The sequence below is a fragment of the Pseudomonas sp. MEJ086 genome, from assembly GCF_030209025.1.
Taxonomy (GTDB): Bacteria; Pseudomonadota; Gammaproteobacteria; order Pseudomonadales; family Pseudomonadaceae; genus Aquipseudomonas; species Aquipseudomonas fulva_A.
The window spans coordinates 1-111,577 of sequence record NZ_JARVSV010000026.1 but is presented as its reverse complement, the minus strand read 5'-3'; the positions used below and the strand labels follow the sequence as shown (position 1 = coordinate 111,577).

The 111,577-nt window shown below is 62.8% G+C and carries 111 protein-coding genes, 1 tRNA gene and 1 pseudogene (1 of these 113 cut by a window edge); 58 read left to right on the top strand and 55 right to left on the bottom strand.

Going from position 1 to position 111,577, the window contains the following annotated elements; genetic code table 11:
* A protein-coding gene (locus QRN22_RS17565; protein WP_042555580.1) for an ankyrin repeat domain-containing protein crosses the window boundary here: on the top strand, window positions 1–302 show its end. 1,258 nt of this gene lie to the left of the window's left edge; only the last 302 of its 1,560 coding nucleotides appear in the window; its start codon lies off the left edge, out of view; the stop codon is at window positions 300–302.
* Window positions 303–694: 392 nt separating this feature from the next.
* Window positions 695–1,315 (top strand): DUF805 domain-containing protein, encoded by a 621-nt coding sequence (locus QRN22_RS17560; RefSeq protein WP_197077045.1) that lies wholly within the window; start codon window positions 695–697, stop codon window positions 1,313–1,315.
* Between the two features lie 380 nt (window positions 1,316–1,695).
* Here QRN22_RS17560 and QRN22_RS17555 read toward each other — a convergent pair.
* The 3 genes from QRN22_RS17555 to mobA form a co-directional block, all read right to left on the bottom strand.
* A tRNA-Pro gene (locus QRN22_RS17555) sits at window positions 1,696–1,772 on the bottom strand.
* Between the two features lie 107 nt (window positions 1,773–1,879).
* Window positions 1,880–2,101, bottom strand: a complete 222-nt coding sequence (locus QRN22_RS17550) for a YgdI/YgdR family lipoprotein (RefSeq protein WP_042555582.1) — start codon at window positions 2,099–2,101, stop codon at window positions 1,880–1,882.
* 109 nt (window positions 2,102–2,210) lie between these two features.
* Entirely contained in the window at window positions 2,211–2,783 is a 573-nt protein-coding gene (gene mobA / locus QRN22_RS17545) for a molybdenum cofactor guanylyltransferase MobA (RefSeq protein ID WP_042555583.1), read from the bottom strand.
* A gap of 68 nt (window positions 2,784–2,851) precedes the next feature.
* Here mobA and moaB point away from each other — a divergent pair, with 68 nt between their 5' ends.
* The 5 genes from moaB (at window position 2,852) to QRN22_RS17520 (ending at window position 7,522) form a co-directional block, all read left to right on the top strand.
* A complete protein-coding gene (moaB, locus tag QRN22_RS17540) occupies window positions 2,852–3,391 on the top strand; it encodes a molybdenum cofactor biosynthesis protein B (RefSeq protein WP_042555584.1) in 540 nt (179 codons plus the stop codon).
* Window positions 3,388–4,599: a molybdopterin molybdotransferase MoeA gene (locus QRN22_RS17535; RefSeq protein WP_042555585.1), complete on the top strand. Its 1,212-nt coding sequence runs from the start codon at window positions 3,388–3,390 to the stop codon at window positions 4,597–4,599. Before moaB ends, QRN22_RS17535 begins: the two co-directional genes overlap by 4 nt.
* Before the next feature lie 91 nt (window positions 4,600–4,690).
* Window positions 4,691–5,587, top strand: coding sequence for a lipid kinase YegS (yegS, locus tag QRN22_RS17530; protein ID WP_042555586.1), 897 nt, complete (start codon window positions 4,691–4,693; stop codon window positions 5,585–5,587).
* Window positions 5,588–5,708: 121 nt separating this feature from the next.
* Complete coding sequence (locus QRN22_RS17525; protein WP_042555587.1) at window positions 5,709–6,638, top strand: chemotaxis protein CheV; 930 nt, start codon at window positions 5,709–5,711, stop codon at window positions 6,636–6,638.
* Window positions 6,639–6,721: 83 nt separating this feature from the next.
* On the top strand, window positions 6,722–7,522 hold the full coding sequence (locus QRN22_RS17520; RefSeq protein ID WP_042555588.1) for an MOSC domain-containing protein: 801 nt from the start codon (window positions 6,722–6,724) through the stop codon (window positions 7,520–7,522).
* Window positions 7,523–7,657: 135 nt separating this feature from the next.
* On the opposite strand, the gene QRN22_RS17515 is transcribed toward QRN22_RS17520, so the two are convergent.
* A complete protein-coding gene (locus tag QRN22_RS17515) occupies window positions 7,658–9,583 on the bottom strand; it encodes a transglycosylase SLT domain-containing protein (protein WP_042555589.1) in 1,926 nt (641 codons plus the stop codon).
* A 386-nt stretch (window positions 9,584–9,969) separates the two neighbouring features.
* Here QRN22_RS17515 and QRN22_RS17510 point away from each other — a divergent pair, with 386 nt between their 5' ends.
* Window positions 9,970–11,895 carry an ATP-binding cassette domain-containing protein gene (locus QRN22_RS17510; protein WP_042555590.1) on the top strand — a complete coding sequence of 642 codons (1,926 nt, stop codon included), beginning with the start codon at window positions 9,970–9,972 and terminating at the stop codon, window positions 11,893–11,895.
* 226 nt (window positions 11,896–12,121) lie between these two features.
* Here QRN22_RS17510 and QRN22_RS17505 read toward each other — a convergent pair whose 3' ends face one another.
* Window positions 12,122–12,565 carry a universal stress protein gene (locus QRN22_RS17505; RefSeq protein WP_042555591.1) on the bottom strand — a complete coding sequence of 148 codons (444 nt, stop codon included), beginning with the start codon at window positions 12,563–12,565 and terminating at the stop codon, window positions 12,122–12,124.
* 88 nt (window positions 12,566–12,653) lie between these two features.
* On the opposite strand from QRN22_RS17505, the gene QRN22_RS17500 reads away from it, so the two are divergent.
* Entirely contained in the window at window positions 12,654–13,091 is a 438-nt protein-coding gene (locus QRN22_RS17500) for a hypothetical protein (protein WP_042555592.1), read from the top strand.
* Window positions 13,092–13,111: 20 nt separating this feature from the next.
* Here the strand turns inward: QRN22_RS17500 and QRN22_RS17495 are convergent, their stop codons facing one another.
* Complete coding sequence (locus tag QRN22_RS17495; protein ID WP_042555593.1) at window positions 13,112–13,942, bottom strand: hypothetical protein; 831 nt, start codon at window positions 13,940–13,942, stop codon at window positions 13,112–13,114.
* A gap of 433 nt (window positions 13,943–14,375) precedes the next feature.
* Here QRN22_RS17495 and fadB point away from each other — a divergent pair, with 433 nt between their 5' ends.
* From fadB to QRN22_RS17465, 6 genes are all read left to right on the top strand, one after another.
* Window positions 14,376–16,523 carry a fatty acid oxidation complex subunit alpha FadB gene (fadB, locus tag QRN22_RS17490; RefSeq protein WP_042555594.1) on the top strand — a complete coding sequence of 716 codons (2,148 nt, stop codon included), beginning with the start codon at window positions 14,376–14,378 and terminating at the stop codon, window positions 16,521–16,523.
* Window positions 16,524–16,553: 30 nt separating this feature from the next.
* Window positions 16,554–17,729 (top strand): acetyl-CoA C-acyltransferase FadA, encoded by a 1,176-nt coding sequence (fadA, locus tag QRN22_RS17485; RefSeq protein WP_042555595.1) that lies wholly within the window; start codon window positions 16,554–16,556, stop codon window positions 17,727–17,729.
* 150 nt (window positions 17,730–17,879) lie between these two features.
* Complete coding sequence (locus tag QRN22_RS17480; RefSeq protein WP_042555817.1) at window positions 17,880–18,116, top strand: DUF1653 domain-containing protein; 237 nt, start codon at window positions 17,880–17,882, stop codon at window positions 18,114–18,116.
* A gap of 267 nt (window positions 18,117–18,383) precedes the next feature.
* Entirely contained in the window at window positions 18,384–20,990 is a 2,607-nt protein-coding gene (topA, locus tag QRN22_RS17475) for a type I DNA topoisomerase (RefSeq protein ID WP_042555596.1), read from the top strand.
* 54 nt (window positions 20,991–21,044) lie between these two features.
* Window positions 21,045–21,566, top strand: coding sequence for a DUF6586 family protein (locus QRN22_RS17470; protein ID WP_042555597.1), 522 nt, complete (start codon window positions 21,045–21,047; stop codon window positions 21,564–21,566).
* Window positions 21,567–21,678: 112 nt separating this feature from the next.
* Complete coding sequence (locus QRN22_RS17465; RefSeq protein ID WP_042555598.1) at window positions 21,679–21,915, top strand: hypothetical protein; 237 nt, start codon at window positions 21,679–21,681, stop codon at window positions 21,913–21,915.
* An 83-nt stretch (window positions 21,916–21,998) separates the two neighbouring features.
* On the opposite strand, the gene sulA is transcribed toward QRN22_RS17465, so the two are convergent.
* Both sulA and lexA read right to left on the bottom strand, forming a co-directional pair.
* The gene (gene sulA, locus QRN22_RS17460) at window positions 21,999–22,457 is read right to left on the bottom strand and encodes an SOS-induced cell division inhibitor SulA (protein ID WP_042555599.1); all 459 of its coding nucleotides are present in this window, start codon (window positions 22,455–22,457) and stop codon (window positions 21,999–22,001) included.
* Window positions 22,458–22,467: 10 nt separating this feature from the next.
* Window positions 22,468–23,079: a transcriptional repressor LexA gene (gene lexA / locus QRN22_RS17455; protein WP_042555600.1), complete on the bottom strand. Its 612-nt coding sequence runs from the start codon at window positions 23,077–23,079 to the stop codon at window positions 22,468–22,470.
* A gap of 263 nt (window positions 23,080–23,342) precedes the next feature.
* Here lexA and QRN22_RS17450 point away from each other — a divergent pair, with 263 nt between their 5' ends.
* Both QRN22_RS17450 and nagZ read left to right on the top strand, forming a co-directional pair.
* Window positions 23,343–24,047: a TetR/AcrR family transcriptional regulator gene (locus QRN22_RS17450; RefSeq protein ID WP_042555601.1), complete on the top strand. Its 705-nt coding sequence runs from the start codon at window positions 23,343–23,345 to the stop codon at window positions 24,045–24,047.
* 310 nt (window positions 24,048–24,357) lie between these two features.
* Window positions 24,358–25,356, top strand: coding sequence for a beta-N-acetylhexosaminidase (nagZ, locus tag QRN22_RS17445; protein ID WP_197077049.1), 999 nt, complete (start codon window positions 24,358–24,360; stop codon window positions 25,354–25,356).
* A 542-nt stretch (window positions 25,357–25,898) separates the two neighbouring features.
* Here nagZ and mfd read toward each other — a convergent pair.
* Window positions 25,899–29,342 (bottom strand): transcription-repair coupling factor, encoded by a 3,444-nt coding sequence (gene mfd / locus QRN22_RS17440; RefSeq protein WP_042555603.1) that lies wholly within the window; start codon window positions 29,340–29,342, stop codon window positions 25,899–25,901.
* A gap of 152 nt (window positions 29,343–29,494) precedes the next feature.
* Here mfd and QRN22_RS17435 point away from each other — a divergent pair, with 152 nt between their 5' ends.
* The 10 genes from QRN22_RS17435 to sthA all read left to right on the top strand — a co-directional run bounded on the left by QRN22_RS17435 (window position 29,495) and on the right by sthA (window position 39,923).
* Entirely contained in the window at window positions 29,495–30,943 is a 1,449-nt protein-coding gene (locus QRN22_RS17435; protein WP_042555604.1) for a glyceraldehyde-3-phosphate dehydrogenase, read from the top strand.
* 352 nt (window positions 30,944–31,295) lie between these two features.
* Window positions 31,296–32,633: a Na(+)-translocating NADH-quinone reductase subunit A gene (locus tag QRN22_RS17430; RefSeq protein WP_042555605.1), complete on the top strand. Its 1,338-nt coding sequence runs from the start codon at window positions 31,296–31,298 to the stop codon at window positions 32,631–32,633.
* Window positions 32,634–32,636: 3 nt separating this feature from the next.
* Window positions 32,637–33,848 (top strand): NADH:ubiquinone reductase (Na(+)-transporting) subunit B, encoded by a 1,212-nt coding sequence (locus QRN22_RS17425; RefSeq protein ID WP_042555606.1) that lies wholly within the window; start codon window positions 32,637–32,639, stop codon window positions 33,846–33,848.
* On the top strand, window positions 33,841–34,626 hold the full coding sequence (locus tag QRN22_RS17420) for a Na(+)-translocating NADH-quinone reductase subunit C (RefSeq protein WP_042555607.1): 786 nt from the start codon (window positions 33,841–33,843) through the stop codon (window positions 34,624–34,626). The genes QRN22_RS17425 and QRN22_RS17420 overlap by 8 nt, the downstream gene beginning before the upstream one ends.
* A 3-nt stretch (window positions 34,627–34,629) precedes the next feature.
* Entirely contained in the window at window positions 34,630–35,298 is a 669-nt protein-coding gene (locus QRN22_RS17415) for an NADH:ubiquinone reductase (Na(+)-transporting) subunit D (RefSeq protein WP_042555608.1), read from the top strand.
* Entirely contained in the window at window positions 35,299–35,907 is a 609-nt protein-coding gene (gene nqrE, locus QRN22_RS17410; protein ID WP_042555609.1) for an NADH:ubiquinone reductase (Na(+)-transporting) subunit E, read from the top strand.
* A 10-nt stretch (window positions 35,908–35,917) separates the two neighbouring features.
* Window positions 35,918–37,141, top strand: coding sequence for an NADH:ubiquinone reductase (Na(+)-transporting) subunit F (nqrF, locus tag QRN22_RS17405; RefSeq protein ID WP_042555610.1), 1,224 nt, complete (start codon window positions 35,918–35,920; stop codon window positions 37,139–37,141).
* Entirely contained in the window at window positions 37,138–38,172 is a 1,035-nt protein-coding gene (locus QRN22_RS17400) for an FAD:protein FMN transferase (RefSeq protein WP_042555611.1), read from the top strand. Before nqrF ends, QRN22_RS17400 begins: the two co-directional genes overlap by 4 nt.
* Window positions 38,169–38,402 carry a (Na+)-NQR maturation NqrM gene (gene nqrM / locus QRN22_RS17395; protein ID WP_042555612.1) on the top strand — a complete coding sequence of 78 codons (234 nt, stop codon included), beginning with the start codon at window positions 38,169–38,171 and terminating at the stop codon, window positions 38,400–38,402. The genes QRN22_RS17400 and nqrM overlap by 4 nt, the downstream gene beginning before the upstream one ends.
* Before the next feature lie 126 nt (window positions 38,403–38,528).
* Window positions 38,529–39,923 carry a Si-specific NAD(P)(+) transhydrogenase gene (sthA, locus tag QRN22_RS17390; protein WP_042555613.1) on the top strand — a complete coding sequence of 465 codons (1,395 nt, stop codon included), beginning with the start codon at window positions 38,529–38,531 and terminating at the stop codon, window positions 39,921–39,923.
* A 1,052-nt stretch (window positions 39,924–40,975) separates the two neighbouring features.
* Here sthA and QRN22_RS17385 read toward each other — a convergent pair.
* Genes QRN22_RS17385 through QRN22_RS17375 form a run of 3 tightly spaced genes read right to left on the bottom strand, consistent with a single transcriptional unit; the run spans window position 40,976 to window position 42,570 of the window.
* Entirely contained in the window at window positions 40,976–41,695 is a 720-nt protein-coding gene (locus tag QRN22_RS17385; RefSeq protein WP_042555614.1) for a glycerophosphodiester phosphodiesterase, read from the bottom strand.
* Between the two features lie 9 nt (window positions 41,696–41,704).
* Window positions 41,705–42,001 (bottom strand): hypothetical protein, encoded by a 297-nt coding sequence (locus QRN22_RS17380; RefSeq protein WP_042555615.1) that lies wholly within the window; start codon window positions 41,999–42,001, stop codon window positions 41,705–41,707.
* The gene (locus QRN22_RS17375) at window positions 41,998–42,570 is read right to left on the bottom strand and encodes a PilZ domain-containing protein (RefSeq protein WP_042555616.1); all 573 of its coding nucleotides are present in this window, start codon (window positions 42,568–42,570) and stop codon (window positions 41,998–42,000) included. The genes QRN22_RS17380 and QRN22_RS17375 overlap by 4 nt, the downstream gene beginning before the upstream one ends.
* 95 nt (window positions 42,571–42,665) lie before the next feature.
* On the opposite strand from QRN22_RS17375, the gene QRN22_RS17370 reads away from it, so the two are divergent.
* The 11 genes from QRN22_RS17370 (at window position 42,666) to murB (ending at window position 52,806) form a co-directional block, all read left to right on the top strand.
* Complete coding sequence (locus tag QRN22_RS17370; RefSeq protein WP_042555617.1) at window positions 42,666–43,916, top strand: lipoprotein-releasing ABC transporter permease subunit; 1,251 nt, start codon at window positions 42,666–42,668, stop codon at window positions 43,914–43,916.
* Window positions 43,909–44,613: a lipoprotein-releasing ABC transporter ATP-binding protein LolD gene (lolD, locus tag QRN22_RS17365; protein ID WP_042555618.1), complete on the top strand. Its 705-nt coding sequence runs from the start codon at window positions 43,909–43,911 to the stop codon at window positions 44,611–44,613. Before QRN22_RS17370 ends, lolD begins: the two co-directional genes overlap by 8 nt.
* Window positions 44,613–45,857, top strand: coding sequence for a lipoprotein-releasing ABC transporter permease subunit (locus QRN22_RS17360; protein ID WP_042555619.1), 1,245 nt, complete (start codon window positions 44,613–44,615; stop codon window positions 45,855–45,857). Before lolD ends, QRN22_RS17360 begins: the two co-directional genes overlap by 1 nt.
* A 91-nt stretch (window positions 45,858–45,948) precedes the next feature.
* The gene (locus tag QRN22_RS17355) at window positions 45,949–48,171 is read left to right on the top strand and encodes a DNA internalization-related competence protein ComEC/Rec2 (RefSeq protein WP_042555818.1); all 2,223 of its coding nucleotides are present in this window, start codon (window positions 45,949–45,951) and stop codon (window positions 48,169–48,171) included.
* A gap of 72 nt (window positions 48,172–48,243) precedes the next feature.
* Window positions 48,244–48,900 carry a flagellar polar localization protein PocA gene (gene pocA / locus QRN22_RS17350; RefSeq protein ID WP_042555620.1) on the top strand — a complete coding sequence of 219 codons (657 nt, stop codon included), beginning with the start codon at window positions 48,244–48,246 and terminating at the stop codon, window positions 48,898–48,900.
* Window positions 48,897–49,325, top strand: coding sequence for a flagellar polar localization protein PocB (gene pocB / locus QRN22_RS17345; protein WP_042555621.1), 429 nt, complete (start codon window positions 48,897–48,899; stop codon window positions 49,323–49,325). The genes pocA and pocB overlap by 4 nt, the downstream gene beginning before the upstream one ends.
* Entirely contained in the window at window positions 49,325–50,332 is a 1,008-nt protein-coding gene (gene lpxK / locus QRN22_RS17340; protein WP_042555622.1) for a tetraacyldisaccharide 4'-kinase, read from the top strand. The genes pocB and lpxK overlap by 1 nt, the downstream gene beginning before the upstream one ends.
* A 42-nt stretch (window positions 50,333–50,374) precedes the next feature.
* Window positions 50,375–50,560 carry a Trm112 family protein gene (locus QRN22_RS17335; protein WP_042555623.1) on the top strand — a complete coding sequence of 62 codons (186 nt, stop codon included), beginning with the start codon at window positions 50,375–50,377 and terminating at the stop codon, window positions 50,558–50,560.
* A 1-nt stretch (window position 50,561) separates the two neighbouring features.
* On the top strand, window positions 50,562–51,326 hold the full coding sequence (gene kdsB / locus QRN22_RS17330; protein WP_042555624.1) for a 3-deoxy-manno-octulosonate cytidylyltransferase: 765 nt from the start codon (window positions 50,562–50,564) through the stop codon (window positions 51,324–51,326).
* Entirely contained in the window at window positions 51,326–51,790 is a 465-nt protein-coding gene (locus QRN22_RS17325; protein WP_042555625.1) for a low molecular weight protein-tyrosine-phosphatase, read from the top strand. Before kdsB ends, QRN22_RS17325 begins: the two co-directional genes overlap by 1 nt.
* On the top strand, window positions 51,787–52,806 hold the full coding sequence (gene murB, locus QRN22_RS17320) for a UDP-N-acetylmuramate dehydrogenase (RefSeq protein ID WP_042555626.1): 1,020 nt from the start codon (window positions 51,787–51,789) through the stop codon (window positions 52,804–52,806). The genes QRN22_RS17325 and murB overlap by 4 nt, the downstream gene beginning before the upstream one ends.
* Window positions 52,807–53,024: 218 nt before the next feature.
* Here the strand turns inward: murB and rne are convergent, their stop codons facing one another.
* A complete protein-coding gene (rne, locus tag QRN22_RS17315; protein WP_042555627.1) occupies window positions 53,025–56,252 on the bottom strand; it encodes a ribonuclease E in 3,228 nt (1,075 codons plus the stop codon).
* Between the two features lie 742 nt (window positions 56,253–56,994).
* Between rne and rluC the strand changes: the two genes are divergently transcribed.
* The 3 genes from rluC to sppA are packed head-to-tail and all read left to right on the top strand — an operon-like array spanning window position 56,995 to window position 59,603.
* On the top strand, window positions 56,995–57,948 hold the full coding sequence (gene rluC / locus QRN22_RS17310; RefSeq protein ID WP_042555819.1) for a 23S rRNA pseudouridine(955/2504/2580) synthase RluC: 954 nt from the start codon (window positions 56,995–56,997) through the stop codon (window positions 57,946–57,948).
* Complete coding sequence (locus QRN22_RS17305) at window positions 57,941–58,636, top strand: HAD-IA family hydrolase (RefSeq protein WP_042555628.1); 696 nt, start codon at window positions 57,941–57,943, stop codon at window positions 58,634–58,636. Before rluC ends, QRN22_RS17305 begins: the two co-directional genes overlap by 8 nt.
* Window positions 58,626–59,603 carry a signal peptide peptidase SppA gene (sppA, locus tag QRN22_RS17300; RefSeq protein WP_042555629.1) on the top strand — a complete coding sequence of 326 codons (978 nt, stop codon included), beginning with the start codon at window positions 58,626–58,628 and terminating at the stop codon, window positions 59,601–59,603. The genes QRN22_RS17305 and sppA overlap by 11 nt, the downstream gene beginning before the upstream one ends.
* Window positions 59,604–59,820: 217 nt before the next feature.
* Here sppA and QRN22_RS17295 read toward each other — a convergent pair whose 3' ends face one another.
* Window positions 59,821–60,369, bottom strand: coding sequence for an adenine phosphoribosyltransferase (locus QRN22_RS17295; protein WP_042555630.1), 549 nt, complete (start codon window positions 60,367–60,369; stop codon window positions 59,821–59,823).
* 245 nt (window positions 60,370–60,614) lie between these two features.
* Window positions 60,615–61,349 carry a fumarate/nitrate reduction transcriptional regulator Fnr gene (gene fnr / locus QRN22_RS17290; RefSeq protein WP_042555631.1) on the bottom strand — a complete coding sequence of 245 codons (735 nt, stop codon included), beginning with the start codon at window positions 61,347–61,349 and terminating at the stop codon, window positions 60,615–60,617.
* Window positions 61,350–61,490: 141 nt separating this feature from the next.
* Here fnr and QRN22_RS17285 point away from each other — a divergent pair, with 141 nt between their 5' ends.
* The gene (locus QRN22_RS17285) at window positions 61,491–61,976 is read left to right on the top strand and encodes a hypothetical protein (protein ID WP_052493846.1); all 486 of its coding nucleotides are present in this window, start codon (window positions 61,491–61,493) and stop codon (window positions 61,974–61,976) included.
* A gap of 32 nt (window positions 61,977–62,008) precedes the next feature.
* On the opposite strand, the gene hemN is transcribed toward QRN22_RS17285, so the two are convergent.
* The 15 genes from hemN to ccoN (QRN22_RS17210) all read right to left on the bottom strand — a co-directional run bounded on the left by hemN (window position 62,009) and on the right by ccoN (QRN22_RS17210) (window position 76,349).
* A complete protein-coding gene (hemN, locus tag QRN22_RS17280) occupies window positions 62,009–63,391 on the bottom strand; it encodes an oxygen-independent coproporphyrinogen III oxidase (RefSeq protein ID WP_042555632.1) in 1,383 nt (460 codons plus the stop codon).
* Between the two features lie 121 nt (window positions 63,392–63,512).
* Window positions 63,513–64,196, bottom strand: coding sequence for a sulfite exporter TauE/SafE family protein (locus QRN22_RS17275; protein ID WP_042555633.1), 684 nt, complete (start codon window positions 64,194–64,196; stop codon window positions 63,513–63,515).
* Entirely contained in the window at window positions 64,189–64,389 is a 201-nt protein-coding gene (ccoS, locus tag QRN22_RS17270) for a cbb3-type cytochrome oxidase assembly protein CcoS (RefSeq protein WP_042555634.1), read from the bottom strand. Before ccoS ends, QRN22_RS17275 begins: the two co-directional genes overlap by 8 nt.
* Complete coding sequence (locus QRN22_RS17265; protein ID WP_197077046.1) at window positions 64,386–66,791, bottom strand: heavy metal translocating P-type ATPase; 2,406 nt, start codon at window positions 66,789–66,791, stop codon at window positions 64,386–64,388. Before QRN22_RS17265 ends, ccoS begins: the two co-directional genes overlap by 4 nt.
* 23 nt (window positions 66,792–66,814) lie before the next feature.
* On the bottom strand, window positions 66,815–67,321 hold the full coding sequence (locus QRN22_RS17260) for a FixH family protein (protein ID WP_042555635.1): 507 nt from the start codon (window positions 67,319–67,321) through the stop codon (window positions 66,815–66,817).
* Window positions 67,322–67,442: 121 nt separating this feature from the next.
* On the bottom strand, window positions 67,443–68,852 hold the full coding sequence (gene ccoG, locus QRN22_RS17255) for a cytochrome c oxidase accessory protein CcoG (RefSeq protein WP_042555636.1): 1,410 nt from the start codon (window positions 68,850–68,852) through the stop codon (window positions 67,443–67,445).
* Between the two features lie 180 nt (window positions 68,853–69,032).
* Window positions 69,033–69,980, bottom strand: coding sequence for a cytochrome-c oxidase, cbb3-type subunit III (gene ccoP / locus QRN22_RS17250; protein ID WP_042555637.1), 948 nt, complete (start codon window positions 69,978–69,980; stop codon window positions 69,033–69,035).
* The gene (locus tag QRN22_RS17245; protein WP_042555638.1) at window positions 69,977–70,168 is read right to left on the bottom strand and encodes a cbb3-type cytochrome oxidase subunit 3; all 192 of its coding nucleotides are present in this window, start codon (window positions 70,166–70,168) and stop codon (window positions 69,977–69,979) included. Before QRN22_RS17245 ends, ccoP (QRN22_RS17250) begins: the two co-directional genes overlap by 4 nt.
* A 4-nt stretch (window positions 70,169–70,172) precedes the next feature.
* Window positions 70,173–70,781, bottom strand: a complete 609-nt coding sequence (gene ccoO / locus QRN22_RS17240) for a cytochrome-c oxidase, cbb3-type subunit II (protein WP_042555639.1) — start codon at window positions 70,779–70,781, stop codon at window positions 70,173–70,175.
* A complete protein-coding gene (ccoN, locus tag QRN22_RS17235) occupies window positions 70,778–72,232 on the bottom strand; it encodes a cytochrome-c oxidase, cbb3-type subunit I (protein ID WP_042555640.1) in 1,455 nt (484 codons plus the stop codon). The genes ccoO (QRN22_RS17240) and ccoN (QRN22_RS17235) overlap by 4 nt, the downstream gene beginning before the upstream one ends.
* 356 nt (window positions 72,233–72,588) lie before the next feature.
* Entirely contained in the window at window positions 72,589–73,038 is a 450-nt protein-coding gene (locus tag QRN22_RS17230) for an REP-associated tyrosine transposase (RefSeq protein ID WP_042555641.1), read from the bottom strand.
* 147 nt (window positions 73,039–73,185) lie between these two features.
* Window positions 73,186–74,115, bottom strand: a complete 930-nt coding sequence (gene ccoP / locus QRN22_RS17225; protein ID WP_042555642.1) for a cytochrome-c oxidase, cbb3-type subunit III — start codon at window positions 74,113–74,115, stop codon at window positions 73,186–73,188.
* Window positions 74,112–74,297, bottom strand: coding sequence for a cbb3-type cytochrome oxidase subunit 3 (locus QRN22_RS17220; protein WP_082045865.1), 186 nt, complete (start codon window positions 74,295–74,297; stop codon window positions 74,112–74,114). Before QRN22_RS17220 ends, ccoP (QRN22_RS17225) begins: the two co-directional genes overlap by 4 nt.
* Window positions 74,298–74,301: 4 nt before the next feature.
* Window positions 74,302–74,910, bottom strand: a complete 609-nt coding sequence (gene ccoO / locus QRN22_RS17215; RefSeq protein ID WP_042555643.1) for a cytochrome-c oxidase, cbb3-type subunit II — start codon at window positions 74,908–74,910, stop codon at window positions 74,302–74,304.
* Window positions 74,910–76,349 (bottom strand): cytochrome-c oxidase, cbb3-type subunit I, encoded by a 1,440-nt coding sequence (gene ccoN / locus QRN22_RS17210; protein WP_042555644.1) that lies wholly within the window; start codon window positions 76,347–76,349, stop codon window positions 74,910–74,912. The genes ccoO (QRN22_RS17215) and ccoN (QRN22_RS17210) overlap by 1 nt, the downstream gene beginning before the upstream one ends.
* A gap of 101 nt (window positions 76,350–76,450) precedes the next feature.
* Here ccoN (QRN22_RS17210) and QRN22_RS17205 point away from each other — a divergent pair, with 101 nt between their 5' ends.
* The gene (locus QRN22_RS17205; protein ID WP_042555823.1) at window positions 76,451–77,137 is read left to right on the top strand and encodes an alpha/beta family hydrolase; all 687 of its coding nucleotides are present in this window, start codon (window positions 76,451–76,453) and stop codon (window positions 77,135–77,137) included.
* Window positions 77,138–77,285: 148 nt separating this feature from the next.
* On the opposite strand, the gene QRN22_RS17200 is transcribed toward QRN22_RS17205, so the two are convergent.
* The 16 genes and pseudogenes from QRN22_RS17200 to acnA all read right to left on the bottom strand — a co-directional run bounded on the left by QRN22_RS17200 (window position 77,286) and on the right by acnA (window position 89,495).
* Complete coding sequence (locus QRN22_RS17200) at window positions 77,286–77,591, bottom strand: hypothetical protein (protein ID WP_042555645.1); 306 nt, start codon at window positions 77,589–77,591, stop codon at window positions 77,286–77,288.
* 347 nt (window positions 77,592–77,938) lie between these two features.
* On the bottom strand, window positions 77,939–78,367 hold the full coding sequence (locus tag QRN22_RS17195) for a GNAT family N-acetyltransferase (RefSeq protein ID WP_042555646.1): 429 nt from the start codon (window positions 78,365–78,367) through the stop codon (window positions 77,939–77,941).
* A 187-nt stretch (window positions 78,368–78,554) separates the two neighbouring features.
* On the bottom strand, window positions 78,555–78,890 hold the full coding sequence (locus QRN22_RS17190) for a hypothetical protein (RefSeq protein WP_042555647.1): 336 nt from the start codon (window positions 78,888–78,890) through the stop codon (window positions 78,555–78,557).
* A 33-nt stretch (window positions 78,891–78,923) separates the two neighbouring features.
* Window positions 78,924–79,262 (bottom strand): DUF6966 domain-containing protein, encoded by a 339-nt coding sequence (locus QRN22_RS17185; protein ID WP_042555648.1) that lies wholly within the window; start codon window positions 79,260–79,262, stop codon window positions 78,924–78,926.
* Between the two features lie 42 nt (window positions 79,263–79,304).
* On the bottom strand, window positions 79,305–79,697 hold the full coding sequence (locus QRN22_RS17180; protein WP_231570211.1) for a DinB family protein: 393 nt from the start codon (window positions 79,695–79,697) through the stop codon (window positions 79,305–79,307).
* 172 nt (window positions 79,698–79,869) lie between these two features.
* Window positions 79,870–80,157 (bottom strand): hypothetical protein, encoded by a 288-nt coding sequence (locus QRN22_RS17175; protein ID WP_231570212.1) that lies wholly within the window; start codon window positions 80,155–80,157, stop codon window positions 79,870–79,872.
* Window positions 80,158–80,375: 218 nt separating this feature from the next.
* The gene (locus QRN22_RS17170; RefSeq protein WP_156152768.1) at window positions 80,376–81,002 is read right to left on the bottom strand and encodes a hypothetical protein; all 627 of its coding nucleotides are present in this window, start codon (window positions 81,000–81,002) and stop codon (window positions 80,376–80,378) included.
* A 65-nt stretch (window positions 81,003–81,067) separates the two neighbouring features.
* Window positions 81,068–81,571: a YfbM family protein gene (locus QRN22_RS17165; protein WP_042555649.1), complete on the bottom strand. Its 504-nt coding sequence runs from the start codon at window positions 81,569–81,571 to the stop codon at window positions 81,068–81,070.
* A 281-nt stretch (window positions 81,572–81,852) separates the two neighbouring features.
* Window positions 81,853–82,281, bottom strand: a complete 429-nt coding sequence (locus QRN22_RS17160; RefSeq protein WP_285403482.1) for a GNAT family N-acetyltransferase — start codon at window positions 82,279–82,281, stop codon at window positions 81,853–81,855.
* Between the two features lie 167 nt (window positions 82,282–82,448).
* On the bottom strand, window positions 82,449–82,922 hold the full coding sequence (locus QRN22_RS17155) for a hypothetical protein (RefSeq protein ID WP_042555650.1): 474 nt from the start codon (window positions 82,920–82,922) through the stop codon (window positions 82,449–82,451).
* A gap of 512 nt (window positions 82,923–83,434) precedes the next feature.
* Window positions 83,435–83,776: a hypothetical protein gene (locus tag QRN22_RS17150; RefSeq protein WP_042555651.1), complete on the bottom strand. Its 342-nt coding sequence runs from the start codon at window positions 83,774–83,776 to the stop codon at window positions 83,435–83,437.
* 94 nt (window positions 83,777–83,870) lie between these two features.
* Complete coding sequence (locus tag QRN22_RS17145; protein ID WP_156152769.1) at window positions 83,871–84,167, bottom strand: hypothetical protein; 297 nt, start codon at window positions 84,165–84,167, stop codon at window positions 83,871–83,873.
* 96 nt (window positions 84,168–84,263) lie between these two features.
* Complete coding sequence (locus QRN22_RS17140) at window positions 84,264–84,671, bottom strand: hypothetical protein (RefSeq protein WP_285403476.1); 408 nt, start codon at window positions 84,669–84,671, stop codon at window positions 84,264–84,266.
* 250 nt (window positions 84,672–84,921) lie between these two features.
* The gene (locus QRN22_RS17135) at window positions 84,922–86,043 is read right to left on the bottom strand and encodes a methyl-accepting chemotaxis protein (RefSeq protein WP_373565151.1); all 1,122 of its coding nucleotides are present in this window, start codon (window positions 86,041–86,043) and stop codon (window positions 84,922–84,924) included.
* Between the two features lie 114 nt (window positions 86,044–86,157).
* A pseudogene (locus QRN22_RS26695) lies at window positions 86,158–86,487 on the bottom strand (PAS domain-containing protein); the annotation flags it as partial.
* A 269-nt stretch (window positions 86,488–86,756) separates the two neighbouring features.
* On the bottom strand, window positions 86,757–89,495 hold the full coding sequence (gene acnA / locus QRN22_RS17130) for an aconitate hydratase AcnA (protein ID WP_042555653.1): 2,739 nt from the start codon (window positions 89,493–89,495) through the stop codon (window positions 86,757–86,759).
* Between the two features lie 235 nt (window positions 89,496–89,730).
* On the opposite strand from acnA, the gene rlmM reads away from it, so the two are divergent.
* Window positions 89,731–90,786, top strand: coding sequence for a 23S rRNA (cytidine(2498)-2'-O)-methyltransferase RlmM (gene rlmM / locus QRN22_RS17125; RefSeq protein WP_042555654.1), 1,056 nt, complete (start codon window positions 89,731–89,733; stop codon window positions 90,784–90,786).
* A gap of 57 nt (window positions 90,787–90,843) precedes the next feature.
* Entirely contained in the window at window positions 90,844–91,086 is a 243-nt protein-coding gene (tusA, locus tag QRN22_RS17120) for a sulfurtransferase TusA (protein WP_042555655.1), read from the top strand.
* A 150-nt stretch (window positions 91,087–91,236) separates the two neighbouring features.
* On the opposite strand, the gene QRN22_RS17115 is transcribed toward tusA, so the two are convergent.
* Window positions 91,237–92,637, bottom strand: a complete 1,401-nt coding sequence (locus tag QRN22_RS17115; RefSeq protein ID WP_042555656.1) for an MATE family efflux transporter — start codon at window positions 92,635–92,637, stop codon at window positions 91,237–91,239.
* A 169-nt stretch (window positions 92,638–92,806) separates the two neighbouring features.
* Between QRN22_RS17115 and pdxB the strand changes: the two genes are divergently transcribed.
* Complete coding sequence (gene pdxB / locus QRN22_RS17110) at window positions 92,807–93,958, top strand: 4-phosphoerythronate dehydrogenase PdxB (protein ID WP_042555826.1); 1,152 nt, start codon at window positions 92,807–92,809, stop codon at window positions 93,956–93,958.
* Window positions 93,959–93,970: 12 nt separating this feature from the next.
* Here the strand turns inward: pdxB and QRN22_RS17105 are convergent, their stop codons facing one another.
* Window positions 93,971–94,147, bottom strand: a complete 177-nt coding sequence (locus QRN22_RS17105; protein ID WP_179538560.1) for a PA1571 family protein — start codon at window positions 94,145–94,147, stop codon at window positions 93,971–93,973.
* A gap of 181 nt (window positions 94,148–94,328) precedes the next feature.
* Here QRN22_RS17105 and QRN22_RS17100 point away from each other — a divergent pair, with 181 nt between their 5' ends.
* The gene (locus tag QRN22_RS17100; protein WP_042555827.1) at window positions 94,329–94,901 is read left to right on the top strand and encodes a DUF1287 domain-containing protein; all 573 of its coding nucleotides are present in this window, start codon (window positions 94,329–94,331) and stop codon (window positions 94,899–94,901) included.
* A 59-nt stretch (window positions 94,902–94,960) separates the two neighbouring features.
* Here the strand turns inward: QRN22_RS17100 and QRN22_RS17095 are convergent, their stop codons facing one another.
* Window positions 94,961–95,248 carry a DUF3509 domain-containing protein gene (locus QRN22_RS17095; RefSeq protein ID WP_042555657.1) on the bottom strand — a complete coding sequence of 96 codons (288 nt, stop codon included), beginning with the start codon at window positions 95,246–95,248 and terminating at the stop codon, window positions 94,961–94,963.
* Window positions 95,249–95,364: 116 nt separating this feature from the next.
* Window positions 95,365–95,586, bottom strand: coding sequence for a hypothetical protein (locus QRN22_RS17090; RefSeq protein ID WP_042555658.1), 222 nt, complete (start codon window positions 95,584–95,586; stop codon window positions 95,365–95,367).
* Between the two features lie 448 nt (window positions 95,587–96,034).
* Between QRN22_RS17090 and dnaX the strand changes: the two genes are divergently transcribed.
* The 6 genes from dnaX to QRN22_RS17060 all read left to right on the top strand — a co-directional run bounded on the left by dnaX (window position 96,035) and on the right by QRN22_RS17060 (window position 103,468).
* Window positions 96,035–98,131: a DNA polymerase III subunit gamma/tau gene (gene dnaX / locus QRN22_RS17085; RefSeq protein ID WP_042555659.1), complete on the top strand. Its 2,097-nt coding sequence runs from the start codon at window positions 96,035–96,037 to the stop codon at window positions 98,129–98,131.
* 17 nt (window positions 98,132–98,148) lie between these two features.
* A complete protein-coding gene (locus QRN22_RS17080) occupies window positions 98,149–98,475 on the top strand; it encodes a YbaB/EbfC family nucleoid-associated protein (protein ID WP_042555660.1) in 327 nt (108 codons plus the stop codon).
* Between the two features lie 182 nt (window positions 98,476–98,657).
* Entirely contained in the window at window positions 98,658–99,257 is a 600-nt protein-coding gene (gene recR / locus QRN22_RS17075) for a recombination mediator RecR (RefSeq protein WP_042555661.1), read from the top strand.
* 127 nt (window positions 99,258–99,384) lie between these two features.
* Entirely contained in the window at window positions 99,385–99,891 is a 507-nt protein-coding gene (locus QRN22_RS17070; protein WP_156152771.1) for a sigma-70 family RNA polymerase sigma factor, read from the top strand.
* A 3-nt stretch (window positions 99,892–99,894) separates the two neighbouring features.
* Window positions 99,895–100,842: a FecR domain-containing protein gene (locus QRN22_RS17065; protein ID WP_042555662.1), complete on the top strand. Its 948-nt coding sequence runs from the start codon at window positions 99,895–99,897 to the stop codon at window positions 100,840–100,842.
* 136 nt (window positions 100,843–100,978) lie between these two features.
* Window positions 100,979–103,468 carry a TonB-dependent siderophore receptor gene (locus QRN22_RS17060; protein WP_042555663.1) on the top strand — a complete coding sequence of 830 codons (2,490 nt, stop codon included), beginning with the start codon at window positions 100,979–100,981 and terminating at the stop codon, window positions 103,466–103,468.
* An 80-nt stretch (window positions 103,469–103,548) separates the two neighbouring features.
* Here the strand turns inward: QRN22_RS17060 and QRN22_RS17055 are convergent, their stop codons facing one another.
* A complete protein-coding gene (locus tag QRN22_RS17055; RefSeq protein ID WP_082045876.1) occupies window positions 103,549–104,460 on the bottom strand; it encodes an AraC family transcriptional regulator in 912 nt (303 codons plus the stop codon).
* Between the two features lie 278 nt (window positions 104,461–104,738).
* Here QRN22_RS17055 and QRN22_RS17050 point away from each other — a divergent pair, with 278 nt between their 5' ends.
* Complete coding sequence (locus tag QRN22_RS17050; RefSeq protein ID WP_042555665.1) at window positions 104,739–105,476, top strand: SDR family oxidoreductase; 738 nt, start codon at window positions 104,739–104,741, stop codon at window positions 105,474–105,476.
* Between the two features lie 99 nt (window positions 105,477–105,575).
* Window positions 105,576–105,845, top strand: a complete 270-nt coding sequence (locus QRN22_RS17045; RefSeq protein WP_042555666.1) for a putative quinol monooxygenase — start codon at window positions 105,576–105,578, stop codon at window positions 105,843–105,845.
* A gap of 62 nt (window positions 105,846–105,907) precedes the next feature.
* On the opposite strand, the gene QRN22_RS17040 is transcribed toward QRN22_RS17045, so the two are convergent.
* Both QRN22_RS17040 and QRN22_RS17035 read right to left on the bottom strand, forming a co-directional pair.
* Window positions 105,908–106,336 carry an organic hydroperoxide resistance protein gene (locus tag QRN22_RS17040; RefSeq protein WP_042555667.1) on the bottom strand — a complete coding sequence of 143 codons (429 nt, stop codon included), beginning with the start codon at window positions 106,334–106,336 and terminating at the stop codon, window positions 105,908–105,910.
* Between the two features lie 202 nt (window positions 106,337–106,538).
* Window positions 106,539–106,988, bottom strand: coding sequence for a MarR family winged helix-turn-helix transcriptional regulator (locus QRN22_RS17035; protein ID WP_042555668.1), 450 nt, complete (start codon window positions 106,986–106,988; stop codon window positions 106,539–106,541).
* A gap of 195 nt (window positions 106,989–107,183) precedes the next feature.
* On the opposite strand from QRN22_RS17035, the gene QRN22_RS17030 reads away from it, so the two are divergent.
* The gene (locus QRN22_RS17030) at window positions 107,184–107,573 is read left to right on the top strand and encodes a hypothetical protein (RefSeq protein ID WP_042555669.1); all 390 of its coding nucleotides are present in this window, start codon (window positions 107,184–107,186) and stop codon (window positions 107,571–107,573) included.
* Between the two features lie 49 nt (window positions 107,574–107,622).
* Here QRN22_RS17030 and QRN22_RS17025 read toward each other — a convergent pair whose 3' ends face one another.
* Window positions 107,623–107,889 carry a YgaP family membrane protein gene (locus QRN22_RS17025; RefSeq protein WP_042555670.1) on the bottom strand — a complete coding sequence of 89 codons (267 nt, stop codon included), beginning with the start codon at window positions 107,887–107,889 and terminating at the stop codon, window positions 107,623–107,625.
* Window positions 107,890–107,917: 28 nt separating this feature from the next.
* Entirely contained in the window at window positions 107,918–108,295 is a 378-nt protein-coding gene (locus QRN22_RS17020) for a Rho termination factor N-terminal domain-containing protein (RefSeq protein ID WP_042555671.1), read from the bottom strand.
* Between the two features lie 222 nt (window positions 108,296–108,517).
* Here QRN22_RS17020 and QRN22_RS17015 point away from each other — a divergent pair, with 222 nt between their 5' ends.
* A complete protein-coding gene (locus QRN22_RS17015; RefSeq protein WP_052493848.1) occupies window positions 108,518–108,916 on the top strand; it encodes a DUF2513 domain-containing protein in 399 nt (132 codons plus the stop codon).
* Window positions 108,917–108,935: 19 nt separating this feature from the next.
* Window positions 108,936–111,392 (top strand): glycogen/starch/alpha-glucan phosphorylase, encoded by a 2,457-nt coding sequence (locus QRN22_RS17010; protein ID WP_042555672.1) that lies wholly within the window; start codon window positions 108,936–108,938, stop codon window positions 111,390–111,392.
* Window positions 111,393–111,577: the final 185 nt, after the last annotated feature.

Here is a 111,577-nt window from a genome sequence, read left to right as displayed (position 1 = left end):
ACTTCTGTTGCGCAGATGGCAACAAATGGTCTGGGCTACGCACAGACCTGGCGAAGTTGCTGGTGGCGCATGGTGCCGACATCAATGCACCGGGCGCGCGGGAGACAGGCCTGATTGGGGCGCCGATGCTTAGTGTTCAGCTGGAATCCGAGTACGTGCAGGGATTTGTCAATGCCGGTTCAGGCAGCTTGCTCTACCACCTGGAACAGCAAACTGAAAAAAGTGCAGACACCCAAACGTTTATGCAGTGGGTAGCGGCCAATGGCGGTATTTCTCAACGAGCGCACGTTGCAGTCCCGTAAGGTGCGAGCTCACCTACCAGTGAAAAGGAGACGGATTTTATCGGCACCAACTTAACCAACTTTGGGTAAGTAGACTGTCTCTGATCTCTCTAGCCCCCTAGAGTGAAATCGTTGTTAACGACTCCCGCTTGATTCCAAGCCAACTTACTCAATCGTCCGCTTCTGGCCGATAGGAGTCCGTCACGGACGGCTGCAATCGGCCAAAAGCCGTCGTTCAGAGTAGGGAAATGACCTGCCTTCTTACTAGCGGCACAACACTTCGTAAGGTGTACTTCGCGCACCATGCGACAGACCCACAGATGCTGTGGTGCACACATTCCCCTTACACGACAGCGTCTTCCCTTGAGTTTGACGCCGCTCTTCGATTAGATACGAGGTGTAAACGCTTTGACGTGAATAGCATCATCAAAAACAAGGGAATAGCGCTAATGGCAAGGATAGAGCCCGTTTTCGGCAGTATCAGCAGCGAAATCGAAAACCTATACCAACCGGGCGACGCTCAACTGATCGACGACGGGGTTGTCACGTTTTCAAAACCCAAGATGTTTGATTTTTCCGGGCGTATTTCTCTGGCGCGCTTCTGGCTGATTCATATCCCCTTGGTGCTGGTTCTTCCGTGCATTTTGCTGGCGTTCTTTATGGTGGGGTTGCGCCATCAACTGGTGGTTTTGCTGATAGTTGGTGTCACCGTTGTCGTTCCTGCCATCCTGCTCAACGTGTCTCTACTGGTACGCAGGGCACGTGATCTAGGCTGGAGTCCAATATGGGGAATTCTCTCCGTGTTCCCTGTTATCGGCTTTGTGATAACGCTTCCGCTCATCATGCTTCCGGGGCGTAAAGCGATTAATAAATACGGCCCGCCCAATCCACCTCTCTCGACGTTGGTAAAGCTACTTACCGCACTGTTGGTGGTGCTGGCGCTTGTAACTTCAACCGTGCTAGTTGCCTATTTTCCCCAATACCACCCACAGGAACTCTACGGGTGGTTCGTTAATGCATTGGCTCAGGCATAACGTTAGCGTACGTGAAGTCCATGCTTCGCCTAATTGCGCGGCGCCAAGTGCTCAGGTGCCTTTGTAGAGAGCGCTGTGCGCACCATGCGATAGCCCTGCGTATGCCGCGGTGGTGTCCTGGCAGCACACGGTTTCAGCCAGCTTGGAATTCATCTCATGGTAAGCACGTAAGGAGATACCAGCGCCGTGGTCTCGCTCTAGCCAAAGCTCCTTACGCCACCGGCGACCATCTCCTGCCAAACCACTCCCGCGACCCAATCGTCTTGCCGGCCAAATACCGGAGGAGGCGGGGAGAAACAGCCAGATACGACAAAGCCCGCGCAAGGCGGGCTTTGTCGAGGTGTTTCGCGAGCAGCGCAGAGCTGCTGGAAACTGGGATTTGGTCGGAGAGACAGGATTCGAACCTGCGACCTTCTCGTCCCGAACGAGACGCGCTACCAAGCTGCGCTACACTCCGAATGCGCCGAATTGTACTGAAAAAGTTTTGCAGCACAAGGGGTTAGCGCAAAATTTTTGATCGGGGCGCAGCGCCTGAAGCCTGCGCCCGCGATGGGTCAACGGTGCTTACAGCTCTTTGACGGTACGAACCTGGTCTTTGTTGACCTTGGTGCGCTTGCCATCCAGTTGTTCGAATTCGTAGAAGCCAGTGTCGTCGTCGAAATCAGGGCGATCTACGGTCTGGATTTCCCGGCCATCGTTCAGGGTGATGACCGAAGGCGTGGAACAACCGGCCAGAGTAACCAGGCCGAACGCGAGTAGAAATGCAGCGGTAGTCCGTTGCTTCATGACATGTCTCCTTAAATCGAAGCTGAATGATTACTTGGGCTAAGACGAGCACGGCGACGCCAAGTTCCACCCTATTTATCCAGTCGGCTGGCTGACTCGCAAGCGCGATCTATTCGAGAAGCTGCGGTGAATTGACGTTGCTCAGGCGCGGATCGTCTGGCGCGCAGGTTAGCGCCACGGGCTGGTGATCGTGCAACCAGCGCTGGGTGCTGCGCTGGCCCGCCTGCCAGGCCTGCTCCAGGGAGGGCAGCAGGCTGCGCGGGACGACCGCGAACAGCGGTTCCCAGTGGCCGTCGCGCTTGGCCATCACCGGGCGCTCGCCGGCCAGCGCGATGAGTTCGTCGAGCAGGCTGCGGTCTACCCGGGGTGCGTCACAGGGCAGCACCAGCAGGAGAGGGTGGCGGGCGATCTGCAGGGCGGCGCGGATGCCGGCCAGCGGGCCGGGGTAGTCTGCGCTGTCATCGCCAACGAGGCGGTCGGCGTAGGGCGCGTAGGCGTCATGGTTACGGTTGCAGGAGATGATCAGGTCGTCGGTGAGGGGGCGAACCTGGTCGTGCAGCCAGGCGATCATCGGGCGCTCCTGCCACTGCACCAGGCCCTTGTCGCGGCCCCCCATGCGCTGGCCGCGGCCGCCTGCGAGCAGGACCACCGAGAGGCTTTGGGGCGGGGCTGAGGTAGGCATGGCAGGGTCTCTGGAGGTGGCGCTGTGGTATAACACCGGCCATTGTTCACGACAACTGGAAGCCTGCCATGAGCCACAAGGCCGATGCGCCATTCGTGCCCCTGAATATCGCCGTTCTGACCGTCAGCGATACCCGCACGCTGGAAACCGATACCTCCGGGCAACTGTTCGTCGACCGCTTGAAAGCGGCCGGCCACAACCTCGCCGAGCGCGTACTGCTGAAAGACGATCTGTACAAGATCCGCGCCCAGGTCGCCACCTGGATCGCCGAAGACGTGGTGCAGGTCGTGCTGATCACCGGCGGCACCGGCTTCACCGGGCGTGACAGCACGCCGGAAGCGGTGGCCTGCCTGCTGGACAAACAGGTCGACGGCTTCGGCGAGCTGTTCCGGCAGATCTCCACCACCGACATCGGCACCTCGACCATTCAGTCCCGGGCACTGGCCGGCCTCGCCAACGGCACGCTGGTCTGCTGCCTGCCTGGCTCGACCAACGCTTGCCGCACCGGCTGGGACGGCATCCTGGCCGAGCAGCTCGACGCCCGCCATCGCCCGTGCAACTTCGTGCCGCACCTCAAGCTCGCTGCGCCCTGCGAGAGCCGCGGATGAGCGAGCCGCATTCGCCGCTGATGCCGGTGGAGCAGGCGCTGCAGCGTCTGCTGGCACTGGCCGAGGCCACGCCCATCGAGGGGCAGGAGCTGGTCGATCTGGCCGACGCCGATGGCCGTGTGCTGGCCCAACCGATGATCGCCGGCCTGGATCTGCCGCCATGGCCCAACAGTGCCATGGACGGCTACGCGCTGCGTCTGGCCGACTGGCAGGGCGAGGCGCTGCCGATCAGCCAGCGCATCCTCGCGGGTACCGCCCCGGAGGCGCTGCAGCCCGGTACCTGTGCGCGGATCTTCACCGGCGCGCCGGTGCCGCTCGGTGCCGACACGGTGGAGATGCAGGAAAACGTCAGCGTGGCTGATGACGGTCGCGTGCACTTCGATCAGGCCCTGAAGCTCGCCCAGAACATCCGCCCCCAGGGGCAGGAGAACCGCAAGGGTGAAACCCTGCTGACCGCCGGTACGCGGTTGGGCCCGGTGGAGCTGGGGTTGGCGGCGTCGATTGGCCTGGCGCAACTGCCGGTGCGTCGCAAGCCGCGGGTGGCGGTGCTCTCCACCGGTGATGAGCTGGTCGAGCCGGGACAGCCGCTGGGCGCCGGGCAGATCTACAACAGTAACCGTTACCTGCTGGTCGCCTGGTTGCAGCGCCTGGGCTGCGAGGTGATCGATGCTGGCATTCTGGTGGATGATCTCGAGCGTACGCGCGAGGCCCTCGGTGCCCTGCAGGATGTCGACCTGATTCTGTCCACCGGCGGTGTGTCGGTGGGCGAGGCGGACTTTCTCGGCATCGCCTTGCGTGAGGCTGGCGAGCTGGCCCTGTGGAAGCTGGCGATCAAGCCCGGCAAGCCGCTCACCGTCGGTGAGTTCCGTGGCCGCCCGGTGATCGGCCTGCCGGGTAACCCGGCATCGACCCTGGTGACCTTCGGCCTGCTGGCGCGGCCTTATCTGCTGCGCCGCCTGGGTGTGCAGAAGGTCGAGCCGCTGGGCTTCGCGGTACCCGCGGGCTTCGTCTGGCCGAAACCGGGCAAGCGCCGCGAGTTCCTGCGGGCGCGGCTCGAGAACGGCCGTGCAGTGCCCTATGCCAATCAGAGCTCCGGTGTGCTGCGCAGTGCCGCGTGGGCCGAGGGGCTGGCGCAGGTGCTGGAAGGCACCACCCTGGAAGAAGGCGACAGCCTGCACTTCATTCCCATGAGTGAACTGCTCGGCTGAGGTGTAGAGTCGACGATGGGCTGGCGTGATTATTTCGTTTGCCCGTTGTCTGCATTGGCAGTCGTTTTCAATCCCGTTTTCCGGAGCCGTTATGCAAGAGCGTAAAGCGCTGTTGATCCTTCATGGTAAGCAGTCCCTCAACGAAGAGGTGCGTGCGGCGGTCAAGACCCAACGCGAGCGTGGCTGGGACCTGGCCGTGCGCCTGACCTGGGAGGGCGGCGATGCCCAGCGCCTGGTCAGCGAAGCGTTGCAGGCGGGCTATCCGACGCTGATCGCCGGGGGCGGCGACGGTACCCTGCGTGATGTCGCCGAAGCCATGGCCAAGGCCGAAACGGATGCCAGCCTGGTGCTGCTGCCGCTGGGCACCGCCAATGATTTCGCCAATGCAGCCGGTATTCCGCTGGCGCCGGCCGAGGCCCTGGCGCTGCTCGACACCCCCGCGCAGCCCATCGATCTGGGCGAGGTCGACGACCAGCTGTTCCTCAATATGGCCACTGGCGGCTTCGGCTCCAACATCACCGCCAATACGTCCGAAGACCTCAAGCGTGTGCTCGGTGGCGCGGCCTACATGCTTACCGGCCTGACCCGCTTCGCCGAAGTGCGCTCGGCCTTCGGGCGCTTCAAGGGGCCGGACTTCGAGTGGGAAGGCGAATTTCTCGCCCTGGGCATCGGCAATGGTCGCCAGGCCGGTGGCGGGCATGTGCTGTGCCCCCATGCCCGGGTCAACGACGGCCTGCTGGATGTGTGCATCGTGCCGGCTGCGTCGGATGTGGTCGGCACCCTCGGTACGTTGTTTTCCGGTGGGCTGAAGGGCATCGAAGGGGTATCGGTAAGCGCTCGGTTGCCCTGGCTGGAAATCGAGGCGCCCGAGGGGCTGGACCTGAACCTCGACGGCGAGCCGCGAGAAGGCCACAGCATGCGTTTTTCCGCGCGGCCCCAGGCGTTGCGGGTGCATTTGCCCCAGCAATCGCCTTTACTGCAGGACTGAGCATGGCGCGCTGGTTTTCCGCCAGCCACTGGTGCAGGATGGCGTTGCGCCATGCCGCCTTCAGTAATGCAACGACTGGCCGATAGCCTCACAAGAACATCACGCCTCACAGGAGCGAATAATGGCCGGTATTCTCGACACCGTTGATCAACGGACACAGCTGGTAGGTGAGAACCGCCTGGAAATCCTGATGTTCCGCCTGGCTGGCCGGCAGTTGTTCGCGATCAACGTATTCAAGGTGCAGGAAGTCCTGCAGATGCCGAAGCTGACGCTGATGCCGCAGCGCCATCGTTTCGTCTGCGGGGTGATTCACCTGCGCGGCCAGACCCTGCCGGTGATCGACCTGTCCCAGGCCATCGGCATGCGCCCGATCGTGCCCGATGAGCGCAGCACCATCATCGTCACCGAATACAACCGTTCGATTCAGGCCTTCCTGGTCGGCGGCGTCGACCGCATTCTCAACCTCAACTGGGAATCCATCCTGCCGCCGCCTGGCGGAGCAGGGCGCCACCACTACCTGACGGCGATCACCAAGGTCGACGACCAGTTGGTGGAAATCATCGACGTCGAGAAGGTCCTGGCCGAGATCGTGCCGTACGACACCCGCATTTCCAGCGACCGCCTCGCCGATCCGCTGCTGGAGAAGGCCCGTGGCCGCGAAGTGCTGCTGGTCGACGACTCCAGCGTGGCGCTGTCGCAGTTGCGCGATACCCTATCGCAACTGGGGATCAAGATGCATGTGGCCACCGATGGCCTGAAGGCGCTGAACATGCTCAAGGCCTGGGCCGATAACGGCCAGGTGATGACCGACAAGCTGCTGATGATCTTCACCGACGCCGAGATGCCGGAAATGGACGGTTATCGCCTGACCACCGAGATCCGTCAGGACCCGCGCCTGCGTGATCTGTACGTTGTGCTGCACACCTCGCTGTCCGGCAGCTTCAACGATGCCATGGTGAAGAAGGTGGGCTGCGACAACTTCCTCTCCAAGTTCCAGCCCGACAAGCTGGTCGACGTGATTCGCGAGCGCCTGGCGCTCGACGAGCAGTAAGCGCTCAACGCCACGCGCCTGGCTTGAGCCGCGGCGGCGGTTTGCGTATAACCGCCGTTTCGCTCTAGTCAGGACGCCGGGCCATGCACCTTTCCTCGCTTTATCGCTTTCCTCTCAAGTCCGCCATTGGCGAATCGCTCCCCAGCCTGCAGCTCGACGGCCTGGGCGTGGTCGGTGATCGCCGCTGGATGCTGGCGAGCGAGGAGAACGGCCGCTTTCTGACCCAGCGCACCTTTCCGCAGATGAGCCGCCTGACGGCGCGCTGGAATCAGAGCGGCGGCCTGACCCTCGAGGCGCCGGACAGGCCCTCTCTCGATGTGGCGCTGCCGGACCCGGACGAGGCGTTGCGCGGCGTGATCATCTGGCGCGACAGCATGCGCGTGCCGGATGCCGGCGACGAAGCCGCGGCCTGGGTCAGCGCGTTCATCGGCAAGCCCTGTCGGCTGGTGCACGTGCCTGCAGAGCGTGCGCGCTATATCGAGGGCAATGTGAGCGGCGATGAGAAGGTTGGGTTCGCCGACGGCTTCCCGCTGTTGCTGATCGGCCAGGCCTCGCTCGACGACCTGGTGGCCCGGGTTGGCCGCCCGCTGGAAATGCTGCGCTTTCGTCCCAACCTGGTGGTGCAGGGCAGCGAGCCCTATGCCGAAGACAGCTGGAAGCGCATTCGTATCGGCGATATCGAGTTCACCCTCGCCAAGGCCTGTTCACGCTGCATCATCACCACCATCGATCCGCAAACCGGCGAACGCAGCGCGGATCGCGAGCCGCTGACCACCTTGCGCAGCTACCGCCAGCGCGAAGGCGAGATTCTCTTCGGGCAGAACCTGATCAACCACGGCAGCGGCGAATTGCAGGTCGGCATGCCGGTCGAGGTGTTGGCGTAGGTTGAGGCATTCACCCCTGATGTAGCCCGGGTCGAGCGCAGCGACACCCGGTAGGGCGCCCTGGGTATCGCTGCGCTTAACCCAAGCCCCGGCGGCGGGGCCACTGCGCGCTCTTTCTTGCCGCTTGCCGCCGCTTTATTGGTCGAAATAACGCTCGTGCCAGCCTACCAGCGGCTGCGGCGCGTTGAGTTTGTCGCCGTAGATCACCGCATAGGACAGCACGTTCTGCACGTACTGGCGGGTTTCATTGAACGGGATGTTTTCGACCCATACGTCGTAGGACAGGTGGTTGGCGCCGCGCAGCCATTGGCGAACACGGCCTGGGCCGGCGTTGTAGGCGGCCGAGGCCAGCACGCGGTTGCCGTTGAACTGGCCGTAGATCTGGCTCAGGTAGGCGGCGCCCAGCTGGATGTTGACGCTCGGCAGCAGGGCGTTGTTGGGGTTGCTCAGGGGAATGCCGTACTTCTTGGCGGTCTCCTTGGCGGTGGCGGGCATGACCTGCATCAGGCCCATGGCGCCGGCGTGGGATTTGGCGTCGGCCATGAAGCCGCTTTCCTGGCGGGTGATGGCGAACACCCAGCTGGAATGCAGGCCGCGTTTCTTCGCTTCGGCGGTCAGCGGTTCGCGATGGGCCATCGGGAAGCGCACGTCGAGGTCATCCCAGTACTTGGCCTGGCTGATGGTGCGAATGGCCGGGAAGTACCACTCCATGTCGTAGGCCAGGCGTGCCTGAGCGACCAGTTCGTCGCGGTCGAAATGACGGCTGGCGTGATACCACTCGCGGCGGCCGTCGACGATCTGGCCACGGTCATGGAATTCCATTGCACGGCGGATGCCGGGGGCGTTGCGGACCTTCTTGATCACCGCGGCGCTGAGCGGCAGCGGCGCGTTTTTCAGGTAGTAGGGTTCCTTGACCTGGTCGGCAGCCATGAAGCCATAGAAGTCGCGCTCCTTGGCCAGTTCGTGGAACAGCGGCTGAGCGGCCTTGCCGTTGGGTTGCGCCAACTGCAGGCTGCGCGCCTGCCAGTAACGCCAGCGGTTGGTGCTGATCAGGGAGTCGGGCATGCGGCTGATCAGTTTGTAGGCGTCGTCCCAGCGACCCAGGCGCAGCAGCAGGCGCGCGCGCCACTCGCTGACGGTGTCGTCACGCAGGTTGGGGTCGTACTTGGCCATCACGTCGAGGGCACGCGGGTCGAAGCGGCGTGCCAGGGTCAGGCCGATCTCGTTGGCGATGGCCACCTTCTCCTGCTCGGAGAAGCGCATGCGCTGGGAATAGCCTTCGAGCAGGCTCAGGGCCTGTTCCGGGTCCTGGCGAGCGAGGCGGCGCAGGCCCAGGCTGACCACGTCGCCCATGGCGTCGTCGGCCGGCATGAAGCGCGCGGTCTGGGTGAGAATCTGCGGCTTCTGGCCGACTTCCACGAGCAGCTTGCCGTGGTTGCTGAGCGTCGGCAGGTCCTTGCTCAGAAAGGTGGCCAGGCTGTAGTTGCGCGCTTCGGCAGCCAGCTTGGTACGTTGCCAGCGGCGCTGTTCGGTCAGTTGCCCTTCGGCGGCCCAGCGGTCGAACAGGCGATCGCAGGCTTCCGGTTGCGACTTGCCGACCAGCCACAGCTTTTCGGCGCTGGCGTAGCCTTCGGCGGTTTGGCCCTGATTGAGCTGGCGCTGGCCGTTGAGGCAGTCCAGTTCGGTGAAATTGAGGTTCGGATCGTAGTACTTGGCGAAGGTCTGCCATTCGCCACGCTCGGCCAGCCAGCGCAACCAGCGCAGCTTCATCCAGTTGGCCTGAGGCAAGTCGCCATGGGCCGCGAGAAAGGCCTCGATCTCGTCGTTGCTGGCCCATTTCAGGCGCGCAGTGAGCTCGTCGTACGCCAGGTAGGGCGTCAGCGGGTAGTCACGCAAGGCGCTGGCATAGCGCTGATAGGGGCCCTTGTCGCCCTTGGCGAGGGCGGCTTTGGCCTCGTCGTAGTACTGGCGTTGCTGGGGCAGGCTGGCTGCCTGGCTCAGGGTTGCCGTGGTGGCGCAAAGGATCAGGCAGGACAGCAGACTGGGCAAACGACAGCGCATGGCACTTCCGGGGGATCATCTCGTGAGCGGGCGCGATCTGGCTGAATGCCGGTCGCTCGATGCGCCCTTGGGGCGGTTGCCGTTATACAGGCGATCACGGCAGTGCCGGGCGCGGTGACGACAACGGGCGTTAGCTTAGCCTTTTGCCCGCTTGGCGCGAAAGGGCCGTTGCAGCTTGGCGCATGTCTGTTTATGTCACGTCGACGGTCGGCACGCACGGCCTCACAGACGCCGAGGGTCTTCTCGGTTAGAATACGCGCCCGGTTTTTGGCTGGCGCATGCGCCGGCCAGATCAGTTTTCGTGGTGGTCGGCCACGCGACGAGCCCATTGGCTGCGTTCGCACACCCTTTCGCCCATCACCCCAGCGTATTGTCGAGGCAACTCCATGACCCTGCTCAAGTTCACCGATGTATCCCTGGCCTTTGGCGCCATGCCGCTGCTGGACAAGGTGTCTTGGCAGATCGCCCGGGGCGAGCGGGTGTGCATCATCGGTCGCAATGGCACCGGCAAGTCCAGCATGCTCAAGCTGGTCAAGGGGGATCAGAAGCCCGATGACGGTGCCGTGTGGCGCGCGCCGGGTCTGAAGATCGGCGAGTTGCCCCAGGAATTGCCGGTGGCCGACGGGCGTACCGTGTTCGACGTCGTCGCTCAGGGGCTCGACGGCGTGGGCGAGTTGCTCGCTCAGTACCACCACTTGGCACAGAACTGCGTCACCGAAGAGGACCTGAACAAGCTGATGCACGTTCAGCAGGACCTCGAAGCCCGTGATGGCTGGCGCCTGCAGCAACTGGTCGACAGCACCCTGAGCCGTCTGCAGTTGCCTGCCGACAAGACCCTGGCCCAGCTGTCCGGTGGCTGGCGCCGCCGCGTGCTGCTGGCCCAGGCGCTGGTCAGCGAGCCGGATCTGCTGCTGCTCGACGAGCCGACCAACCACCTGGACATCGGCGCGATCGCCTGGCTGGAAGAAGCCCTCAAGGATTTCCAGGGCGCCGTGCTGTTCATCACCCACGACCGTTCCTTCCTGCAGAACCTGGCCACGCGCATTCTCGAACTGGATCGCGGCGGCCTGATCGACTGGAATGGCGATTACGCCAGCTTCCTGGTGCACAAGGAGGCCGCGCTGGCCGCCGAGGAAACCGCCAACGCGCTGTTCGACAAGCGCCTGGCCCAGGAAGAGGTATGGATCCGTCAGGGCATCAAGGCCCGACGTACCCGTAACGAAGGCCGTGTGCGCGCCCTCAAGGCCCTGCGCGTGGAGCGCAGCGAGCGTCGCGAGCGCACCGGCAAGGCCAACATTCAGCTCGACACCGCGGAGAAATCCGGCAAGCAGGTGATGGTGCTGGAGAACGTCAGCTTCGCGCACCCTGGCGGGCCGTTCCTGATTCGCGATTTCTCCATGGTGCTGCAGCGCGGCGACCGTATCGGCCTGCTGGGCGCCAACGGCACCGGCAAGACCACCCTGTTGAAACTGATGCTCAATGGTCTGCAGCCGACCAGCGGCACGGTGGAAGAGGGCACCAAGATCGATGTCGCCTACTTCGATCAGTTGCGCCACCAACTGGACCTGGAAAAGACCGTCATCGACAACGTCGCCGAAGGCCGTGACTTCATCGAGATCGACGGGCAGAACCGCCACGTGCTCAGCTACCTCGGCGACTTCCTGTTCAGCCCGCAGCGTGCCCGTACGCCGGTCAAGGCGCTGTCCGGTGGCGAGCGTGCGCGTCTGCTGCTGGCCAAGCTGTTCAGCAAGCCGGCCAACCTGCTGGTCCTCGATGAGCCGACCAACGACCTCGACGTGGAAACCCTCGAACTGCTCGAGGAAGTGCTGCTGACCTTCAAGGGCACCGTGCTGATGGTCAGCCACGACCGGGCATTCCTCGACAACGTGGTCACCAGCACCCTGGTCTTCGAAGGCGAGGGCAAGGTGCGCGAGTACGTCGGTGGTTATCAGGACTGGCTGCGCCAGGGTGGTTCGCCGCGCCTGCTGGGCGTTGGCGAGACCAAATCGGGCAAGGCCGAGCTGGGTTCCGCAGTGGTCGAGGCGCCTGTCGCCGCCCCCGTTGCCGCCCCGGTGGAAAGCGCGCCGGCAGCCAAGAAGAAACTCAGCTACAAGCATCAGCGTGAGTTGGACGCCATGCCCGAGCAGATCGATGCTGCAGAGCAGAAGATCGCCGAGCTGGAAGGGCAGATCGCCGATCCTGCGTTCTATCAGCAGTCGGCAGAGCACACCGCTGCGGTGCTGGCGCAGTTGCAGGCGCAGCAGGAAGAGCTGGACCGTCTGGTCGAGCGCTGGGCTGAACTGGAAGGCTGACAATCGTCACAGGGTGGTTGGGGCTTATCGCTGCCCTGTGGGGTAAGTCGATTGCAAAACGTCAGGTTTCTGTCTGGCCGGCAAGAGCATGTTCGATGCCGTTGCAGGAGCCGTGACTCCGCGGCGATCGCCGGCCTTCACACCACTGGTGTGAAGGCCGGCCATTGCATCGCGCCGGGGGCGATGGTCCTACGCGGGTTTCTGCCTTTTACTCAGCGAGTAGCGGTCAGGCCGACGGCTTTTTCAGGCTGACGGCCAGCACGTCGCAGGGCGCGCCGTGCAGTACGTCATTGGCGGTCGAGCCGAGCAGCAGGGCCAGGCCGTGACGGCCATGGCTGCCGACGATGATCAGGTCGCAGTGCTGTTCGGAAGCCAGGCGGTGGATTTCCTGACGCGGCTGGCCGTAAGCCAGGTGGCGGCTTTCGGTGCCGAGCTGCGGGTGTTTGAGGGCGAAGGCGTCGAGGCGCTCCTTGGCCTGTTCGAACTGCTGTTGCTGCAGCATCGACAGGTCCATCGGTACGTCGCCACCAAAGGCCATGGCCATGGGTTCGACGATGTGCACCACGGACAGTTTCGCCTGGGTGCTGCTGGCCAGGGCCTGGGCGCGCTTCATTACCGGATCGCACTCCTCGGTCAGATCGACGGCGACCAGAATGTGCTGGTAGGACATGGGATTGTCTCCTTACAAGGGTGACCAATGATTTCAAGTGTGGCTGATTTGAGCATTTACCACAGGTTGCACGGTCGAGATAGAAATTATGACGGGTTGGATCGTTGTCGCACTACTGGTAGTCGCCCTTAGCCCCCTGGTCTGGCTGGTGCCGTCGCGGCGTCAGCGCGGCCAGATGGACGTTCGCATGGAGGCAAGACGCATGGGCCTGGCCATGCAGCTGGCCCGGGAAGAATGGCCGTACTGGATGACCAGTGCGCCGCCGAGCCCCTGCCCGCAATACCACCGTCCGCGGCCTCGCGGGCGGCAGGACAGCTGGTGCTACTGGCAGAAAGAGCCGGGCCTGTGGGTGAACAAATGGCAGGAGCCCTGCGCGGACAGGCCGCTTGCCGAGCAACTCGCCACGCTGCCGGGGGATGTCTACAAGGCCGAAGTGACCCCGCAGATGATCGCCTTGTTCTGGGGTGAGCGGGCGCGCCCCGAATCGTTGCAGGCTGTTGCGACTTTTCTCAAAACCCAGGCTTGAGGGTTGCTCATCAAGGGCTGTCATGACGGCTCGCTCACCTGGTCTTGCCGGGCGTAAAGCTCGGTAACCTCCATCAGCCCGCGGATGATGCTGTCCGAGTACTTGTTGACCAGAAACGGCACGCTCTTCTCGTTGTAGTTGCGCAGCGACTTCTCGATGTAGCGCCATTTGGTCGTCACCGCGTCGAGCGCCGTATCGATCCGTGCATCGTTGCCCGGCCGGTTGCGCAGTGCAGTCAGGCGGCTGGAGAAGTCAGTCACCTGATCCTCGATGGGCCGCTCGCTGCTGTCCCCGGAAAAACTCGCGCCTACCGATGCACTGCGTGCCGCGTAGCTCACGGCGATGCCTTGCATCAGCAGGCTGAGCTCTCGGGTGCTGGCGGTCTGCTCGGAGATCGCGCCGGGGTCCGTGCGCTGCAGGGCTTCGTACAGGGCCTGGCTGGTCGCCAGCACCTGGCGGTTGCGCGCGGCCATGTCGGCCACCGGCTGCAGGTCGGTATAACCCTGCTTCGCCAGGGCGGCCATCAGCTCGCTCAGATCCCGGTCATAGGCCTGCCATTGCTGCTGCAATTGGGCATGCAGGCGCGCTGCGCCAACGTCGGGGATGCCAGCCAGCGTGCTCAGTTGTTCACTGGCCTCCCGGCGGGATTCATCGATCATCCGCGCATAGCGCTGATCACCTTCCATACTGTTGTACATGTAGAAGTCGCCCAGGCTTTTCTGCGCAGCCAGGTGCAGGCGCAGCAGATGTTGCAGGTAGGGCGAGGTCTGCGCGGCAGCGGCCAGACCAGGCAGGAGCAGAAGGGTGGCGAGCAGGGTGTGCAGAGAGATGGCGCGCAGGCGTGAATGCATGCTGGAACCTCGGTGACGACATGTCGTTATTGTTGTTTTTGTCATTCGGTGGCAGCCGAATCGCGCGACTCTACCTGCGGCCTGAAATTTTGGCTAGCGGCGGATCGAGGTGCGGGCATGTCTACCGAATGATGCGTTATCGACGCCATTGATCTGCTTTTCGCCGCAGCCTCGATCGATCACCTTGAGCAGGTAGTGCGCACTGCAAGTGGCTACAGAACGCCAATTGACAATTCACGGCTTTTCCGTGAATGTGTGCTCACCCAAATCAAACGGGCGTATGAATTGAGCGTTTGCCGTTTTGGCAGTGCCCAATCCAGTCCGATATCGCATCGGTGGGTAGCGGAATTTCGGCTACGGTGTCTTGTGGCGTGAGTCTGTGGATTGACTCCGGTGTGTACTGTTCAGATTCCCTAAGCGTGGAGATCAGTTGATGATTTACGAAGGTAAAGCCATCACGGTTAAGGCTCTTGAAAGCGGCATCGTCGAACTCAAGTTCGATCTCAAGGGTGAGTCCGTCAACAAGTTCAATCGTCTGACCCTGAGCGAGCTCCGTCAGTCCGTCGACGCGATCAAGGCCGACGCCTCGATCAAAGGCGTGATCGTCAGCAGCGGCAAGGACGTGTTCATCGTCGGTGCCGACATCACCGAGTTCGTCGACAACTTCAAGCTGCCGGAAGAGCAACTGGTCTCCGGTAACCTGGAAGCCAACAGGATCTTCAGTGATTTCGAAGACCTGGCAGTGCCCACCGTCGTCGCCATCAACGGCATCGCCCTGGGTGGCGGCCTGGAAATGTGTCTGGCCGCCGATTACCGGATCATGGCCGAAGGCGCCAAGATCGGTCTGCCCGAGGTCAAGTTGGGGATCTACCCAGGCTTCGGTGGCACCGTGCGCCTGCCGCGCCTGATCGGTACCGACAACGCCGTCGAGTGGATCGCCTCCGGCAAGGAAAACCGTGCCGATGAAGCCCTCAAGGTCGGTGCGGTGGACGCCGTGGTCAGCGCTGACAAGCTGCAGGCCGGTGCCCTGGACCTGATCAAGCGCGCGATTTCCGGTGAGCTGGATTACAAGGCCAAGCGTCAGCCCAAGCTGGAAAAGCTCAAGCTCAACGCCATCGAGCAGATGATGGCCTTCGAAACCGCCAAGGGTTTCGTCGCAGGCCAGGCCGGCCCGAACTACCCGGCACCGGTCGAAGCGATCAAGACCATTCAGAAAGCCGCCAACTTCGGCCGTGACAAGGCGCTGGAAGTCGAAGCCGCCGGTTTCGCCAAGCTGGCCAAGACCTCGGTCGCGGAAAGCCTGATCGGCCTGTTCCTCAACGATCAGGAACTGAAGAAGAAAGCCAAGGCCCACGACGCCATCGCCCAGGACGTGAAACTGGCCGCTGTGCTGGGTGCCGGCATCATGGGCGGCGGTATCGCCTACCAGTCGGCGTCCAAAGGCACGCCGATCCTGATGAAGGATATCCGCGAAGAGGGGATCAAGATGGGCCTGGGCGAGGCCTCCAAGCTGCTCGGCAAGCGCGTCGAGAAGGGTCGCATGACCACCGCGCAGATGGCCGAATCGCTGAGCGCCATTCGCCCGACCATGTCCTATGGCGACTTCGGCCATGTCGACATCGTCGTCGAAGCCGTGGTCGAGAACCCCAAGGTCAAGCAGGCCGTGCTGGCTGAGGTCGAGGCGGCGGTCAAGGAGGACACCATTCTGGCCTCCAACACCTCGACCATTTCCATCAGCTTGCTGGCCAAGGCCCTCAAGCGCCCGGAAAACTTCGTCGGCATGCACTTCTTCAACCCGGTGCACATGATGCCTCTGGTCGAAGTCATCCGTGGTGAGAAGTCCAGCGAGAAGGCGGTTGCCACCACCGTGGCGTACGCCAAGAAGATGGGCAAGAACCCGATCGTGGTCAACGATTGCCCGGGCTTCCTGGTCAACCGCGTGCTGTTCCCGTACTTCGGCGGCTTCTCCAAGCTGCTCAGCTTCGGTATCGACTTCGCACGCATCGACAAGGTCATGGAGAAGTTCGGCTGGCCCATGGGCCCGGCGTATCTGTCCGACGTGGTCGGCATCGACACCGGCCACCACGGCCGTGACGTGATGGCCGAAGGCTTCCCGGATCGCATGGCGGTAGAAGGCCGCACCGCGGTCGACGTGATGTACGAAGCCAACCGCCTGGGCCAGAAGAACGGCAAGGGCTTCTACGCCTACGAGACCGACAAGCGCGGCAAGCCGAAGAAGGTCACCGACCCCGAGGCTTACGAGCTGCTCAAGTCGATCGTGGTCGAGCAGCGCGAGCTGAGCGACGAGGACATCATCAACACCATGATGATCCCGCTGTGTCTGGAAACCGTGCGCTGCCTGGAAGACGGTATCGTCGAAACGGCTGCCGAGGCCGACATGGGCCTGATCTACGGCATCGGTTTCCCACCGTTCCGCGGTGGTGCGCTGCGCTACATCGACAGTGTCGGGGTAGCCGAATTCGTGGCCCTGGCCGACAAGTACGCCGATCTGGGCGCGCTGTATCAGCCGACCGAGAAACTGCGTGAAATGGCCAAAAACGGCCAGACCTTCTTTGGTTAATCGCGCAACGATTGGAGCGAGAGTGAATTTATGAGCCTGAATCCAAGAGATGCAGTCATCGTCGACTTCGGCCGTACCCCAATGGGGCGTTCCAAGGGCGGCATGCACCGTAATACCCGTGCCGAGACCCTGTCCGCGCAACTGATCAGCAAACTGCTGGAACGCAACGACAAGGTCGATCCCAAGGAAGTCGAAGACGTCATCTGGGGTTGCGTCAACCAGACCCTGGAGCAGGGCTGGAACATCGCGCGCATGGCGTCGCTGATGACCCAGATCCCGCACACCAGTGCCGGGCAGACCGTCAGCCGCCTGTGCGGTTCGTCGATGAGCGCGCTGCACACCGCCGTGCAGGCGATCCAGACCGGTAACGGTGATGTGTTCGTGGTCGGCGGCGTGGAGCACATGGGCCACGTCGGCATGATGCACGGCGTCGACCCCAACCCGCACCTGTCGCTGTACGCTGCCAAGGCCTCCGGCATGATGGGCCTGACCGCCGAGATGCTGGGCAAGATGCACGGCATCACCCGTGAAGCTCAGGACAAGTTCGGCGTGCGTTCGCACCAGCTGGCCCACAAGGCCACTGTCGAAGGCAAGTTCAAGGACGAGATCATCCCGCTGCAGGGTTACGACGAAAACGGCTTCCTCAAGGTCTTCGACTACGACGAAACCATTCGTCCCGAAACCACCCTGGAAAGCCTGGCCAACCTCAAGCCTGCGTTCAATCCCAAGGGCGGCACCGTCACGGCGGGTACCTCCTCGCAGATCACCGATGGCGCTTCCTGCATGATCGTCATGTCCGCCCAGCGTGCTCAGGATCTCGGCATCCAGCCAATGGCAGTGGTTCGCGCCATGGCCGTGGCCGGTGTCGATCCGGCGATCATGGGTTACGGTCCGGTACCGTCCACCCAGAAGGCGCTCAAGCGCGCCGGCCTGACCATCGACGACATCGATTTCGTCGAGCTCAACGAAGCCTTCGCTGCCCAGGCCCTGCCCGTGCTGAAGGACCTCAAACTGCTCGACAAGATGGAAGAGAAGGTCAACCTGCACGGCGGCGCCATCGCTCTGGGTCACCCGTTCGGTTGTTCCGGGGCGCGTATCTCCGGTACCCTGCTGAACGTGATGAAGCAGAACAACGGTACCTTCGGCGTGGCGACCATGTGCGTCGGCCTGGGCCAGGGTATCACCACGGTGTTCGAGCGCATCTGACGTTTAGGTGGTTGCACAACCGGGGCTTCTGCCCCGGTTTTTGTTTTTTGGTCCTGCGCCCAGGATGCAGGTCATTGCGGTTCGGTTCGCTGCCTGAAATGCAGCCCGAGCCTTTTTATCGAACGAAAAATATTTCCAGAAAATTGAATGATGTCGCTGCAGCCCGGTCTCTACCGTCACTACAAAGGTCCCGAGTACCGTGTACTGGGTGTGGCCCGGCATTCCGAGACGGAAGAGGACGTGGTCGTCTACCAGGCGCTGTACGGCGAATACGGCCTGTGGGTACGCCCGTTGGAGATGTTCCAGGGCGAGGTCGAACTGGACGGCAAGCGGGTTCCGCGCTTTGCTTTTATCGAGGGCGAACCGAGCGTTTTGCGTCGTCCCTGAGGCGGCGGCAAAAAACACTCGCCCTTGACCTCGGCTTGACCGCCACTATATATAGCGGGGCCAAAGCAGGTCGCAGGGCACTCGTGGTCCGTTGGATAACGACAGGATCGATGTGGTACAAGCGGCAGCGCCACGTTTTTTCGGTGTTCGCTCTGTCGAGCGGACGCTTTCATCGTCGATGCAGCGTGCGTCGAACCGAGACACCCAATAGTTCTTTCAGGCGCTAGCCCGCCTTTCAATTACCGAATTTCAGGAATTTTCCAATCCATGGGTAAATCGCTGGTCATCGTGGAATCCCCGGCCAAGGCCAAGACCATCAACAAGTATCTGGGCAGCCAGTACGTGGTGAAGTCGAGCATCGGCCACATCCGCGACCTCCCCACCAGTGGCGGGGCGGCAGCCAAAGAGCCTGCCAAGCGCGGCAAGGCTGCAACTGGCGAAACGCCGGCCCTGTCGCCCAAGGAAAAGGCCAAGCGTCAGCTGTTCAACCGCATGGGCGTCGATCCCGAGCACGGCTGGAAGGCCAAGTACGAGATCCTGCCCGGCAAGGAAAAAGTGGTCGAGGAACTGCGTCGCCTGGCCAAGGAAGCCGACACCATCTATCTCGCGACCGACTTGGATAGAGAGGGGGAGGCGATCGCCTGGCACCTGCGCGAGTCCATTGGTGGCGACGACAGCCGCTACAAGCGCGTGGTGTTCAACGAAATCACCAAGAAGGCCATCCAGGAGGCGTTCTCCGCCCCGGGCGAGCTGGATATCAATCGGGTCAATGCCCAGCAGGCGCGCCGCTTCCTCGATCGCGTGGTGGGCTACATGGTTTCGCCGCTGCTGTGGGCGAAGATCGCCCGTGGCCTGTCCGCCGGCCGGGTGCAGTCCGTTGCCGTGAAGCTGGTGGTCGAGCGTGAGAAGGAAATCCGCGCGTTCGTCCCTGAAGAATACTGGGAAGTGCACGCCGACCTGGGCACCGCCAAGGGTGCCAACGTGCGCTTCGAAGTGGCCCGCGAGAACGGTGCGGCCTTCAAGCCGCTCAACGAAGCCCAGGCCATGGCAGCGCTGGCGACCCTCAAGGCGTCGAGCTACAGCATCGCCAAGCGTGAGGACAAACCGACCAGCAGCAAGCCGTCGGCACCGTTCATCACCTCCACGCTGCAGCAGGCCGCGAGCACGCGCCTCGGTTTCGGTGTGAAGAAGACCATGATGATGGCCCAGCGTCTCTACGAGGCGGGCTACATCACTTACATGCGTACCGACTCCACCAACCTGTCGGCCGATGCCATCGAAATGGTGCGCGGCTTCATCGATGGGGAGTACGGCAAGAAATACCTCCCGGAGAAGCCCAACGTCTACTCCAGCAAGGAGGGCGCCCAGGAGGCGCACGAAGCGATTCGTCCTTCCGACGTCAATCTGCGGCCGACCCAGCTGTCCGGCATGGAGCGCGATGCCGAGCGCCTGTACGAGCTGATCTGGCGCCAGTTCGTTGCCTGCCAGATGCTGCCGGCCGAATACCTGTCGACCACCGTCACCGTCACTGCCGCCCAGTTCGAGCTGCGTGCCAAGGGGCGTATTCTCAAGTTCGACGGTTACACCCGCGCATTGCCGCAAATCAGCAAGCCGGGCGACGACGCCGTGCTGCCGGAAATGAAAGAGGGCGAGGCGCTCAAGCTGATCAAGCTCGACCCCAGCCAGCACTTCACCAAGCCGCCGGCACGCTACTCGGAAGCCAGCCTGGTCAAGGAAATGGAGAAGCGCGGGATCGGTCGTCCGTCCACCTACGCAGCGATCATTTCCACCATTCAGGATCGTGGCTACGTGGCGTTGCACAACCGCCGCTTCTATTCGGAAAAAATGGGCGACATCGTTACCGAGCGCCTTTCCGAGAGCTTCTCCGACCTGATGGACTACGGCTTCACCGCCGGCATGGAAGAGAACCTCGATGACGTGGCCCAGGGCGAGCGCGAGTGGAAGCACCTGCTCGACGAGTTCTACGGCGACTTCAAGAAGAAGCTCGAAGTGGCCGCCGATGGCGACAATGGCATGCGTGCCAACACGCCAACGCTGACCGATATCGCGTGCCGCGATTGTGGCCGGCCGATGATGATCCGTACCGCCTCCACCGGCGTGTTCCTCGGCTGCTCGGGCTATGCCCTGCCACCGAAGGAGCGCTGCAAGGCCACCGTCAACCTGGTGCCCGGTGACGAGATCGCCGCGGATGACGAGGGCGAGTCCGAGTCCCGTGTACTGCTTGGCAAGCACCGCTGCCCGATCTGTGCGACGGCGATGGATGCCTATCTGCTGGACGAAACGCGCAAACTGCACATCTGCGGCAACAACCCGGACTGCGCCGGTTATGAGATCGAGCAGGGCCAGTTCCGCATCAAGGGCTACGAAGGGCCGAGCCTGGAGTGCGACAAGTGCGGCAGCCAGATGCAGCTCAAGACCGGGCGCTTCGGCAAGTTCTTCGGCTGCACCAACAGCGAGTGTAAGAACACCCGCAAGCTGCTGCGCAGCGGCGAGCCCGCGCCACCCAAGATGGATGCGGTGAAGATGCCGGAGCTCAAGTGCGAGAAGGTCGATGACACCTACGTGTTGCGTGATGGCGCCTCGGGCTTGTTCCTGGCTGCCAGCCAGTTCCCGAAAAACCGCGAGACCCGTGCACCGCTGGTGCTCGAACTGATCCCGCACAAGGACGAGATCGATCCGAAGTACCACTTCCTGATCGATGCGCCGGCCAAGGATCCTGAAGGTCGCGCTGCGGTCATCCGTTACAGCCGCAAGACCAAGGAGCAGTACGTACAGACCGAAGTGGACGGCAAGCCCACCGGCTGGAAGGCGTTCTTCGACGGCGGCAAGTGGAAGGTCGAAGACAAGCGTTGATCCGCGCCAGGCACGCTCTCGTGGAGCGTGCCTGAGGCTATCTGGAGAGTGCATATGGCTGGCGAACTGTATACCCGCACCAATCAGAAGATTTTCTACGCCGGGCTCTCTCTGGAGTCCTGGCGCAAGGCTGAAGAGGGCCGGGCGATGAATGCCCAGGCGTTGGTGCAGGCCGAGCGAGAGGCCACGCTGTTTCACCTGTATGGGGCGCTATTGGGCCTCTGCCACGAGATCGCCGGCTTCTATCGCTTGCCGAACAGCGGTGCCGCGCGGGCCGAACTGCTGCTGGATCGCCAGAACCTGGCGGCTGCACCGACCCCGGAGCTTGCCGAGCTGGTGGAGCTGTCCGAGAACGCGCACACCTGGCTCGGCCAGTTGCTGGCGGCCCATGCGCAACTGTTCAAGCCACCGCGTCCACCACGTGAAGCCAAGGCCGATCCTGGCGCTACATCGCTGATCGAAGCGGTGAGCCTGGATGAGGAGTTGCCTGTTCTCGAGCGGGAAACCCTGGAGAGCTGGCGGCAGGAGCTCAAGGCGCTGGCGCAGCGTTTTCGCGTCGGCCTCAGCGAATGGTAAGCGTGTCGCTTGCCGTTGATTGAAAGCCCGTTCAGCACCTGGCGGTTTTTTCGCCAAGCGATCGAGCGGAGCGGCTGCTACAATGCGCGGCCTTTCGTGGAGAATCCGAGTTATGCCTACTTCCTTCCTTGAAATCGTCGAACTGCCCGATGGGCGTATTGCCCTGCGTCGAGCCGATGATGAGGAAGCACTGGTGGTGCTGGACTTCTCCGAAGATGCCAAGGCCTTTCTCCAGGGCCAGCATGTGGAAGTCGCCAAGGCGATGCTCAATGTCGGCGTGCAAATGGCCGGCAGAATGGCAGAGGGCGATTTCGAGCAGGAAGACGAGCAGCCTCGCGTCCTGCACTGATTCGGTTTTCTACCCGCGCCCCTCGAGGGAGAGCAGGTAGAAAAGCGAGGCTTCAGTTGTGATCATTTCTCTGTAACCGCGGATCAGCCCAGGCTGATGTTCAGGCTTTGCGCCTGACCGAGGCGTGCTGCCGCTTCCAGTTGCTGGCGCGCGTGCTGGGGCAGGGGATGCAACCAGCTCACTACCGTATGGCTACGGCCAAGCTTCAAGGCTTCCTGAGCCAGTAGCAGGGCGCTCTGGCTGTTGCGCGGGTGCAACAGCAGAATCCGCTCACGGTTCAGGCCTGCATCGCGCAGCCAGCTCTGGGTCAGGCTGGCCGGTGGGGCGATCAGGGTCAGCCAGCGTTCGTCGTCCTTCTCGCTCAGTTCCCGCAGCATGGGAGCCAGCAGTGTCAGACAGTTACCCGCAGCACCTCTCAGCGACACCTCGCTGAACGTGGTTTCCTGGGCTACCGGTTCGGGCTCGACCACTGCGAGGGTCGAGGCCAGAAAGGCATCGAACAGCGGAAGTTGGGTACGGCTCAGTGACTGAGGGAACTGCATAAAGCCTCCATTAGCGGCGTATGACGCCGACACTCAAGCCTTCGATGATCAGCTCCTGTTCTTCCAGGTTCACTTCGATCGGGGCGAATTCTGGGTTCTCGGCCAGCAACCAGACGGTGTTGCCTTCACGTTTGAAGCGTTTGACCGTTACTTCATCATCGATGCGCGCGACCACGACCTGGCCGTTGCGTGCTTCGCTGGTGGTGTGTACGGCAAGCAGGTCACCGTCGACGATGCCGATGTCCTTCATGCTCATGCCGCGCACTCGCAGCAGGTAATCGGCCTTGGGGCGGAAGAAGTCCGGGTTGATCCGGCAGGCTTCCTCTATATGCTGTTGAGCGAGGATCGGCGCACCGGCAGCGACCCGACCGATCACCGGCAGTCCTTCTTCCTCGACCTGATTGGGCTCGAAGCCAGGAATGCGGATGCCGCGAGAGGCGCCCGGGGTCATCTCGATCGCGCCTTTGCGTGCAAGGGCCTTGAGGTGTTCCTCGGCGGCGTTCGGCGACTTGAAACCGAGCGCCTGGGCGATCTCTGCACGAGTCGGCGGGTAGCCATTGTCTTCCAGGCATTGCTTGATGAAGGCGAGGATTTCGGCTTGGCGGGGCGTCAGCTTGATCATGTGGGCGGCTCTGTCTTTTTATACAGTGACTGGGATTATATACAGTAAGCGGCGCTTGGCAATCCATTGATGTGCGTTGCGCCTGTGTTATCCGCCAGGCGGCGTTCCGGGCTATGCTCAGCGTGCCTTTGTGCAAACCCGGCCGGGATGGCCGCGACGCTATCGCCAAATGATGACTGAGCATCCAGAATACGGCCTGCGCGACTTGACAGGCGTGCGCGCTGAAACGTATGTTTCAAACACTTGTTTGTCGGATGGATGTCATGGCGCAATCGGAAACCGTTGAACGCATTCTGGATGCCGCGGAACAATTGTTCGCGGAGAAGGGGTTCGCCGAGACGTCGTTGCGCCTGATCACCAGCAAGGCTGGGGTCAATCTGGCCGCCGTCAATTACCACTTCGGCTCGAAGAAGGCCCTGATCCAGGCGGTCTTCTCGCGTTTTCTCGGGCCATTCTGCGCGAGCCTCGAGCGTGAACTCGACAAGCGCCAGAGCAAGCCCGGAGTGACCTTCAGCCTCGAGGAACTGCTCGAGTTGCTGGTCGAGCAGACCCTGGCGGTGAAGCCGCGCAGTGGCAACGACCTGTCCATCTTCATGCGCCTGCTTGGCCTGGCTTTCAGTCAGAGCCAGGGGCATCTGCGCAAATACCTCGAAGAAGTCTACGGCAAGGTGTTCCGCCGCTACATGCTGCTGGTGCACGAGGCCGCGCCTGGCATTCCCCCGCTGGAACTGTTCTGGCGTGTGCATTTCATGCTCGGCGCCGCGGCGTTCAGCATGTCCGGTATCAAGGCGCTGCGCGCCATGGCCGAAAGCGACTTCGGCGTGGATACCTCCATCGAGCAGGTCATGCGCCTGATGGTGCCGTTTCTCGCCGCGGGCATGCGCTCCGAAAGTGGCGTGACCGACGAGCGTCTGGCCGCCGCGCAGATCATCCCGCGCAGCAAGGGCCCGGCCATCACCAAGGCCTGATCGCCTTGCCCGGCTTGCCGGTGGCTTGTCGCTGCCCCTAAGCTAGCGCCCCTGTCAGTCGCTGCTTCCTGCATCGCCCAGGTTCGGGCGAGCGTTTGCCAATCGCTGTGCCTGCTCGCTCGCCGAATACGGAACCTGTGCGTGCGATGCGGTCCCATGGCTGTTCCTGCATGTATGCAGGCAGAACCGCAGAGCTGCTGCAAGATTTTCCCTGGTGCCCGCTCGAGGCGTGGCGCTGATCGATGAAGCGCCTCGCTCCGGTCGAGCGGGGCGGCCACTCAATTAAGGATTACCCGTTGTGAGTACCCCCCTGTATGGCTCCCTGATGGTGGATATCGCCGGCACCTGGCTGACTGCCGAAGACCGGCAGTTGCTGCGCCAGCCGGAAGTCGGCGGCCTGATCATCTTCGCCCGCAATATCGAGAACCCGCGTCAGGTGCGTGAGCTGTCGCAGGCCATTCGTGCCGTGCGCCCGGATCTGTTGCTCGCCGTGGATCAGGAGGGCGGCCGCGTGCAGCGTCTGCGTGAAGGCTTCGTGCGTCTGCCAGCGATGCGCGCCATTGCGGGCTGCGCCGATGCGCAGAATCTGGCGCGACAGTGCGGCTGGCTGATGGCGACCGAAGTCCTGGCAGTGGGCCTGGACCTGAGTTTCGCGCCGGTGCTGGACCTCGATCACCAGCGCAGTGCGGTGGTCGGCCACCGAGCCTTCGAGGGCGACCCCGAGCGTGCCACCCAGTTGGCTGGGGCGTTCATTCGCGGCATGGCGGAGGCAGGCATGGCGGCGACCGGCAAGCACTTCCCCGGTCATGGCTGGGCGGAAGCCGACTCCCATGTGGCGATTCCAACCGACGAGCGCAGTCTGGATGCAATCCGTCAGACCGACCTGCGACCCTTCGCGGCCCTGAGCCGTGACCTGGCGGCAGTGATGCCGGCCCATGTCATCTACCCGCAGGTCGACAGTCAGCCTGCTGGCTTCTCGCGCCGCTGGCTGCAGGACATCCTGCGCGGCGAGCTGGGTTTCGAGGGGGTGATTTTCAGCGATGATCTGTCGATGGCTGGCGCCCATGTAGTTGGCGACGCCGCCAGCCGCATCGAGGCGGCCCTGACGGCCGGTTGCGACATGGGGCTGGTGTGCAACGACCGTGCAGCTGCAGAGCTCGCGCTGTCGGCAGCCCAACGCCTGGGTGTGGTTGCGCCCAAAGGCCTGGCCGGCATGCGCCGTCGCGCCTTCCCCGGCACCGACTATCGCCAGGACCCGCGCTGGGCTCAGGCGTTGTCGGCATTGCGGGCAGCGCAGTTGGTGGAGTGAGCGCAAAGCCGGTATGGGTGGTGATATGGCCAGTTGGTGGGCTGAAGCCCACCCTACAGCTCTAAGGATCGCAGCGGATCAATGTGGGAGCGGGCCTGGCGCGCCGCTACTCTCGATGCTTGCCGGAATCTGAGGTGGTGGCGGGGCAGTTGGTGGGCTGAAGCCCACCCTACAGCTCTAAGGCTCGCAGCGGATCAATGTGGGAGCGGGCCGTGCCCGGGATTCGCGCCTGGCTCGCTGCCACTCTCGGTGCTTGCCGGGATCTGAGGTGGTGGCGGGGCAGTTGGTGGGCTGAAGCCCACCCTACAGCTCTAAGGCTCGCAGCGGATCATCGTGGGAGCGGGCCGTGCCCGCGATTCGCGCGCCTGGCGCGCTGCCACTCTCGGTGGCTGAGGTGGCGGCGGGGCTGATGTGTAGGGTGGGCTTTAGCCCACCAAATCGAGTGTCGAAGCTGGTGTAGGCCGCCTCACCAAGCCTCGGTCATCCCTTCGCTCGATACTGGCCACAAGCGATCAGGGCCGCTTGTGCGGCCCTGATCGTTTTCAGTCCTTCACCGTCGCCAGCAGGCGTTCGAGCAAGGCTTCCAGCGTGTTGAAGCGTTCTTCCGCCCGCTCCATGGGGATGGAGAAGCGGAACAGCGTGGCGCCTTCGAACTTGTAGCGGTTCGGCGCGCTCTGGATCAGCTTGATCAGCGTCAGCGGATCGACCGGGGTTTCCGCTGCGAACTCGATGCGCCCACCCTGCGGCCCGGCATCGATCTTCTTGATGCCCAGGCGCTCGGCCTGCAGCTTGAGCAGGGTCAGGCGCACCAGATGCTTGGCCGGCTCGGGGAGCAGGCCGAAGCGGTCGATCATTTCCACCTGCAGCTCTTTGAGGCCGTCCTCGTCGGTGGCGTTGGCGATGCGTTTGTAGAGGATCAGGCGGGCGTGCACGTCCGGCAGGTAGTCCTCGGGGATCAGTGCCGGCACGCGCAGGTTGATTTCCGGCCCGCCGCCCAGCGGTTGGTCGAGGTTGGGCTGCTCGCCCTTGCGGATCGACTTGACCGCGCGCTCGAGCATTTCCATGTACAGGGTGAAGCCCACGGCCTGGATCTGCCCGCTCTGGCCGTCGCCGAGCAGTTCGCCCGCGCCGCGGATTTCCAGGTCGTGGGTGGCGAGCACGAAGCCGGCACCGAGGTCCTGGGCATTGGCGATGGCTTCGAGGCGTTTCTGCGCGTCGTCGGTCATTTGCTTGCGCGGTGGCGTCAGCAGGTAGGCATAGGCCTGGTGGTGGCTGCGCCCGACGCGGCCGCGCAGTTGGTGCAGCTGAGCCAGGCCGAATTTGTCGGCGCGCTCGATGATGATGGTGTTGGCGCTGGGCACGTCGATGCCCGTCTCGATGATGGTCGAGGCGATCAGTACGTTGAAGCGCTTGTGGTAGAAATCGCCCATCACCTGTTCCAGCTCGCGCTCGTGCATCTGCCCATGGCCGATGCCGATGCGCGCTTCAGGCACCAGGGCGGCCAGATCCGCGGCGCACTTCTCGATGCTCTTCACGTCGTTGTGCAGGTAGTACACCTGGCCACCGCGCAGCAGTTCGCGCAGCAGCGCCTCCTTGATCGTCGGGTTGTTCTGCTCCATGACGAAGGTGCGCACCGAAAGGCGGCGGGCAGGCGGCGTGGCGATGATCGACAGGTCGCGCATGCCGGAGACGGCCATGTTCAGGGTGCGCGGAATCGGCGTGGCGGTGAGGGTGAGGATGTCCACCTCGCTGCGCAGCGCCTTGAGGACTTCCTTCTGGCGTACCCCGAAGCGGTGTTCTTCGTCGATGATCACCAGGCCCAGGTTCTTGATCTTGACGTCATCCTGCAGCAGCTTGTGGGTGCCGATGATGATGTCGATCTTGCCGTCGGCGAGCTGCTCGATCGCCGCGTTGACTTCCTTGGCGCTCTTGAAGCGGCTCATCACCTCGACGGTTACCGGCCAGTCGGCGAAGCGGTCGCGGAAGCTGTTGTAGTGCTGCTGGGCGAGCAGGGTAGTGGGCACCAGAATCGCGACCTGGCGACCGCCGTGTACGGCGATGAAGGCCGCGCGCATGGCCACTTCGGTCTTGCCGAAGCCGACGTCGCCGCACACCAGGCGATCCATCGGTTTGGGGGCGAGCATGTCGTCGCGCACCGCCTCGATGGCGCTCTGCTGGTCCGGCGTCTCTTCGAACGGGAAGCCAGCGCTGAAGGTTTCGTAGTCCGCCTTGGGGTCGTTGAAGGCATAGCCTTCGCGGGCGGCGCGACGGGCATAGATGTCGAGCAGCTCGGCAGCGACGTCGCGGACCTGCTCGGCGGCCTTGCGCTTGGCCTTCTGCCAGACTTCCGAGCCGAGGCGGTGCAGCGGCGCCAGGGCATCGTCGCTGCCGGTGTAGCGGGCGATCAGGTGCAGGCTGGCGACCGGCACGTAGAGCTTGGCTTCCTCGGCGTACATCAGGGCGAGGAACTCCGCGGCCTGGCCATCGAACTCCATCGTCACCAAGCCCAGGTAACGGCCCACGCCATGATCGATATGCACCACCGGCGCGCCTTCGCGCAGCTCGGTAAGGTTCTTGATGACGTTGTCGCCGCCGTCGCGGGTCTTTTCACGACGCCGGCGCTGCATGACGCGTTGGCCGAACAGCGGGCTTTCCGCGATCAGCGCGATGTTTTCGAGCTGCAGACCTTCGTCGAGTGGCGCGATGGTGATGCCCAGGCGCTCCTTGCTCGCGCAGAACTGCGGCCAGCCATCGACTTCCTTGGGTTTGAGCTTCAGGCGCGCCAGCAGCTCCAGCAGCACTTCACGGCGCCCGGCGGATTCCGCGCAGAACAGCACGCGGCCCGGGTATTCCTCGATGAAGCGGCGCAGCGCGGCCAGCGGCTCGCTGGTTTTCGCCTGGATCGCCAGATCGGGCAGGGCGCTGGCTTCGAAGCGCGTGCGGCCGACGCCCGGCTCGATGTCGTCGGCGCTGACGACCACGCGCGGCCAGTCCTTCAGGCGTGCGAAGCAGTCCTCGACCGGCAGGAAGATATCCGCCGGTGGCAACAGCGGACGCTCCGGATCGACGCGGCGTTCGTCATAGCGGTTGCGCGCGTCGGCCCAGAACTGCTCGGCGGCCTTTTCGATGCCGGGCAGCGAGAACACCTGGGTGTCCTGGGGCAGGTAGTCGAAGAGGGTGGCGGTTTCTTCGAAGAACAGCGGCAGGTAGTACTCGATACCGGCCGGGGTAATGCCGGTGGAGAGATCCTGGTAGATCGGGCAGCGCCTGAAGTCGACGTCGAAGCGCTCGCGAAAGCGCCCGCGGAAATCGGTGACGGCCTTCTTCTCGAGCGGGAATTCGCGTGCCGGCAGCAGCTTGATCGACTCGACCTTGTCGATGGAGCGCTGGGTCTCCGGGTCGAAGGTGCGCAGGGTTTCGATCTCGTCATCGAACAGGTCGATGCGGAACGGCAACTTGCTGCCCATGGGGAACAGGTCGATCAGCGCGCCACGCACGGCGAATTCACCGTGCTCATAGACGGTATCCACGCAGCGGTAGCCGGAGGCTTCCAGGCGCAAGCGCATGTCGTTGACGTCGATGCGCTGACCGACGTCCAGCACCAGGCTGCTACCGAGCAGAAAGCGCGTTGGCGCCAGGCGATGCAGTGCCGTGGTGATGGGCACCACCAGTACGCCGTGCTTGAGTTCGGGCAGGCGATACAGCGCCGAGATGCGCTGGGAGATGATGTCCTGATGCGGCGAGAACAGGTCGTAGGGCAGGGTTTCCCAGTCGGGGAAATGCAGCACCGGCAACTCCGGCGCGAAGAAGCTCAGTTCCTGCTCCAGGCGCTCGGCACTCTGGCTATCGGCGGTGAGCAGCAGGGTGAAGCGCTTCGCAGCGCTGGCCGCTTCGGCAATGGCCAGGCTCAGCGCGGCACCGGGCAGGTTGCCCCAGTGTTGTTTACCGGCGGTGGCCGGCAAGGACGGCAGACGCAGTACAGGCACAGGTGGCTCGCGATTGGTAACGATTTGGCCCCCGATTGTAACTATCCGCGAGGATGGCTGTCAGTGTTTCGACCGCTGCAGATTGCCGACCAATGTGTGTGTCGTCATAATGTAGCCCCTTTTTTCAGCCCCTACATGTGGAAGGTATTGCCGTGACTCAGAAGCCCGACCAGTGTCTTGGTGAATGGATTGACCGTGAAGCCCTCGCCGAGGCGATGATTCCGCTGATTGGTCAGCTATACCGCAACAACAATGTGGTGCTGTCGATCCATGGCCGCAGCCTGATCAACCGTTCGGTCATCGAGATCCTCAAGGCGCATCGCTTCGCTCGCCACCGTCAGGCTGACGAGAATGGCCTGGCCGTCCATGATACTTACGCCGTACTCAAGGCCATGAGCGAGCTCAAGCTGGGTGCAGCTTCCGTCGACCTGGGCAAGATGGTCGGCAAGTTCAAGGCCGAAGGCCAGGGCCGCAGCATCGAGCAGTTCGTCCGTGACGAGCTCGCCGACGTGGCAAACCAGCAGAACGCCTCGCCGCGCAAAGGCACCGACGTTGTCCTGTATGGCTTCGGTCGTATCGGCCGTCTGCTGGCCCGCATTCTGATCGAGCACACCGGTGGTGGCGACGGCCTGCGTCTGCGCGCCATCGTCGTGCGCAAGGGCGCCGAGAATGACCTGGTCAAGCGCGCCAGCCTGCTGCGCCGCGACTCGGTGCATGGCAAGTTCGATGGCACCATCACCATCGACGAAGAAAACAGCACCCTGACCGCCAACGGCAACCTGATCCAGGTGATCTACGCCAAGGATCCGTCGGCCATCGACTACACCCAGTACGGCATCAAGGATGCGCTGCTCGTCGACAACACCGGCGTATGGCGTGATGCCGAGGGCCTCGGCCAGCACCTCAAGTGCCCAGGTGTCGATCGCGTCGTGCTGACCGCTCCGGGCAAGGGCGCTCTGAAGAACATCGTGCATGGCATCAACCACGGCGAAATCACCGCTGATGACAAGATCGTCTCGGCCGCTTCGTGCACCACCAACGCCATCGTGCCGGTGCTCAAGGCCGTCAACGACAAGTACGGCATCGTCAATGGCCACGTCGAAACCGTTCACTCGTACACCAACGACCAGAACCTGATCGACAACTTCCATAAAGGCAGCCGTCGTGGTCGTAGTGCCGCGCTGAACATGGTCATCACCGAAACCGGCGCGGCCACCGCTGCTGCCAAGGCGCTGCCGGTTCTCAAGGGCAAGCTGACCGGTAATGCGATCCGCGTTCCGACGCCGAACGTGTCCATGGCGATTCTCAACCTGAACCTCGAGAAGGCCACCAGTCGCGAAGAAATCAACGAGTACCTGCGCCAGATGGCCATGCACTCCGACCTGCAGAAACAGATCGATTTCGTCAGCTCCCAGGAAGTGGTGTCCACCGACTTCGTCGGCTCGCGCCACGCCGGTGTGGTCGATGCCGAAGCCACCATCGCCAACGACAACCGTGTCGTGCTCTACGTCTGGTACGACAACGAGTTCGGCTACAGCTGCCAGGTGGTTCGCGTGATGGAAGACATGGCAGGCGTCAACCCACCTGCATTCCCGCGCTGATCACGGCGACCCGCAGCACGAGATAGGAGCCTTCGGGCTCCTATTTTTTTTGCCTGCTGTTTTGTCCGTGTCACTGCTGTCTTTGATGCCGGGAGGAGGGCGGTGCGGCGTTATGTCGCCGGTCGCCGAGCTCGTCGGCGTTAATTTCCTGTTGCGTTCTGTAACGGAAATCCGAAAAAAGCCAACCGCTTGGGTGGCGTCAGGTTGTCGCACAACTTTATAATCCCGGAGATTTCTTACCTGCGCTCAACATCTCCCGCGGCAATAGTGATATTGGCGTGCGTCCTGCCTTTTGGCTGACGTTTCGTTGAGTGCGTATCAAAAATTTTAAGCTCAGTGGTTAGGCAGACCTATGATCAAAATAAAACGTGGGCTGGATTTGCCCATAACAGGCGCGCCGGCTCAGCAGATCGAAGCATCGAGGCCGGTGCGCAGCGTCGCTGTCATAGGCTTCGATTATCACGGTATGAAACCCACCATGGCAGTTCAGGTGGGTGACCGGGTCAAGCTGGGTCAGATTCTTTTCTCCGACAAACGATCCGAGGGGATCCAGTACACGGCTCCAGGCGCTGGCATCGTCAGCGCGATTCACCGTGGCGAGAAGAGGGTGCTGCAATCGGTGGTCATTGATCTCGAGGGCGACGAGCAGGAAACCTTCGCGCAATTTCCCGACGCCCAGTTGAGCAGCCTCGACGCTGCACAGGTTCGCGAGAATCTGCAGCAGTCGGGCCTGTGGACGGCGTTGCGCACGCGGCCATTCAGCAAGGTACCGGCCATCGATGCCGTACCGAGCTCGATCTTCGTCAGCGCCATCGATACCCACCCGTTGGCGGCCGACCCTGCGCCGATCATCGCCGAGCACGCGGCCGATTTCGAGAGCGGTCTCAAGGTGCTGGCTCGTCTGGGCCAGGTATTCCTGTGCAAGGGCCCGGATGTGAACCTTCCGGGCGAACAGGCCGAGGGTGTTCGCAGCCAGGCTTTCGCCGGCCCGCACCCGGCCGGTCTGGCGGGCACCCATATCCATTTCCTCGATCCGGTCAGCGCCAGCAAGAGTGTCTGGACGATCAACTATCAGGACGTGATTGCTGTCGGCAAACTGTTCACCACCGGTCGGCTGTGGGTCGAACGCGTGGTCGCCCTGGCCGGCCCGGTCGTCGAGCGGCCACGTCTGCTGCGTACCCGTCTGGGTGCCAACCTCGATGAGCTGACTGCCGGTGAGCTCGCCACGGGCGAGAATCGGATCATTTCCGGCTCCGTGCTGGGGGGGCGTACGTCCCGGGGTTCCTGTTCCTACCTGGGTCGCTACCACCTGCAGGTGTCTTGCCTGGCCGAGGGCAGCGAGCGCGAGTTGATGCATTACCTGCGCGCAGGGGTGAACAAACACTCGGTCCTCAATATCTTCGTGTCCAAGCTCAACGCCGCAAAGCGGTTCGCGTTCTCGACCACCACCAATGGCAGCCCGCGCGCCATGGTGCCGGTCGGCAACTACGAAGAGGTGATGCCGCTGGACATCCTGCCGACGCAACTGCTGCGTTCGCTGATCGTCGGCGATACCGAGATGGCCCAGCAGCTTGGCTGCCTGGAGCTCGACGAGGAAGACCTGGCGCTGTGCACTTACGTGTGTGCCGGCAAATACGAATACGGTCCGATCCTGCGGGATAGTCTGGCCCTCATCGAGAAGGAGGGTTGACCCGTGAGCGTGCGTGAATTCCTCGACAAGATCGAACACAACTTCGAAAAAGGCGGCAAGTACGAGAAGTGGTACGCCCTCTATGAGGCCGTGGACACCTTCTTCTATCGTCCTGCCAGCGTTACCAAAACCACCGCCCACGTGCGTGACGGCATCGACCTCAAGCGCATGATGATCACCGTCTGGGCCTGTACCTTCCCGGCGATGTTCTTCGGCGTGTGGAACACCGGCTACCAGGCCAACCTGGTCTATGCGCAGAGCCCGGAACTGCTGGCCGCTCAAGACGGCTGGCGCTTCGCGCTGATCGGTGCGCTGGGCGGTTTCGACCCGAGCAGCCTGTGGGACAACTTCATCCAGGGGGCGGCGTACTTCCTGCCCGTCTACCTCACGGCGTTCATCGTCGGGGGGTTCTGGGAGGTGCTGTTCGCCTCGATCCGTCGCCATGAAGTGAACGAAGGCTTCTTCGTGACCTCGGTGCTGTTCGCGCTGATTCTGCCGCCGAGCATTCCGCTCTGGCAGGTCGCGCTGGGCATCAGCTTCGGCGTGGTGATCGGCAAGGAAGTGTTCGGTGGCACCGGCAAGAACTTCCTCAACCCGGCTCTGGTCGGTCGTGCCTTCCTGTTCTTCGCCTATCCGGCGCAGATCTCCGGTGATGGCGTGTGGACCGCCGTGGACGGCTATGCCGGCGCCACCGCGCTGACTGCCGTCGCTGGCGGTGGCGTGGAGAGCCTGATCGACAACGGCCTGACCTGGACCCACGCGTTCATCGGCCTGATGCCGGGTTCCATCGGCGAGACCGGCACCCTGGCGATCCTGCTCGGTGGCGCGGTGCTGCTGATCACCAAGATCGCCTCCTGGCGGATCGTCACCGGAGTCATGCTTGGCATGATCGCCACCGCCACGTTGTTCAACGCCATCGCCTCGGAAAGCAATCCGCTGTTCGCCATGCCCTGGTACTGGCATCTGGTCACCGGGGGCTTCGCCTTCGGCATGATCTTCATGGCTACCGACCCGGTGTCGGCGTCCATGACCAATACCGGCAAGTGGATCTTCGGCATCCTCATCGGCCTGCTGGTGACCATCATTCGTGTGGTCAACCCGGCGTTCCCGGAAGGCATGATGCTGGCGATCCTGTTCGGCAACCTGTGTGCGCCCCTGATCGACCACTACGTGGTACGGGCCAACATCAAGCGGAGGCTGGCGCGTAATGTCTAAGATTAAAGAAACTCCGACACGCACCCTGGTCGTGACCCTGGTGATGTGCCTGGTGTGCTCGATCGCGGTATCGGCCGCGGCGCTGATCCTGCGTCCGACCCAGCAGGAAAATGCGCTGGTCGACCGTCAACGCGCGGTACTGGTGATCGCCGAACTCTGGCAGCCGGGCATGTCCAGCGATGAAGTGCGCGAAATGTTCTCCTCGCGCGTCACCCCACGTCTGGTCGATCTGCGTACCGGCGAGTACAGCGACGCCTTCGACCCGCATACCTTCGACCAGAACAAGTCGATCGCCGATGCCTCCTTGTCCAGCCAGATTCCGGAAGGGCAGGACATCGCCTCGATTCGTCGCCGGGAGCACTACGCTGTGGTCTACCAGATCGAGCAGGACGGGCAGATGGATCGCCTGGTGCTGCCGGTGCGCGGCTACGGCCTGTGGTCGACCATGTATGGTTTCGTCGCCCTGCAGAGTGACCTGGAGACCGTCGCCGGCCTGGGCTTCTACCAGCATGGGGAAACCCCGGGGCTGGGTGGCGAGATCGACAACCCCAACTGGCAGGCCAAGTGGGTCGGCAAGAAGGTCTACCAGAATGGTGAACCGGCTCTGCGGGTCATCAAGGGCAGTGTCAATGAACAGAGCCCGCAAGCCGATTATCAGGTCGATGCCATCGCCGGTGCGACCATCACCGCCAACGGCGTGACTCACATGATTCACTTCTGGCTTGGTGAGGACGGCTTCGGCCCGTTCATCAAGAAGCTCGGCGCAGGGGAGGCTTGATCCATGTCCAAATCCACCATGAAAGAGCTGTTGCTCGATCCGATTCTCAACAAGAACCCGATCGGTCTGCAGATCCTCGGTATCTGCTCGGCGCTGGCAGTCACTTCCAGCCTGAGCACGGCGCTGGTGCTGTCCATCGCGCTGACCGTGACCACGGCGTTTTCCAGCTTCTTCATTTCGATGGTGCGCCACCAGATTCCGGGCTCCATCCGCATGATCGCCCAGGTGGTGATCATCGCCTCGCTGGTAATCGTCATCGATCAGTTCCTCAAGGCCTATGCCTATAGCCTGAGTCAGCGGCTGTCGGTGTTCGTCGGCCTGATCATCACCAACTGCATCGTCATGGGGCGCGCCGAAGCCTTCGCCATGTCCAACCCACCGGTGGCGTCGTTCGTCGATGGTCTGGGCAACGGGCTGGGCTACAGCGCCATGCTGGTGGCGCTGGGTATCGTGCGCGAGCTGTTCGGTGCCGGTTCGCTGATGGGCGTGCAGATTCTGCATACCGTCAACAACGGCGGCTGGTATCAGCCCAATGGCTTGCTGCTGCTGCCACCCTCGGCGTTCTTCCTGATCGGCCTGTTCATCTGGGCACTGCGTAGCTACAAGAAGGAGCAGGTCGAGAAGGTCGAGTACCGCATGGCGCCGCAAGTGAAGAACGAGGAGGCTTACTAAATGGAACATTACATCAGCCTGTTCGTCCGTGCGGTGTTCATCGAGAACATGGCCCTGGCGTTCTTCCTGGGCATGTGCACCTTCCTGGCGATTTCCAAGAAGGTCGAAACCTCGTTGATGCTGGGTCTGACGGTGATCGTGGTGATGATCATCACCGTGCCGCTGAACAACCTGCTCTATGTCTACCTGCTCAAGGATGGCGCGCTTTCCTGGGCTGGTCTGCCGGAAGTCGACCTGAGCTTCCTCGGTCTGATCTGCTACATCGGCCTGATTGCCGCCGTGGTGCAGATCATGGAAATGGTGCTCGACAAGTACCTGCCTGCGCTCTACAACGCGCTGGGCATCTTCCTGCCGCTGATCACCGTGCACTGCGCCATCTTCGGCGGCACCCTGTTCATGGTCGAGCGTGACTACAACTTCACCGAGAGCGTGGTTTACGGCGCTGGTGCCGGTGTCTCCTGGGCACTGGCCATCGTGCTGCTGGCGGCGATCCGCGAGAAGCTCAAGTACAGCGATCCACCCGCCGGTCTGCGTGGGCTGGGTCTGACCTTCATCACCGTTGGCCTGATGTCGCTGGGCTTCATGTCGTTCTCCGGCGTACAGCTGTAAGGGGTTGCCAATGGCTTTCGAGATTCTAGTAGCAGTCTCCATGTTCACCGTGGTGATCATCCTCCTCGTGGCGGTGATCCTCATGGCGCGTGCACGCCTGGTTTCCGCGGGCGACGTGAACATCGAGATCAATGGTGAGCGCACCATCACCGTTCCGGCTGGCGGCAAGTTGCTGCAGACCCTGGCCGAGAACGAGATCTTCCTGTCGTCCGCCTGTGGCGGCGGCGGGACCTGTGCGCAGTGCAAATGCATCGTGGAAAGCGGCGGCGGCGAGATGCTGTCCACCGAGGAGTCGCACTTCAACAAGCGTGAAGCCCGTGACGGCTGGCGCCTGTCCTGCCAGACCCCGGTCAAGCAGGACATGAAGATCGAAGTGCCCGAAGAAGTCTTCGGCGTGAAGAAGTGGGAATGCACGGTGGAGTCCAACCCCAACGTCGCCACCTTCATCAAGGAGCTGACCCTCAAGTTGCCGGAAGGCGAGAGCGTCGACTTCCGCGCCGGTGGCTACGTGCAGTTGGAGTGCCCACCGCACACCGTGCAGTACAAGGACTTCGACATCCAGGAGGAGTACCGCGGCGACTGGGACAAATTCAACCAGTGGAAGTACGTCTCCAAGGTCGATGAGACCGTGATCCGTGCCTACTCCATGGCCAACTATCCCGAAGAAGTCGGCCTGGTGAAGTTCAATATCCGCATCGCTTCGCCGCCACCGGGCAAGGACCACCTGCCGCCTGGCCAGATGTCTTCCTGGGTGTTCAGCCGCAAGCCCGGTGACAAGGTCACGGTGTACGGCCCGTTCGGCGAGTTCTTCGCCAAGGACACCGATGCCGAGATGGTCTTCATCGGTGGTGGTGCCGGCATGGCGCCGATGCGTTCGCACATCTTCGACCAGCTCAAGCGTTTGAAGTCCACCCGCAAGATCAGCTTCTGGTACGGCGCGCGCTCGATGCGCGAGGCCTTCTATACCGAGGAATACGACCAGTTGCAGGCGGAGAATCCGAACTTCGAATGGCACCTGGCGCTGTCCGATCCGCAGCCGGAAGACAACTGGACCGGCCTCAAGGGCTTCATCCACAACGTGCTGTACGAGAACTACCTGAAGGACCACCCGGCACCCGAAGACTGCGAGTTCTACATGTGCGGCCCGCCCATGATGAACGCCGCGGTGATCAAGATGCTCACCGACCTGGGTGTCGAACAGGACAACATCCTGCTCGACGACTTCGGCGGATGATTCCACGGGCTGCAATACTGCAGCCCGCCCTTGTCACGGCCCTGGCTGTGGCATTGGCGGGCTGCGGCTTTTCCGAGCGTGTCGAAGAGTTCGGCGGCCCTGCTCAGGGCAGCACCTATTCGGTCAAGTACGTGAGCACTGCGTCCGCGCCGGACAAGGCGGCGCTCAAGGCCGAGGTCGAGGCGATCTTCTCCGAGGTCGACGAGCAGATGTCCACCTACCGTGACGACTCGCTGATCGAGCAGTTCAACCGCGCCCCGGCAGGCACCTGCATGCCCATGCCCGAAGGCGTGTTGAAACTGGTGCGCACCGGTGATGAGTTGCACCGCGACAGTGGCGGAGCCTTCGATCTGACCCTGGAGCCTCTGCTCGATCTGTGGGGCTTCGGCCCGCGCGGTAACGGCGAGCGCCAGGTTCCGGATGCCGAGGCCCTGAAAGAGGTGCGCGGGCGCATCGGCCAGGAGCATTTGCATATCGAGGGTGATCGCCTGTGCAAGGATCTCGACCTGCAGGTCGACTTCAACAGCATCGCTGCCGGATATACGGTTGATCGAATCATCGAGCGTCTTGTCGAACGGGGTGTGCGCAGTTACCTGGTGGAAGCCACCGGCGAGCTCAAGGCGGTAGGGCGCAAGCCCGATGGTCAGCCCTGGCGCATCGCCCTGGAAGCGCCCCGTGATGATCAGCGCACCATCCAGCGGGTCATCGAACTGGATGGCTACGGCATTTCCACTTCGGGTGACTACCGCAATTATTTCGAGGAGCAGGGCGTGCGTTACTCCCACACCCTCGATCCGCAGACCGCCGCACCGATTCAGCACACCCTGGCGGCGGTCACCGTGGCTGCACCATCGACGCTGATGGCTGATGGCCTGTCCACCGTGCTGCTGGTGCTCGGCCCCGAGAAGGGCTACGCGTATGCAGAGCGTGAAGGTATAGCGGCGTTTTTCGTGACCCGTGAGGGTGACGGATTCGTCACACGCAGTACCGCCACTTTCGAGCAGCTCTTCGCTGCGGGAGGCAAACAATGACATTCGTAATCGTTTTTCTGGTCATGCTGACGGTCGTCGGCCTGATGGCCGTTGGTGTGATGATGGGTCGCAAGCCCATCGCCGGCTCCTGCGGCGGCATCGCCAATCTGGGGATCGAGAAGAAATGCTCAATCTGCGGCGACGACCGCGAGCTGTGTGAAGAAGTGACGCGAAGTAACGAAGACAAGGGCGCCTCCGGCGTGCAGAGCTTCGACGCGAGCAAGCGCTGATCGCCATTTGCGGTCTGGCCCGGTAGGCTATGCGCTGTTGCGAAATGTTGCGTACCAGGCCGCACGGTCGGTCTGGTTCTGCCGAGAATGCCCGATAAGCGTTCCGGCGTGATCTGAGGAGAGAACATGGCGGTCTACAACTACGATGTCGTGGTATTGGGTTCCGGCCCGGCGGGAGAAGGGGCTGCGATGAACGCGGCCAAGGCCGGCCGCAAGGTGGCGGTGGTCGATGACCGCCGCGAAGTCGGCGGCAACTGCACCCACCTGGGCACCATCCCGTCCAAGGCGCTGCGCCACTCGGTGCGGCAGATCATGCAGTTCAACACCAACCCCATGTTTCGCCAGATCGGCGAGCCGCGCTGGTTCTCCTTTCCGGACGTGCTGAAAAGCGCCGAGCGGGTAATCGCCAAGCAGGTCACCTCGCGCACCGGCTACTACGCCCGTAACCGTATCGACGTGTTCTTCGGCACTGGCAGTTTCGCCGACGAGCAGACCATCGAAGTGGTGTGCCCCAACGGCGTACTGGAAACCCTGTCGGCCAAACAGGTGATCATCGCCACCGGCTCGCGCCCGTATCGCCCGGCGGATATCGACTTCAACCACCCGCGCGTCTACGACAGCGACACCATCCTCACGCTCAGCCACACGCCGCGCCGTCTGATCATCTACGGAGCCGGGGTGATCGGCAGCGAGTACGCATCGATCTTCAGCGGCCTGGGCGTGCTGGTCGACCTGATCGACAACCGTGACCAGTTGCTCAGCTTCCTGGACTCGGAAATTTCCGACGCCCTGAGCTACCACCTGCGTACCAACAACGTGCTGATTCGTCACAACGAAGAGTACGAGCGCATCGAGGGCCTGGATAACGGTGTGATCCTGCACCTCAAGTCCGGCAAGAAGATCAAGGCCGATGCGCTGCTGTGGTGTAACGGGCGTACCGGCAACACTGACAAGCTGGGCCTGGAAAACATCGGCATCAACGTCAACAGCCGTGGTCAGGTGCAGGTCGACGAGCATTACCGTACCGAAGTCGACAACATCTACGCTGCCGGTGACGTGATCGGCTGGCCAAGCCTGGCCAGTGCCGCGGCTGACCAGGGTCGCTCCGCGGCCGGCAGCATCGTCGACAACGGCAGCTGGCGGATCGTCGATGACATTCCTACCGGTATCTACACCATTCCCGAGATCAGCTCGATCGGCAAGAACGAGCACGAGCTGACCAAGGCGCAGGTGCCGTACGAAGTCGGCAAGGCGTTCTTCAAGAGCATGGCCCGTGCGCAGATTTCCCACGAGCCGGTGGGCATGCTGAAGATCCTCTTCCACCGCGAAACCCTGGAAGTGCTCGGCGTGCACTGCTTCGGCTACCAGGCTTCGGAGATCGTGCACATCGGCCAGGCGATCATGAACCAGAAGGGCGAGGCGAATACCCTGAAGTATTTCGTCAACACCACCTTCAACTACCCAACCATGGCAGAGGCCTACCGGGTAGCGGCGTTCGACGGCCTCAACCGGCTTTTTTGAGCGGCTCCGGCCGGCGGCCTGAGCCGGTCGGGGATCCTTTCGCCGACTCCCGCGACTGGCGCTGGCCAAACCGCGAGAGCGTCTGAGCAGGCCCGAAAACCGATCCCTTGTGGATCGGTTTTTTTATGGGCGGCACCTGTCGAAAGCAGGCAGGGCAGCCGGGGCCGAACGCAGCGATACCCAGGATCGTTGATTCACGCTTATCGCTGCCCTTGGACCGAGTGCGTGGACGCGCCATGCGCGAATCGCGGGCATGGCCCGCTCCCACAGCGTCAGGCCGAGCTTGGCTCACGACACAAAAATAACGGCGCGGCCACCAATCGCCTGCAAGCAGGCTCCTACAAGACGTTGGCACAGATCCGTAGGAGCCCGCTTGCGGGCGATGTGCCGGTGGCCATCCTGCCGCTGCCCTCGGACCGAGTGCGGGAATGCGCCATGCGCGAATCGCGGGCATGGCCCGCTCCCACAGCGTCAGGCCGAGCTTGGCTCACGAGGCAAAAACAACGGTGCGGCTACCAATCGCCTGCAAGCAGGCTCCTACGCGACGTTGGCACAGATCCGTAGGAGCCCGCTTGCGGGCGATGTGCCGGTGGCCATCCTGCCGCTGCCCTCGGACCGAGTGCGGAAACGCGCCATGCGCGAATCGCGGGCGTGGCCCGCTCCCACAGCGTCGAGCCGACGCCTGGCTCACGACACAAATAGCGGTGCGGCCACCGATCGCCTGCAAGCAGGCTCCTACGCGACGTTGGCGCTGATTCGTAGGAGCCCGCTTGCGGGCAATGTGCCGGTGGCCATCCTGCCGCTGCCCTCGGACCGGGTGTGGGAGCGCGCCATGCGCGCGAATCGCGGGCATGGCCCGCTCCCACAGCGTCTGGCCGACGCCTGGCTCACGACACAAATAACGGTGCGGCCACCAATCGCCTGCAAGCAGGCTCCTACGCGACGTTGGCGCAGATCCGTAGGAGCCCGCTTGCGGGCGATGCGCCGGTGGCCATCCTGCAACGTCGCGGCATGGCCACCGATCGCCTGCACGGCGGCAGGCTGTGGAGGACTCAGCCGCGCAGGGTGCTCACTGCGATACCGGGGAAGTCGGTGATGATGCTGTCCACACCGAAGTCTGCGAGGCGGCGCATGAGGGCGGGTTCGTTGACTGTCCATACCGACACGTGCAAACCGGCCTTCTGGGCCTTGAGCAGGCGTTCCGGGGTGCACAGCGTCCAGTTCAGGGCCAGCAGGTCGCAGCCATAGTTGCGGGCGACCTTGAGCGGATCCAGCCAGGCGTATTCGGCGACCAGGCCGCGGGCCAGGTGCGGTGTCAGGCGCTGGGCGGCGCTCAGGACCTCACGGGAGCTGGAGGTGATGGTGATCTTGTCGTCCAGGCCAAAACGCCGGCTGAGCAGGGCGATGGCCTCCACCGTACGGGCGGCGCGGACCTTGGAGGCGCTCTTGACCTCCAGTTGCCAGTGCTCGAAATCGCACTGCTCGAACAGTTCGCTCAGGCGCGGAATGGGGCAGGGGTGACGCCAGCCCGGGCCGCCACGACGGGCGTCGTAATGCACCAGGTCGGCGGCGTCATGCTCGACCACCTTGCCGCGCTGGCCGGTGGTGCGCTTCAACGTCGGGTCATGGATGACCATCAGCTCGCCATCACGGGACAGGTGCAGGTCCAGCTCGCAGCGACGCACGCCGTGCTCGAGGCACTGCTGAAAGCTGGTCAGGGTATTTTCCGGGGCTTCGCCCTTGGCGCCGCGGTGGCCGTAGATCAGGGTCACGGTTGCTCCTTACTCGGTTCGTGTGGTGCGCGGTTGTTGATGGCGCACGCTGTTGATCACGTGGTCGTATTCGAAGTAAACGCTGAATTCGCGGTAATCCCAGCGGGTAATCGGTGGCTTGCCGACTGCGGGATGCTCTTCGTCAGCCAGGCCGAAGCGCTCCAGCACCGAACGCTTGGACTGGCCGAGCTTCGGCAGGTCGGTGAGGTCGGCACCCTGTTGGCCGATGGGGATGGTCAGCGTGTCGGCATGGGCGGCGGCTGGCAGCAGCAAGGCCAGTGACAGGAACAATCGTAGTACGGTCATGCGGAATCCTCGCGAGCCTGACGGCGCTCCTGCGCCTGGCGTTGCAGGATATGTCGGGCGAGCAACTGGCGCTGTGCGTCAGTCAGCGCTTCGAATTCGGCGCCGATCTCGAATTGCCCTTCGTGGTCCTGGCAATGCAGCACCCTGGCACGCAGCAGCAGGCCCAGTGCCTGGGGCATGAGCACCATCTTCAGCGCCAGATGCGTGTCGACCGGCAGGGGCTGGGCATTGAGGAAACTGATGCCGCCCTCCGACAGGGTGACGCGTTTCGGCGGGCCGATGTCGCGCAGCAGGCTCTGGGCCATGGCCTGACCGAGCAGGTCGATGCGTTTGTTGACCACCTTGAGGTAATTGGCCAGGGTGCGGTCGCGCTCGCTGATGTTGCGCAGCAGGTGCTGGGACTCGAAGTCCATCAGATGCAGTTCGCTGAGCAGGTTGAACAGCGGTGAAGCGTCGTGAAGCTCGTCACTGGCCAGGGCTTCGGCACCAGCCAGTGGGGTGAAATCCAGTGCGATCGTGTCCTCGATACGGTAGTATTCGCGGCGATCATTTTCGTCTTGAGTCGACATGGCGAACCCATGGCAGCGGTGGTGGTCAGAGTGTAAGGCCGCTCGCCAGGCCCCGCCACAAGGACGTTTCTCTTTCCCTCGAACAAGCGCCCCACATGTTCAGACCCCTGTCCGTTTTTCTCGGTACGCGCTACACGCGGGCCAAGCGTCGCAACCACTTCGTTTCGTTCATATCCCTGACCTCGATGATCGGGCTGGCACTCGGTGTGCTGGTGATGATCCTGGTGTTGTCGGTGATGAACGGCTTCGACCATGAAATGCGTACCCGCGTGCTGGGCATGGTGCCCCACGCCACGGTCGAGAGCTCCCAGCCGATCAGCGACTGGCGCCGCCTCGCCGACCGTGCGTTGCAGAACCCCCAGGTCATCGCCGTGGCGCCGTTCAGCCAGATGCAGGGCCTGCTGACCAACGATGGCAAGGTACAGAAGGTGCTGATCAATGCCGTGGATCCCGTCGAGGAGCCCAAGGTATCGATCATCGGCGACTTCTTCCGCGAGGGCCGGCTGGAGGATCTGCAGCCTGGCACCTTCGGCATCGTCATCGGTGACAAGGCGGCCGAGAAGCTCGGTGTTGGCCTGGGTGACAAGCTGACCTTCGTGGCACCGGAAGTCACCGTCACCCCTGGTGGCATGTTTCCGCGTCTCAAGCGTTTCACCGTGGTCGGCATCTTCCATGTCGGTGCCGGTGAAATCGACGGTTTCATGGCCATGACCCACATTCAGGATCTGGCCCGCCTGCAGCGCCACCAGGCCGATCAGGTGCAGGGCATCCGCCTCAAGTTCGCCGACCTGTTCCAGGCGCCGCGCACCGCCTGGCAACTGGCGCAAAGCTTTGGCGAGCAGGACTACCTGGCCCGCGACTGGACGCGCACCCACGGCAATCTGTATCAGGCCATCCGCATGGAAAAAGCCATGATCGGTCTGTTGCTGCTGCTGATCGTCGCCGTGGCAGCCTTCAATATCATCTCCACCCTGGTGATGGTGGTGACCGACAAGAAGGGCGATATCGCCATTCTGCGTACCCTGGGCGCCACGCCGATGCAGATCATGGCCACCTTCATGGTGCAGGGCACGGTGATCGGGGTGATCGGTACCCTGATCGGCGCGCTGCTGGGCATCCTCGCCGCGCTCAACATCAGCTCGATCATCGCCGGCGTCGAGCGCCTGCTCGGCTTCAAGTTTCTCAATGCCGATGTGTACTTCATCGACTACCTGCCGTCGCAGCTGATGCTCGCCGACGTGGTGCAGGTCTGCGGTGCGGCATTGGTCCTGAGTTTCCTCGCTACTCTTTATCCGGCCTGGCGCGCGGCGCGCACCCAGCCCGCGGAGGCATTACGTTATGAGTGATCCGGTCGTGCAGGCGCAGGCAAGCGCCGTGCTCAGCTGCCGCAACCTGAGCAAGCGCTACGAAGAAGGCCCGCAGTCGGTGGTGGTCCTCGACGACCTGCAACTGGAGCTGTTGCCCGGTGAGCGGGTGGCCATCGTCGGCAGTTCGGGTTCCGGCAAGAGCACCCTGTTGAACATGCTCGGCGGCCTGGATACGCCAAGCAGCGGCAGCGTCTGGCTGGCCGGTGAGGAGCTGTCGGCGCTCAACGAGAAACAGCGCGGCCTGCTGCGTAACCGCGCGCTGGGTTTCGTCTATCAGTTCCACCACCTGCTGGCCGAGTTCACCGCGCTGGAGAACGTGTGCATGCCACTGCTGATCGGCAAGACCTCGATCAGCGAGTCGCGTCAGCGTGCCACCGAGTTGCTCGAGCGGGTCGGCCTGGGCCATCGCCTGAGCCACAAGCCTGCCGAGCTTTCCGGTGGTGAGCGGCAGCGCGTGGCGATTGCCCGGGCGCTGGTCAATCGCCCGGGGCTGGTGCTGCTCGACGAGCCTACCGGCAACCTCGACAACCACACCGCTCAAGGTATTCAGGACCTGATGCGCGAACTCAGCACGCAGTCGCAGACCGCCTTTCTGGTGGTGACCCACGACCTGCAGTTGGCGCGGCAGATGGACCGGGTGCTGAGCCTGGAAGACGGCAAGCTGGTGCACGCCTGATGTTTCGCCCGCTGAGTGTCTTCATCGGCCTGCGTTACACCCGTGCCAAGCGCCGCAACCACTTCATCTCGTTCATTTCCCTGACCTCGATGATCGGCCTCTCTCTGGGCGTGCTGGCGATGATCGTGGTGCTGTCGGTGATGAATGGTTTTCACCGGGAAATGAGCTCGCGCATTCTCGGCATGGTGCCCCATGCGACCATCGCCGGTTCGCCAGCCCTGGCCGACTGGCAGGCGCCAGCCAAGGTCGCCCTGGAAAATCCCCAGGTGGAAGCGGCCGTGCCCTTCGCCGAGCTGGAAGGCATGCTGTCTTACCGCGGCGTGATGCAGCCGATTCAGCTGCACGGCATCGACCCCGAGCTGGAACCGAAGGTCTCGATCATCGGTGATCACATGGTGCAGGGCCGTCTGAGCGATCTGCGCGAAGGCGAGTATGGGGTGATCATCGGTGAGATCACTGCACGCCGTTTCCAGCTGCAGGTTGGTGATCGGCTGGCGCTGATCGTGCCGGAAATCAGCTCGGTACCGGGTGGTATCACGCCGCGCATGCAGCGCCTGAACGTGGTTGGCATCTTCAAGGTGGGCGCCGATCTGGACAGCTCCCTGGCCCTGATCAACGTAGCCGATGCCGCGCAGATTCAGCGCCTGGAACCCGGCTCGGTGCAGAGCATCCGCCTCAAGCTGAAGGATCTCTACCAGTCACCGCAGGTTGCCGCCGGCATTGCCGCGCAACTGGGCGAGGGTTACCGCGCCAGCGACTGGACGCAGACCCAGGGCAGCCTGTTCAGCGCCATGAAGATGGAGAAGACCATGATCGGTCTGCTGCTGCTGCTGATCGTCGCGGTGGCTGCCTTCAACATCATCGCCACGCTGATCATGGTGGTCGCCGACAAGGGCGCCGACATCGCCATCCTGCGCACGCTGGGCGCCACGCCGCGACAGATCATGGGGGTGTTCATGGTGCAGGGCACGGTGATCGGGGTGATCGGTACCCTCATCGGTGGCGTGCTCGGTGTACTGGCAGCGCTGAACGTCAGTGAGCTGGTGGGGTGGCTCGAGCGTATCAGCGGGCAGCATGTGTTCAGCTCCGACGTGTACTTCATCAGCACCTTGCCGTCCGAGCTGCAGGTCGCCGACGTGGTGCTGATCTGCAGCGCTGCGCTGACCCTCAGCTTCCTCGCCACGCTCTATCCTTCCTGGCGTGCGTCGCGCACCCAGCCAGCCGAGGCGCTGCGTTACGAATGAGCTGCTAAGCTGAAGGAGGCCGCTATGGATAGCGGCCTTTTCGTTTGTGTCGTGAGCAGGACAACCCATGGAAGGGACTCGATCAGGCAACCTGCGCAACGGGTTGCTGGGCTTGGCGGCAGGGCTGTTGCTGCTGCGCTTCTTGCCGCAACTACCCCCCGCGTCGCTGGTGCTGGCCGCCGCTCTGGTGGGGCTGGCTCTGCTGCCGTTTCGCAGCTATCCCGTCGCTCTGTTTCTGCTCGGCTTGAGTTGGGCCTGCACCTCTGCGCAATGGGCGCTGGATGATCGTCTCGATCCAGCGCTGGACGGCCGCACCCTTTGGCTGGAGGGCAGGGTGGTGGACCTGCCGGATGTGCGTGAGGGGGTGGTGCGCTTCCATCTGCAGCAGCCGCAGTCGCGACGCGCGCAGTTGCCGCAGTTACTGCGGTTGTCCTGGTATGGCGGCCCCGAGATTCGCGCTGGCGAAACCTGGCGGCTGGCGGTCAATCTCAAGCGCCCCCATGGTCTGGTCAATCCGCAGTCCTTCGATTACGAAGCCTGGTTGCTGGCGCAGCGCATCGGTGGTGTCGGCACGATCAAGTCCGGGCAGCGCCTTGACGATGCAGGCGGTGGCAGTGCCTGGCGAGACCGTTTGCGGCAGCGCATGCTCGCCGAGGACGCCCATGGGCGCGCCGGAGGGTTGGCCGCACTGGTGCTGGGCGATGGCTCCGGGCTGTCGGTGGCCGACTGGCGCGTGCTGCAGGATACCGGCACGGTGCACCTGCTGGTGATTTCCGGCCAGCACGTGACATTGGTGGCCGGCATGTTTTACGGCCTGGTGTTCTGGCTGGCGCGGTTGGGCTGCTGGCCACGGTTTCTGCCCTGGTTGCCGACAGCGTGTTTGCTGGCGTTCTCGTCGGCGCTGGGCTACAGCCTGCTGGCTGGCTTCGACGTGCCGGTGCAGCGGGCCTGCGCCATGATCGGCCTGGTGCTGCTGTGGCGCTGGCGCTTTCGTCATCTGGGCATTGCCTTGCCGTTGCTGGTGGCGTTGGTCGCGGTGCTGCTGTTCGAGCCGCTGGCGGTGTTGCAGCCGGGGTTCTGGCTATCGTTCGGGGCAGTGGGGCTGCTGATCCTGATCTTCGCTGCCCGCCTTGGGGCCTGGGCCTGGTGGCGCACCCTGGGGCGTGCGCAATGGGCGATGACCGTGGGCTTGCTGCCGATGCTGCTGGCCCTCGGGTTGCCGATCAGCGCCAGCAGTCCCCTGGCCAATCTGATCGCCGTGCCCTGGGTGGGGTTCGCGGTGGTGCCGCCCGCATTGCTTGGCACGCTGTTGCTGCCTGTGCCCTGGCTGGGTGAGGCTCTGCTCTGGTGGGCGGGCTTCGCTCTCGAATGGCTGTTTCGCCTGCTGGCGCTGATAGCCGCCTGGCTGCCGGCCTGGATACCCAGCGCGTTGCCGTTCTGGGCCTGGCTGCTGGTGGCACTGGGCGCGCTGCTGATCCTGCTGCCCAGCGGGGTGCCGCTGCGCGGATTGGGCCTGGTGCTGCTCTTGCCGCTGCTGTTCACCCCGGTGCAGCGGCCGGCCGAACAGCGCGCCGAGGTATGGATGTTCGATGTCGGGCAGGGCTTGTCGATGCTGGTGCTGACTCGCGAACACGCGTTGCTCTACGACGCCGGGCCACGCTTTGGCGACTTCGATATCGGCGAGCGGGTGGTCGTGCCGTCGCTCAGGGCGCTCGATGTGCGCAGGCTGGACATGATGGTGCTCAGCCATTCGGACAACGACCATTCCGGTGGTGCCGAGGCGGTGGCCCGCGGCATGACGGTGAGCCAGGTGCTCAGCGGCGAGGCGCCCGAGTTGCCGACGGTGCTGGGCGCGCAACCCTGTGGCGAGGACAGCTGGATCTGGAATGGCGTGCACTTCAGCACCTGGCGCTGGGCGCAGGCGCGGGACAGCAACCAGTCATCCTGCGTGCTGATGATCGACGCGGGGGGAGAGCGCGCTCTGCTGACCGGGGATATCGATGTGCGTGCCGAGCGCGCCCTGATCGACACGGTGCGGGATTTGCGGGCCGACTGGCTGTTGGCTCCCCACCACGGCAGCCGCAGCTCTTCCTCGGCGATTTTTCTGGCCGCTGTCAGGCCTGGAGCGGTGCTGTATTCGCGCGGCAGGCACAATGGCTACGGGCATCCTCACCCCACGGTGCTGTCACGTTACGCCGCGATGGGCGCCAGGGCTTACGACAACGTCGAGACCGGCGCGCTGCGTATCGATCTCGGTACATTCGGTGAGCCGCACGCCTTGCGTAAAATACCGCGTTTCTGGCGGGAAAAATGAGAACCGCAGCCGTCGGCGACATCACGACCCTATGCTAGAGTGGCGCCACTTTTGTGAAGGGGATCTGCCACCGTGTGGGAACTGGTTATAGCTGGCGGCTGGGTGATGCTGCCGATCGTTCTGTGTTCAATCGCTGCCCTGGGCATCATTGCCGAGCGGCTGTGGACGTTGCGCGTCAGCCGAGTCACGCCGCCCAACCTGCTTGGGCAGGTGTGGCGCTGGATCAAGGACAAGGAGCTGAACAACCAGAAGCTCAAGGAGCTGCGCGCCGATTCGCCGCTGGGAGAAATCCTCGCCGCGGGTCTGGCCAACTCCAAGCATGGTCGTGAAGTGATGAAGGAGTGCATCGAGGAGGCTGCGGCCCGTGTGGTGCACGAGATGGAGCGCTATCTCAATGCGCTGGGCACCATCGCCGGAATCACGCCGCTGCTCGGCCTGCTCGGTACGGTGATCGCCATGATCGATATCTTCGGCTCGTTCATGGGGGGCAGCACGGCCAACCCGGCGTTGCTCGCCGGCGGTATCGCCAAGGCGCTGATCACCACCGCATCGGGTCTGACAGTGGCGATTCCGGCACTGTTCTTCCACCGTTTCCTGCAGCGCCGCGTCGATGAACTGGTCGTCGGCATGGAGCAGGAAGCGATCAAGCTGGTGGAGATGGTGCAGGGCGAGCGTGATGTCGACCTGGCCGAGGAGCCCAAGCCGGCCAAGGGGAGCAAGAAGGCGTGAAGTTCAGACGTAGACGGCGTGAGCAGGTCGAGATCAATCTCGCCTCGCTGATCGACGTGGTGTTCATCCTGCTGCTGTTCTTCGTGGTGAGCACTACCTTCACGCGTGAAACCCGTATGCAGGTCGACCTGCCCGAGGCTGCCAGCGGTACACCGCCCGAGCAGAGCGAACTCAAGCAACTGGAAGTGGTGATATCGGCAGAGGGCGGCATCTCGCTCAACGGCCAGGCCCTGATCAAGAATGATCTGGATAACCTGATGGCGGCCTTGCAGAAGGAGTCCGGTGGCGACAACAGCCTGCCGCTGACCATCAGCGCCGACGCCAAGACCAGCCACCAATCGGTGGTCACCGCCATGGATGCAGCCGGCAAGCTGGGCTTCGCGCACCTGCGCATCACCACGGTCGAGACTCAGGCCGCGCCCTGATGGCGAGCTTTTCCGACCGTCTGGTGCGGGCCTGGTACGAAGGGCATCCGGCTCTGGCGCTGTTGCGGCCGCTGGAGGCGCTGTACCGCGGTGTGGTGCAGCGCAAGCGCGCGCGCTTTCTCGCCGGTGCGGGTGAAACCTACCGCGCACCGGTGCCGCTGATCGTGGTGGGTAACGTCACCGTCGGCGGCACCGGCAAGACCCCACTGATTCTCTGGCTGGTCGAGCAGTGCCAGGCCCGCGGCCTGCGCGTTGGCGTGATCAGTCGCGGGTATGGCGCCAAGCCGCCGAGCCTGCCCTGGCGGGTCAGGGCCGAGCACACTGCCGAGCAGGCTGGCGACGAGCCGCTGCTGATCGTGCAGCGCAGTGGCGTGCCGCTGATGATCGACCCGGATCGTGGTCGCGCCGCTCGCGCCTTGCTGGCCGAGGAGCCCCTGGACCTGCTGCTCAGCGACGATGGCCTGCAACACTACCGCCTGGCCCGTGATCTGGAACTGGTCCTGATCGACGCCGCGCGGGGGCTGGGCAATGGCCGCTGCCTGCCCGCCGGGCCGTTGCGCGAACCCGCTGAGCGCCTGCAGAGCGTGGATGCCTGCCTCTACAACGGCGCGCCGAGCGATCCCCTGGGTGGGTATGCCTTTACCCTGGTACCCAGCGCCCTGATCAACCTGCGCAGCGGCGAGCGCCGTCCGCTCGATCACTTTCCGCCCGGTCAGGCCGTGCATGCGGTGGCCGGTATCGGCAACCCGCAGCGTTTCTTCACGACCCTCGAGGCGCTACACTGGCGGCCTGTCGCGCATGCCTTCGCCGACCATGCTGCCTACAGCGCCGAGCTGCTGAATTTCTCGCTGGCGCTGCCGCTGGTAATGACGGAAAAGGACGCGGTGAAGTGCCGGGCCTTCGCGGCTGACGACTGGTGGTATCTGGCCGTCGATGCCCAGCCCTCCGTCGCGTTTCGTGACTGGTTCGAGGCTCGCCTGGATCGTCTGCTCGGCGAGCGGCAGTAACCGCGTCACGCGCTCACTCCTCTTGTTCTCAAGGATTTTCCCATGGACCCGAAACTGCTCGATATCCTGGCCTGCCCGATCACCAAGGGCCCGCTCAAGCTCAGCCAGGACAAGACCGAACTGATCAGTAAAGGTGCCGGCCTGGCCTATCCGGTCCGCGATGGCATTCCGGTCATGCTGGAAAGCGAAGCCCGCACCCTCAACGATGACGAACGCCTGGACAAGTAAGATGAGCAACGCCTTTACCGTGGTGATTCCGGCGCGCTATGCGTCTACACGCCTGCCAGGCAAGCCACTGCAGGATATCGCCGGCAAGCCGATGATCCAGCATGTCTGGGAACAGGCCTGCAAAAGCAGCGCAACCCAGGTCGTGGTAGCCACCGATGATGCGCGCATCGTCGAGGCCTGCCAGGGGTTCGGTGCACAGGTGCTGCTGACCCGCGTCGATCATAACTCCGGCACCGACCGCCTGGCCGAAGTGGCCGCTGCGCTGGGCCTGGCTGCCGATGCCATCGTGGTCAACGTGCAGGGTGACGAGCCGCTGGTGCCGCCCGCGATCATCGATCAGGTGGCCGCCAATCTGGCCGGCAACCCCCAGGCCGCCATCGCCACCCTGGCCGAGCCCATTGACGATGTCGCCGCGCTGTTCAACCCCAATGTGGTCAAGGTCGCCAGCGATCTCAACGGTCTGGCGCTGACCTTCAGCCGTGCGCCGCTGCCGTGGGCGCGTGATGCCTTCGCTGTCGATCGCGATACCTTGCCTGCCAATGTTCCCTATCGCCGGCATATCGGCATCTATGCCTATCGCGCTGGCTTCCTGCAGGACTTCGTCGCCTGGGGCCCGTGCTGGCTGGAAAATACCGAGTGCCTGGAGCAGTTGCGCGCGCTCTGGCACGGTGTACGTATCCACGTCGCCGACGCGCTGGAAGCGCCGCCCGCCGGGGTCGACACTCAGGAAGACCTCGACCGCGTACGTCGGTTGCTGGGCGCCTGATGCGCGTTCTGTTCGTTTGCCTGGGCAATATCTGTCGTTCCCCCACTGCCGAGGCGGTATTGCGTCAGCGTCTGCAGCAGGCGGGGCTGGCCGAGCGCATCGAAGTCGACTCCGCTGGCACCGGCGACTGGCACGTGGGCAAGGCTCCGGACCCGCGTACCCAGGAGGCTGCCAGTCGACGAGGCTATGACCTGTCCGGCCTGCGCGGCCGTCAGGTCTCTGCCGACGATTTCTCGCGCTTCGATCTGGTGCTGGCCATGGATGGCGCCAATCTGCGCGACCTGCAGCGCATGCGTCCTGCTCAAGCGCGGGGCGAGCTGGACCTCTATCTACGCCGCTACGACCTGGCCGTGGATGAGGTGCCCGATCCCTATTACGGCGGTACCGAAGGTTTCGAGCAGGTGCTGGATCTGCTCGAGCAGGCCAGCGACGCATTGCTGATCGAACTCAAGGGGCGTTTATGAAGGTGGTGGTCCAGGCCGGCGTTTCGCTCAAGGCTTACAACACGTTCGGCGTGGATGTGGCGGCGCGCTACTTTGCCGAGGCGGCCGACGACGACCAGGTGCGCCAGGCACTGAGCGCTGCCCGTGAGCGGCAGGTGCCGCTGCTGCTGCTGGGAGGCGGTAGCAACCTGCTTCTGACCGCGGATGTCGAGGCGCTGGTGCTGCGCATGGCCAGCCGCGGTATTCGTCTGCTGGCCGATGATGGCCAGCGGGTGGAGATCGAGGCGGAGGCGGGTGAGCCCTGGCATGGCTTCGTGCAGTGGACCTTGCGCCAGGGCTTTGTCGGCCTGGAAAATCTCAGTCTTATTCCGGGTACGGTCGGTGCCTCGCCGGTGCAGAACATCGGTGCCTATGGCGTCGAGCTGAAGGACTGTTTCCTTGGGCTGACGGCGCTGGATCGACACAGTGGTGAGGTCAGAGCGTTCGATCTGCAGGATTGTGCCTTCGCTTATCGCGACAGCCTCTTCAAGCGTGAAAGCGGGCGCTGGATCATTCTGCGCGTGCGTTTCACCCTGAGCCGCAATGCACACTTGCACCTGGATTACGGCCCGGTACGCCAGCGCCTGGCGGAGCAGGGCATCGAGGCGCCGAACGCCAGCGATGTCAGCCGGGCCATCTGCGCCATCCGCAGCGAGAAGCTGCCAGACCCTGCCGTGCTCGGCAACGCAGGCAGCTTCTTCAAGAATCCGCTGGTGCCGGCCGAGCTGGCCGAGCGTCTGCAGCACATTCACGCTGATCTGGTGGCCTATCCCCAGGCAGACGGCCAGGTGAAACTGGCGGCTGGCTGGCTGATCGAAAGGGCGGGCTGGAAGGGCTTTCGTGATGGCGATGCCGGCGTGCATCGCCTGCAGGCGCTGGTGCTGGTCAATTACGGTCAGGCCAGCGGTCAGCAACTGCTCGCATTGGCACAGCGCATTCAGGCGGATATCGCCGAGCGCTTCGGCGTGAGCCTGGAAATCGAGCCGAACGTGCTCTGATCCTACATGCCGCGCAGCCTCGCCATGTTGGCGGGGCTGTGCAGGCTTGATCGCTCCATCCTTTTCGTTTTCGGGCATCACTGCATTCAACAGCGTGCTGCGTTCTGGGCGCTTGCAGGGTCTGTTGACGTTTCGCGCTGAAACGTCAGCAGACCCTGGAAATCACAGGCAATAAAAAGGGGATGCCGAAGCATCCCCTTTTCTTTTGCGCTACCTAATCAGGCGTGCGGCTTGGGCGCGTCCTGATCGCGCTGAGCGCTCTCGTCGACCGGCGTGACGATGACGTCATCTTGCTCGACGGGCTCGCTGGCCGGTTGAGTGTCGACAACGGCTTCACTCTCGACTGCCGGAGCAGCGGGCTCAGCTTCCACCACCGCTGCGGCTGGAGCGGCCTTGGCGGCCTCTTCAGCTTCGCGGGCCAGGCGCTCTTCTTCACGCTTGCGGCGACGCACTTCACGCGGGTCGTTCGGTGCGCGGCCGTTGCTTGCAACCGGTGCGGCTGAAGCGGCTTGCTCTTCGATCGCTGGTGCCTCGACCACAGGTGCTTCCACTGCAACTTCCTCGGCTGCCGGAACAGCCTCGGGTGCGGCAGTGAAAGTGGTTTCGGCTACCGGAGCTTCGATGGCCGGTGCTTCGAACACTGGCGTTTCGGCAACGGGTGCTTCGGCGACGACCGCTTCGCTGGCTGGCTCGGCCGCGACCGGAGCTTCCTGCTGCACTGCTTCGAATTCCGCTGCCGAAGCACGTGGGCGTTCGATTTCAGGTAGGGGCTCGATCACTGCATCGGCACGCTCGGCAACTGTTTCTGCCGGCACTTCGACTGGCGCAGGCGCCTCTTCGACCACAACGGCAGCAGCTTGTGCAGGCTGCTCGGTCTCGACCGCTGGCTGTACGTCCTGTACGGCGACAGGTGCTGCGGTTTCGGTGGTGGCAAAGGTCTCTGCTTGCTGAGCGACCGGCTGTTCGGCTGGTTTCTCGGTTTCAGCGATAACGGCTGCCACGGTAGCGGCTGCAGCGATGCTGCCGTTGTCTACCGGCTCTTCCGCATTCTCGTCGCTGCCTTCGATCGGGTTGCCGTCGGCATCACGCTGACGCTCGCGACGATTGCTGCGGCGACGCTGACCGCGGGAGCGGCGACGTGGGCGATCACCGCCTTCGTTACCTTCCTGCTCGTCGTCTTGCTGCTCGTCGTTGTTCAGCACTTCGTCTTCAGCAGCGTCTGCCTGAGCCTGTTCGGCGCGAGGTTGACGTTCTTCACGAGGCTGGCGTGGCTGGCGCGGTTCACGTTGCGGGCGTTCGGCGCGAGCTTCTTCACTGGCGACGGCTGCGGTTTCGTTCTGCGGCTCGGCATCCAGCGGAGCGCGCAGTTCGCGCGGCTGACGCTCTTCACGCGGACGACGTTCACGGCGGTTTTCCTGACCTTCACGCGGTTCGCGCGGCGGGCGGGATTGACGCACTTCCTGAGGCTCGCGAACTTCCACGTTCTCACGCGGCTGGCGATCTTCACGCGGGGCGCGAGGCTGACGCTCTTCACGCGGTGCACGCTCTTCACGAGGCGCACGTTCCTCGCGGGCTGCGCGATCTTCACGTGGGGCGCGTTCTTCACGCGGCTTGCGATCTTCATCGCGACGGTTGCCACGGTTGCGGTTCTGCTGGCGACCGTTACGACGCTCGTCGCCACGCGGCTGACGCTCGCCCGGCTTCTTCTCGACCACGGTTGGTTTCTGCTCTTCGGCACTGGCGAACAGGCCTACCAGGGACTTCACCAGGCCTTTGAACAGGCCGGTCTGCGGTGCGGCGGCAACGGGGGCGGCAGCAGGCGCAGCTACGGCAACTTCCGGAGCAGGAGCGCTGCGCGGCGGAGCGGCCTTGATCGCAGCTTCCTGGCGAACCAGGGTGCGGGTGGCTGCAGCCGGTTTCTCTTCCTCGACTTCGACCGTGGCCATTTCGTAGCTGGTCTGGGTGCTCTGGGCTTCCGGGCTGTCGTCACGGATGCGCTGCACTTCGAAGTGCGGCGTTTCCAGGTGGTCGTTCGGCAGGATGACGATGCGCGCACGGGTACGCAGTTCGATCTTGGTGATCGAGTTGCGTTTTTCGTTGAGCAGGAACGCGGCGACCGGGATCGGCACCTGGGCGCGAACCTCGGCGGTACGATCCTTCAGGGCTTCTTCTTCGATCAGGCGCAGAATCGCCAGGGACAGGGATTCGACGTCACGGATGATGCCTTGACCGTTGCAGCGCGGGCAGACGATGCCGCTGCTTTCGCCCAGCGATGGGCGCAGGCGCTGACGGGACATTTCCAGCAGGCCGAAGCGCGAAATGCGACCGACCTGTACGCGGGCACGGTCGGCTTCCAGGGCTTCACGTACTTTCTCTTCGACAGCGCGCTGGTTCTTGGCTGGCGTCATGTCGATGAAGTCGATGACGATCAGGCCGCCGATGTCGCGCAGGCGCAGCTGACGGGCGATCTCTTCGGCGGCTTCCAGATTGGTCTGCAGCGCGGTTTCTTCGATGTCGCTGCCTTTGGTGGCACGCGCCGAGTTGATGTCGATGGACACCAGGGCTTCGGTCGGGTCGATGTAGATCGAACCGCCGGACGGCAGCTTCACTTCACGCTGGAATGCGGTTTCGATCTGGCTTTCGATCTGGAAGCGGTTGAACAGTGGCACGCTGTCTTCGTACAGCTTGATCTTGCTGGCGTACTGCGGCATCACCTGGCGGATGAAGGTCAGGGCTTCTTCCTGGGCTTCGACGCTGTCGACCAGTACTTCGCCGATGTCCTGGCGCAGGTAGTCGCGGATGGCGCGGATGATGACGTTGCTTTCCTGATAGATCAGGAACGGGGCAGGGCGGTCCTGGGACGCTTCCTTGATGGCGCTCCACAGTTGCAGCAGGTAGTCGAGGTCCCACTGCATTTCTTCGCTGGAACGGCCCAGGCCGGCGGTGCGCACGATCAGACCCATGTCATTGGGGATGTCGAGACCATTGAGGGCTTCGCGCAGTTCGTTGCGCTCTTCGCCTTCGATGCGGCGGCTGATGCCACCTGCACGCGGGTTGTTGGGCATCAGCACCAGGTAGCGGCCGGCGAGGCTGATGAAGGTGGTCAGGGCTGCGCCCTTGTTGCCACGCTCTTCTTTCTCGACCTGAACGATGACTTCCTGGCCTTCCTTGAGCACGTCCTTGATGTTGACGCGGCCTTCGGGGGCCTTGCTGAAGTATTCGCGGGAAATTTCTTTGAGGGGGAGGAAGCCGTGACGCTCGGAGCCGAAGTCGACGAATGCCGCTTCGAGGCTGGGTTCTACGCGGGTAATGCGACCTTTGTAGATATTCGATTTCTTCTGTACACGGGCGCCGGACTCGATGTCCAGATCGTACAGGCGCTGGCCATCTACCAGCGCAACACGCAACTCTTCGGGTTGAGTCGCGTTAATCAACATTCTTTTCATGTGGTACCAATGGTTTCCGGTGCTGCCGGAAGCCGCGTTAGGCACACACGACGCTCAGGGTCGGTGTCAGGCGCGTCAGAAACGGTCGTAAATCGTTTCATTGTCGAGCGGCAGCAGCCAGTTGTGCTGGGCCGCGACGGACGTCTCCTGCTTGCTGTATGTGACAGAAAGCACTCAGAACTCGCTGGCGATCGGCTAAGCACTGGCCCTGCTGCGTTAAAACCTGCTTGGAAGATCGTTTACCTGGGTAAGCGAGCTTCTTTGCCTGCCCCGGATCGGGGGCTGTCACTAACGTAGCGTCTTGCGTGGCGCTAACTTGCGAGACCGTAAACGGGTTCTCAGTCAGGAGGAGGAATCAAGGGTCGGTAGCGGACGATATGACGCGTCTCTGATAAAGCTGTTTGCTACGCAGGCCGACCGTTGTGCATCTCCACCCTACACGTATCGCTGAAAATCGGGTGCCGCTCACGAAAAATCCGCAGCGGGTTGGCATTACCGCGACCCTCCATAAGGGCTGGTCGCGCATCTGTGTCTCAGGCCTTATTTCCGAGTTTCTCGAGCAGCCATGCAGGCCTATCGCTCTCTGAGACGCCCGTCGGACGGCCTTACGTCCTGAATGGGTTGCTTGATTCACGATGGCGGTTTGGCAACATCCGCGAATCAGGCCGCTTTTGGCGGCATTCGCGACTATAGCAGCAATGATTAAGTGCTTCAAATGCATAAAAATTGTATGATCTCGGCCATGACGACACCCACTACTCCAACCTCCGGCGTTCAGCTGCTCGAGGTCGCGCCTGAACTCGCGGGTCAGCGCATCGACAACTTCCTTCGTACCCAGCTCAAGGGCGTACCCAAGACCTTGATCTACCGCATCCTGCGCAAGGGTGAGGTGCGGGTCAACAAAGGTCGGATCAAGCCCGAATACAAGCTGCAGCCTGGTGACATCGTGCGCGTGCCGCCGCTGCGCCTGGCCGAACGCGACGAGCCCGAGCCGCTGGCCCAGGGCCTGCTGCAGCGCCTGGAAGCGGCCATCGTCTATGAAGACAAGGCGCTGATCGTTTTGAACAAGCCGGCCGGCATCGCCGTGCACGGCGGCAGTGGTCTCAATTACGGCGTGATCGAGGCCTTTCGCCAGTTGCGCCCGGATGCCAAGGATCTGGAGCTGGTGCATCGCCTCGACCGCGACACTTCCGGGCTGCTGATGATCGCCAAGAAGCGCAGCATGCTGCGTCATCTCCATGAAGCACTGCGCGGTGACGGCGTCGACAAGCGTTACATGGCCCTGGTGCGTGGCCACTGGGCGACCGCCAAGAAGCAGATCAACGCGCCGCTGCTCAAGAGCAATCTGCGTTCCGGCGAGCGCATGGTCGAGGTCAACCCCGAAGGCAAGGAGGCGCTCACCGTGTTCCGCGTGCTGCGCCGTTTCGGCGAATTTGCGACCCTGGTCGAAGCCAAGCCGGTGACTGGCCGGACCCACCAGATTCGCGTGCATGCCCAGTACGGCGGGCATTGCATTGCCGGTGACAGCAAGTATGGCGATGACGACTTCACCCGGGAGATTCGAGAGTTGGGCGGCAAGCGCCTGTTCCTGCATGCCTACGAGTTGAACATTCCGCTGCCCGAGGGCGGCGTGCTGAAGCTCGAGGCGCCGGTCGACGAGATGTGGGCTCGCACGCTGGAGCGCCTGAGTGCGTGATTATCGGCTGCTGATCTTCGACTGGGACGGCACGCTGGTCGACTCCATTGGCCGCATCGTCGCGGCCATGCACCAGGCGGCCGACCAGTGTTCCATGCCGCGGCGCAGTGACGAGGCGGTCAAGGGCATCATCGGCCTGGCGCTGCCCGAGGCGATCACCACGCTTTATCCGGAACTCGTCGAAGCCGCACACGTCGAACGCTTCCGTGTCAGCTACAGCGACTGTTATGTGGCCATGGATCAGACCCCCTCGGCGTTCTTCGCGCAGGTGGAGCAGAGCCTGGCGCAGTTCCGCGCGCAGGGTTATCAGCTGGCCGTTGCCACCGGCAAGAGCCGCCGTGGCCTGCAGCGGATTCTCGACGCGCTGGGCTGGCAGGAATATTTCGACATCACGCGGTGCGCCGATGAAACGGCGAGCAAGCCCGATCCGCGCATGCTGCATGAAATTCTTCAGCATTGTGGCGTGCCGGCCGGGCAGGCACTGATGATCGGTGATTCCTCGTTCGATCTGCTGATGGCGCAGCGCGCGGGTATGGATTCTGTGGCAGTGGGTTACGGTGCGCAGACGCTGACAGCGTTGAGTGCCTATGAGCCGAAGCTGTCGATCAACCATTTCATGGAACTGAGTGCCTGGCTGAACCAGACGGTGGCCGAGCCCCAAACCGAGGAGAGTGAGCATGTGGGGTGATAGAAAGACGCCGGTCGTGGCCGAGAGCGACCCGAAGAGCTGGAAACTCCTCGAGAAGACGCTGCTGGCCAGCGTTCACGAGCAGCGCCGCTCGCGCCGCTGGGGGATCTTCTTCAAGCTGCTGACCTTCATTTATCTGTTCGGTGCCCTGGCGCTGTTCTCGCCGCTGCTCAATCTGCAGAAGGGTGCCAGCAGCACGCCGCACACCGCGGTGATCGACGTGCGTGGCCTGATCGCCGACAAGGAAGCGGCCAGCGCCGACAATATCGTCGGCAGCCTGCGCGCAGCCTTCAAGGACCCCAACACCAAGGGTGTGATCCTGCGCATCAACAGCCCCGGTGGCAGCCCGGTGCAATCGGGCTACATCTATGACGAAATCCGCCGTCTGCGCGGCGAGAACCCGGACACCAAGGTGTACGCGGTGATTTCCGATCTGGGGGCTTCGGGTGCCTATTACATCGCCAGCGCTGCCGACCAGATCTATGCCGACAAGGCCAGCCTGGTGGGTTCCATCGGTGTCACTGCGGCCAGTTTCGGTTTCACCGGTCTGATGGACAAGCTGGGCGTTGACCGCCGCGTCTATACCTCGGGCGAGCACAAGGCGTTTCTCGATCCGTTCCAGCCGCAAAAGCCTGAAGAGGCGGCGTTCTGGAAGACCGTGCTGGAAACCACTCACAAGCAGTTCATCGACAGCGTGAGGAAGGGCCGCGGCGATCGCCTCAAGGATGCCGAGCATCCCGAGCTGTTCTCCGGCCTGATCTGGTCTGGCGAACAGGCGCTGAATCTGGGCCTGATCGATGCCCTGGGCAGCACCAGCTATGTGGCGCGTGACGTCATTGGCCAGGAAGAAATGGTGGATTTCACCGTCCAGGAAAGCCCGCTGGATCGCTTCACCAAGAAGCTGGGCGCCAGTGTGGCGGAGCAGTTGGCGATGTGGATGGGGTTCCAGGGCCCGGCACTGCGCTGATAGCCTGATATGCAATAAAGAGCCCCGGCACTTGGCCGGGGCTTTTTATTGGCCGATCGCTTTCAAGGTGGGCAGTTGGGCGCGCATGAAGCCGATGGCCGGATGAAGCGCCAGTTTCGCGCCCGATCCAGCCTACGCACGACCCCAGCACATCAGCCTGACGGCAGAGGTTCTGGTCGCGCGAAGATCACTTGACGCTTGTAACTTGCTACTGCTCTTAGCGCTCATCGAGTGCGAAGGCCGTCAGGCTGTAGGTGGGAATGCCCATGTCCTGCAGTTTGCGCGAGCCACCCAGCTCCGGCAGGTCGATGATCGCGGCCGCTTCATGAATGCCTGCCCCCATGCGTTTGACCAGTTGCACGGCGGCCAGCAGGGTGCCGCCGGTGGCGATCAGGTCGTCGACGATGAGCACCTTGTCGCCTTCGCACAGACTGTCTGCGTGCACCTCCAGAAAGGCTTCGCCGTATTCGGTCTGGTAACCCTGGCTGAGGACGTCGGCTGGCAGTTTGCCTTGCTTGCGGAACAGCACCAACGGCTTGTTCAGCTCATAGGCGATGATCGAACCGATCAGGAACCCGCGCGCATCCATGGCGCCGACGTGGCTGAAGTCGGCCTCGACATAGCGCTGGATCAGGCTGTCGATCACCATGCGCAGGGCGCGCGGCGACTGGAACAGCGGGGTGATGTCGCGAAACACCACGCCCGGTTTCGGAAAGTCGTTAACCGGGCGAATGAGGGTCTTGATACTGAATTCGTCGAAAATCATCGGTAATCCTTGTAGCGGTCAAAATTGAGCCTTGGAACCTGTTCATGACTTTGCGAGCTAGAGCCATGCAAGGGCTAGGCGCCCCTGCAAAAACAAGCGAGGAAGCGGACTGGGCTCGCACGCGAGTTTACGAGCTGTGAATGGGCATTCCGACGGGAGCGCCTAGCTTGGGCTGGCAATCCCGCTTGTTTTCAACGCAGCAGGGCCGACGCGCAGCAGATCATGAACGGGTTCTCGAGGCCCTATCAGCCATTAAGGTTACCACCCGCCAGAGCGCACAGCTCGATTGGGTCGAGAATATGCACTTCCTTGCCTTCGGCTTCGAGCAGTTTGCTCTGCTGGAAGCGGGTGAATACCCGCGACACGGTTTCCACCGCCAGGCCCAGGTGGTTGCCGATTTCATTGCGCGACATCGCCAGGCGGAACTGGTTGGCAGAGAACCCGCGGGCACGGAAGCGCGCCGACAGGTTGACTAGGAAGGTAGCGATGCGCTCGTCGGCGGTTTTCTTCGAGAGCAGCAGCATCATCTGCTGATCGTCGCGGATTTCACGACTCATGACGCGCATCAGCTGGCGGCGCAACTGCGGCAGGCTCGCCGACAGTTCGTCGAGGCGCTCGAACGGGATTTCGCAGACCGAGGTGGTTTCCAGCGCTTGCGCCGATACCGGGTACAGCTCGGTATCCATGCCGGAGAGGCCGACCAGTTCGCTGGGCAGGTGAAAGCCGGTGATCTGCTCTTCGCCCGCATCGCTGATGCTGAAGGTTTTCAGTGCGCCGGAGCGTACCGCGAAGACCGAGTTGAAGGTGTCGCCCTGACGGAACAGGAATTCGCCCTTTTTCAGGGGGCGGCCGCGTTTGACGATATCGTCGAGCGCATCCATGTCCTCGAGATCCAGCGACAGCGGCAGGCAGAGACTGGAGAGGCTGCAATCCTTGCAGTGTGCCTGATGAGTTGTACGCAGCTTGATGCTTTCGGACATCGCCCTTATCCCTGGTATAGACACAGAAGTCGTAAGGGTACCGCACCAGAGGGGGCACGGCCACCCAAGGGGGCGCGCTCAAGTGTCGCTCCCCCCTGCCGATAACGCTGAATCAGTGAGTTGACGGCCAGGAGCGTTGCAATGCGTGTAGATAATCCCGTTTCGCTCGAGCGCAGTATCGTGCCCTCCAGTTCGACTGCGACCGCCGCTGCGGCGCCTGCCGAAACCAGCGAAGAAACCTCGACTGCGGCGCCAGCGGCTGGCACCAGTGCCGAGCCGGGCGTCAAGGTCACGCTGTCCCTGGAGGGCCTGGCGCAGTCGAAGTCCGAGGACAAGAACAGCGATATCGACGAGAGCGACCTGCCTTCGAACATCAAGCAACTGCTCAAGATGATTCGTGAGCTGAAAGCCCAGCTCGCGCAGAAAATGGCCGAGTTGCAGGCGATCATGGCTCAGAGCGATATGGACGACGAAACGCGTCAGGCCAGTGCCCAGGCGCTGCAGACCGAGGTCAGCTCGATCAGCGGCGCCTTGAGCACGGCTAACGCCGAGCTGGTCAAAGCTATTCGCGACCAGGAACTCAGCACCGAGCAGAGCGTCACCGTCACATCGCTGATGATCAGCTGATTTTTTCTTCCTTGGCACGGCAGTAGCCGTACTCAGATCACCCGCGAGAAGCGCTGCAGGTTCTGCTCGCTGAGGTAGCGATCAAACAGCATGCACAGCGAGCGCACCAGCAATCGTCCCGCCGGCAGCACCTCGATGCTGCCATCTCGCAATTCGATCAGGCCCTCGCGGCTCATCTGCTGCAGGGCCGGCCAGGTGTCGGCGAAGTAGCTGCGGACATTCACCGCGAAGCGCCGTTCGATTTCCGCGAAGTCCAGCTGGAAGTGGCAGATCAGTTGCTGGATCACGGCGCGGCGAAGGCGATCGTCGTCGTTGCAGCCCAGGCCGCGCAAGGTCGCCAACTGGCGATTGTTCAGGTTGGCCTGGTAGGCGGCCAGATCCGAGCTGTTTTGGCAGTACAGATCACCGACCTGGCTGATCGACGACACGCCGAGGCCGATCAGGTCGCAATGCCCGTGGGTGGTATAGCCCTGGAAGTTGCGCTGCAGGCTGCCGTCTTCCTGAGCGCTGGCCAGTTCGTCGTCGGGCAGCGCGAAGTGATCCATGCCGATGTAGCGGTAACCGGCGCTCGCCAGTTGTTCGATGCTGCCCTGCAGCATGGCCAGCTTGTTCGCTGCACTGGGCAACTGGGTGCTGTCGATGCGCCGCTGCGGCATGAAGCGTTCCGGCAGGTGGGCGTAGTTGAACAGCGACAGGCGATCGGGTTGCAGGGCGATCACCTGCTGGACGGTGTGGGCGAAATTCTCCGGCGTTTGTTGTGGCAGGCCGTAAATCAGGTCGATGTTCACCGAGCGAAACTGCAGGGTTCGTGCGGCCTCGATGATGGCGCGGGTTTCTTCCAGGCTCTGCAGGCGGTTGATGGCGCGCTGCACGTTGGGGTCGAGGTCCTGCACGCCGAGGCTGACGCGGTTGAAGCCCAGTTCGCGCAGCAGGCCCATGGTCGACCAGTCCGCTTCGCGGGGATCGATCTCGATGCTGTAGTCACCGGAGTCGTCGTCGAGCAGGGTGAAATGCTCACGCAGTTGCGTCATCAATCGGCGCAGTTCGTCGTGGCTGAGAAAGGTCGGGGTGCCGCCGCCCAGGTGCAGCTGTTCGATGTGCTGGCGCTTGTCGACATGGCGGCTGACCAGTGCCATCTCCACTTCCAGCGCCTGCAGATAAGGCTGGGTGCGGCCGCGATCCTTGGTGATCACCTTGTTGCAGGCGCAGTAGTAGCAGATGTTGGCGCAGAACGGCAGGTGAACGTACAGCGACAGCGGGCGCAGGGCACGACGGCTTTCGCGCAGGGCGTGGAGCAGATCGAATGAGCCGACGCCGTCATGAAATTGCACGGCGGTCGGGTACGAGGTGTAGCGCGGGCCGGCTTGATCGTATCGGCGGATCAGGTCGGAATCCCACTGGATGGCGTCGAGCATGGCGAGTTCCGCTTCAGCGTTGAGTGCTCGGCAGTCTAGGGCGGGCCTGGGCGGGGCTCTTTGATCTGAGTCATGGGGGCGCAGTGGGGGTGTGACCGCTGGGGCGCCGACAGATCGAGCCTCAGTGCCCCATCAGCCAATGCTGGTGCGGACCGGGCAGTGTCCACAGACCGAACAGCATCACCAGCAGGCCGCCTGCCACGCGCACGCCACGCGTGCGCAGCAGGCTGCCCAGGCGCTCGGCCGCCAGGCCGGTGGCCACCAGCACCGGCAGGGTGCCGACGCCGAATGCGAGCATCAAGGCGGCGCTGTGCAGGGCATTGCCCTGGCTGGCCGCCCACAGCAGGGTGCTGTAGACCAGGCCGCAGGGCAGCCAGCCCCACAGGCCGCCGAGGAGCAGTGCGCGCGATGGGCTGGTGATCGGCATGAAACGGCGGGCGAGCGGTTGCAGATGTCGCCAGAGGCCGCGGCCCAGCGCCTCGATGCGCGTCAGACCGCTCCACCAGCCTGCCAGATAGAGCCCCATGACGATCAGCAGCAGCCCGGCGACGCTGCGCAACACGATGGCCAGCGGGCCGCTGGCCAGTGCCCAGCCTGCCAGGCCGAGCAGCAGGCCGGCCAGGGCATAGCTGAGAATGCGCCCGGCGTTATAGGCCAGCAACAGGCGCAGACGCTGATCACGCCGCTCGGGCGCAATGGCCAGGCTCAGGGCGCCCATCAGCCCGCCGCACATGCCCAGGCAGTGGCCACCGCCGAGCAGGCCCAGAATCAAGGCGGACAGCACGTGTGGCAGCAGCTCAGTCATGGGGTTTCTGGTCGGGCTTGCTGGCCTGCTGCACGGCGGCCTGGTGGCGCGGGTCATCGTCGTCGAAGAGGATGCGGTGAGCGGGGCTGTCGAGGTCGTCGTACTGACCGCTGTCGACCGCCCAGAAGAACAGCCACACGGCGAAGGCGACCAGCAGCAGGGCAACGGGAATCAGGATGTACAGCGCGGTCATGATGATTTCCCCAGGCGCAGTGCATTGAGCACCACCAGCAACGAACTGAACGACATGCCCAGCGCGGCCCAGATCGGGGTGATCAAGCCGAGGGCCGCGAAGGGCAGTACCAGGCCATTGTACAGCCCGGCCCAGGCCAGGTTCTCGATGATGATGGTGCGGGTGCGGCGGGCCAGGCGCAGCGCGTCGACCAGGCTGCCCAGGCGATTGGACAGCAGCACCGCATCAGCGCTGGTTTTCGCCAGGTCGGATGCCGTACCCATGGCCACGCTGATATCGGCTCCGGCGAGTACCGGCACGTCGTTGACGCCATCGCCGAGCATCAGTACGCGGCGCCCTTGTTTCTGCAGGTCGTGAAGGATGGTCAGTTTGGCGTCCGGGGTCAGCCCGCCGTGGGCCTGTTCGATACCCAGCTCGGCCGCCACTTCGCCGACCATGGGCGAGCTGTCGCCACTGAGCAGGAGAATCTGCCAGCCGCGCGCCCGGGCGGACTCGATCAGCGCAGGCGCATCGTCACGCAGGCGATCATCGAGCACGAACCAGGCCAGAGGGCCCTGTTCGTCACCCAGCAGCAGCCATTGGCCCTGATCCCCCGGAATGTCGGGCGGTGGGCTGGCGCTGAGCGTGCTGACGAACGCTGGCTGACCGATGCGCAGGCGGCGGCCATCCACCGTGCCCTGCAAGCCCAGGCCGGGAAAACTCTGCAATGCTTCGACCATTGCGGCTGTGTGGCCAAAGGCACGGGCGATGGGGTGCTCGGAGCGACTTTCCAGGGCGGCGGCGAGGGCCAGGCAGGCATCGGCATCCAGTGTGCCCAGCGGGTGCACGGCACGCAGGGCGAGTCGGCCTTCGGTGAGGGTGCCGGTCTTGTCGACGATCAGCGTGTCGATCTGCTCCAGGCCTTCGAGCACGTGACCGCGAGTCAGCAACATGCCTTGTTTGTGCAGGGTGCCGGTGGCGGTGGTCAGGGCGGTTGGCGTGGCCAGGGCGAGGGCGCAGGGGCAGGTCGCGACCAGCAGGGCGAGGACGACCCAGAAGGCGCGAGACGGGTCGAGCTGCCACCAGACCAGGCCGACGACGGCGGCCACCACCAGAACGATCAACAGGAACCACTGCGCGACCCGGTCGGCGATTTCCGCCAGGCGCGGTTTTTCGCCCTGGGCGCGTTCCAGCAGGCGCACGATGGCCGACAGCCGCGTGGTGTCGCCCAGAGCCCGCACCTCGACGGTCAGTGGGCCCTCGACATTGAGGGTGCCTGCGGTGACCCCATCACCGACCGTACGGGGTTGCGGCAGGTACTCACCGGTGAGCAGCGATTCATCGATGCTGGAGTGGCCCTGCAGAACCTGGCCGTCCGCAGGTAGCAGCGCCCCAGGCGGAACCAGCACGTGGTCACCGAGACGCAGTTCGCTGAGCAGGATGCGCTGGCTCTGGCCGCGTTCATCCAGGCGCAGGCAGGAGGCCGGCAACAGCTTGACCAGTTGCGCGGTCGCCGCTGCGGTGCGTTCCCGGGCACGGCGTTCCAGGTAGCGGCCGCTGAGCAGAAACAGGGCGAACATGCCCACCGCGTCGAAATACAACTCGCCGTGGCCCGTTACCGTGGACCAGATGCCCGCTGCGTAGGCGCCGCCGATGGCCAGCGACACCGAGACGTCCATGCTCAGGTGGCGGGTGCGCAGGTCACGCAGGGCGCCACGGAAAAACTGGCCGCAGCAATAGAAGACGATGGGGGTGGTGAGAAACAGGCTGACCCAGCGCAGGATGCTGTCCAGTTCCGCGCTCAGGTCGATATTGAATTCCGGCCAGGTGGCCATGCTCGCCATCATCACCTGCATCCACAGCAGCCCGGCCACGCCCAGTTCGCGCATGGCTCGGCGATTTTCTCGGGTCAACTGCTCGGCAGCGGCATCGGCCTGCCAGGGGTGGGCCGCATAGCCGATACGGCGGATCGCGCCGAGCAGTTCGCTGAGCGGCAGGGCGTTCGCGTCCCAGCGCACCAGCAAGCGGTGGCTGGACAGGTTGAGGTGCGCTTCGGCCACGCCTGTCAGGGTATTCAGGTGTTTCTCGATCAGCCAGCCGCAGGCCGCGCAGCTGATGCCTTCGATGAGCAGATTGGCCTCGCTCAGCTCGCCCTGCTGTTCGACGAAGGGCTGCTGCACGTCGCGGCGGTCGTACAGCACCAGCTCATCCGGCAGTACCTGAGGCAGTTGCCGCGGATTGCTGGCAGCCTCGCTGCGGTGCCCATAGTAGTGCTCCAGGCCGCTCTGCACGATGGTCTGCGCCACCGCCTGGCAACCGGGGCAGCACATTTCGCGGGGCTGCCCCAGCACCACGGTCTGGAAATGCGCGCCGGCGGGCACCGGCAGGCCGCAGTGGTAGCAGGGCGTGGGGACGGCATGCACCGCCCCGGAGGCTGAAGCGTCGATCAGTGTTCATCCCCGAGCTGGATGCTCTGGCCGGGTTGCAGGGTTTCTTCCTCGAACAGGCGCCAGTCCTGACCGCCTTCCTGGCCGATCAGCTCGACGAAGCGCCGGCCCTGCACGCTGTCCTGCAGGTTGCCGCGATACAGGCCGTCACCCTGATGCTGCAGTACCACGCGCCGGTCGCGCTCGGGCTGGGTGGGCGATACCAGATTGAGCACCAGTTGCGCTGGCGCGCTGCTGCCCCGCAGGTGCAGCTCGGCGATGCCGCGCTGGTCATCGAGGTCGAGGCTGGCGCGCAGCTGCAGGCGCACGGCCAGGTTCTCGCGTTCCAGCGACTGGTTGATGCCCTTGCCGACGTCGTAGTAATCGTCGGAGATCAGCCCCGGTGGATTGCGTGTGGCCACGGTCAGCAGGGTCAGCCCCTGAATCACCGAGTAGCCGAGCAGGGCGATCAGAAACCAGGGCCAGAACTGCTTGTACCAGGGCGCGGGTTGGGTCTCTTCGTTCATGGCTGGCCTGCTTTCTCTTCTCGGTGTTGGTGCTTGGCTTGGGTCATTCGCTTTGGTGGGCTGAAGCCCACCCTACGGAGTTACGGCTGTAGGGTGGCGGGGAGGCGATCCAGCCGTTCAGCTATCTCACGCTGGGGCCGATAAACCGGCTGCTGGCGTCGTTGTGGATGCTCTCGTCATCCGTGGCACGGATGCGGAAGGTGATCTCGTTGGTGCTGGACGGCAGTTTCTCGGCGTCGATGGACAGCTCCACCGGAATCGCGAGCACTTCGCCGGCCAGCGCGCGGACCTCGCGGCGGCCTTCGTAGACCAGACCGTCCAGACCATCGGCCTCGATACGGTAGACGACGTCCTGTTGCGCCTTGTTCATGATCTTCAGGGTATAGACGTTCTCGATCCGGCCCTGCTCGTTCTCCCGGTAGAGCACCCGGTCCTTGAGCACGTCCAGCTCCACCAGCGGGCGGTCGTTCAGCGCCCAGCCGAACACCGCGAACATGGCCAGCAGTGCCAGCGCATAGCCGATCAGGCGCGGGCGCAGCAGCTGGGTCTGCTGCCCGGAAAGGTTGTGCTCGGTGGTGTAGCTGATCAGCCCGCGTGGGTAGTTCATCTTGTCCATGATGCTGTCGCAGGCATCGATGCAGGCGGCGCAGCCGATGCATTCGATCTGCAGGCCATCACGGATGTCGATGCCGGTCGGGCAGACCTGCACGCACAGGGTGCAGTCGATGCAGTCCCCCAGGCCCAGGGCCTGATGATCGGCGCTTTTCTTGCGCGCTCCGCGGGCTTCGCCACGGCGCGGGTCGTAGGAAACGATCAGGGTGTCCTGGTCGAACATCACGCTCTGGAAGCGCGCGTAAGGGCACATGTGAATGCACACCTGCTCGCGCAGCCAGCCGGCGTTGCCGTAAGTGGCGAGGGTGAAGAAGGCGATCCAGAACAGCGCCCAGCCACCGGCCTCGAAGCTGATCAGCTCGGCGAGCAGTTCGCGGATCGGCGAGAAGTAGCCGACGAAGGTCACCGCGGTGATCAGCGAAACGCCCAGCCAGATGCCGTGTTTGGCGAAGCGGCGCAGGAACTTGCCTGCGCTCATGGGCGCCTTTTCCAGCTTCATGCGTTGATTGCGGTCGCCCTCGGTGACCTTTTCCGCCCACATGAAGATCCACGTGAAGACGCTCTGCGGGCAGGTGTAGCCGCACCACACACGGCCGGCGAAGACGGTGATGAAGAACAGTCCGAAGGCGGCGATGATCAGCAGCGCCGAGAGCAGCACGAAATCCTGGGGCCAGTAGGTGGCGCCGAAGATGTGGAACTTGCGGTCCGGCAGGTTCCACCACACCGCCTGGTGGCCGTTCCAGTTCAGCCATACGGTGCCGAAGTAGAGGATGAACAGCAGCGCGCCGCCGGCCCGTCGCAGGTTGCGGTAGAAACCACTGAAGGCGCGGGTGTGGATTTTCTCGCGACTGGCATAGAGGTCGATGGTCTCGCCGGCGGCAACCGGCGTGACGTTCTTGACGGGGATCTGTTGGCTCATCGAGGGCTACCACAACGGTTGGTCGGGCATGTCGCGACCGATACCTGCCGGTCGCAATCGTTCGCTGCGCCGATGGTACGCCTCCAGCCCTCATCGGGCTTGCGGCCACCCGTCGCAGGGATCAGGCGTGACCATCCTAGACGCAGCATCGGCAGCCCGCCCTGACCCAGATCAGTGCACTCACTCTTTCTCCCGGTCTGGCTCCGCCGCCGGTTCTTCGGCACGCTGCGACAGGCTGTACACGTACGCGGCCAGCAGGTGCACCTTGTCGTTGCCGAGGAAGTCCTCTTGCGCCGGCATCTGGCCGCTGCGCCCGTAGCGGATGGTCTGCTGCACCTGAGCGAAGCTGGAGCCGTACAGCCAGACCTTGTCGGTCAGGTTGGGCGCGCCGAGCACCTGCATGCCCTTGCCGTCGGGGCCGTGACACATGGCGCAGTTGGTGGCGTACAGCTGTTTGCCTTTGTCCATGTCCGCGGCGCTATCCGCCGGGTTCTCCAGGCCGGAGAGGCTGCGTGTGTAAGCGGTGACGTCACGCACGCCGTCATCGCCCAGCACTTCCTGCCAGCCGGGCATCACGCCCTGGCGACCCTGCATGATCGAGGTCTTGATGGTGTCCGGGTCGCCGCCGTACAGCCAGTCATCGTCGGTCAGGTTGGGAAAACCGTAGGCGCCCTTGGCATCCGAGCCGTGGCACATCGAGCAATGGTTGGCGAACAGGCGGCCACCTATCTTCAATGCCCGTTCGTCCTTGGCCAGGTCGGCGATGGGCATGGCGGCGTACTGGGCGAACAGCGGGCCGTAACGGGCATCGGCGACGGCCATCTCGCGCTCCCATTGGGCGACTTGCGTCCAGCCGTCGTCGTAGCCCGGCAGCAGCCCCCTGAAGTTGCCGAGGCCGGGGTAGAGCAGCAGGTAGCCGAAGGCGAACATCAGGGTGCCGACGAACAGCAGGAACCACCAGCGTGGCAGCGGGTTGTCGTATTCCTCGATGCCATCGAAGCTGTGGCCGACGGTCTGGTCGGTGTTGTCGGGGCGCTGGCCCTTGCGGGTGGCGAAGATCAGCCAGGTCACGGCCAGCAGCGTACCGAGGGTGAGCAGGGCGATGTAGCCCCCCCAGAAGCCACTCATGGCTTGTCGCTCCCGGTACCGTCCTTGCGAGCCTCCGGCTCGTCGGCGAAGGGCAGGTTGGCCGCCTCGTCGAAGCTGGGTTTGCGCTTGTTGCTGTAGGCCCAGAGCACTACCGCGACGAAGGCGATGAACACCACGGCGGTGCCGATGCCGCGGATGGTGCCGATGTCGGTCAGAAAGGCTGGCATCGGTTCACCGCTTGTTCTGAATGGCGGTGCCGAGCACCTGCAGGTAGGCGACCAGCGCGTCCAGCTCGCTTCGTCCTTCGACCGCTTCCCTGGCCCTGGCGATGTCCTGATCGCTGTAGGGAATGCCGAAGTCGCGCATCACCTTCATCTTCTCGGCGGTCAGCGCACCGTCCAGTTTCTTCTCGGCGAGCCAGGGATAGGCTGGCATCTTCGATTGCGGTACCAGGTCGCGCGGGTTGAGCAGGTGCACGCGGTGCCACTCGTCCGAGTAGCGGCCGCCGATGCGCGCCAGGTCCGGCCCGGTACGCTTGGAGCCCCACAGGAAGGGGTGATCCCACACGCTTTCGCCAGCCACCGAGTAGTGGCCGTAGCGCTCGGTCTCGGCGCGGAACGGGCGGATCATCTGCGAGTGGCAGCCGACGCAGCCTTCCTTGATGTACACATCGCGGCCTTCGAGTTGCAGCGCGGTGTAGGGCTTCATGCCGGCGACCGGCTCGTTGACCACATCCTGGAAGAACAGTGGGACGATCTGCGTCAGGCCGCCGATGCTCACCGCAATGACCATCAGCAGGGTCATCAGGCCGAGGTTCTTTTCGATGAGGTCGTGTTTCATCCCTTGGCGCTCCCTGACTGGGCAACGGGAATCCGTGCTGCGGCCTCGTACTGCGCCGGCTGGGCGCCACCGATGGTGCGCCAGGTGTTCCAGGCCATCAACAGCATGCCGGCGAAGAAGATCGCGCCGCCGATCATGCGCACCACGTAGCCGTAGTGGCTGGCCTCAAGGGATTCGACGAAGGAATAGGTGAGCGTGCCATCCTCGTTCACCGCCCGCCACATCAGGCCCTGGGTGATGCCGTTGACCCACATCGCGACGATGTACAGCACGGTGCCGATGGTCGCCAGCCAGAAATGCACGTGGATGGCCGCCAGGCTGTGCATCTGCTCGCGGCCGAACACCTTGGGAATCAGGTGATACAGCGAGCCGATGGTGATCATCGCCACCCAGCCAAGGGCGCCGGCATGCACGTGGCCGATGGTCCAGTCGGTGTAGTGGGAGAGGGCGTTGACCGTCTTGATGGCCATCATCGGCCCCTCGAAGGTCGACATGCCGTAGAACGCCAGGGACACCACCAGGAAGCGCAGGATCGGGTCGGTGCGCAACTTATGCCAGGCGCCGGAGAGGGTCATCATCCCGTTGATCATGCCGCCCCAGCTCGGTGCCAGCAGAATGATCGACATCACCATGCCCAGGCTCTGGGCCCAGTCCGGCAGGGCGGTGTAGTGCAGGTGGTGGGGGCCAGCCCAGATGTACAGGGTGATCAGCGCCCAGAAGTGCACGATGGACAGGCGATAGGAGTAGATCGGCCGGGCGGCCTGTTTGGGCACGAAGTAATACATCATCCCCAGAAAACCGGTGGTCAGGAAGAAACCCACGGCGTTATGGCCGTACCACCACTGGATCATCGCATCGGTGGCGCCGGCGTAGGCCGAGTACGACTTGAACAGGCTTACCGGCACTGCAGCGCTGTTGACCACGTGCAGCATCAGGGTGACCAGGATGAAGGCACCGAAAAACCAGTTGGCGACATAGATGTGGCGCGTTCTGCGCCTGGCGATGGTGCCGAAGAACACCAGCATGTAGACCAGCCAGACGATGCCCAGCAGGATATCGATCGGCCACTCCAGCTCGGCGTATTCCTTGCTGCTGGTGTAGCCCATCGGCAGGCTGATCACCGCCGCAACGATCACCGCCTGCCAGCCCCAGAAGGTGAAGGCCGCCAGACCGTCGGACATCAGCCGTACCTGACAGGTGCGCTGCACCACGTAATAGCTGGTGGCGAACAGCGCGCAACCGCCGAAGGCGAAGATCACCGCATTGGTGTGCAGCGGGCGCAGGCGGCCGAAGCTGGTCCACTCCATGCCAAGGTTCAACTGCGGCCACACCAGCTGCGCCGCGATGAACACACCCAGCGCCATGCCGACCACGCCCCAGACCACCGTCATCACCGCGAATTGGCGAACGACCTTGTAGTTGTACGCAGCCGGGCTGCTTGCTGGGCTCATGCTGGGTTCCACGCTGGGCTGGGTGCTGCGGATGGGGCGATAGATATTTCGGGCGGCGCGAGTATCCCCGACCGGCTCAGGCGGTGCAATGAGTTGGAAATATGCGGAAAGCGCTCTGTTACAAGCCTTGCTGTGTTTCTAGAAGAGGCGCGGCCAATGGTGGCGGGACTTTGGGGCGAGAGGAAATTACCGAAAGAGTAGAAGCCTGTGACCTGGGAACCTTGGTGGGCGGGGTTTTGTGGGAGGGGCTTTAGCCCCGAGTTTTATTCTGGAACGAAGAGCTCGGGGCTAAAGCCCCTCCCACGGTGGGTTGCATTGTAAGTTGATAGGTCAGCTTGAAAATATTGAGCTGATTTTCAGAGCCACACTGCATCCCCAAAAGGGTAATCGCCGATACGTTTTACCAGGCCTGCACGTAGAGGATTGGCAGCGATGTATCGTGCAGTTGGCAGTATGTCCTCCTCACGGCGTAGCGCTCTGTCATGGAAACCCTCTTGCCAGCGTTTGCCTTGGCGGCCGAGCCGACTGTTCACCTGCAAGGCGCTGCGTCCTTTGACGCGATGCATCAATTCGCTGAGCGAACCTTGTTGCAGGGATACCAGCCAGTGCAGGTGATCGGGCATGACTACCCAGGCGAGCGACTCAGCCAGTCCTGATGCCTGGGCATGATGCAACTCGCGAATCAGGAGACGAGCGGGCGCCAGGTCGGCAAAGATCGCCTGGCGATTTTCGACAGTGGCCGTGAGCAGGTAGATCTGGTTGGTTAGAGAGATTCGGCCTTTGCGCAAACTGACTGAGTGGGGCATTCCGTTGCCTCCTGAGTAGGTAAAGCAACGGTAGCTGATAGATGGCGACCTGCGGGGGGATCTCGTAGGAGCGGCTTTAGCCGCGAGCTTTATCGCCCGACCAGACACCAAAGAGCTCGCGGCTAAAGCCACTCCCACACATGGGCATTATTCGCCTGGTTGCGGTTTGCGGCTCAGGCTCAGCACGTAGGCCGCCAGCAGATGCACCTTGTCGTTGCCCAGGTACTGCTCCTGAGCGGGCATCTGCCCGTTGCGGCCGTAGCGGATGGTCTGCTGCAACTGCGCCAGGCTCGATCCGTAGATCCAGCCGCCCGGATGCGTCAGGTTCGGTGCGCCAAGCAAGGCCATACCGTTTCCGGTCGGGCCGTGGCAGGCCACGCAGGTGCTGTCGTACAGCTGCTTGCCCTTGTCCAGATCGGCATTGCTGCCTTCCGGCAATGGCAGTTTGGCCAGGCCGTTACGCACGTAAGCCGCCACGTTGCGCACGCCGTCATCACCGAGCACCTCACCCCAGGCTGGCATGGTGCCGATACGCCCGTTGAGGATGGTGGTCTTGATGGTTTCCGCATCGCCGCCCCAGCGCCAGTCCTGATCGGTCAGATTGGGAAAGCCCACCGCGCCCTTGGCATCCGAACCATGGCAGATCGAACAATAGGTGGCGAACAGCCGACCGCCCATCTTCAGCGCCTGCTCGTCCTGCGCCACCTGCTCCAGTGGCATGGCCGAATACTTGGCGAAGATCGGCCCGTATTGGGTGTCGGCCTTGGCCACTTCGCGCTCCCACTGGGCAACTTGCGTCCAGCCGTCGTCATAGCCTGGCAGCAGGCCCTTGAAGTTACCCAGACCCGGGTAGAGCGCCAGGTAGCCAGCCGCGAAGATCAGCGTGCCGAGAAACAGCATGAACCACCAGCGCGGCAGGGGATTGTCGTATTCCTCGATACCGTCGAAGGAGTGCCCCATGGTCTGATCGGTGGTGTTCTTGCGCTCGCCTTTACGGGTGGCGAACAGCAGCCAGAACAGCGCGACCAGGCTGCCGAGGGTCAGCAGCGTGATGTACCAGCTCCAGAAAGTGCTCATGGGGTGTTATTCCTCGACGCTTCTTTGTTGGGTTCATCGGCGAAGGGCAGGTTGGCCGCATCCTCGAAGGCCTTGGCGCGTTTGCCGCTGTAGGCCCACAGCGTCACGCAGGTGAAGGCGATCAGCACCAGTGCGGTACCGATACCGCGCACCATGCCGATGTCGATCAGGTCGGTAAGCATGGGATCACCTCTTGTTTTTCAGCGCAGTGCCGAGCACCTGCAGGTAGGCGACCAGCGCGTCCATCTCGGTCTTGCCCTTCACCGCGGCGCTGGCGCCGGCGATATCGTCATCCGTATAGGGCACGCCGAGAAACTGCATGGCCTTGAGCTTGGCGGGGGTGTCCTTGCCGTCTAGCACGTTCTCCACCAGCCAGGGGTAGGACGGCATCTTCGACTCCGGCACCACGTTGCGCGGGTTGTACAGATGCGCGCGGTGCCACTCGTCCGAGTAGCGGCCGCCGACCCGTGCCAGATCCGGCCCGGTGCGCTTGGAACCCCACAGGAAAGGGTGATCCCACACGCTTTCGCCAGCCACCGAGTAATGGCCGTAGCGCTCGGTCTCGGCGCGGAACGGGCGGATCATCTGCGAGTGGCAACCCACGCAGCCTTCCTTGATGTACACGTCGCGGCCCTCGAGCTGCAGCGCGGTGTAGGGCTTCATGCCGGCCACCGGCTCGTTGACCACGTCCTGGAAGAACAGCGGGACGATCTGCGTCAGGCCGCCGATGCTCACGGCGAACACCATCAGCAGGGCCATCAGGCCGACGTTCTTTTCGATGATTTCGTGTTTCATCAGTGGGCTCCCCGTACCGAGAACTGGGCTGCGGCTTCGAGCTCGGCCGGCTTGCTGGCGCGCACGGTCTGCCAGGTGTTCCAGGCCATCAGCAGCATGCCGGCGAAGAAGATCGCGCCGCCGATCACCCGCACCACGAAGCCGGGGTGGCTGGCTTCCAGTGCTTCGACGAAGGAGTAGGTGAGCGTGCCGTCGCTGTTCACCGCCCGCCACATCAGGCCTTGAGCGATGCCGTTTACCCACATCGAGGCGATGTACAGCACGGTGCCGATGGTGGCGAGCCAGAAGTGCGCGTTGATCAGGCCGATGCTGTGCATCTGCTCGCGGCCGAACACCTTGGGAATCATGTGGTACAGCGAGCCGATGGAGACCATGGCGACCCAGCCGAGGGCACCGGCATGTACGTGGCCGATGGTCCAGTCGGTGTAGTGGGAGAGGGCGTTGACCGTCTTGATGGCCATCATCGGCCCCTCGAAGGTCGACATGCCGTAGAACGCCAGGGACACCACCAGGAAGCGCAGGATCGGGTCGGTGCGCAACTTATGCCAGGCGCCCGACAGGGTCATCATCCCGTTGATCATGCCGCCCCAGCTCGGCGCCAGCAGCACCAGCGACATCACCATGCCAAGCGACTGCGCCCAGTCCGGCAGCGCGGTGTAGTGCAGGTGGTGGGGGCCAGCCCAGATGTACAGGGTGATCAGCGCCCAGAAGTGCACGATCGACAGGCGATAGGAGTACACCGGGCGCCCGGCCTGCTTGGGCACGAAGTAGTACATCATCCCCAGGAAACCGGCAGTGAGGAAGAAACCCACCGCGTTGTGGCCGTACCACCACTGGATCATCGCATCGGTGGCACCGGCATACAGCGAGTAGGACTTGGTCAGCGTGACCGGCACTTCCAGGTTGTTGACCACGTGCAGCAGCGCCACGGTGAGAATGAACCCGCCGAAGAACCAGTTGCCGACATAGATATGGCTGACGTTGCGCTTGATGATGGTGCCGAAGAAGACGATCGCGTAGCTGACCCAGACGATGGTGATCAGGATGTCGATCGGCCATTCCAGTTCGGCGTATTCCTTGGAGCTGGTGTAGCCCAGCGGCAGGGTGATGGCCGCCAGCAGGATCACCAGTTGCCAGCCCCAGAAGGTGAAGGCCGCCAGTTTGGGCGCGAACAGCGTAGCCTGGGAGGTGCGCTGTACGGCATAGTAACTGGTCGCGAACAGGGCGCAGCCGCCGAAGGCGAAGATCACCGCGTTGGTGTGCAGGGGGCGCAGGCGGCCGAAACTGGTCCAGGGCAGGTCGAAGTTGAGCCATGGCCAGGCGAGCTGCGCTGCGATAAGCACGCCGAGCCCCATCCCGACTATGCCCCACACCACCGTCATGATGGCGAATTGGCGAACCACCTTGTAGTTATAGGCGGAACTGGTTGTTGTGTTCATGTCTGGGTTTCCATCCACGGTTATAGGCAGATCATCTGCAGCCCCCACGCGGATCGACATGACCGCACGGTAACAGAGGGCTTTTTATGAGCGAGGCAAGCATGCGAGAAGGGCAGCGGAGCGGTATTGACGCCGGTCAACAGGCACAGGGAAGTCCGGCGGCACAGCTGCTGTGGGAGCGGCCAACGGGCGACAGCCTGGGCACGCTGATCCTCGCCCACGGCGCCGGCGCGCCGATGGACAGCGACTTCATGAACCTGATGGCAGAGAAACTGGCGGCTCGCGGGCTGACGGTGGTGCGTTTCGAGTTCGACTACATGGCCGCGCGCCGGCAGGACGGCAAGAAACGCCCACCCAATCCCCAGGCCAAACTGCTCGAGCGCTGGCGCGAGGTGCATGCTGCCGTGCGACAACAGGTCACCGGGCCGCTGGCCATCGGCGGCAAGTCCATGGGCGGTCGCATGGCCAGCCTGCTGGCCGACGAACTGGGCGTGGATCGGCTGATCTGCCTGGGCTATCCCTTCCACGCCATCGGCAAGGCCGACAAACCCCGCACGGCGCATTTGGCCGACCTGAAAACACCGACCCTGATCGTGCAGGGCGAGCGCGACGCCATGGGCGACCGTCACACCGTGGCGAGCTATCAGCTGTCACGGGCCATCGAACTGTTCTGGCTGACCGCTGGCGATCATGATCTCAAGCCGCTGAAGGTGTCCGGCTACAGCCATGAGCAGCATCTGGAGTCGGCAGCGGATGCGGTCGTGGCGTTTCTTGCGCAGGGTGATTGAGGACGCTGGTGCTGCAGTTGAATCGTGGGAGCCGCGCCCCCGCGGCGAATGGCCCAGGCGATGCTGATATCCACGATAGGCCGGAATCGCATCGCGCCGAGGTCGACGCTCCTACACCCGAGAGTGGCTGGCAATGGGTAGGAATCGCTCACTCCGACAAGCGCTGCCCGCAATGCAGGCAGTTCGGCGTTGCCGGATCATGCAGATCACCGGCAACCTGATCCGCCTTGCTATGCGGTAGCTCACCGCAACCGGGGCAGGTAAAGCGCGATAGCAGTTGATGCTGGCGATAGAGGCTCAACACCACGCTTGCGACCACTGCGGCCAGCGCAATCAGCAGCTCACCGTCAGGCCGGAACATCGCCAGCACGAACAGGGCGATGACCAGCACGGCGAGCAGGGATTCGAGAAAGTCGACGTGTTTGCGAAGGCGGTTATAGTCATCCTGGCACATGGGAACGTCCTTGTTGTTGTCCTCGGATGCTGCCGTCTTGGCTGCGGGGTGACAACCTTCCCACTGGTTAGCTGATGTGTCGTACCTGCATCATGCTGACAGTGCTGATCGTTTCGTTATCGAGATGCCTGCTCGCCTAAACTAAATTGGCTTGTACCAAGGTCACGCCAGACTTCGACCTTAGAGGGCACCCACAACCGTAGGAGCCGGCTTGCCGGCGATACGATCTATCCCGCGAACCCCTCGTGCATCCTGCCACCGTTGTCGCCAGCAAGCTGGCTCCTACACGTACGCCCGGTTTAATACGTTCTTTTGGGACTGCATTCTGGTCGGTGCTCATCGTACGTTTACTGCGCTGTTTTCTTCAGCGCCATGCCCTGGCTCGCGGGGGCGGTCAGCGCAAAGCCGAACTGCTGGTAGAGGCGATAGGCCTCGCCGTCGGCGATCAGGCTCACGTACGCGGACTCTGGCACTTCGCGGGCGATGAAGCCGCTGATCGCGGCCATGATCTGCTTGCCCAGGCCACGCCCCTGATGGGCTGGCAGCACCGCGATATCCACCACCTGATAGAACGAGCCGCCATCACCGATCACCCGGCCCATACCGACAGGCTCGCCAGCACAAAGGATTTGCACGGCGAACAGGCTGTTGGGCAGGCCACGGGTTGCCGCCTCGACGGTCTTGGCGCTCAGCCCCGCCGCGGTGCGCAGGTGGCGATAGGTTTCTACCGATGGAATGGCGTGCACGGCCGAGTAGGCAGAGGTGTTTTCTGTCATTCGATTATTCCTTTGTTGGCCATGATGGATCGCGTGTTGTTATCGGTTGCCAGATAATTGCCAGTTAGAAAGCAAATTCTTCGGTGGGTCGGAGCGGGTAGCTGATTCTTTATCCGGCCAGCGTTTGAGATCGCAATGATGGATGAAAAAGGCGCCAGCTACGCGCCCCGATCCACCTTACTTGCTTTCACTGTCTGGCATCGCTGTTGGCAAGGGCTGCGTGGTAGCGAGTCAGCAGCAACGGTAAGCCCTTCTCGCGCCAGAAAACCAGACTGATCCCACCCGACGACATGCCGCCATGGCTGTGACGCTCAACGAACACGGACGACTCCGTCGAGTCTGGCGATAGGCCAACCAGGCGCTCGAAGGTGTCGTCGAGGATTGCGGACAGTTGCGCCCCGCTTGGTGGAAGCGGCAGGGGTGCCAGCACCTCGCTCATTTCCTGCCACAGATAGGGATCGCCCCGCAGGCCCCACTGGATGGGCGCAGGCTGGAACAAGGCGGATAGGGTGTAGGTGGACATCGATTCATTTGTCTCAGCAGGGGGCGTATGCAGTCAGTCTACGTCTGTGGCGTTGCGCAGTCTTATCGCCCGGGCCGCCATATAGACGCGGTTCGAGGCCTCATCCAATGACTCCATACCGGCGATGAAGCGGCCATTTTCCCACGGCGCGTAATCGTTGAAGCTGCCCATGCCGCCGTAAACGGACATCACCGAGCACGCCAGGCCTGTCAGTTCATCCCCATCACAACTGCTGCCCGCCAGCGCTCTGGCCGTCGACAGGCAATTGCGGAAATGAGCGCCCCATTGGCTATCTGGGTCGAGCGCGAGAATCTCGGTGAGCGCCGCAAGGTGAGCGATCAGTTCATTCAGCTGGTTTTGCGGATTGGTCATGGCGCGCCGGGTGGTGAGTCTGTATCGAATGGGGAGTATGTCTCAGGCGTTCCTACGCTCAGGCTCAGCCCCATGAATGAAAACTGTGTAGGTATCGGCGGGCCGATTTCCGTCAGCCCGGCCGATGGCGCCGCGATGATAGGTGCCATGGTTGACCAAGTGAAAGATCGCCTCTTCACGACTCAGCATACCCTGCTTGCCATCCACGAACACAAAGCGAATGGGCTCCTGAAGCTGCGCAGGCGCGAGGCCATCCAGCCACTGATTGGGAGCCGTCAGCCTGCGGTCGAGCTCATCGAGCTGGGGCAGGGTATCGGTGTTGGTGCTGTCATGGGGCGCCGGCTCCCCGAGCAGCCGCGCGCGTAACAACTCCTCGACGCGAACCTTATGGTTGAGCTGCTGCCGCGCAAAAGCCAGCGCCTCGGGCTGCGTCAACGGCGACCGCGTCCAGCGTTCGACGGTCTGCCCAGGCTTTGTATTGGGGGGTGTGGATGAGAATTTATTTCAATTCCGTAGATGGGACGAAACTTTATCCGGGGCCCGCTTCAAAGTTTTAATGACGTCAGGAAAGTACACAATTCGCTTATCCTAAGGCACCAGAGCCGCTTCAAGGAAAACGAATTTCCAATTGCGCTCCAGCGCTAGCGAGCGACGATTGCCAATATTCAAATTCTTTAGGCCAGCCTTGAGCCACTTTGAATTCTCCGCTGCGCAGCAATTGCTTTACTACAGATGGCGAAAGTTGAGTGGCTTGTCTGGTGATCGCGAAGATCTTTCCGGGATTGGGCCCCACTGAGGTTACCCACAGTTCTGGATTAAGCAAGGGCTTTGGTTCATAAGGAGGGAACTCCCCGAAAGTAGATCGCAATCTAAGAAGCGCTTCCTCCACCTTCATCACTGACAGCTCTTGTGCTGCCAGAAGATGATGCTGACAGAACCATTCCAGCCCATGCGGATGCCCAGCTGCGCCGTCCCGAAGTTGCCTGTAATCTGAAAATTGAACTAGGTCACCTCCGGTACGGAAATGGAAGAATTCAGACCTGAAGTCAATATTACATAGATAGCAAATAGGCGGCTTCAAGTGTGTCTGGCCCTTGATCAGGAAATGTGATCTTAGCTTAGTTTGTTGAGCGATGTTTCATTGCGTTTAGATATAAAGTGAGTATGACTATTGTTGAAGGCGGGTATCAGCAGTAGCTGATTGATTACCTGTTGCAATGCCGGATTTTTCTTCCCTTGTTGGAGCAGTGACGCAAGTGCGTAGAAATGTGATTCTTCACGCATGGAGGGTAAGATTTTGGTCAGATCTGAAAGGATTTCTTCTGTTTGAATACCATCAGCTGCGAGGCGGACGAGAACTTCAACTGCATTTCCTTGGGTCCAATCGTATTCGCCGAACGCTGTCTGTCGGAGAATAGGTAAAGCGCTTTCTCCAAGGTTGTAGAAAACTTCGAAAATCGCGAACTGCCGAGCTGCCATCCACTGCCCTAGGTGGTCGTAGTGAGAAAGCTCTGGTGGTGGTTCGTATTCGGAGTGAAACAGCATTGCGAGTGTATCTATGGAAGACGCACCAAGCTCGCGAGCGACGTCCTTTGCGCGCGACCTCAGTAACGAGAGATCTCCAGCAAAGCCTTCTGCAATCCATCGCACACGTTGATTACATAGCTCCTCAAACGGTAATATGGCAGGTGCAACTAAACATGTGATAGGCTTCTTTCGACGACGGAAGATTGAGAGCATTTAGTTAGCCAGCTGAGGTTTAGTTAAGGGAAAATGGGACAGATTTATTTTTGGCCGAAGCTGAGCTACTGATCGGCAGTGAATAATACATGGAGGTTCTCGGCTACCGCGCGACGATAAAGCTGTCGAACGTTCTCGAACCACTCCCATGTGTATGAAAAATCGTCATCCGATAGCTCCATTCCGTATTCGCTAGGTGAGATTGATAGATAGCGCTTGCGGAATGATTCTTTTGTAATCTTTTCCAACTCGGTGTTGATATCTCTGACCTGAGTCGGCGACTTTAGGCTCATGATGTAGTCGTCTTCGGTGTAGAGCAGCTCCCCGGCAAGAACCACATGATTGAGCGGGTAGGCTCCTCCATCCCATGTGAGTCGGCCATCGGTCAAGGTGCGGTGCATTGCATCCCATGCCTTGTCGCTCTCAGCTGCATAGGTACTTGGCTCGTCTAGGTATCGATCTTCAATTTCTTCCTGAAGGTAAGCGAGGCGCTCCTGCTCATTGTCGATCGCTCGAATATTTACGACGTCTTCGTTACTAAGTGCAAAGTGAACTCCTAGACAGCTCATATGATGGCTCCTTAATAGTGTGTGATGTAGCTGCGTTAAGATTGATGGAGTAGGCAGGAGGGGCGGATTTATTTTTGGTTCATCCAGCGGTTAAATAAATCTGTCCCCTTTTGTGTAGAGGGCACCCACAACCGTAGGAGCCGGCTTGCCGGCGATACGATCTATCCCGCGAACCCCTCGTGCATCCTGCGACCGTTGTCGCCAGCAAGCTGGCTCCTACACGTACGCCCGGTTTAATGCGTTCTTTTGGGACTGCATTCTGGTCGGTGCTCATTGTACGTTTACTGCGCTGTTTTTTTCAGCGCCATCCCCTGGCTCGCGGGGGCGGTCAGCGCAAAGCCGAACTGCTGGTAGAGGCGATAGGCCTCGCCGTCGGCGATCAGGCTCACGTACGCGGACTCTGGCACTTCGCGGGCGATGAAGTCGCTGATCGCGGCCATGATCTGCTTGCCCAGGCCACGCCCCTGATGGGCTGGCAGCACCGCGATATCCACCACCTGATAGAACGAGCCGCCATCACCGATCACCCGGCCCATACCGATGGGCACGCCAGCACAAAGGATCTGCACGGCGAACAGGCTGTTGGGCAGGCCACGGGTTGCGGCCTCGACGGCCTTGGCGCTTAGCCCCGCTGCGGTACGCAGGTGGCGATAGGTTTCTACCGATGGGATGGCGTGTGTGACGGAATAGGTTTGCGGCGTTTCGGCCACGATGACGCTCCTGTGAATGGAGAGATGTGCATTGGGCAGGGCTGGACAGGCGATGTTTAGCGCTGCCGTTATTCGAAGTTTCGTAGGGTGGACGACGCTCCATCCGTCCACCGTTTGAGATCGCTATGGTGGATGGAAAAGTGTCATCCACCCTACGCGCTTAACGTTTAGCGGTGATACCAGTTTGCGGTTTTCGATTTTGCGTTTGGATTGTGTTTTTGCAGCAAGGATGCCATCTGCTCGAGCTGCTCGTACCCTTCGAAGCGAAGGTCACTGAATGATTCGTTCGTTAGCAGGATTGACGTCACCTTGCCCTTTAGCTTCTGGATGATCAGCTTTTCTATATCCGAAAGCGGCATGCTTATGGTCGTGTCGTTGTGCTTTATCCGGATTTCATTATCAAGTTCGCTTATTTCGACCTCCGGATATGATGCTTCGCCCATAACAACACGTCTGTAAGCAGCAGGCAGATACCTGCCCATGAGAAAAGCTGTTAGCGCTGCAATGCCTTTGTTGAGGAGGCTGTCGCTACTGATGAGCATCCAGATGCATCCGAGGAAAATTATCACCACCAGCAGTGCTGCAAGTACTGCGTTTCTTCTGTCGCGGCGTTTATAGTTTTCAGATACTTTGAATTTCATATGTTTCTCTAACGGTTAGTCAAAGCGAAATCATTGATCGTATGGTGTGCAGGGTGAGTGCGTTGGTAGTAGTTAGGTGCTGTATCTGGCTAACTATCCGCGGCCGATGCGTCGTTTGTTGAGAGTTGCTATTTCAGAACGGTCTTAAACCACAGTGCATCACCCAACTAGATGGCAAGCGTCTTCATCTGTCTGCTTTAGCGTTTTAGTTCGTAGGGCGGACGACGCTCCATCCGTCCACCGTTTGAGTCGCCATGGTGGATGAAAAAGCGTCATCCACCCTACTTACTCAGGCCTGCCTCTGCTGTGCAGAGGTAAATAACTCCTAGTCCCCAGTAGCCATCAATATCGTTGTTTCTCGACGAGACGCTTGAGGATATCCCGGCGGCAATTCCCTTTAGTTCTCTACGCCTGCTCACAAGTATCTAGCCTCATAACGTTTGGTTAAGGGGCGGGCTTTAGCCCGTCCCAGTGAGCGAAGCGAACAGTTTTAACCAGTTGTTAGGCATGGATTATGGCGCGATACGCGAGTTATCGGAAACAGCAAAAGCCACCACACCCAAGGCTCGGCACGCCTCGGCAAGTAGTACCTGAAAATTTCTTTCGGATTTATCAGCCCACGACTTTCCAAACTGCAGTGTGAGGTGAGCTGATTCGACGGGCTCCCCGCTTAACATGAGTTCAACAGAAAAGTCATTGCCAGAGATGAACGCTCCCTCAGTGCAGCCTGGAAAAGAATGGTTGAACACCTTGGATACGATATCCGTTGCTCCAAGCGGGATAACGTCTTCAACTGCCGATATGTCATCAACCGCCGGATCTGTAGGTTTCAAAATGATGATATCGAAGCTCATTTGGTATGCCTAACGCGGATATGAGGGGCGGCCGGAGCCGAAGTCTGAGGGAACCGCAAGCGCCAGCTTGCGGACGTCCCGCTCGATTGCAGGGTTATGCATCACTGCCACCAATAAACAGACGAATTAGTTTTCCTTCGTAGGCTGCGCGAGAGATGGCGGAAGTAATGGCTTCACCAGCACCTTCGGCCAGAACTTCAATTGTGTTTTGCTGTTCGTCCACGGAGACGGCACGAATTGCTTCGACGATCTGTGAGGAAAGAGCCAACCAACTTGTTGCCCAGCCATCCTGGCCACAGGAGAGGCAACGAGTGAAGTAGCTGCCGTGCTGAACGAAAGCTCCGATATCTTGAGAACCGCAAAACTCACAGCGAAGAGTACGTTCGTTCAACACAGGTCCCCCTTGTGAGTGATGATGCATAACGCTTGGTTAAGGGGCGGGCTTTAGCCCGTCCCAGTGAGCAAATCGAACGGTTTGAATCACGAGTTAGGCGCTAGTTGCCACGATTTCATTGAGCGCGCCTCTGATTAATGGCTCGGACTCCGAAAATGACTTAATCCCTTCGCTGCATAGGTATATTTCATCTGATGCCCAGTGTAGTAGCTCACAAGCACGACCTTTCGAAATTAACGCCAGTTGATAACAATGAAACCCGAATTCATTGAGATCAGTTGTTCTGTTTGGTGTTTCAAAAATCAGCCTCGCCAGTCGGGATATCTCAACTTCGCTTGCTTCGTTACGAGTAAAGTCTAGTTCTTTTGGACTAACTGGTATCTCACCTAGCGCAAGATCAATAATAAAGCTGGGCGGTTCATCTGTGCTAAGTACTTTCTCATCTGCCCATGCGGTCAATTCCGCCATAGATACTGCCCCGATGCGGTTAGCAAGGATCATGAATCTTGATTCACAGAGCAGTATGTTCATAGTGCCTAGCTATAAATAAACACCAACTGGTGCATAACTTCCCGGATGGGCGTGGTGTATAACATTTCAGGGCTTTGGTACTGAGCCTGTCTAGACCGAGGTATACGGCGAGGCGCTAGGGTGTTTGGCGTGTTATACACCACGCTCATTGCACCCTGGCAAGGACACAAAATTACACTTACCTTTCCCAGCCCCAAAGCGCGGTGCCCAGCAACAGCACTTACCGATTAAACCGCGCCACCAACGAATACTGCCCCTGCGCCGTACTGGTCAACTCTTCACTCAACAACGCCGTGCTTTGCGCCTCACCTGCCGTCTGGTCGGAGAGCTGGGCGATGGTGGTGATATTGCGGCTGATTTCGTCGGCTACGGCGCTTTGTTCTTCGGCGGCAGCAGCGATCTGGTCGGCCATTTCGGCGATGTTGGCGACGGCGTCGCTGATACCGGCCAGGGCGTGGTCGGCTTGTTGTACGCGTTCGACGCCTTCGTCGGCCTGCTTGCGGCCTATGTCCATGGTCAGTACCGCTTCGTCGGCGGTGCGTTGCAGCTTGGCGATCAGCTCGTGGATCTGGCCGGTGGATTGGGCGGTGCGTTGCGCCAGGGAGCGGACTTCATCGGCGACCACGGCGAAGCCGCGGCCCATCTCGCCAGCGCGGGCGGCTTCGATGGCGGCGTTGAGGGCCAGCAGGTTGGTCTGGTCGGCGATGCCTTTGATCACGTCGACCACGCCGCCGATTTCGTTGCTGTCATGAGCGAGGCGGGTGACGGTTTCGCCGGTTTCGCCCACCGAGAGGGACAGGCGCTGGATCGCTTCGCGGGTTTCGCTGGCGATGGTGCGGCCTTGCTGGGTGAGGCGGTTGGCTTCCTGGGTGGCGATGGCGGTGCGTGCCACGTTGTTGGCCACTTCCAGGGTGGTGGCGGCCATTTCGTTGACGGCGGTGGCGACCTGATCGGTTTCCTCACGCTGGCGCTGCAGCCCGGCAGAGCTGTTGTGGGCCAGCACGTCGGCCTGAGTGGCCTGTTTGGCGAGGTTCTCGGCGCTGTCCTGCAGGCGGGTGAGACAGGTCTTCAGGCGCGCTTCCTGGCTGAGGATGGACAGCTCCAGGCGGCCCTCGACGCCTCGGCTGTCGGTGTACATCTGCGCGATCAGCGGGTCGGAGGTGCTTTGTTCGGCCAGTTGCAGCAGGCGCTTGATGCCGCGGCTCTGCCAGGCCAGGCCCAGCAGGCCGAGCGGGATCGACAGCGCAGCGGCGGCGATGAAGCCCCAGGTGCTGTCCAGCCAGGCGCCGACTAGAAAGCCGACCTGGCTGACCAGAATGAACGGCAGCCAGTTCTGCAGCACCGGTAGCCAACGGTCGCGGCTCGGTATGGCAGCCTTGCCAGCGTTGATGCGCGCGTAAAGCAACTGGGCGCGTTGAACCTGCTCGGCGGTGGGTTTGGTGCGCACCGACTCGTAGCCGGTGACTTTGCCATCATCGAGCACCGGCACCACGTAGGCGTTGACCCAGTAGTGGTCGCCGCTCTTGCAGCGATTCTTGACGATGCCCATCCACGGCCGACCGGCCTTCAGGGTGCTCCACATATGCTCGAACACCGCAGGCGGCACATCAGGGTGGCGCACCAGGTTATGGGGCGCGCGTATCAATTCGTCTCGCGAGAAGCCGCTGATTTCGACGAAAGCGTCGTTGCAATAGGTGATCTGGCCCTTGAGGTCCGTGGTCGAGATCAAACGCTGCTGCGCCGGGAACGTCCGCTCGTTCCCGGTAATCGGCTGGTTGTTACGCATGGCATCTACCCTGATGTTTTTTGATTGTCGCGTACGCGTCGCAGGCCTGGGAGTGTAACCGGATTTGCATGCAGATCGCATTTTGACGCCGGTAAAGCGACAGTCCGTGCCGTCACGTGGCTGGAGCTATTGGCGTATGGGGAGAGCGGAGGAGGGGGTAATTGGAGGGGCGATGGTGCCCGTGAGCGCATTCCCGGGTGTCGCCGCGCTAGACCTGGGCTACGGATGGCAGAGGACGCCGCATCCTTGCGGCGCCCGTTGCAGCGCTGTCAGCCGGCGATCAGCTGGCGCAGCACGTAGTGCAGGATGCCACCTGCCTTGAAGTACTCCACTTCGTTGAGGGTGTCGATGCGGCAGAGCAGCTCGACACTGCGCTGCTTACCGTCTTCACCGGTGATCTCCAGCGTCAGCGGCATGTGCGGGCGTACCTCGACGCCGTCCAGGCCCTTGATGGCCAGGGTCTCCTTGCCGGTCAGGCCCAGGCTCTTGCGGTCGGCACCGTCGGTGAACTGCAGTGGCAGCACACCCATGCCCACCAGGTTGGAGCGGTGGATGCGCTCGAAGCTTTCCGCGATCACCGCTTTCACGCCCAGCAGGTTGGTGCCCTTGGCGGCCCAGTCGCGGCTCGAGCCGGTGCCGTATTCCTTGCCGGCGATCACCACCAGCGGCGTGCCTTCCTGCTGATAGCGCATGGACGCGTCATAGATGGCCAGCTTCTCGCCGCTGGGCACATGCACGGTGTTGCCACCCTCTTCACCGTCGAGCATCTCGTTGCGGATGCGGATATTGGCGAAGGTGCCGCGCATCATCACTTCATGGTTGCCGCGGCGCGAGCCGTAGGAGTTGAAGTCACGCGGCTCCACGCCTTGCTCGCGCAGGTAGCGGCCAGCTGGGCTGTCGGTCTTGATGTTACCGGCTGGCGAGATGTGGTCGGTGGTCACCGAGTCACCGAGCAGCGCGAGGATGCGTGCGTTGGCGATGTCGGTGATGGCCGGTGGCGCCTGGTCGATGGCCTCGAAGAACGGCGGATGCTGGATGTAAGTGGAATCGTTCTGCCAGGTGTAGGTGTCGGCTTCTGGCACGGCGATGGCTTGCCACTGCTCGTCACCGGCGAATACTTCGGCGTATTCCTTGCGGAACATGGCGGTATCGACCTTCTGTACCGCCTCGGCGATTTCTTTCTGGCTCGGCCAGATATCGCGCAGGTACACCGGCTTGCCGTCGCGGTCTTCGCCCAGCGACTCCTCGGCGATATTGATCCGCACGTTGCCGGCCAGGGCATAGGCTACCACCAGCGGTGGCGAGGCCAGCCAGTTGGTTTTCACCAACGGATGCACGCGGCCTTCGAAGTTGCGGTTGCCGGACAGCACCGAGGCCACGGTCAGATCATGCTCCTGAATGGCCTTCTCGATCGGATCGGGCAGCGGGCCCGAGTTGCCGATGCAGGTGGTGCAGCCGTAGCCGACCAGATCGAAACCGAGCTTGTCGAGGTACTCGGTCAGCCCGGCAGCAGCGAAGTATTCGGTCACCACCTTGGAGCCTGGAGCCAGCGAGCTCTTGACCCAGGGTTTGCGCTGCAGGCCTTTTTCCACCGCCTTCTTGGCCAAGAGGCCGGCAGCCATCATCACGCTCGGGTTGGAGGTGTTGGTGCAGGAAGTGATTGCCGCGATCACCACGGCACCATCGCTGAGCGGATGACGCTTGCCGTCCATCTCGTAGTGGATTTCGTTCTGCGCGGCGTTGCCAACTGCCACGCCGCCACCGCCTTCGCTCTCCAGGCGGCCTTCTTCCTTGCCGCTGGGCTTGAGTTGCAGGCCGAGAAAATCCTCGAAGGCCTGGCTGACTTTCGGCAGGGCGACACGGTCTTGAGGACGCTTCGGGCCGGCCAGGCTGGCTTCCACCTCACCCATGTCCAAGGACAGGCTGTCGGTGAATACCGGCTCGGTACCAGCGCTGCGCCACATGCCCTGTGCCTTGGAATAGGCTTCGACCAGCTTCACGGTCTCCTCGGGGCGGCCGGAGAGGCGCAGGTAGCCCAGGGTGATCTCGTCGACCGGGAAGAAACCGCAGGTGGCGCCATATTCCGGTGCCATGTTGGCGATGGTGGCGCGGTCCGCCAGGGGCAGTTCGGCCAGGCCGTCGCCGTAGAATTCGACGAATTTGCCGACCACGCCCTTCTTGCGCAGCATCTGGGTGACCGTCAGCACCAGATCGGTGGCGGTGATGCCTTCCTTGAGCTTGCCGGTCAGCTTGAAGCCGATCACTTCGGGAATCAGCATGGACACCGGTTGGCCGAGCATCGCCGCTTCCGCTTCGATGCCGCCCACGCCCCAGCCGAGCACGCCCAGGCCGTTGATCATGGTGGTGTGCGAATCGGTGCCGACCAGGGTGTCGGGGTAGGCGAAGGTGGTGCCGTCTTCTTCCTTCGTCCACACGGTGCGGCCGAGGTATTCCAGGTTGACCTGGTGGCAGATGCCGGTGCCTGGCGGGACCACGCTGAAATTGTCGAAGGCGCTCTGGCCCCAGCGCAGAAACGCATAGCGCTCGCCGTTACGCTGCATTTCGATCTCGACGTTTTCGCCGAATGCCGCAGGCGTGGCGAACTTGTCGACCATCACCGAGTGGTCGATGACCAGGTCTACCGGGGACAGCGGATTGATCTTCTGCGGGTCACCGCCGGCCTTGGCCATGGCGTCGCGCATGGCCGCCAGATCGACAACCGCGGGTACGCCGGTGAAGTCCTGCATCAATACACGGGCAGGGCGGTATTGAATCTCGCGGTCCGAGCCGCGTTTCTGCAACCAGTCGCTCATGGCCTGCAGGTCGTCGCGGGTGACGGTCTTGTCGTCCTCCCAGCGCAGCAGATTTTCCAGCAGGACCTTCAGCGAAACTGGCAGCTTGTCGATATTGCCCAGTTGCCTGGCGGCCTCGGGCAGGCTGAAGTAGTCGTAGGATTTGCCGTCCACGTCCAGTGTGCGGCGGCAGTTCAGGCTATCGATGGAAGGCATCGTGCATCTCCTCGTGGCTTGCACGGTACAAGCCGTTCTGGTTTTGGCAGAGGTTCTCTCCAACTCTGCGCACTAATTCCCTTACGGCTTGCGATGAGCCGTGGTCCGGTCTTGCGCCGGGCGTGAAACGCCTGTGTGGCGGGGCCGGTAAATGCCGGGATTCTGTTCACTGGACAGGGGGCAGGCGCCGCGGGTTCCAGTTTTCGCTATCATGCGCGGCCCAAGGAGAGCCCTGATGAAGACTTTGTTGCTGCACTGCCGCCCCGGTTTCGAGAACGAGGTGTGTTCGGAAATCTCCGAACATGCGGCCCTTCTCGACGTACCCGGCTACGCCAAGGCCAAGCCCGATAGCGCCTGCGCCGAGTTCATCTGCGCTGATGCAGAGGGCGCCGAGCGCCTGATGGCGGGGCTGCGTTTCAGTCAGTTGATCTTTATCCGTCAGTGGGCTCGGGGGCGTTTCGTCGAGCTGCCCGAGAAGGACCGCATCAGCGTGCTGCTCGAGCACCTGGCGCGGTTGCCGGCCTTTGGCAGCCTGTGGCTGGAGGTGCTGGACACCAACGACGGCAAGGAGCTGTCCGGCTTCTGCAAGAAATTCGAAGGTCCGCTACGCAAGGCCCTGACGGCTGCCGGCAAACTGGTGGAGGATGGCCGGGCACCACGCCTGTTGCTGACGTTCAAGAGTGGCCGTGAAGTGTTCCTGGGCATGGCCGCGGCGAACAACTCGGCAATCTGGCCCATGGGCATTCCGCGGCTCAAGTTCCCCCGTGAAGCACCAAGCCGTTCGACCCTGAAGCTGGAAGAGGCCTGGCACACCTTCATCCCCCGCGAACAGTGGGACGAGCGTCTGTCGGGCGAAATGACCGGCGTCGACCTTGGCGCCGCACCCGGCGGCTGGACCTATCAACTGGTACGCCGTGGCATGCTGGTGACCGCTATCGACAATGGTCCGATGGCCGAGAGCCTGATGGAAACGGGCCTGGTGAAGCACTTGATGGTCGATGGTTTCACCTGGAAACCCAGGCAGCCAGTGGACTGGATGGTCTGCGATATCGTCGAGAAGCCCGCCCGCAGTGCCGCACTGCTGGAAACCTGGATCGGCGAGGGACATTGCCGCGAAGCGGTGGTCAATCTGAAACTGCCGATGAAGCAGCGCTACGCTGAGGTACGGCGCCTGCTCGAGCGCATTGCCGACGGGCTGGCGGCACGCAAGGTCAAAGTCTCCATCGCCTGCAAGCAGCTGTATCACGACCGCGAGGAAGTGACCTGCCACCTGCGGCGGTTGGGCAAATAAGGCGTCGCGCTGCCTGCACGCTACTGACTAGACGATTCGATATTCGCGGAGCCCCTGATGCTGGATTCAACACCTGACGACACCCTCGACGCTACCGGGCTGTTCTGCCCGGAGCCGGTGATGATGCTGCACAACAAAGTGCGCGACCTTGCGGCCGGTGGCCTGCTCAAGGTGATCGCCACCGACCCCTCGACTCGCCGTGACATCCCCAAGTTCTGCGTGTTTCTCGGCCACGAATTGGTGGACCAGGCCCAGGACGCAGAAACTTATCTGTACTGGATCCGCAAGAAAGCCGATTGAGCGCTGCAAGGCGTTAGCGGACCTTCGATTTGGTGGGCTAAAGCCCATCCTACAGCCGCGCATCTAACCGTAGGGCCGGGCGGCGATCCGCTTCAGTCCACCAATTGGCGCCCCGCAATCAACGGCGGCTACCGCCTTCTTGCTGTCAATTCACGCTTGGCTGCTTTCGCGTCCCGGCGCCGCGGCCAGCCAGATCCGCCGCTTGGCGCTGCTTTTCAGGCGCAGTGTCAGCATCAGGGCGGCGCAGGTCAGGCCGACGATCAACCCTTCCCAGAGCCCGGCGGGGCCGCTGGCCGGGCCGAACAGGTCGGTCAGGCCGAGCAGGTAGCCGACCGGCAGGCCGATGCCCCAGTAGGCGAACAGGGTCATGATCATGGTCGCCCGGGTGTCCTGATAACCTCGCAGAGCGCCTGCGGCGGTGACCTGCAGCGCGTCGGAGAACTGAAACAAAGCGGCGTAGACGATCAGGCTGGAGGCCAAGGCGATCACTTCGGGTACGGGGGTGTAGATCTGTGCGATCTGCTCGCGCATCAGCAGCATGCAACTGGCCGACACGCAGGCATAAGCCAGCGCGGTAACCATGCTCACCCCGGCGGCGAAGCGCGCCTCACGCGGCTCGCCACGGCCCAGGGCCTGGCCCACGCGCACCGTGGCGGCCATGCCGATGGAGTAGGGGATCATGAACACCAGCGAGGCGAAGTTCAGGGCGATCTGGTGCCCGGCGACCACCGTGGCGCCCAGCCCGCCGATCAGCAACGCAATCACCGCGAAGATGCTCGACTCGGCGAATACCGAGATGCCGATTGGCAACCCTATGCCCAGCAGGCGCTTGATCAACGGCCAGCTCGGCGGGTCGAAGCGCTGCAGCGGCGTGGTGTCTCGATAGGCCGGTGCGCGGCGAATCCACCAGATCATGCCCGACAGCATGAACAGCATCACCAGTGCCGTGGCCCAACCGCAGCCCACGCTGCCGAGCGGCGGCAAACCGAGTTTGCCGTAGATGAGTACGTAGTTCAGGGGGATGTTCAGCAACAACCCGAACAGGCCCACCACCATGGCGGGGCGAGTACGGCCCAGGCCGTCGCTGTAGCAGCGCAGCACATGGAACAGTGCCACGCAGGGAAAGCCGAACGCCACGCCGTGCAGGTAGCCCATGGCGGGCTCGATCAGGTCCGGATCGACCTTCATCAGGCGCAGGACGAACTCGGCGTTCCACAGCACGATGCCGGCCATGCAGCCCACCGCGAGGGCCAGCCATAGTGCCTGGCGCACCAGCGGGCCGATCTCCCCAAGCTGCCCGGCACCGAAGCGTTGCGCCACTTTCGGCGTGGTGGCCAGCAGGATGCCGGTCATCAGCAGGAATACCGGCACCCAGATCGAATTACCCAGCGCTACCGCCGCCAGATCGCGGGCGCTGAAGCGCCCGGACATCACCGTGTCGACGAAGCCGATGGAGGTGTACGCCAGTTGCGCGATGATGATCGGCGTGGCCAGAGCCAGCAGCGTGCGCAACTCGGTGCGTACGCGCTGCAGGCGGGAGAATGCAGGCATCGGGGTTCCGTGATCCGTGGAAAACCGCACAGTCTACGCGTTGACGGATCGGTCAGGAAAGGCGCCGGAGAACGGTTTCCGGCGCCGCCCAGCCGAAGCCCGGTTGTTTTTCGTGCAGAGCCCGAGCAGTGCATCCGGTTACAATGCCTGCCTGATTGCGGAGATTCCCATGCGCATAGTCGCCGACGAAAACATTCCCCTGCTCGATGAGTTCTTCGCCGGTTTCGGCGAGATTCGCCGCTTACCCGGTCGTGCCATCGATCGTACCGCCGTTGGCGATGCCGAGCTGTTGCTGGTGCGCTCGGTAACCAACGTCGATCGTGCGCTGCTGGAAGGCAGCCAGGTGCGCTTCGTCGGCACCTGCACCATCGGCACCGATCACCTGGATCTGGAATATCTCGCCGAGGCCGGCATCGCCTGGAGCAGCGCACCGGGTTGCAACGCCCGTGGCGTGGTGGACTACGTGCTGGGCAGCCTGCTGGTGCTCGCCGAGCGCCTGGGCAGCGACCTGCCACAGCGTACCTACGGTGTGGTCGGCGCAGGCCAGGTCGGCGAGCGGTTGGTGCGTGTGCTGCGCGGCCTGGGCTGGCGGGTGCTGGTCTGCGATCCGCCACGCCAGCGCGCCGAAGGCGGGGACTTCGTCGACCTGCAGCAGATCGTCGAGCAATGCGACGTGATCAGCCTGCATACGCCGTTGACGCGCGACGCTGAGTTCGCCACCCGGCATCTGATCGATGCGCACTGCTTGCGGCGGCTGCGTCCCGGCGCCTGGCTGATCAACGCCAGTCGCGGTGCGGTGGTGGATACCGCTGCGTTGCGTGAGCATCTGCAGCAAGGGGCCGATCTGCACGTGGTGCTGGACGTCTGGGAAGGCGAGCCGCTGGTGGAGCCAGCATTGGCTGCGCTGTGCCATATCGCCACCCCGCACATCGCCGGTTACAGCCTGGACGGCAAGCTGCGTGGCACTGCGCAGATCCATGACGCGTTCTGCCGACACCAGGGCATCTCGCCGCAGGTGCAACTGGACGCCCTGACGCCCGAGCGCTGGTTGCCGCGCCTCAGCATCGGTGCCGGAAGCGAACCTGCCTGGGCGTTGGCGACGCTGTGCCGTGCGGTCTACGACCCACGCCGCGATGACGCTGACCTGCGTCGCAGCCTGGTCGCGGACGAGCAGGCACGCAAGGCCGGCTTCGACCTGCTGCGCAAGCAGTACCCGATGCGGCGCGAAATAGAAGGGTTGGAGGTGGAACTACGTGGCAGTGATCAGGGGCTGCATGCGCTGATCACGGCGCTGGGGGCACGCGTGATCAGCGCTCGTTGATAGCGGTGACGGTCAGGCAGGATTTTCGTCCCTGGGCTTGACCCACTGCTTGTCCAGCTCGCTGCAGGCTTGCTGGATCATGCTTTCGGTGATCGGGATTTCCCGGCCGCGAGGATCGATCACGGCACCATGGGTGGTTTCCGACTCCGCACTGGCTTGATTGGCGTGTTGCTCGTCAGGGCTGCTCATCGTGGTTTCCTCATCAGGTGTTCGCACTGTCTGCCGGGCATCTATGCTTGGCGACGTTATCTGGCGATGGGGGGCATCCCAATATGGCTTCAACCTTGCCCACCCATACTGTCGCAAAAAATTACCGGATAAAGAAGAGTGTCCGGCGAACGGTTTTGGCTTGAGAGGGAAGCATGGCGTGCTGAGATCATCATTATTGCTGCTGAGCTGTCTGCTGAGCCTGCAGGTATTTGCCGTGGAGCCGGCGAAGTTGGTGGATGGGGCTCGTCAGCAGGTCGGTGTGACCCTTGCCTACGATCCCGTTTACCGGCGCATCGACTACCCTGGCGGTGATGTGCCGATGGAGACCGGTGTCTGCACCGATGTGGTGATCCGCGCATTGCGCTTGCAGGGCCTGGATCTGCAGAAAGCGGTGCATGTGGACATGGCGGCGAATTTTGCCGCGTATCCGAAGCATTGGGGGCTGAGCCGCCCCGATCGCAATATCGACCATCGCCGGGTGCCCAATCTGATGACCTGGTTCCGGCGCCAGGGCATGGCGTTGCAGGTCAGTCGGGAAGCCCGCGATTATCGTTCGGGCGATATCGTCACCTGGGATCTGGGGCGCGGCCTCACCCACATCGGCATCGTTTCCGATCAACTCTCGTCGACCGGAGAGCCGTTGATCCTGCACAACATCGGCGCTGGCACCCGGGAGGAGGCCATTCTGTTTCGTTTCACCATCACGGGTCATTACCGCTTCCCGGCCGGCTGATCCCAGAAACGACGAAGCCCCGCGCCGGTCAGGCTGCGGGGCTTCATTGCGGACACGTATCAGGCGTGGTGGTAGCTGATCACGCTGTCCTGTTCCTTGAGCATCTTGCGCATTTCTGCCGGGATGTTGCCGGCTCTGACGGCGAGCTCGAGGCGGATGTCTTCGAGGCTTTGGGCGAAAGCGTTCGAGTCGTTCAGCTGCAGCTTCTGCAGCACCCGGCTGTACGCAGTGGTATCGGCTTCATCGATCAGGGAGAGAACGATGCTGCCGTCCGGGCGAGGCCGACTGAAGGTGGCGCGTAGGGGGGCGAATAGCTGGTCGACAAGCTGTCGATTACTATTTTCCATTGACGAACTCCAGTTGAAGTATGAATACCTATGAGTGACCAGGATTCATTAAGTTCGACGATGGCTACTATTTCGCTCCCTTAATCGTGACGTTGTTTGCAGATTCGCCTGCGAGATCAGCGACGCAGTGCCTGGCGGGCACGTTCGATCACACCTTTCAGGGAATCGTCGCAGTATTGGCCGGGGTAAAGGCGCTGGCTGTGCTGGGCGACACCGGTATGGTCCACGACCGTAAAGCTGAAGCTGCCCTTGCGGGTTGCCAGGATATGGCAGGCAAGCGGAGCGAAGGCGTTGGACAGGGTATGGATGGCGGTCTGGATTTGTTGGTTGGTATTCATATTTGGGTGTTTCCTGATACTACGGGCGCATGATCGCGCCATATAAAGAGGGCTCCGGGCACTGGCTTGGGCCAATACGATTGTTTGTCGGAGCGGACTGCGCGCTTTTAAGTTCCACCTATTTGCTGAGGTGAAAGCTAGAGCGGGTCTGTACGTCGGAAGACTGGCGAAGGTCGACGCGTGAGCGGGACGGCCAGATCAGTCAGAGGAGGGGGTCTTGGCGGTTGTGCGTGCATCCTGTGGATGCCGATTGCCAGGAAACCATCGGGAAGGCCTTGAGGCCGAATGACTTGCAGCGTGGTACGAACGGGACGGACTATACGTGACTGTATAAAATTTAGCCAGCCCCGTTTCCGATCTTTTTCATGTCCGCCAATCGGCGTCGCACTGATAGGCCGATTTGAGCTAGCATTAGTCCTCTTTTGCTTTCCTCTGGCGACGGTTTTCAATGAGTTATCAGGTTCTTGCACGCAAATGGCGCCCGCGGTCGTTTCGCGAAATGGTCGGGCAGACCCATGTGCTGAAGGCACTGATCAACGCACTCGACAGCCAGCGCCTGCACCACGCCTACCTGTTCACCGGTACCCGGGGCGTGGGCAAGACCACCATCGCGCGGATCATCGCCAAGTGCCTGAACTGCGAAACCGGCATCAGCTCCACCCCGTGCGGCACCTGCTCGGTGTGCCGGGAGATCGATGAAGGCCGTTTCGTCGATCTCATCGAAGTGGACGCCGCCAGCCGCACCAAGGTGGAAGACACCCGCGAGCTGCTCGACAACGTGCAGTACTCGCCGAGCCGCGGACGCTTCAAGGTCTACCTGATCGACGAAGTGCACATGCTCTCCACCAGCTCCTTCAACGCCTTGCTCAAGACGCTCGAGGAACCGCCACCCCACGTCAAATTCCTGCTCGCCACCACCGACCCGCAGAAGCTGCCGGTCACCGTGCTGTCGCGCTGCCTGCAGTTCTCGCTGAAGAACATGCCGCCAGAGCGCGTGGTCGAGCACCTGACCCACGTGCTGGGCGCCGAGAACATTCCTTTCGAAGACGATGCCCTGTGGCTGCTCGGCCGTGCGGCCGACGGTTCCATGCGCGATGCCATGAGCCTGACCGACCAGGCCATCGCCTTCGGTGAAGGCAAGGTACTCGCCGCTGATGTGCGTGCCATGCTCGGTACCCTCGACCATGGTCAGGTATACGGCGTGCTGCATGCACTGATCGAAGGTGACGCCCGCGGCGTGATCGAAGCCGTGCGTCAGCTCGCCGAACAGGGCCCGGACTGGAGTGGCGTGCTGGCAGAAATGCTCAATGTGCTGCACCGCGTGGCCATCGCCCAGGCGCTGCCGGATGCGGTGGACAACGGCCAGGGTGATCGCGACCGTGTTCTCGGCCTTGCTCAGGCGCTGCCGGCCGAAGACGTGCAGTTCTATTATCAGATGGGCCTGATCGGCCGACGCGACCTGCCGCTGGCGCCGGATCCGCGCGGTGGCTTCGAGATGGTCCTGCTGCGCATGCTGGCATTCAGGCCGGCGGGCGAGGGTGCTGCGCCGAGGGTGGCGCTAAAGCCACTGGGGATCAGCCAGGCCAAGGCTGATCCCCAGACAACGCCGGTGGCCGACGCAGCGCCTGCTGCGTCAGCCCCTGTTGTCAGTGCCGCGCCTCAGGCCAGCGTCGTCCCCAGTGTGCCGACGCCGGCCGCAGCCGTGCCGCCGCCAGCAGCGCCACCTTTTGCCGCTGCCATCACGCCACCGGCAGTTGCGCCCGCGGCCGTTGCTGCCCCTGCGCCTGTGGTCACTCCGCCGTGGGAAGAGGTGCCGGTCGAGGCCAAGGCCGCCGAACCCGCAGTTCCGGTCGACGACACGCCTCCGCCGCCGGTCGCCGTGCAGGCGCAGCCCGAGCCGAAGGTCGAAGAGCCGGTCAAGGCCGTAGAGCCCGAGCCGGAAGTGGCGCTGCCCGTTCCCGAACTGGCCGATGTGCCGGTGATCGACAGCAACGATCTGAATCCACCGGACAGCGATGACGAGCCACCACCCGGTGACTACGACTACGTGGCGATGGATGCCGAGAACCTGGATTACGATTTCGCCGATGCGCTCTCCGACGAGCAGCCACAAGCCGAACCCGAGCCTGCCTCGCTGCCGGCTACCGGCCTGGCGGCGGACTGGCTCGAGCTGTTCCCGAAGCTGGGCCTGGGCGGCATGACGGGCAGCATCGCCGCCAACTGCAGCCTGATCGCCGTCGAGGGTGACAGATGGCTGCTGCACCTGGATCCGGCCCATAGCGCACTGTTCAACGCGACCCAGCAGCGCCGCCTGAACGATTCGCTCAATGCCTACCATGGCCGTGAGCTGCAACTGGACATCGAGCTGATCAAGCCCGAACAGGAAACGCCTGCCCAGGCTGCCGCCCGCAAGCGCGCCAATCGCCAGCGCGAGGCTGAAGCGTCGATCCAGAACGATCCATTGATTCAACAGATGATTTCGCAGTTCGCCGCCTCCGTGCGTGCGGGCAGCATCGAACCCGTCGATACCGTCGTTAATCCCTGACTACCGAGGACAACATCATGATGAAAGGTGGCATGGCCGGCCTGATGAAGCAGGCACAGCAGATGCAGGAAAAAATGCAGAAGATGCAGGAAGAGTTGGCCAACGCCGAGGTAACCGGTCAGTCCGGCGCCGGTCTGGTCAGCGTGGTGATGACCGGTCGTCATGATGTCAAGCGCGTCAGCCTCGACGACAGCCTGATGCAGGAAGACAAGGAAATCCTCGAAGACCTGATTGCCGCTGCCGTCAACGACGCGGTGCGCAAAATCGAAGCCAACAGCCAGGACAAGATGTCCGGCATGACCTCCGGCATGCAGTTGCCGCCCGGCTTCAAGATGCCGTTCTAAAGCAGTCGATCCTGGTGGGCTGAAGCCCATCCTACGGCTGTGGGAGCGGGCCATACGCGCGAAAAATCGCGGGCATGGCGCGCTCCCACGGATATTGCGTCAATGGCCGCTTTCGCCCTGAAGCGTCCGTACCGGCGCTATGCCGTCAAACCTCTCCGCTTTCATCGTCGAGCATCCGCGCCATGAGCTTCAGCCCCCTGATCCGCCAACTGATCGATTCCCTGCGCATCCTGCCCGGCGTCGGCCAGAAGACTGCCCAGCGCATGGCCCTGCAGTTGCTCGAGCGCGACCGCAACGGCGCCGTACGGCTGGCCCAGGCGCTGAACCAGGCCATGGAGGGGGTCGGTTACTGCAAATCGTGCCGCAGCCTCAGTGAAGACGAGGTCTGCCAGATCTGTCTCGACCCGCGTCGGGACGACAGCCTGCTGTGCGTGGTCGAGGGGCCGATGGACGTATACGCCGTGGAGCACACCGGCTTTCGCGGTCGTTATTTCGTGCTCAAGGGGCACCTGTCGCCGCTCGACGGGCTGGGTCCCGAGGCCATCGGTATCCCCGAGCTGTTGCAGCGCATCGAGGCAGGCCAGTTCAGCGAAGTGATCCTGGCCACCAACCCGACCGTGGAAGGCGAAGCGACCGCCCACTACATCGCCCAACTGCTGGCCGGTAAAGGGCTGGTAGCGTCGCGCATCGCCCACGGCATGCCGCTCGGTGGCGAACTGGAACTGGTGGATGGCGGCACCCTGGCTCACGCCCTGGCCGGCCGTCGGCCGATCAGCATCTGAGCCGCAGTAGCCCGGGTATCGCTATGCTCAGCCCAGGCTGCGGATCAGCAGCCTACGAATCCCTGTAATTCGCTTCTGAGAAGCATTACCATTCATGCCTCGTCCAGGTGCGGTGATGGTGTGCTCGATGTCGCTTGTTTCCTCTCAGCAGTCCCTGCAACAGTTGTATCGCGAGCACAGCAGCTGGTTGAACGGCTGGCTGCGCAGGCGGCTGGGCTGCGCCGAGAATGCCGCGGATCTGGCGCAAGATACCTTCCTGCGCGTGCTCAGCAAGGAGCGCGAGCTGCCGGCGTTGCGTGAGCCGCGGGCCTATCTGTCGACCATCGCCCACTCGCTGCTGGTCAATCACTGGCGGCGCCAGGCGATCGAGCGTGCCTACCTCGAAGCCCTGGCGTTGCAGCCGGAACAGCATGCGCCCTCGCCGGAAGCGGCCGAACTGATCATCGAAACCCTGCTGGCCATCGACGCCATGCTTCTGCGCCTGCCGGGCAAGGTGCGCGAGGCTTTTCTGCTCTCGCAACTGGACGGCCTGACCTACGCCGCCATCGCCCTGCGCCTGCAGGTGTCCGAGCGCATGGTGAAGAAGTACATGGCCCAGGCCATGCTGCAGTGCCTGTTGCTGGTGGAGAGCTGAGCGATGAACGCCGATCACCATACCCTGCAGGAAGCCGCCGAGTGGTTCGCGGTGCTGGCCGACCCACCCGTCAGCGACCATCAACAACAGGCCTGGCGGCAGTGGCTGGCAGCGCGGCCCGAGCATGCGGCGGCCTGGCAGCGGGTCGAAGCGATCAGCGGCCAGTTCACCCGGCTGCCCACCGATACCCGCCGTCAGGCTGCCGGCCAGGCGCTGCGCAGCACGGGTCGAAGTCGCCGTCAGGTGCTCGGCCTGTTCGCGTTGCTGGGGGCGGCGGGCATGCTGACGGTGGCGGGGCAGGGGCGTCCGTGGCGCGCCTGGGTCGCCAGTGAGCGAACCGCTACCGGGGAGATCCGCGCCACGCGCCTGGCCGATGGTACCCACCTGTGGCTGAGCAGCCGCACTGCGGTGGATGTCGACTACAGTGCGTCGACCCGCCTGTTACGCCTGTTTCAGGGCGAGGTGCTGATCGAGACCGCCGAGGATCCGCGTCCGCTGCTGGTGCAGGCCGTGCACGGGCGCCTGCAGGCGCTGGGTACCCGCTTCGGCGTGCGCGAGGGCCATGGCTTCACCCTGCTCAGCGTCTTCGATGGGGCGGTGCGCATCGAGCCTGGCAGCGGCGGTGCGCCGCTGGTCCTGCAGGCAGGCAATCAAGCGCGTATCGGCCCTGATGGCATTGCCGCGGGGGAGCCGGTGGAGCGTGCCCGCGAGGCCTGGAGCCGGGGTGTACTGCTGGCCGATAACCGCCGGTTGGGCGACTTCATCGAAGAACTCGCCGAGCACGTACCTGGCTATCTCGCCTGTGACCCGCGGGTTGCCGACCTGCGGCTGGTCGGCGCCTATCCGCTGGGCGACACGCAGCGCATTCTCGATGCGTTGCAGGGCAGCCTGCCGATACGGGTCAACCGCCGCCTGCCGTGGTGGGTGACGCTCGAGCCGCTACAGGGTTGAAGATTTCGGGCAATGCGCCGTTTTCGCGTTATTGGCAAAAAAATTCAAATCAGCGGTTCCCCTTTTTCATTTTCGCTTGGCTTCAGTGCATCCGGCCCTTGCGTGTCATGCGCGGCCCCTGCAATGAGGAAGTCCCATGTACTCGAATCCCCGTTTTTCGCCGAGCGCTCTGCGGCGGTCAATTCGCCTTGCCACGCTGACGCTGGCGGCCTTGTCGCCGCTGCTTGGTCATGCTCAGGTCGTCGAGGCTGATAGCTACCAGCAGAGCGCGCGCAACTATCAGATTCCCGCCGGCCCGCTGTCGGCGGCGCTGAGCCGTTTCGCGGCCGAGACGGGTGTCCTGCTGTCGGTGGATGCACGCCTTACCGAAGGCAAGCAGAGCCCGGGACTGCAGGGCGAGTTCGGCATCGACGAGGGCTTCTCCCGCCTGCTGCAGGGCAGTGGCCTGCAGGCCACGGCGGACGGTAATGGCGGCTACTCGCTGCAGGCCGCCCGCCAGGCCGACGCAGGTTCCGTCGAGCTGGAGAGCACCGCCATCCGTGCCTTTGCCCTCGGCAATGCGCTGGGCAGCATGGACGGCTACAACGCCACCCACAGCAGCGTGTCGACCAAGACCAGCAAGGAGTTGCTGAAAACCTCGCAGAGCGTTTCGGTGGTCACCCGCGAGCAGATCGAGAAGCAGGGCGCCGCCAGCGCTGCCGATGCGATGCGCTACACCCCGGGCGTGCTCACCAACCCCTATGGCAACACGCACCGCTACGACTATTTGGCGATTCGCGGGATCAACGACGGCGCGGTGGACAACATCATCATCGATGGCCTGAAGTCCATGGGTGATCCTGGCTCCTACAGCAGCCTGCAGATCGACCCGTACTTCATCGAGCGTATCGACGTGCTCAAGGGGCCATCCTCCGTGCTCTACGGCCGCAGCAACCCAGGCGGCCTGGCGGCCATCAGCACCAAGCGGCCCGAGTTCACCCAGGCTGGGCGGGTGGATGTTTCCTACGGCAACAACAACCGCAAGTCGCTGGGTTTCGACGTCACCGGGCCGTTGAACGAGAACATCGCCTATCGCGTCGTCGGGCTGGCCAGGGATGCCGACTCCCAGGCCGACCACGTCACTGAAACCCGCTATGCACTGATGCCCAGCCTGGCGCTGAACCTCAGTGAAGACACCTTCATGACCCTCTATGCCTACCTGCAGGACGACCCCAACGGTGGCTACCACGGCAGCCTGCCGGCCTCCGGTACTCTGCACAAACGCAATGGTCAGCGCATCTCCAGCAGCTTCTTCGAGGGCGATCCTGCCGTCGAGGAGTTCACCCGCACCCAGCAGATGGTCGGTTACGAGCTGGAGCATCGTTTCAACGACACCTGGAGCACCCGGCAGAATTTTCGATACCTGGATGCGCGGGTAGCGAACAGCCAGATCTGGGGCTCGGGTTACCTGAGCGATACCAGCAACGAACTGTACCGTGGTTACAGTGGTGGCCAGGAGCGTTTGCACGCCTGGATCGTCGATAACATGCTGCAGGCCGAGTTCGCCACCGGTGCCGCCCAGCACACCGTGGTGCTGGGGCTGGATTATCAGTACTCGAAGAACAAGATCGCCAGCCAGCGTGACAACTCGATACTGCAGCCGCCGGGCTCGGTCACGCCCATCGACGTGTTCGACCCGGTCTACTACACCAATGGCCTGACCGCCATCACCCCGGTGAGCGATGCGCTGCGGCGCCAGAAGCAGACCGGTCTGTACCTGCAGGATCTGGTCGAGATCGACAACTGGAACCTGTCCGTCGGCCTGCGTCAGGACTGGTACGACGTTTCCATCGACGACGAAATCGCCGGCCAGAACGACAGCCAGGGCGAGAAACTCAGCGGCCATGCCGGTGTGCTCTATGCCTTCGACAATGGCGTGTCGCCCTACGTCAGCTATTCGACCTCGTTCAACCCGACGTCCAACTACTCCAGCGGTGCGCAGATTCTCGACCCCACCACCGGCGAGCAGTGGGAGGCCGGTATCAAGTTCCAGCCGCCCGGCACCGACGACCTCTACACCCTGTCGTTCTTCAATCTGGAAATGGAAAACCTCTACGCCAAGGAAAACAGCCTGATCACCGACAGCTTCTACAAGGGCGTGGGCGGGATCGAGTCCAAAGGCGTCGAACTCGAGGCGCGTTTCCGGCCCATCGACAACCTGCAACTGATGGCCAGCTACACCTACGCGGACGTCTCCTACAGCAAGTCCTATTTCGTCAACAGCGGCACGGGCGTGGTGGATGCCAACGGCAACAACCCACCGCAGACCCCCGAGCGGATGGCCACGCTGTGGGCGGACTACAGCTTCACCGCCGGGGCGCTCGCCGGCGTGACGGTTGGCGCGGGTGCGCGTTACGTGGGCAAGAGCAAGGGCAGCGAGCTGAACGACTTCGAGGTGCCGTCCTACACCCTGTTCGATGCATCCGTCGGCTATGACCTGACCCAGGTCGGGCTACGCGGAACCTCGCTGCGACTCACCGCCAACAACCTCACCGATGAGTACTACGTGGCCTCCTGCTATTCGGCAGCGGCCTGCTACCTGGGTGAGGAGCGCAGTGTTACCGCAACCCTTACGCAAAGGTTCTAGGGGGGCGAGGGTTCTTGGCGGCAGATGTAAAAAAAGCGCGTCACCGACCCCGATCGGTGACGCGCTTTTAGGGCCTGCGATCAGCCCGCGTTGCGCAGCCTGTGCATGTCGCGCAGGGGGGGCGCGCCGAACAGGCGGCTGTATTCACGGCTGAACTGGGACGGGCTTTCATAGCCGACGCGGAAGCTGGCCGACGCCGCTTCCAGGCCTTCGCTGAACATCAGCCTGCGCGCTTCCTGCAGGCGCAGCTGCTTCTGGTACTGCAGCGGGCTCAGGGCTGTGACTGCCTTGAAACGGTGGTGCAGGGTCGAGGCGCTGAGGTTGACTTCACGGGCCAGCTCTTCGATGCGCAGCGGTTTGTCGTAATGCTGGTTGATCCATTCGATCGCCCGGGCGATGCGATGGCTCTGGCTGTCCGCCATCACCAGTTCGCGCAGGCGTTGACCCTGGGGGCTGCGCAGCAGGCGATAGAAGATCTCGCGCAGCGCCAGCGGCGCCAGCATGGCGGCATCGCGCGGGGTATCGAGCAGGCGCAGCAGGCGGATCACCGCGTCGAGCATCGACGGATCCAGGCGGTCGACGAACAGGGCACGGTTGGCGCCGGGGTTGGGCAGGCCGATGGGGCCGGCTTCGGCGAGCAGGCTGCTGATCATCGCCGGGTCGATGTCCAGTTTCAGGCTCAGGTACGGCACTTCCGGCGTCGCCTCGACGACCTGACCGGTGACCGGCAGGGTTACCGAGGCCACCAGGTAGTTCAGCGGGTCGTAGAAGTACTGTTCCGCACCGAGACGGATCTCCTTGCGGCCCTGGGCGATGATGCACAGGCAGGGTCGGTAGAGCGTCGGCATCGGCAGGCTGGGCGCTGCCGTGTAGGCGAGGCTCAAACCCTCGATGAGGGTATCGTGCATGCCTTCCGAGGGCGTCTTGCGCTTGATCAGACTGGCAAGTTCGAGTTGCCGGGCGGCCAGTTCATCGAGCTGATCGGGTTGCATCATGGGGTCACTCCTGAGTCTGGGCGCAGATTATCCGGGATTTGCCCAGACGTCCTGCGCGGCAGTCGCACTCCACAGGAATGGGCAAGCATAAGAGAGGAATAGGCAATGTCCTGTAGGGGCGCCAGCACTCATGGGCGAGACGCGATGAAACCAAAACCGCATCAAGCAGAATCAGGCAAGAATGTTCCAGTAATCGACTAACGCCAAATCGCCCTGATCCTTAATCTCTGGACCTATCGCGGCGCAGTGAGCCGCACTCACCAGAGGATCTCGTCATGTCCAATATCCAAGAAAAAGTCGTACTGATCACTGGCGCCAGCAGCGGAATCGGCGAAGGCTGCGCCCGTCTGCTGGCAGAGAAGGGCGCTCGGGTGGTGCTCGGCGCACGCCGTGTCGAGCGCTTGCAGCAACTGGTCGAAGAGATCGGCGCGGCTGGTGGCCAGGCCATTGCCCGCCGCCTCGACGTCACCGACGCCGCTGACGTCCAGGCCTTCGTGGATGCCGCGCTGACCGAATACGGTCGCGTCGACGTGCTGATCAACAATGCCGGGGTAATGCCGCTGTCGATGATCGAGGCGCTCAAGCTCGACGAGTGGAACCGCATGATCGACGTCAATATTCGCGGTGTGCTGCACGGCATCGCCGCCGTGCTGCCGTTGATGCAGGGGCAGCGTAGCGGGCAGATCATCAACGTGGCATCCATCGGTGCCTATCGCGTATCGCCAACCGCTGCGGTGTATTGCGCCACCAAATATGCGGTTCGGGCGATCAGCGATGGTCTGCGCCAGGAGGTGGGTGGCGACATCCGCGTCACCCTGGTCTCCCCCGGCGTGGTCGAGTCCGAGCTGGCCGAGAGCATTTCCGACGAGGGCGCCCGTGAGGCCATGCGCGAGTTCCGCAAGATCGCCATCCGCCCCGACGCCATCGCCCGCGCCGTGGCGTATGCCATCGAGCAGCCAGCGGACGTCGACGTCAGCGAACTGGTGGTGCGCCCCACGGCAAGCATCCACTGAAGGTTACCGCTAAAAACCACCCCGGTTTTCAGTGGCGTCCTGGAAGGGGCGGCGCCAGTGTTCGGCGCCGCCCCCTGATTCATTCGTGAGGACACATTCATGCAGACCCACATCACCGTGCTCGATGCTCCACCTGGCCGCTGCGAAGAGTTGGGCGGCTACCTGCGAGACCTGCTGGAACCGCTGCGTGGCCTGGAGGGCTGCGTTGCTTTCGAACTGCAGCAGGACCGGCAACGCTGGCAACTGCGCAGCAGCTGGCGCTCTTCAGCCGATCTGGATCGCTACTTTCGCACGCCCTTGCTGCAGGAGGTGCTGGACAGCGCCTGGCGCAGCGGGGCGATCCAGCACTTGCAGAGCCGTGCCGCCTGAAACGACAACGCCCCGGAATGATCCGGGGCGTTGTCGTCGAGCGGCATGCCGTCAGCGGGCGATCACTCGACCAGCGTCAGAGTGACGTCGATGTTGCCCTGGGTGGCATTCGAGTAAGGGCACACGATGTGCGCCTTGTCGATCAGCGCCTGGGCTTCTTCACGGTCCAGGCCCGGCAGGGTGATCTTCAGTTCCACCTCAATGGCGAAACCGGTAGGCACTGCGCCGATGCCGACAATCCCTTCGATCCAGCTGTCCGGCGAGACCTTGTGCTTGTCACGGGCACCCACGAACTTGATCGCACCCAGGAAGCAGGCCGAGTAGCCAGCCGCGAACAGCTGCTCCGGGTTGGTGCCCTGGCCGCCAGCGCCGCCCAGCTCCTTCGGTGTGGTGAGAGCGACATCGAGTACGCCGTCGGAGGAAATGGCACGGCCTTCACGACCGCCAGTGGCTTCAGCGTAGGCGCGGTAGGCAACGGTTTCGATAGACATGTTGGAATCCTCTGTTCGTGGGTTGTATTTTGCGTGGTAAAGAGTTGTGCGCAAGCTATTTGCTTGGGGTGGACTCTATTCCTGATTTAGTTAGTGCGCAAGATATTTTTCACGGCTTGCCGTATCGGGCTCGAAAGCCTCGGTTCGTGGCCGAGCAGGCGAGCCTTAGTGTAGGCCTGTGGCGGCAATCGAGCCGTTGCTATCAGAGGCTTTCCTGCAACTGCTTGCGCAGTGCCGTGAGTTCGGCGGTGAGGCTTGTCAGGCGTTTGGCGGTCTGGGCACTGGCGTTGAGGATGCAGCCGGGAATCTGCCGAGCCTCGGCGTGCAGGGCACGGCCCTTGTCGGTGAGCTGCAGGTGCACCACGCGCTCGTCGCTGCTGCTGCGCGTGCGGGTGATCAGACCCTCGGCCTCCAGACGCTTGAGCAATGGCGTGAGCGACCCCGGGTCGGTCAGCAGGCGAGCGCTGATCTCGCCCACGGTGATGCCGTCACGTTCCCACAGCACCAGCATGGCCAGGTACTGCGGGTAGGTCAGCCCGAGCTTTTTGAGCAGCGGCTTGTAGACCTTGGTCATCGCCAGGGAGGTCGAATGCAGGGCGAAGCACACCTGGTTGTCGAGCAGCAGATCAGCGCAGGTGTCGTCGGTGGTCATGAAAGCTCCGGAATGAGGGGGCAGGGCGGTTGGCGCAATTTATCGCGCCCGCAGCACCTATACCAGTTGTTTGCGTGACCCAGCGCAGACGAGCTGCCCTGTATCCGTCATACAATGCCGCGTCGCTGACCAGCGTCCTGCAACATGGGGCATGCGTGCTGGGCAGCCCGATTGAATTTCACGGGAGTGAAACGCATGAAAACCTTGATGGCCGGCCTCGCCGCGGCGCTGATACTGGCGGGTTGCAGCCACACCAAGCCACCGGCGCCGCAAGTACCCGTCACGGGCAAGATCAACCCGACGCGTGTCATGGTGACCCCGTCCGATGCCGACACCGAGGCGGCCAAGGCCAGCCTGTTCACGGCGATCGACCCGCGTGGCATCAGCTTCGACTCCCTGTTCGGTACCGCTGCCAGCCGTGCTGGCGATGATCTGGCGGTGTGCGGCTTCGCCAGCCGCGACGAGCAGCCGGGCGCCCTGTATTTCGCCTACTACAACGGCGAACTGCTGCTCTGGGACGAAGCCGCACCCCACGGCACCAGCACGGAAAACCAGTTCCTGGCGATGATCTGTTCCTACCGCTGATGGCCCTGCGCAGCTCGACGCGGACACACCCGCTGGCACGTCCGTTAGATCAACCCTGACCCAGCAGGCGCTGCGGCGCGGGTAGACGCTTCACCGTGTCTGCCGGCTTTCTTGAGGCGGCCATGCGCCGCTTCGCCGGGCAGATACCGGTCACTCCGCGAAACAGGCCCAGCGCGCCGGCAGCGATGTCCGCCAGGCCGAAGACGCCGCGTACGGCGAGCCCCTTGCGTATCAGCATCACCCCACCGGCAATGGAAATCACCCGTTCCATGGGCGCCAGGTTGATCGCGCTATCGTGCTTGGTGTGTTCGGTCATGTGCTACTCCGTTCGAGGGGGTCGCGTATCAAGAGGCTTTCTTCAGGGCGCTGATCAGCTGCGCCTTGCGCATGGTCGAGCGGCCGCTTATCTGTCGGGCGCGGGCCAGATGCAGCAGTTCCTGCTTGCTCTGGCTTTCCAGCGGCCGATCAGGGTGCACCTCGCCGCGGCGCGTGGCCGCAGCGCGTTGAGCCGAGTCCTGGCGTGCCCTGGCTTTGGCCCGGGAGCTGGTGCCACGCCCGGATCCGCCAAGGCGTTCACCACCACCGGATTGCTTGTTCACGGTCGCCCAGGCTCGAGCGCGGGCTTCGTCCGTGGGCACGCCGCGTTGCTCATAAGTGGCTTCGATCGCTGCAGCTTTGCGTTTCTGGGCTACGGTGTACTTGTCTTTGCTTCCGCTTGGCATGGGCGTCTCCTCGCGCTTGATGGAGCAGAGACCGGCGCGCGGCCAGTAGCGTTGTGAAACGCGGCGCGCGAGGCGAGTTCATGACGACGGATGAATGGTCGTCGGCAAATGCATCTATGGATTGAACTCTGTCGCACGTGGGGTACTCATTGCTAAGGACTTTGGGGCAGGGCTCTGGAATGCGCCTGACCAGCCACCGACAAATTCATGAGGAGATCGACGATGAAACGAGATTGGGAACTGATCCGTGAGCTGCTGCTGCAGATCGAGGCACTGGAGACCGGGCATCATTTCTACCCGCAGGACGTCGGCCAGCACTCCGCTGAAGCCGTCAGCTATCATATTCATCTGATGTGCCAGGCCAATCTCATCGAGTGTTCCCAGCATCACCCGTGGAACGGTGCGCCAGTCGCCATCGCCAATGGCCTGACCCTGACCGGCCACGACCTGCTCGACGGCATTCGCGAAGAAGCGCTGTGGGAAGCCAAGAAAGCCTTCCTGCAGGCACGCGCCGGTGGCATCACCTACGAAGGCCTGAAGAACGCACCAACCGCCGACTCCATGTTGTTCGCCGCCAACCGCGGTGCCGATGAGGGCCACAACGGTCACGTCTATAACTGATTCAGGGAGTGAACCTGTGATGGCCGAGGAAGCAGCGAAAGCAACAGACCACGTCGAAACTTTCAAACAACTGATCCTGGCCAAGCTCAGGTATGCGGTCGGCAAGGACCCGGGCAATGCTTTCGACCACGACTGGTTCGAGGCCGTTGCGCTGGCAGCCCGTGATCACTTGGTCGATCACTGGGAAGACGCCTCGTTGCAGGTCGACCGCCAGGACCAGAAGCGGGTCTATTACCTCTCGCTGGAGTTCCTGATCGGCCGTCTGCTGGTCGACAACCTCAGCAATCTCGGCCTGCTCGACACCGCTCGCGAGGCGCTCTCGCAACTGGGTGTGGATTTCGAGCAGATCCGCGACATGGAGCCCGATGCGGCCCTGGGCAACGGTGGCCTTGGCCGCCTGGCCGCGTGCTTCATGGAAAGCATGGCGTCGCTGAACATCGCCGCCCATGGTTACGGCATTCGCTACGAGCACGGCCTGTTTCGCCAGGTGGTGGTCGATGGCTGGCAGCAGGAGCACACCGAAACCTGGCTGGACTTCGGCAACCCCTGGGAGTTCGAGCGCCCGGAAGTGAGCTACCGCATCGGTTTCGGCGGCAGCGTTGCCAACCTCGCCGGCTCCGGCGAAGTGCCTCGCCACGAATGGCTGCCCAACGAACAGATTCGCGCCATCGCCTATGACACCCCCGTGGTCGGCTGGCGCCATTCCAGCGTCAACACCCTGCGCCTGTGGCGGGCCCGCGCCGAGGAAGACCTCAAGCTGGAACGCTTCAACGCCGGTGACCATTTCGGCGCGGTAGCCGATGTGGTCAAGGCCGAGAGCATCTCCCGGGTTCTCTACCCCGCGGACAGCACCGAGGCAGGGCAGGAGTTGCGCCTGCGTCAGGAATTCTTCTTCGTGTCCGCCTCGCTGCAGGATCTGATCGCCCGGCATCTGGAGCTGAACCTCGACATTCACTCGTTGCCCGACCGCGTCGCCATCCAGCTCAACGACACCCACCCGGCGATTGCCGTCGCCGAGCTGATGCGCCTGCTCGTCGACGTGTATCGCCTGGAATGGTTCGAGGCCTGGAAGCTGACCGTCGCCACGCTGTCCTATACCAACCACACCCTGCTGCCCGAAGCGCTGGAGTCCTGGCCGGTATCGCTGATGGAGCGCCTGCTGCCGCGGCACATGCAGATCATCTACCTGATCAATGCGTATCACATCGATTCGCTGCGGGCCAAGGAGATCCATGACTTCGAGCTGCTGCGCTCCATCTCGTTGATCGACGAAGACAACGGTCGTCGCGTGCGCATGGGCAACCTGGCATTCCTGGGCTCGCACAGCATCAACGGGGTGTCGTCACTGCACACCAATCTGATGCGCAAAAGCGTATTCAGCGACTTCCATCGCCTGTACCCCGAGCGCATCAACAACAAGACCAACGGCGTGACCTTCCGCCGCTGGCTGTATCAGTCCAACCCGCAACTGACCGAGCTGCTGGTCGGCGCGGTGGGTGATGAACTGCTCGATAACCCGGAAGCCACCCTGCGCAAGCTCGAGCCGTTCGCGGCCAAGGCATCGTTCCGCAAGCAGTTCGCCGCTCAGCGCCAGCACGCCAAACGCGAGCTCGCCGAGTTGGTTCGCGAGCGCATGGGCATCAGCCTGGACACCCAGGCGATCTTCGACGTGCAGGTCAAACGCATCCACGAATACAAGCGGCAACTGCTCAACCTGCTGCACACCGTGGCGCTGTACCAGGCGATGCGCAACGACCCGGCCACCGACTGGGCGCCACGGGTGAAGATCTTCGCCGGCAAGGCCGCGGCCAGCTACCACCAGGCCAAGCTGATCATCAAGTTGGCCAACGACATAAGCCGCACCATCAACGTCGATCCGACCCTGCGCGGCTTGCTCAAGGTGGTGTTCATCCCCAACTACAACGTCAGCCTGGCCGAGGTGATCATCCCGGCAGCCGACCTGTCCGAACAGATTTCCACGGCGGGGCTGGAAGCGTCCGGTACCAGCAACATGAAGTTCGCCCTCAACGGCGCACTGACCATCGGTACCCTGGACGGCGCCAATGTGGAGATGTCCGAGCAGATCGGTCGCGAGAACATGTTCATCTTCGGCATGACCGCTCAGCAGGTGGCGGCGCGTTCGCGTCGTGACCTGAACATGAGCGCCGAAGTGGCCGCCTCCGAGCGCCTGGCCGGCGCCCTGGAAGCGATTCGCTCCGGGGTGTTCTCGCCGGACGATCCCGGTCGCTATGTCGGCCTGATCGATGGCCTGCTGGCTCACGACCGCTTCCTGGTGTGCGCCGATTTCCAGGCCTACTGGGATGCGCAGCGCAAGGTCGACATGCTCTGGCGCACCCCGGACCGCTGGTGGCAGGCGGCGGTGCTCAACACCGCACGCACCGGCTGGTTCTCCTCCGACCGCACCATCCGCGAGTATGCCAAGGACATCTGGAAAGTAGGCGGCATCGGCGACTGAGCGCTGCGCATGCAATGAACCAGCGCCCGTCATCGGTCACGAGACGGGCGCTTTCTTTTGCCTGAAGAAAGAACGCCGCGCGACCGCGCGGCGAATGGTGGTCCTGACGCGTTGTTGCGGTAAGCCGCCCATCGCATCGCCCGCAAGCGGGCTCCTACGGAGTGGGTGGCAGCGCTGTTTGCGTA

What these genes read in the sequence shown, in the direction of transcription:
- QRN22_RS17275 (WP_042555633.1), bottom strand. Translation starts at nt 64,196, where the DNA reads ATGACTGAGCTGCTGCCACACGTGCTGTCCGCCTTGATTCTGGGCCTG.
- topA (WP_042555596.1), top strand. Translation starts at nt 18,384, where the DNA reads ATGGGTAAATCGCTGGTCATCGTGGAATCCCCGGCCAAGGCCAAGACC.
- QRN22_RS17010 (WP_042555672.1), top strand. Translation starts at nt 108,936, where the DNA reads ATGGCCGAGGAAGCAGCGAAAGCAACAGACCACGTCGAAACTTTCAAA.
- ccoS (WP_042555634.1), bottom strand. Translation starts at nt 64,389, where the DNA reads ATGACCGCGCTGTACATCCTGATTCCCGTTGCCCTGCTGCTGGTCGCC.
- mobA (WP_042555583.1), bottom strand. Translation starts at nt 2,783, where the DNA reads ATGCCTACCTCAGCCCCGCCCCAAAGCCTCTCGGTGGTCCTGCTCGCA.
- sthA (WP_042555613.1), top strand. Translation starts at nt 38,529, where the DNA reads ATGGCGGTCTACAACTACGATGTCGTGGTATTGGGTTCCGGCCCGGCG.
- acnA (WP_042555653.1), bottom strand. Translation starts at nt 89,495, where the DNA reads ATGCCTTCCATCGATAGCCTGAACTGCCGCCGCACACTGGACGTGGAC.
- QRN22_RS17070 (WP_156152771.1), top strand. Translation starts at nt 99,385, where the DNA reads ATGTCGCTTGTTTCCTCTCAGCAGTCCCTGCAACAGTTGTATCGCGAG.
- QRN22_RS17165 (WP_042555649.1), bottom strand. Translation starts at nt 81,571, where the DNA reads ATGAGCTGTCTAGGAGTTCACTTTGCACTTAGTAACGAAGACGTCGTA.
- murB (WP_042555626.1), top strand. Translation starts at nt 51,787, where the DNA reads ATGAAGGTGGTGGTCCAGGCCGGCGTTTCGCTCAAGGCTTACAACACG.
- QRN22_RS17470 (WP_042555597.1), top strand. Translation starts at nt 21,045, where the DNA reads ATGGCTGGCGAACTGTATACCCGCACCAATCAGAAGATTTTCTACGCC.
- ccoN (WP_042555640.1), bottom strand. Translation starts at nt 72,232, where the DNA reads ATGAGCCCAGCAAGCAGCCCGGCTGCGTACAACTACAAGGTCGTTCGC.
- QRN22_RS17065 (WP_042555662.1), top strand. Translation starts at nt 99,895, where the DNA reads ATGAACGCCGATCACCATACCCTGCAGGAAGCCGCCGAGTGGTTCGCG.
- hemN (WP_042555632.1), bottom strand. Translation starts at nt 63,391, where the DNA reads ATGCTCGACGCCATCCAGTGGGATTCCGACCTGATCCGCCGATACGAT.
- nqrF (WP_042555610.1), top strand. Translation starts at nt 35,918, where the DNA reads ATGGCTTTCGAGATTCTAGTAGCAGTCTCCATGTTCACCGTGGTGATC.
- QRN22_RS17195 (WP_042555646.1), bottom strand. Translation starts at nt 78,367, where the DNA reads ATGACAGAAAACACCTCTGCCTACTCGGCCGTGCACGCCATTCCATCG.
- QRN22_RS17360 (WP_042555619.1), top strand. Translation starts at nt 44,613, where the DNA reads ATGTTTCGCCCGCTGAGTGTCTTCATCGGCCTGCGTTACACCCGTGCC.
- QRN22_RS17170 (WP_156152768.1), bottom strand. Translation starts at nt 81,002, where the DNA reads ATGCTCTCAATCTTCCGTCGTCGAAAGAAGCCTATCACATGTTTAGTT.
- QRN22_RS17185 (WP_042555648.1), bottom strand. Translation starts at nt 79,262, where the DNA reads ATGACCAATCCGCAAAACCAGCTGAATGAACTGATCGCTCACCTTGCG.
- QRN22_RS17105 (WP_179538560.1), bottom strand. Translation starts at nt 94,147, where the DNA reads ATGAGCAGCCCTGACGAGCAACACGCCAATCAAGCCAGTGCGGAGTCG.
- lpxK (WP_042555622.1), top strand. Translation starts at nt 49,325, where the DNA reads ATGGCGAGCTTTTCCGACCGTCTGGTGCGGGCCTGGTACGAAGGGCAT.
- QRN22_RS17020 (WP_042555671.1), bottom strand. Translation starts at nt 108,295, where the DNA reads ATGCCAAGCGGAAGCAAAGACAAGTACACCGTAGCCCAGAAACGCAAA.
- QRN22_RS17140 (WP_285403476.1), bottom strand. Translation starts at nt 84,671, where the DNA reads ATGATCCTTGCTAACCGCATCGGGGCAGTATCTATGGCGGAATTGACC.
- QRN22_RS17415 (WP_042555608.1), top strand. Translation starts at nt 34,630, where the DNA reads ATGTCCAAATCCACCATGAAAGAGCTGTTGCTCGATCCGATTCTCAAC.
- tusA (WP_042555655.1), top strand. Translation starts at nt 90,844, where the DNA reads ATGCTGGATTCAACACCTGACGACACCCTCGACGCTACCGGGCTGTTC.
- rluC (WP_042555819.1), top strand. Translation starts at nt 56,995, where the DNA reads ATGACGACACCCACTACTCCAACCTCCGGCGTTCAGCTGCTCGAGGTC.
- QRN22_RS17465 (WP_042555598.1), top strand. Translation starts at nt 21,679, where the DNA reads ATGCCTACTTCCTTCCTTGAAATCGTCGAACTGCCCGATGGGCGTATT.
- QRN22_RS17045 (WP_042555666.1), top strand. Translation starts at nt 105,576, where the DNA reads ATGCAGACCCACATCACCGTGCTCGATGCTCCACCTGGCCGCTGCGAA.
- QRN22_RS17335 (WP_042555623.1), top strand. Translation starts at nt 50,375, where the DNA reads ATGGACCCGAAACTGCTCGATATCCTGGCCTGCCCGATCACCAAGGGC.
- QRN22_RS17150 (WP_042555651.1), bottom strand. Translation starts at nt 83,776, where the DNA reads ATGAGCTTCGATATCATCATTTTGAAACCTACAGATCCGGCGGTTGAT.
- fadA (WP_042555595.1), top strand. Translation starts at nt 16,554, where the DNA reads ATGAGCCTGAATCCAAGAGATGCAGTCATCGTCGACTTCGGCCGTACC.
- recR (WP_042555661.1), top strand. Translation starts at nt 98,658, where the DNA reads ATGAGCTTCAGCCCCCTGATCCGCCAACTGATCGATTCCCTGCGCATC.
- QRN22_RS17500 (WP_042555592.1), top strand. Translation starts at nt 12,654, where the DNA reads ATGACGGGTTGGATCGTTGTCGCACTACTGGTAGTCGCCCTTAGCCCC.
- QRN22_RS17325 (WP_042555625.1), top strand. Translation starts at nt 51,326, where the DNA reads ATGCGCGTTCTGTTCGTTTGCCTGGGCAATATCTGTCGTTCCCCCACT.
- QRN22_RS17015 (WP_052493848.1), top strand. Translation starts at nt 108,518, where the DNA reads ATGAAACGAGATTGGGAACTGATCCGTGAGCTGCTGCTGCAGATCGAG.
- lolD (WP_042555618.1), top strand. Translation starts at nt 43,909, where the DNA reads ATGAGTGATCCGGTCGTGCAGGCGCAGGCAAGCGCCGTGCTCAGCTGC.
- QRN22_RS17400 (WP_042555611.1), top strand. Translation starts at nt 37,138, where the DNA reads ATGATTCCACGGGCTGCAATACTGCAGCCCGCCCTTGTCACGGCCCTG.
- nqrE (WP_042555609.1), top strand. Translation starts at nt 35,299, where the DNA reads ATGGAACATTACATCAGCCTGTTCGTCCGTGCGGTGTTCATCGAGAAC.
- QRN22_RS17220 (WP_082045865.1), bottom strand. Translation starts at nt 74,297, where the DNA reads ATGCTTACCGACCTGATCGACATCGGCATGGTGCGCGGTATCGGTACC.
- QRN22_RS17375 (WP_042555616.1), bottom strand. Translation starts at nt 42,570, where the DNA reads ATGTCGACTCAAGACGAAAATGATCGCCGCGAATACTACCGTATCGAG.
- QRN22_RS17510 (WP_042555590.1), top strand. Translation starts at nt 9,970, where the DNA reads ATGACCCTGCTCAAGTTCACCGATGTATCCCTGGCCTTTGGCGCCATG.
- QRN22_RS17260 (WP_042555635.1), bottom strand. Translation starts at nt 67,321, where the DNA reads ATGAACGAAGAGACCCAACCCGCGCCCTGGTACAAGCAGTTCTGGCCC.
- QRN22_RS17060 (WP_042555663.1), top strand. Translation starts at nt 100,979, where the DNA reads ATGTACTCGAATCCCCGTTTTTCGCCGAGCGCTCTGCGGCGGTCAATT.
- QRN22_RS17245 (WP_042555638.1), bottom strand. Translation starts at nt 70,168, where the DNA reads ATGCCAGCCTTTCTGACCGACATCGGCACCATCCGCGGCATCGGCACC.
- QRN22_RS17080 (WP_042555660.1), top strand. Translation starts at nt 98,149, where the DNA reads ATGATGAAAGGTGGCATGGCCGGCCTGATGAAGCAGGCACAGCAGATG.
- QRN22_RS17050 (WP_042555665.1), top strand. Translation starts at nt 104,739, where the DNA reads ATGTCCAATATCCAAGAAAAAGTCGTACTGATCACTGGCGCCAGCAGC.
- kdsB (WP_042555624.1), top strand. Translation starts at nt 50,562, where the DNA reads ATGAGCAACGCCTTTACCGTGGTGATTCCGGCGCGCTATGCGTCTACA.
- dnaX (WP_042555659.1), top strand. Translation starts at nt 96,035, where the DNA reads ATGAGTTATCAGGTTCTTGCACGCAAATGGCGCCCGCGGTCGTTTCGC.
- QRN22_RS17285 (WP_052493846.1), top strand. Translation starts at nt 61,491, where the DNA reads ATGCGTGTAGATAATCCCGTTTCGCTCGAGCGCAGTATCGTGCCCTCC.
- QRN22_RS17420 (WP_042555607.1), top strand. Translation starts at nt 33,841, where the DNA reads ATGTCTAAGATTAAAGAAACTCCGACACGCACCCTGGTCGTGACCCTG.
- QRN22_RS17030 (WP_042555669.1), top strand. Translation starts at nt 107,184, where the DNA reads ATGAAAACCTTGATGGCCGGCCTCGCCGCGGCGCTGATACTGGCGGGT.
- QRN22_RS17095 (WP_042555657.1), bottom strand. Translation starts at nt 95,248, where the DNA reads ATGGAAAATAGTAATCGACAGCTTGTCGACCAGCTATTCGCCCCCCTA.
- QRN22_RS17430 (WP_042555605.1), top strand. Translation starts at nt 31,296, where the DNA reads ATGATCAAAATAAAACGTGGGCTGGATTTGCCCATAACAGGCGCGCCG.
- QRN22_RS17040 (WP_042555667.1), bottom strand. Translation starts at nt 106,336, where the DNA reads ATGTCTATCGAAACCGTTGCCTACCGCGCCTACGCTGAAGCCACTGGC.
- pdxB (WP_042555826.1), top strand. Translation starts at nt 92,807, where the DNA reads ATGCGCATAGTCGCCGACGAAAACATTCCCCTGCTCGATGAGTTCTTC.
- QRN22_RS17115 (WP_042555656.1), bottom strand. Translation starts at nt 92,637, where the DNA reads ATGCCTGCATTCTCCCGCCTGCAGCGCGTACGCACCGAGTTGCGCACG.
- ccoG (WP_042555636.1), bottom strand. Translation starts at nt 68,852, where the DNA reads ATGAGCCAACAGATCCCCGTCAAGAACGTCACGCCGGTTGCCGCCGGC.
- QRN22_RS17505 (WP_042555591.1), bottom strand. Translation starts at nt 12,565, where the DNA reads ATGTCCTACCAGCACATTCTGGTCGCCGTCGATCTGACCGAGGAGTGC.
- ccoP (WP_042555637.1), bottom strand. Translation starts at nt 69,980, where the DNA reads ATGAGTGGCTTCTGGGGGGGCTACATCGCCCTGCTCACCCTCGGTACG.
- fadB (WP_042555594.1), top strand. Translation starts at nt 14,376, where the DNA reads ATGATTTACGAAGGTAAAGCCATCACGGTTAAGGCTCTTGAAAGCGGC.
- QRN22_RS17035 (WP_042555668.1), bottom strand. Translation starts at nt 106,988, where the DNA reads ATGACCACCGACGACACCTGCGCTGATCTGCTGCTCGACAACCAGGTG.
- QRN22_RS17205 (WP_042555823.1), top strand. Translation starts at nt 76,451, where the DNA reads ATGCGAGAAGGGCAGCGGAGCGGTATTGACGCCGGTCAACAGGCACAG.
- QRN22_RS17295 (WP_042555630.1), bottom strand. Translation starts at nt 60,369, where the DNA reads ATGATTTTCGACGAATTCAGTATCAAGACCCTCATTCGCCCGGTTAAC.
- yegS (WP_042555586.1), top strand. Translation starts at nt 4,691, where the DNA reads ATGCAAGAGCGTAAAGCGCTGTTGATCCTTCATGGTAAGCAGTCCCTC.
- QRN22_RS17090 (WP_042555658.1), bottom strand. Translation starts at nt 95,586, where the DNA reads ATGAATACCAACCAACAAATCCAGACCGCCATCCATACCCTGTCCAAC.
- QRN22_RS17190 (WP_042555647.1), bottom strand. Translation starts at nt 78,890, where the DNA reads ATGTCCACCTACACCCTATCCGCCTTGTTCCAGCCTGCGCCCATCCAG.
- QRN22_RS17380 (WP_042555615.1), bottom strand. Translation starts at nt 42,001, where the DNA reads ATGACCGTACTACGATTGTTCCTGTCACTGGCCTTGCTGCTGCCAGCC.
- QRN22_RS17025 (WP_042555670.1), bottom strand. Translation starts at nt 107,889, where the DNA reads ATGACCGAACACACCAAGCACGATAGCGCGATCAACCTGGCGCCCATG.
- ccoO (WP_042555643.1), bottom strand. Translation starts at nt 74,910, where the DNA reads ATGAAACACGAAATCATCGAAAAGAACGTCGGCCTGATGGCCCTGCTG.
- QRN22_RS17055 (WP_082045876.1), bottom strand. Translation starts at nt 104,460, where the DNA reads ATGCAACCCGATCAGCTCGATGAACTGGCCGCCCGGCAACTCGAACTT.
- QRN22_RS17230 (WP_042555641.1), bottom strand. Translation starts at nt 73,038, where the DNA reads ATGCCCCACTCAGTCAGTTTGCGCAAAGGCCGAATCTCTCTAACCAAC.
- fnr (WP_042555631.1), bottom strand. Translation starts at nt 61,349, where the DNA reads ATGTCCGAAAGCATCAAGCTGCGTACAACTCATCAGGCACACTGCAAG.
- QRN22_RS17525 (WP_042555587.1), top strand. Translation starts at nt 5,709, where the DNA reads ATGGCCGGTATTCTCGACACCGTTGATCAACGGACACAGCTGGTAGGT.
- QRN22_RS17495 (WP_042555593.1), bottom strand. Translation starts at nt 13,942, where the DNA reads ATGCATTCACGCCTGCGCGCCATCTCTCTGCACACCCTGCTCGCCACC.
- sulA (WP_042555599.1), bottom strand. Translation starts at nt 22,457, where the DNA reads ATGCAGTTCCCTCAGTCACTGAGCCGTACCCAACTTCCGCTGTTCGAT.
- QRN22_RS17200 (WP_042555645.1), bottom strand. Translation starts at nt 77,591, where the DNA reads ATGTGCCAGGATGACTATAACCGCCTTCGCAAACACGTCGACTTTCTC.
- QRN22_RS17370 (WP_042555617.1), top strand. Translation starts at nt 42,666, where the DNA reads ATGTTCAGACCCCTGTCCGTTTTTCTCGGTACGCGCTACACGCGGGCC.
- QRN22_RS17535 (WP_042555585.1), top strand. Translation starts at nt 3,388, where the DNA reads ATGAGCGAGCCGCATTCGCCGCTGATGCCGGTGGAGCAGGCGCTGCAG.
- ccoP (WP_042555642.1), bottom strand. Translation starts at nt 74,115, where the DNA reads ATGAGCACTTTCTGGAGCTGGTACATCACGCTGCTGACCCTCGGCAGC.
- rlmM (WP_042555654.1), top strand. Translation starts at nt 89,731, where the DNA reads ATGAAGACTTTGTTGCTGCACTGCCGCCCCGGTTTCGAGAACGAGGTG.
- QRN22_RS17450 (WP_042555601.1), top strand. Translation starts at nt 23,343, where the DNA reads ATGGCGCAATCGGAAACCGTTGAACGCATTCTGGATGCCGCGGAACAA.
- QRN22_RS17480 (WP_042555817.1), top strand. Translation starts at nt 17,880, where the DNA reads ATGTCGCTGCAGCCCGGTCTCTACCGTCACTACAAAGGTCCCGAGTAC.
- QRN22_RS17520 (WP_042555588.1), top strand. Translation starts at nt 6,722, where the DNA reads ATGCACCTTTCCTCGCTTTATCGCTTTCCTCTCAAGTCCGCCATTGGC.
- moaB (WP_042555584.1), top strand. Translation starts at nt 2,852, where the DNA reads ATGAGCCACAAGGCCGATGCGCCATTCGTGCCCCTGAATATCGCCGTT.
- sppA (WP_042555629.1), top strand. Translation starts at nt 58,626, where the DNA reads ATGTGGGGTGATAGAAAGACGCCGGTCGTGGCCGAGAGCGACCCGAAG.
- QRN22_RS17175 (WP_231570212.1), bottom strand. Translation starts at nt 80,157, where the DNA reads ATGAAGGTGGAGGAAGCGCTTCTTAGATTGCGATCTACTTTCGGGGAG.
- ccoO (WP_042555639.1), bottom strand. Translation starts at nt 70,781, where the DNA reads ATGAAACACGACCTCATCGAAAAGAACCTCGGCCTGATGACCCTGCTG.
- QRN22_RS17550 (WP_042555582.1), bottom strand. Translation starts at nt 2,101, where the DNA reads ATGAAGCAACGGACTACCGCTGCATTTCTACTCGCGTTCGGCCTGGTT.
- nqrM (WP_042555612.1), top strand. Translation starts at nt 38,169, where the DNA reads ATGACATTCGTAATCGTTTTTCTGGTCATGCTGACGGTCGTCGGCCTG.
- QRN22_RS17155 (WP_042555650.1), bottom strand. Translation starts at nt 82,922, where the DNA reads ATGAAATTCAAAGTATCTGAAAACTATAAACGCCGCGACAGAAGAAAC.
- ccoN (WP_042555644.1), bottom strand. Translation starts at nt 76,349, where the DNA reads ATGAACACAACAACCAGTTCCGCCTATAACTACAAGGTGGTTCGCCAA.
- lexA (WP_042555600.1), bottom strand. Translation starts at nt 23,079, where the DNA reads ATGATCAAGCTGACGCCCCGCCAAGCCGAAATCCTCGCCTTCATCAAG.
- rne (WP_042555627.1), bottom strand. Translation starts at nt 56,252, where the DNA reads ATGAAAAGAATGTTGATTAACGCGACTCAACCCGAAGAGTTGCGTGTT.
- QRN22_RS17515 (WP_042555589.1), bottom strand. Translation starts at nt 9,583, where the DNA reads ATGCGCTGTCGTTTGCCCAGTCTGCTGTCCTGCCTGATCCTTTGCGCC.